Raw genomic sequence first — 112,596 nt, 5'->3', positions numbered from 1 at the left:
GCATGCGATACGACACCCCCGACAACACCGGTCTCGCGCAACGCCTGATCGACGTCCTGCCCGACACCCAACGCGTCTACGAGCACCGCACTCGCGGCCTCGACCACGGCGCGTGGCTGCCGCTCAAGGTCATGTACCCCGAGGCGGACATCCCAGTCCTGCAACTGTCGATGCCGACACACGACCCACAGTCGCTGTTCGCCATCGGCCGGCGCCTGCAAGCGCTCCGCTCCGAAGGAGTGCTGGTCGTCGGATCCGGGTTCATGACACACGGCCTGCCCTACCTGAACTGGTCTCGCCCCGACATCGTCCCGACGTGGTCGACGGAGTTCGACGAATGGGCGGCCGACGCCCTCTCGCGAGGCGACGTCGACGCTCTCGAACGATTCCGCAGCCTCGCTCCGGGACTGCCGTTCGCCCACCCGACGGTTGAGCATTTCACACCGATCTTCGTCACCCTCGGCGCGGCGACCGATCCGGCAGCACCGGTGACGACCGCGATCGACGGCTTTGCGATGGGCCTCGCCAAGCGGTCGTTCCAGGCGGCCTGATGCCCGACGAACCTCGCTGGCTCACCACCACGGAGATGGATGCGTGGCTGCCCCTGCTCGCCGTCATCAATCAACTGCCTCAGGCACTCGACCAGCAGCTCCGCACCGACGCGGGGATCAGCCACGTCTACTACTCGATGCTCGCGTTGCTTTCCAACGCCCCCGATCGCACCATGACGATGGGAGAGCTAGCCCGCGACAGCTTCACCAGCCCGTCACGTCTCACCCACGCGGTCACGAGCATGGAGAAGCGCGGTTGGGTCGCTCGATGCGCCGACCCGGAGAACAGACGGATCCAGAACGTCTCCCTGACCGACGACGGCGCGAGCCTGCTCGTGCGCATCGCACCCGGTCACGTCGACGAAGTTCGTCGGCGAGTGTTCGATCGGCTCTCGTCCACTCAGGTCGAGCAGCTGCGCGACATCGCGTCAACGCTCGCCGAGCAGAGCTAGTCGAACTGCGGCGGGACGGTGTCGAGGAGTCTGGAGTCGGGCTCGTCGCCCGACATCGCGAGAAGCCCGACCACCGCCCGACCGATTGTCAGCAGGTCGCGCGGGTCGCGCTTGTCGAGACCACCGATGAGCTGCTTGAGAATCGTCAGCTGGTCGAAGTAGATGCGCTCGACGATCAGGTTCTCATCGGCGTCGAAGATGAAGTAGGCGGTCATCCGCGTGCGGTGCGACGATCCGGTCGGCGGGATCTTGCCGAGCGGGCCGAGGTGGGTGCCGAGCAGCCAGAATTCGACGACCACGGCGTCGACGGTGTGCCGGAACGAGATGATCTCGTGGTCCTGGTCGGGGAACGCGACGCGCGTGTCGTGGTAGTAGTCCCGGACTTCGCGGGAGCCGTCGTGGACGGTCATCTGTGCGATCAGTTCGTAGTGAGGATGAGGGAAAGTGGACAGCGTTGCATCCCAGTCCTGGGCCACCTCGTCATGGAAGTGATCGAGGACCAGCTTCTCGCGGGCACGGAGAACGTGCTCGGGCGGGAGTTCAAAACGGGTCATGACGGCCTCCTACAGCAGTTCCCGCCAACATATACCCACACCGTGGATTAACTCAAGGTATGCGGCACAATGAGTCCGTGGACCTTTCACCGCGCCGCGGGCGACCGCCCAAGGGGGAAGCGCGACTCTCCCGGGAGACGATCGTCGACGCGGCGTTGCAGCTGATCGACGACGACGGCATCGACGCGCTCAGCATGCGATCGGTCGCACGTCAGCTCTCCGCCGACCCGAAGAGCCTGTACAACCACGTCGGCGGCATCGACGACCTTCTCGACGCGGTCGCCGAACGCCTGCTCGGGTCGATCACCGCACCGGAACTCACGGGCGACCTGCGCACCGACCTGCGCGCCATCGCCTTCGCGTTTCGAGCAGGCACCCTGAATCACCGCGCCGCCGCGCCGCTGATCTTGACCAGGCAATTGACGTCGATGGCGTCACTCGCCCCGGTGAACACGGCACTCGCCGCGATGCACCATGCAGGATTCTCCACCGACGACGCCGTGCATCTGATGCGTGCGACGCTCGCAGCACTCGTCGGCACATTGTTACGCGAGGTCAACGCCGTTCCGACGTTCGGCATCGCCGACACCGAGGCGATCGCCAGACGGGAGTCCGACCTGGCAGGCAGCGAACTGTCAGCAGTCGTCGAAGTGGCGCCGCAGCTCGCACGGTTCGACGCCGAGGCCGAGTTCCGCTACACCGTCGAGTTCCTGATCGACGGAGTGATCGCGCGACGGCCGTCGACCGTCACCGACTAGGCAGCACTCCGCCGTCTGGAGCACCGGGACCATGCCGGAGCTCGAGTTCTCGTGCATGCAGTCGCTCGCCGCATTCAGAGCAATGCAGCTCAGCCTCGACGACCGAGCCGCATGTGTGACCCACTTCCACCGGCGCACCGTCGGGTGCATACCAACGATCGCCCCACTGCCGGAGCATCATCAACGCCCGCCACAGGTCACGCCCCTTCGGCGTGAGCACATACTCGTGCCGGACGGGCCGCTCCTGATACTGGACCGTCGTGAAGATCCCGTGTTCCACGAGGGTGTCGAGTCGCTGACTGAGCACGTTCCGGGCTATTCCAAGCCGTGACTGGAACTCGTCGAATCGAGTGACGCCCATCAGTGCGTCACGCAGGATCAACGGCGTCCACCATTCCCCGATCACCTCGAGGCTCTGGGCGATGGAGCAGTTCATGTCGACGAAGCTGGCGCGGCGCATGCGCCCATCATAGTCAGTTGCTTCATAGAACGCACCTCGTCTACAGTCCGTTTCATGACACAACTAACTAGCCGGGGGTCGACTCCGACGTCGAGTCGGGCAGTCATTCCAATCGTCGCGACAACCGTCCTCCTCTCCGGATTCGACCTGTTCGTGGTCAATGTTGTCCTCGCTCAGATCGCCGACGACCTCAACGTCGCCGACCTGTCGGGCCTCTCGTGGATCCTGAACGCGTACACGATCGCGTTCGCCGCGTTCCTGATACCGGCGGGCCGACTGAGCGACCGGATCGGCAGCCACCGTGCGCTCGTCGTGGGCCTCGCCCTCTTCGCGATCACATCGGCCGGATGTGCGTTCAGCACGTCGCTCACCGCGCTGATCGTGATGCGGACACTCCAGGGCGCGAGCGCGGCACTCATGACACCGTCGTCCCTCGGGGTGGTCTTGGAGGGGACGTCGCCAGACAAGCGCGCCGGGGCGGTCCGGCTCTGGGCTGCACTCGGCGGACTCGGCGCGGCACTCGGACCGGTTGTCGGCGGCGGTCTCGCGGAGTTCGGATGGAGATGGGTGTTCTTGATCAACATCCCGATCGCAGGCGTCGCTGCGGTGGCGACGTGGTTCCTCGTCGCTCGTTCGACACCACGCCGCGAACATCACCTCGGCCTGATTCAGTCGACGGTTCTCGCGGGCTCGATCGCCGCTTTGGTAGCAGCGTTGGTCAACGGCGGAGAGTGGGGATGGACGTCTGCCCAGACGGCGATCCTCGCCGTGATCGCACTCACCGGCTTCGCCTCTACCGGCCTGACAAGCGCATTCGGACGACGCCCGATCCTCGAACCTCAACTCTTGCGAGTTCCGCGGATCATTCCGGCCGCCGCGGCCCTCCTCGTTTTCCACATCGCTTTCGGGGCGATGCTGTTGACGGTCATCCTGTGGATGGAAGCCGTCTGGGACTGGTCCCCGTTGCGAGCCGGTCTCGGCATCGCGCCGGGCCCGGCGATCGTTCCGATCGTGGCGGTTCTCGCCGGGCGTCTCACGGGCCGGATCTCGCCGCAGGGGCTAGCCGGCCTCGGCGGAGCAGTCTTCGCGGTCGGCGCCGCGAGCTGGGCGCTCGCTGTCCAGGCCGACTCGACGTACGCCGCAGCAATCCTGCCGGGAGCCCTCTTGACCGGCGTCGGCGTCGGGCTCATCACGCCGACGGCCATGGCGATCGGAACATCCGCCCTCCCCGCGCAGTGGTTCGCCACCGGGTCGGGCGTGCTCAGCATGGCCCGCCAGGTCGGTATCGCCGTCGGCGTCGCGGTGGCCGTAGCGTGCCTCGGGCCCGCGTCCGACGTCTCCGACTTCCACCTCACGTGGTGGGTCACCGCTGCTGTCTCGCTGATCGCAGGCGCACCCCTGCTCGCCGTCGCCAAGGAGAACCGAGAATGACCGACCAGTTCACCACCCTGCACCGTCTGCTCGACGGCCACAGCGTCGATTCCGAGCGCCTGCGCACCGTGTACGGGTTCGGCGGCCTCCACGGCGGGATCCTGTCGGCGATGCTGCTCGGCCGGATGCGCAGCGCCGTCGACGTCTCGTTCCGGCCCGTCGAGTTGACCACCCAGTTCATCGCGCCGACACGCGAGATGCCGAGCGTCCACGTGAGCGTGCTGCGCCGGGGGCGACGCAACGCACAGGTGACGGCCACCGCGACTGCGCCCGACGGTTCGATCGTCGCCACCGCCGACGCCGTGTTCGCCGCATGCGCTGACGCGCCGATCACGCACCGCCTGTCCCCTGGGCCGCCCTCCGGTGTCACGCCGATCGAGTCGGCGTCGCCGATCGTCATCGACCCGCAGTTCATGCCGCTGGCCACCGCGTTCGAGATCCGTCCCGCCACGTCGACCCTCCCGTACACCGGGGGCGAGGACGCCGAACTGTGCGCGTGGATACGTCTCACCGGACCCGCCCCCGAACCGCAGTCGCGGTTGCTGATCCTTGCCGATGCTCTGGCGCCGTCGTACGCGGCGACGCTCAGCGTCCTGGCACCGATCCCGACGGTTCGGATGGCCGTGCATTTCGCGCCCACGGCGCAGAGCATCGACGACGAATGGGTGTTGCTGCGCGCTCGAACTCCGCACGCCGACGACGACGGCTGGCTCAGCGAGTCGCTCGACCTCTGGACTCCCGATGGAGTTCACCTCGCGTCGTCGACGCAACTGCGCATCGTCCGACCCACCGCTCCCGTCCTCTGAGGAGCCCAGACGTGAACGCCTCCGGCTACGGTTGAACCATGACCGTCCGAGTGATCGTCGTCCACCGGGTCGAGGAGTACAACACCTGGAAGAAGCACTTCGACGCCGCCGCCGACCTGCGGGCCGCGGCGGGCGAAACCGACTTCGAGGTACTCAGGTCCACTGGTGACACGAATCTGGTGGTCCACTCGTCGACGTGGTCGTCCGACGCCGATGCCCGCGCCTTCTTCGAATCGGCGAAGGTGGCCCGCATCCGGGCCGAGGCCGGCGTCGAGCCGCCCCTGTTCTTGTACCTCGACACCGTCGAGACCGGCACACTCGACGCACCGCCTCCCCAGCCGTCCCAGACCTCCTCGCCACGACTCAAACTGGTGCCGATGCCGCAGAGAGTCACGCGCCTACCCGATCTCGACATAGACCTGCTCACAGACACGCGAATGACGGCCGACGTCGACGACATGGAGTTGTACATCGACGGTTCCACCGGCCGCATTCTGACGGACTTCGACTGGAGCGACGAGTCCGCGGACGTCCACCATGTGAACAGCATCAGTTCGCACGAGCAATACACGTACTTGGAAGCCTTCACCGACGCCGTCGCCGACCGCGATCTGCGGTCGCACTTACGCGAGGCACTCGACGGACGCCGCCCGTTCCGCCGTTTCAAAGACGTCCTCTTCCAGCATCGAACGAAAGTCGGGGTCCTGTGGAGTCCGTTCCAAGAGACGCTCGGCGCGATCGACACGATCGAATGGCTGCGGCACCTCGAGGTGATCACCGACGATGAGGCGGCCTGGGAGACCGCCGCCCGCGAGGCTCGCCGCGACGAACTCATCGAGCAGATCACCGCCGCCACCCGCTGACACACAAGAAAGCCCGGACCTAATGGTCCGGGCTTTCTCTTCTAGTAGCGGGGACAGGATTTGAACCTGCGACCTCTGGGTTATGAGCCCAGCGAGCTACCGAGCTGCTCCACCCCGCGTTGCGTTCTCTACTGTACACGGCCCCGGAATCATCCGAGCGCGGGGGCGAGCCAGCGTTCGAGGAACGTCCTCATCGCATCGTCGTCCTGCAGTTGCTCGGACGGATTCTGCAGGAACGACGTCAACAGCCGCATGATCATCTCGGCGAGACCGTCGAGATCGCCGTCGGTGTAACCGTGGGCGGCCCAGTCGACGGGGAACCGACGCAGCATCAACGATCCGTACTGGACGACGCTCCCCGACGTGGAACTGCGGCCGAAGGTGCCGGTGTCGCCGATCTGCAGGAGCAGGTTGAGGCGGGGGTCGCCGGGAACGGTCCGCAGGCAGAACAGCATGCCCTCGACGACTGCGTCGGCCGGCTCGCCACGTCCGTCGAGGTGCGCGACGAGCCGGTCGACGAAGTCTGCGGCGCCCTGGGCGGCCACTTCGCTGACGATCTCACCGATGCCGGCGAACTGCCGGTACACGGTCTGGCGGGTCACTCCCAGCTCGGCGGCGACGTCGGAGAACGTCGTCTTCGCGACGCCGTACCTGTCGATGCACCGGGCCGTCGCGTCGACGATCCGTTGCCGCGCCTCCTCGTCGGTCGCCGGAGGCTCCCCGCCCCACCCGTGTTTGGCCATGGCCTCAGACTGCCACAGCGCCCTTCTCCCCCACGCCGGCCACCGCGCCCGCCGGTCGGGCCGCCCGCATCGCGGCGATCACGAACCACGCCGACCCCGCGATGCACAAGATCGAGTACCAGGCGCTGCCGATCGGCGTTCCCCGGTCGGTCACCCCGTCGACGGCGCCGAGGAACTCGGGCGCCGAGGCGATCCACAGGACCGTGAGGACGCCGAGGTACAGGGCCGGATACACCCGGACGAACTGCGGCGACGCTAACCCGATCGGCCGATTCCACGTGGCGCGGGTGCCCTCGATCAGGAGCCACAGTCCGACGAGCCACAGGATCGCCAACAAGATGATGACGATGGTCCGCTGCAGCGTCGCCTCCCCGCCGGTGTTCACTCCGACGCGAGTCGGCGCGGCGAGGACGACCATGAGGATCGGCGTCAGGATGCCGGCCGCAAGGGTCCGCAGCGTCACCTGACCACCGGACAGGTCCTTGGTCGCGGAGAACTTCGCGGCCAGCCACGCGAGCACGCCGAACGACACGGACGCGAACACCCACATGCTGTTCATCGGCACCGAGGTGAACATCGGTTGATTGATCATGTTGTCCGGGTTCCACGCCCACCATTTGAGCTGCGGTCCGAGCTGGTCGAACGTCTCGTAGAACACCTGGCTCGCGAACGCGACGGCGACCGCGCCCGCGAGCGGGCCGCGTCGTTCGAAGATCCCGAGCGCGCGCACCACCTCATAGGTGACGGCGGAGATCACCGGGTAGAACGCGACGATGTACAGCGGCAGCCTGTCGAACATGAACTGCACGGTGAACACGTTGTGCGAGAAGATGAAGCCGACGTACTCGTTCAACCCGAACCACGACGGGAAGTACAGCGGCGGTTCGATGATCGCGAGGTACACGAGGGAGCCGAACCACAGGGTCAGATTCACCGCGTCGCCGTCGCGTCGCCACCGTCGCCACGCGTGGATCAGCGCGAACACGGCGCCGGCGACGATCAGCAGTTCCAGGATCGGCAGCGTCCAGTTGTCGAGGCCGAACGGGTTTCGGAACGTGACGATCGGATTCGCGTCGTCGCAGACGAAGCCGAGATGGTCGGCCACCTCGCGCGCGGCCTGCTCGCAGGTGAAGCTCATGCCGGCACCTGCTCGTCGACGTAGACGGGCCGGTGCGCCACCGGGTTGTCGGGGTCGGTGTAGTCGGTGCCCGGAGGCAGCTTCGTGACGTCGAACCCTCCGGGGATGCGGGTGCGGCCGAGGGCGGCGCGCACCTTGTAGCGGAGCACTCGGAGGATGAACTGCGGGTCGGTGCTGATCTCCTTCAGCGACGTGTCGAGGTTGAACACGCCGGTGAACTTCTCGTCGACGTAGGCGTCCTCGGCGGCGGCAGAGGTGATGGCGTTGAACACCGGCCAGCTGAAGCGGGCGGCGAGCTTGCGGCGCCACTGGGCGACGGTCTCGGTACCGGTGGCGAAGTCGTACGCCTGGTCGCGGGCCATCGCAAGCATCCACGGGACGTCGAGCGACACCTTCTGCTTGTCGAGGAACTCGCGGTGGAACGCACTGTCGATCGTGCTGCGCGAGGCGAGGACCTCGGCGAGGACCAGCGCCGACCGCGCCGCCGAGCTCATGCCCTGCGCGTAGAACGGATTGAAGGCGCAGATCGAGTCGCCGATCGCGATGAGGCCGACGGGCGGGGCGTCGAGGAGGTCATAGCGCCGCCACTTGTTGCCCGTCGACTTCGTCAGGTGCACTCCGGACTGCGGCTCGCATTCGCGGGAGACTTGCCCGAAGACGGGCGTGCGGACGCGGTCGGCGGCCGCTTCGAAGTCCTCGACCGTGCGCGGCATCGTCAGGCCCCACGAGCCCATGCACACGATCACCCGGTTGCCCTCGATCGGGAAGAAGTTCGAGAGGTACTCGTGCTCTTCCGGGTGCACGCCGGTGTCCTGCGTCGGGGTGACGACGATGTGTTGCCACCACCAGTCGGCGGGCCGGTCGGCGGGCAGGTCGTACCAGCGGGAGGTGTAGGTGACCTTGGCGTCGAGGGTCTGCTCGGGTGCCTGGGCCCAGCCTGCGGCGACGAGCCAGTCGTGGACCTTGGTGCCGCGACCGAGGGCGTCGACCACGAGGTCGGCGTCGAGGGACTGCGCGTCGCCGTCACTGAAGGTGACGCCGGTGATCCGGCCGGCCGCGGTGCCGCCGCCGGTGGTGAGCAGTCCGGTGACGCTTACGCCCTCGCGGATCTCGATGTTCGGGATCTCGCGGACCCGGTCGCGCAGCACGCGTTCGATGAGGACGCGCGAGCTGTAGACCATCGTCATCTGGCTCGACTTGCGGGCCGCCCAGCCGTCCTTCTCGCAGTACGCGGCGTCCTTCGACGGCATGAGGAGCATGCCGCCGGCGGCGATCAGCGCGTCCTCGAAGCCGGGGAAGATCGTGCCGATCGCGCGGCGCCCCGAGTTGAGGACGAAGTGCGGATGCTTGCTCTGCGGCACGCCCCGACGGTGCTCGGCGTCCGCCGGCAGTTCGTCGCGCTCGAGGACGATCACCTCGTCGAAATGTCGTGCCAGCACACCCGCCGTGCACAGTCCCGCGACGCTGCCGCCGAGGACTACCGCTCGCTTCGATCCCATCGTCTCTCCATTCATACAGATTTTGGATGAGCGTATGGTTCGGCGGGAATGAGTGTCAAGGGACCTCTCCCATCCCCATGGCGGCTTCGCAGGCCGACGACATCGGCAGGCAGCGAAATACACAAAGACCCGGACCGAATGGTCCGGGTCTTTGTTATTGGTAGCGGGGACAGGATTTGAACCTGCGACCTCTGGGTTATGAGCCCAGCGAGCTACCGAGCTGCTCCACCCCGCGTTGCATCGACTACGTTACACAGCGGTGAACTGCAGAGGCAAATCGATTACCCGGCAACGTGATCGAAGGCACGAACCAGCCGATCAACGGGCCCGGACACCCATCAGGCCTGCCAACTGGGTGGCGAGCGGATTGAGGTTCAGCTTGTCGGGGTCGCGCTTGGGTTTGTTGTCCCACGGCTGCACGAAGTCCGGGTTCGACAGGTCGGCGTTGTTGGCGCCGCGCACCGCGGTCGGACTGCCAGTGGGCACCGAACAGGCCGCCTTGGTGTTGAACGGGAAGTCGTCGTAATTGATGTCGAAGTCGGGGTTGCGCGCCTTGATCTGGTCGATCATCCGCTGCGTGCTCTCGTAGCCGCGCGTGCAGCTCGGCGGGTTCTCCGTCTCGAGGACGATGCCGAAGCGGATCGTCCCCTCCGGCGATGACGTGGTCATGCTGCTCGCCGACAGGGACGAGAGCATCGCGAAGGTCATACCAGTCACGAACGACGCCGGCTCGATCGTGTCGACCGTCGTCCCCAGCTGGTGGATGAGCTTCGTGGCGTCTGCTCCGTTGTCGTCGAGGAACCTCGACAATGTCGTCGCCGCGCGGGGTCCGTCGGTGAGAATCCGGCGGATCGCCGGGTCAGACGACGCGAGCGTCGCCGCGACCACGTTGAGATTCTTCGACCACGACAGTATCTCGTCCGACTGCTCGGCCTGCGTCGCCAACACGGGGCGCGAGTTCTTGATCAGCTGGATCGTGTCGTCCAGGTTCTCGACGCCGGTCTGCGACAGTTTGTCGAGGGAGTCGACGAGGCGAGTCAGATTGTCACCCTGACCGTCGAAGGCCTTGCCGAGCTCGGTGACGGCGATCCGCAGATCGTCGACTGGGACAGTCTTCGTGAGGTCGATCGCCGACTGCGTGACTTCCTGCAGCTTCGGCGGGAACCGAACCTGGGACGCTGCGATACGCGAGCCTTCATGGAGGAACGGCCCGTCGGCCGACGTCGGCTGGAAGTCGAGGAACTGCTCGCCGATAGCGGACCGGTTCGCCACGACAGCGAGGGCGGAGTCCGGAATCTGCTCGCCACTTGACTCGAGAACCAGGTCAACTTCCACACCGTCGGGAGTCATCCGCAGATCGCGCACACGTCCGGCGGCGACACCCCGATAGGTGACCTGAGCCTCCGAGAACAGCCCGCCCGCGTCGGGCATCTCCACCGTCACGCGGTAGACGCCGACGCCCACCGCCTGATCCATCCGGGCATACCGAATGCCGCCGTACACCGACGCGACCAGCCCCAACAGGACAACGACGACAAGCTGAATCTTCACTAGACGACTGAGCGGTGGCATACCGACCCTTCCCGGAAACAGTGCGGGTCCCGACTACCCCACTGTGCGCAGTGTAAACGTTGTTTACATGAGGAAACGAGCCCCAGAGCACGGTTCGTGAGCAAGGATCTCCATCAGGACATCATGTGATGCCGATCACTTCGAGAGTAGGGTGAGACTCACCAGTCCGGCCCGCCAGGACCGACCGAAATCCAGGAGGCGACATGGCAGATCCCAACATCCATCACGAGAGCCACGGCAATCATCCGATGAGCCTGCTCGCGTTTGTCCTATTGCTGGCCGGAGGCGCGCTGTCGGCGCTGTGGATCGTCACCCTCGCCGACCTGCCGGAAGGTCGGACGATGAACATCACCTACGGCGTCCTCGCCCTCGGGTGCCTGGTCTCGGCGGCACTGATCTTCCGCCACTTGACCACCCATCTGCACCACTCACCGGTGATGCCCGACAACACCCAGTCCGAGATCGACCGCTACCTCGCCAAGGTGCGCTGACACCACCGTCTATCAACAAAACCGCCGAGTCCCGGGGAGGGACTCGGCGGTTTCGTTTGAGATCACCGGCTCGCGTCAGCCGCCGGTCGACTCGTACTTCTTGATCGCTGCATCCAGCTTGTTGAGAGCGTCCCCCAGCTTGCCGAGGTCACCGCTGGACTGTGCGGTCCGGACCTCCTCAAGAGCAGTACCGAGTTCGCGCACGGCCGCCGCACGAGCCGGATCATCGCTTGGCGACGGCTTCGGATCAGGCTTCGGTGTACCCGTATCGGTGGTCGGAGGCGGTGTCGTAGCACCCTTGTCGGGCTCAGTCGCGGCACCGGGATTGATGCCGACCTTTGCCAGTGCAGCGCCTATCGTCGGTGCGACGCCGATGTTGACCGCCTGCTCATCCGTCGACTCATTCGTGTCAGGACGGTAGTACGCGAGCATCCGATACAGCTTCGGAGTAGCAGCGTCGCCTGTCTTCGACTGTGTATAGATCGGCTGGACGTACAGAATGCCGTTCCGCCCGACAGGCAATGTCAGCAGATTTCCGTAGATGGCATTGACGGTGCTTTCCTTCTGCAGCGTGACGTCGCCGGAAACCGCCGACTTCATCGTGTCCGCCATCTGTTGCGGCCCCTGGCTTTTTGCACCAGAAGGCAAGACCTTCACGGTGATCTTGCCGTAATCCCGCTGATCAGCCGCCACGGTGACGTATGACGCGAGGTTCTGACGGTTGAGCGGAGTCGTGACCGCCGTCAACTGAAACTCGGGTCCCTTACCGTCAGGAGAATTCGCCGTGAAGTAGTACGGAGGCTGCGGCAGTTTGCTGTCGCTTCGTGTCGGATCGTTCGGCACCGACCAGAAGTCCGACGCACGGTAGAAGACCGAGGGGTCGGTCACGTGGTATCGCGCCAACAACTCTCGCTGAACCTTGAACAGATCCTCCGGGTACCGGACATGGGCGAGAAGGTCCTTCTTGCTGTCATACTCCGACTTCGGCTTCACAGTTCCTGGGAACACCTTCATCCAGGTCTTGAGAACGGGGTCGGTGTCGTCGGCCTGGTACATCGTGACCTCGCCTGTGTACGCGTCGACTGTCGCCTTCACAGAGTTCCGGACGTACGACACTTCCTCGTCTGCCTGTGTCCGGCCGCTCTGGCCCGCGTTGCTCTGACTCGAATCGGCCGTCGCCTCCGAAAGCGACATCCGCTGAGAGTACGGGTAGGTCTTCAACGTCGTGTATCCATCCACGATCCACTTGACCGAACCGTCTGCCATCACGGCGGGGTACGTCTTCGAATCGACGGTCAGCCAGGGCGCCGCCTTCTTCACACGGTCTCGCGGATCGCGGTTGTACAGAATCTTCGAGTTGCTGTTGATGGCGTCTGACAGGAGGATGTTCCGCTCGCCGTACTTGATCGCATAGAGCAGTCGCGAACCGAAGTTGCCGAGCGAGACACCCGAGTCGGCCGAGTACGTGTAGTCGCCTGCGTCAGTGTCGTACTCACGAGGCTTCCCATCGTCAGACCCGACGATCGCGTAGTCGGGATCAACGTTTGCGATGAGCTCACCGAAGTAGATGCGCGGCTGCTTCACCTTGATCGGAGAGTTCTTGTTCGCACCCGACGCGATCGTCTCGACGGACGCATCGATGAAGCTCGGCAAACCGCCCTGGTCAGAGTTGGTGGCGTCAATCGTCGGAGCGTCGACCTTGTTCGCCTGCGCAGCGACGATACCGTTGCCGTGCGTGTACCGGGTGTGCTTGTTGATCCAGCTCTTCTGCGTTTCGTTGTAGCGATTCGGGTCGAGCTCACGCGCGGCGACGATGAAGTCACGCTGTTGGCCGTCCACCTGGTAGCGGTCCACCGCGAGTTGCGCGGGGAAGCCGTAGAAGTTCTTGCCGGCCATCCGTTGGATGAAGGTCGGCGAGATCACCGACGGATCGAGTAGACGAATGTTCGACAGAGTCGCGGAGTCGGCATTGACCTCAGCGGCGTTCGCGGGAGTCTTTGTCCAGTCGTTCTCGTAGGTCACATCCTGGCCGGCTCGAATCCGATATGCCTCAGCAGTCGCCGCCATGTTTCGGCTGATGTATTCCGCTTCCTTCGAGTCGGCGCTCGGCTTGACGGAGAACTGCTCCATCGCGGCAGGCCAGATGACTCCGATGGCGAGTGCCGACAACAGCATGAGGACGGTCGCCATGGCGGGGATCCGTAGATCGCGCAGTGCGACCGCGGCGAAGAAGGCGATGGCGCACACGATGGCGATGGCCATCAGGATGAGCTTGGACGGCAGCACGACGTTGATGTCGGTGTACGTACCGCCGGTGAAGATGTCGCCGCGGCGGTCGCTGCTCAGGAGGTCGTACCGGTCGAGCCAGTATCCGACTGCCTTGAGGAGGATGAACACGCCGACGATGATGGCGAGTTGCACACGTGCAGGCCCCGACAGACCACCACGCCGTCCGCCGCCGCCGAGACGGAGGCCGCCGAACACGTAGTGAGTGATCAGGTTGCCGACGAATGCGACGCCGATCGCGATGAACGCCAGGTCGAGGATCAGTCGGATGAACGGCAGCGTGAACGCGTAGAAGCTGATGTCCATCCCGAACTGCGGGTCCTTCTCACCGAACGACTCCGCGTGGATGAACGTCTGAATCGTGGCCCACGACGCCTGTGCGATCAGGCCTGCGACCAGACCGATCAACACGGCGGGAATCACTCCGGCGATCCACGGCCGCCGACCGATCACCGCGCGGTAGCGCTCCAGCGGATCGCCCGGACCGCTGACCGGCGGGAAGTCCGGCCGTCCGCGGTAGGCGGCGAAGAGGCCGCCGAACACGATTCCGCCGACCACGATCGCGGCCACGAAGAATGCGACGATCCGTGTCGTGATCATCGTCGACATCACTTCGGAGTAACCGAGGTCGGAGAACCACATCCAGTCGGTGATGATCGACACCACCCGCGGTCCGATCAGCAGGATCAGCAGCAGCGCCACACCGATGCCGATCAGAATCTTCGATCTGCGGGACAGCGTCGGTCGACCAATCGGACCACGCACTCCAACCACGTTATTTCTCCTGTTTCGTGAACAATCGCCGGAGCAGGCACCGGCTACGTCCCCCACAGTACTGATCGCGGCCGCACCTGCTGACTTCTCCACGGACCTCACGACCTGTGACAATGGGGCGGTGACCTTCCCGCAGCAGCCGCAGAACTTCTCCCAGGCCGACCTCGGCAACGCACTCGCACAATGCGCCGGGTATGCGGCAGCCGCCCCGTGGGGATCGCCGGCGACGCTGTTCGCGCTGGTCCCGACGTCGTTTCTGGCATTGCAGGCGCCCGACCTCGTCGATCCGGATGACGATTCGCCGCTGAGTCCCGTCGTTCAGGAGACCTCCGACGGCGACCTCGAGGAACTGCTGACCACCGTCACATGGCCTGACGCCGTCGTCGGATGCGCGGTCGTCACCGAGATCACTGTTCTCCCTCCGGATGCCGAATCGGCGCTGGACGAGGCGTTCGAGCCGCTGTTGGCCGACCCCGACGCAGCAGACGCGGCAGCCCGCGACGCCGCGCAGCGTCATCCCGAACGTCGCGAAGCCCGCCTGATCGCCGGAGTGCTCCGCACCGGGCAGCGATTGGCACTGCTGTCCCTGCGGGCGACCGACGACGAGCCGCACTCCGAGTCCGACTTGCGGACCCATCCGACACTCGCACCGAACGTCCTGGACGCCCTCGCCTCGACGTTCTGACCGACGATTCGGGACAGGTTTCCCGAAGCGCCTTCCGCTGCCCCGCTTCTGTCGATAGCGTCTGCTCCATTTACTTGATCGAACGATCAACTGGGAGTGGACGTGACATTCGAAGATCCAGCGGTACCAGAGCCCGCGCCGAACCGGCCGTGGCACGACAGCCGCATTCGACGAGCACTGCTGGCGGTGGTCGTGACAGTGCCGCTGGTGTTCGCAGCCGTCTTCATGTGGGCGATGTGGGACCCGACCGAGACTCTCGAAGACCTGCCGGTGGCACTGGTCAACAACGACATCGCCGCAGGCACCGGCGCCGACCGTCTCGCAGCCGGCGACGAAGTGGCTCAAACGCTGCTCGACTCGGGAGCACTCAAGTTCGACGCAGTGGACAGCGACACCGCGAAGGCCGGGCTCGCCGCAGGCGACTACTACTTCGTCGTCTCGATCCCGAGCAACTTCAGCACCACCCTCTCGGGGATCGGAGGCAAGACCACCGCGCCCGCACTCATCTCCATCACCTACAACGACAACAACACGCTCCTCGCGTCGAGTATCGGCGACAGCGTGATGACTGCGATCCGCGCCGAAGTGGTCAAGGGCACCGCCGGCAGCAGCGTCAAGACCGTCGTCGCAGGCCTCGACGAGCTGAGTTCGGGAATCCGGGAGGCCGCGACCGGTTCGGGTCAGTTGCACGACGGCACGAGCGAACTGTCGGCAGGCGCCTCCGAACTGGCGAAGGGCCTCCAGAACGAGTTGGTTCCCGGCACAGCCGAGGCCGCCGACGGCGGGCGACAGTTGGCCGACGGCACCGGCCAGTTGGCCTCCGGACTCACCGACCTGAGGGCAGGAACTGACGAACTCGGCGCCGGCGCAACCGAACTCGCCGACGGCATCGAGTCCATCGTCGGCGGCGTGGACGCCAAGGGGATCGCCGCACAACTCGCCGCCCTCAAACGCGCACTCCCCAACGATCCGTCGCTGCGGGGCGTCGTCGACGGACTCACCGGTGTCGTCGACGGTCTTGCCCAGCTCTCGTCGGGCAGTCGCGAGATCGCGAATCAGCTCACCGATCCGAACGCCGACTACCGGTCGGGCGTCAACGAACTCGTCGCAGGTTCAATCGAGCTCAACGACGGCGCGAACGAACTGAGCACCGGTCTCGGCCAGCTCAACACGGGTGCACAGGAAGCGGCGACCGGCGCCGCGCAACTCGCCGACGGTGCGAACCAGCTGAACGCAGGTGCGGGCGAACTCTCCGCCGGCCTGTCAGACGGCGCCCGTCAGGCGCCCGAACTCGGCGACGACGTCGCACAGCAGTCCCTCGCCGACCTGCTCGCGACCCCTGTCGACACGAAGGCGTCGAACGTCGCGGCGGCTCAGTTCAACGGCCCGGGAGCGGCACCGCTCTTGCTGATCCTGCTGACGGCGCTGGTCCCGCTGATCGTGTTCATGTGCTGCAAGCCGCTGCGCGCCTCGGCGAGCCAGCCGCGCCGCATGAGCCTGCGCACCTGGCTCCGTCGAGTCGCCTTCGTCGGTGGCGTCAGCCTTCTCGCGAGCGCCGCGTGCACGGCGATCGTCTGGGTGGCCCTCAGCCCGTCACCCGACCCAGCCGAGCTGGGCAAGACACTGCTGATGGTGGCGGCCGCAACCCTCATGCACACGGCCGTCATTGCCGTCATGTTCGCGATCGGCGGCTACGTCGTCGGAGCGGTGACCGCACTGGCCGGGATCATGCTGCAGATGTTCACCTTCGGCGGCGTCTGGATGATCGAGACCGTCCCCGGCCTGCTGAAATGGCTGAACCCGATCATGCCGATGACCTACGTCCGAGACGGCTTCATCAGTTCGTTCAACGGCTCGCCCGGCTTCTGGAGCGCACTCGTGATCGTGGTCGGCATCGGCGTCGTCGCGACCGGCGTCCATCTGCTGCTGGTTCGCGAACGGGCACCGCACAACGAGCCGCTGGCGGCGGGTTCGCAGCCCGCCTAGCGGTCACACCTTGCTCAGCAGTGCGGACGCGGCTTGTCCGTGCCCACGGTGCCGAGTGCGTCGAGGGCGCCGGACAGCGTGTCGACCTTCACCAGTTCGATGCCGTCCGGTGCGTCGGCCGTCGCCAGCGAGCAGTTGGCCGCAGGCACGAGGAACATCGTGGCACCCGCATCCTTCGCGGCCCGGATCTTGTGGTCGATGCCGCCGATCTCGCCGACCTCGCCCGACGGGTCGATCGTCCCGGTCCCCGCGATGAACTCCCCGTGCGAGAGGTCACCCGGTGTCATCTGATCGATGATCGACAGCGTCATCATCAGTCCAGCGGACGGACCGCCGATGCTGCCCACGTCGAACTCGATCTCCTTCGACGGGTCGGCGGGCACCGACCGCATCGTCACACCGAGGAACGGGCGGCTCTTGTCGTCCGGTCGCGACGCCAGCGTCACCGCCGAGGTCTGCTGCTTCCCGTCACGGAGGAACACCACGTCGACGACATCACCCGGCTTGTGCTTCCCGAGGACCGCCGACATCCGTTCCATCGTCGCCACGGGTTCACCCCCGACCGACAGGATGCGATCGTCGTCCTTCAAGACGCCCTTCGCGGGGGACTTGTCCGACACCGAGGTCACACCGACGGCCGTCGGGAGCTTCAGGTAGTTCCATGCGGCGAGCACCGCATTGTCCTCCGAGCCCGACATCTGCGCCTGATTCTCCTGGCGCACCTCGTCGTCGCTCCGGTCCGGCGGGAAGTACGACTCCCGCGGCTGCAGCTCATACGACGACGACATCCACTTGCCGAGCGCCTCGAACAGTGTGAGGCCGTCATAGAGGGAGACCGTCGTCAGGTTGAGATTGCCCTTCGGGTTCGGATCGACACCTCCGACGACCTTGACCACCCGCACCTGCTTGCCTGTCTCCTCGGATTGCGCAGTGCCGAGGGTGTTGACTGTGGGACCCGGTCCGAGCGCGACATACGGCACCCGGACCATGAGGCCGAGGCAGATGAAGACGGCCAGCAACGCCACTGCGACATAGATGGTGATCACGCGGCGGCGGGTGATGTTGCTCGTCATCTGGATCAGGGTAGTCGGCAATGTGCGTCGCGACCCGCCGGGAGGTGCGTGCATCCCGGTACCGTGGAGCACATGAACGATCTCCCATTCGGATTCTCGTCGTCCGGCAAAGACGACGACGGTCGTGACGACAACGGTCAGAACCCCGGTGTGCCCGGCGGGTTCGACCCCAACATGCTCGGCCAGCTGTTCAACCAGCTCGGCTCCATGTTCAGCGGCATTGGCTCGGGCATGGCGCCCGGCGGCAGCGGTTCCGGCCCGGTCAACTACGAGGTCGCCGCCAATCTGGCGCGTCAGCAGATCGGGACCTTCACCCCGATGCTCGACAAGGAGTCGACGGCGGTGGCCGATGCGGTCCGACTCGCCGAAGTGTGGCTCGACGAACAGACCACGCTGCCCGCCGGCATCACGACGACCGCGGCGTGGACCCCGGTCGACTGGCTGGAGAACACGATGCCGACGTGGCGCACTCTGTGCGACCCGGTGGCCGAGCAGATGGCTCGCAGCATGACCGACGGTCTGCCCGACGAAGCGAAGTCGATGGCCGGGCCGATGATCGGCATCCTCGGCCAGTTGAGCGGCAGCATGTACGGCAGCCAACTCGGCCAGGGACTCGGAACTCTCGCGAAGGACGTCCTGACGTCCACCGACATCGGGCTGCCTCTCGCACCGACGACCACCGGTGTGCTGCTCCCCGAGGCGATCGCACGATTCTCCGAAGGGCTCGATCTGCCCGCACAGGAGATCGTCGTGTTCCTCGCCGCCCGCGAGGCCGCCCACGTCCGTCTCTTCACGCATGTCCCCTGGCTCAAGCAGCGTCTCCTCGCCACCGTCGAGGAGTATGCGCGCGGCATCCGGATCGACTTCAGCGGCATGCAGAACCTCGCCGAGGGCATCGACCCGCAGCAGTTGTTCAGCGACCCGTCCAAGATGGAAGAGCTGATGGGATCGGCTGCGGCGTTCGAACCGCAGACCACACCCGAGCAGCAGGCAGCCCTCACGCGCCTGGAGACCCTCCTCGCACTCATCGAAGGATGGGTCGAGACCGTCGTCAGCAACGCGCTGTCGGACCGCATCCCGAGCACTGCGGCGCTCACCGAGACGATGCGTCGCCGGCGGGCCACCGGAGGACCTGCCGAGCAGACGTTCGCCACGCTCATCGGTCTCGACCTGCGTCCCCGCAAGCTCAGGGAAGCCGCGGACCTGTGGCGAAAGCTCACCGACGCATCCGACGTGACGGTCCGCGACGGTGTCTGGGGCCATCCCGACCTCCTCCCCGACGGCGAGGACATCGACTCCCCTGCCGCGTTCATCGACAGGGTGATCGGCGGCGACTCGTCCCTCGACGACGCCATCGCCGAACTGGAACGCAGTCTCGCGGAAGACGACGAGAACCCCGACGACAAGGGCGGCGACACGTCCAGCTGAGCACTCAGGTCGTGCCTGTGGAATTCACATTCGACGAAAACGGACAAGGGTGACATCGTGGCGGCATGACGGCCACCGCGAACGTCCCCGACCTGCCGATACTTCTCCCGGGTGTCCCGGTGCTCGCACGGCGGGATTCGTGTGTGCAAGTCGGGTGTGACCCCGGCAGCGCAACCCTGATCGACGTCGATCGCGACATCGACCCGCGTACCGTCGCGACACTGCTTCAGTCCCTGCGCGAGCCGACCGACTACCGGTCGATCGCGCGGCGAGTACGAGCGATCGGCCTCGACGCACGAACCTTCCGGTCCGTGCTGGACCGTCTCGTCGCCACCGGCCAGGCAGCCCGCCCCTGCGCGCAGGCAGCCCGTCCCGTCCCCATCCACATCGTGGGACGGGGCGACGTCGCACGCGAACTCACCAAATCGTTGACCATCGCCGGACTCGCCGTCGACGACGTCCCCACAGCGGGTCTCGTCGTGATCGCCGACCAACCGGTACCCGACCCACGCCTCACCCGGCTGCTCATGTCGGCGGGTCTGCCGCACCTTCCCATCCATCTGCGCGACGGCATCGGCGTCGTGGGACCGCTCGTCCTGCCAGGGATGTCGAGCTGCCTGCGATGCGCTGACCTGCACCGCACCGACCTGGATCCGCAGTGGCCCATCGTCGCCGCCAGCCTCCTCGACCTCGTCGGCCACGCGCCTGCCGCAGTCCTGCGCGCCACCGTCGCCATCGCTCACGGTCAGATCGACGAGATCGTCGCGATGATCGTCTCGTCATCGCGCGTTCAACCGAGCCTCGTCGGCACGAGCCTGGAGTATCGCGGCGTGCCCGCCCGCCTGGACACTCACTCCCGGCCGATTCACCCGCGCTGCGGTTGTGGGGCCGACCCGCGCAACACGCCCTAGCCACGGGCTGTCCACTATCCTCGACAGAGGGGAAAGGACACCATGAGCGAGATCACCCGCGGCCAAGGCCGACGCAACGCGAAACTTGCTGCACTGCCGCTCGGCATGGCAGGCCGCGCCGTCGGCGGACTCGGCAAACGCATGACCGGCAAGAGCAAAGACGAAGTGAACGCCGAGCTCATGAACAAGACCGCTGAACAGCTGTTCGCCGTCCTCGGCGAGCTCAAGGGCGGCGCCATGAAAGTCGGGCAGGCCCTCTCCATCATGGAGGCCGCCATCCCCGACGAGTTCGGCGAGCCGTTCCGCGAAGCGCTCACCAAACTCCAAGCCGAAGCACCGCCGATGCCGGCGAAAACCGTGCACAAGGTCCTCGACCAACAGCTCGGCACCCGGTGGCGGGAACGCTTCCTAGAATTCGACGACGAGCCCGCCGCGTCAGCCAGCATCGGACAGGTCCACAAAGGCGTGTGGAAAGACGGCCGCACCGTCGCCGTCAAAGTCCAGTACCCGGGCGCCGATCACGCACTCAAAGCAGACCTCAAGACGCTCAGCCGCATGTCGGGCCTCATCCAGAAGCTCTCACCCGGCACCGACGTCAAAGGCATGTTCGACGAGCTGATCGACCGGACCGAAGACGAGCTCGATTACATCGGCGAAGCCGACAACCAGCGAGCATTCGCCAAGGCATTCGACGGCGACCCCGACTTCGTGATCCCCAAGGTGGTCGCCAGCGCGCCCAAAGTGATCGTCTCCGAATGGGTGGAAGGCCGACGCCTGTCACAGATCATCGCCGACGGAACTCAAGAAGAACGCAACGCCGCCGCGACCAAGATGACCACCTTCGAGGTCAGTTCCCCGTCTCGTGTCGGACTGCTCCACGGCGACCCTCACCCGGGCAACTTCTTCGTTCTGGACGACGGCCGTTTCGGCGTCCTCGACTTCGGCGCGATCGGCCACTACCCCGGAGGGCTTCCGCCCAAGACCGGCCCGATCCTCGCTCTGGCACGCGACAAGAAGTACGACGAACTCCGCGACCTGATGGTCGAAGCGGACTTCATCCGCGCGTCACACGCCGACCGCGTCACGCCGGACGATCTCGCCAAGTATCTCCAGCCCTACGTCGATCCGCTGTACAACGACACATTCCACTTCACCCGCAAGTGGCTGCAGCGGGCCGCAGGCAAGGCGACCGACCTGTCGGGCGACGTGTACAAGACGTCCCGCAATCTCAACGTCCCCCGCGAATACGTGATGGTGTTCCGCGTCCTTATCGGCTGTGTCGGCATCGCCGCACAGCTCAACGCCGAAGCCCCGTATCGGGAGATCATGGCGGAGTGGGTTCCCGGTATCGCCTGATCTTCTCCGGCGTTCCGCTGAACGCGTAGTGCGGTGGGGCGGGTGGTAACGGTTTGTTCGGCAGTCCTCGCGGGCTCGCCTATCGGCTCGCACGCTGCGGAGGGCTCTCAAACCGATACCACCCGCCCCACCGCGGTTCGCAGCTCGTCCCGTTGTATCAGTCGCCATTCGGTCATGCGCTCAGGCGACCGCGTTCTTGCGCGGGCGCCCGCGGGGACGCTTGCGGGCGATCACGACGCCCCCGTCGAAGATCTCGCCTCCCCAGACGCCCCACGGCTCGGCGCGCTCGAGGGCGAGTTCGAGGCACTGAGCCTGGAGTGGGCAGGACCCGCACAGGGTCTTGGCCTCTTCGAGGAGACTCGGCTGATCGGCGAACCAGAGGTCGGCGTCGCCGCTCTGGCACGGGAGCTCAACAGCTCTTCGCCTGGTGGTGTCGATAGTGGGTGGAAGGGTGGAAATACTCATGAAGTCGGGCTTTCTCATCGGAAGATGAACGGGTGCTTCGGATGAACCCCGGCCGACTCGACCTCAGTTGTCGAGAAAGGCCACGGTTCGCGTTTCGCGATTCGCCGTGGCCTCGAGAATTCCGAGCTAGTACTCGAACTAGCCTTGTCGGAACGGCTGTCGACAGCCTGGACGGGTCACGGGGAATCGCCGGCGCGCTCGCGCCACAGCTCCTGTTGGCGCTGCTGCTTCTGCCAAACGCCAATGCACTGCAATCACGTTGATCGACTCCCTTCCGTTCCAGGTCTCCACCACACGCCGAGATAGGCGTGTCACTTACTCGCACTACTCTAGGTGCGCCTGCCGATACGCACAACCTATTTTCTACCTGCGGTTATGCCCCGCCGAGACCCCTGTCGACGGCGTCGAGGACTTCCTGTCCGATGACGTCGACCCGTTCGGAGCCGAAGCCGCGGATGGCGAGGAGTTCGGAGACGTCAACGGGGAGCTCGATCGCGATGGTCCGGAGCATCGCCTCGCTGAGGACGTTCGCGGGCATGATGTCGTTGCGGTCGGCGAAGTCTTTCCGCCAGGCGCGCAGACTGCGGAACACGTCCTTGTCGGGTTCCTGCCGAGGCTCGTCGCGCATGTCGACGGGCACGGGCAGAACTCCATCAAGGAAGCGTGATCGCTTGCGGGTGGCCCGCCGGCCGTCGCCCCGGGACAGGCTCCACGACAGGTGCAGGTGCTCGCGGGCTCGGGTGACACCGACGTAGAAGAGCCTGCGCTCCTCCTCCACCTCGTCCTGGGTGCCGGTCGCACGTCCCAGCGGGACCGACCCCTCGTGGAGTCCGGTGAGGAACACTGCGTCCCATTCGAGGCCCTTGGCAGCGTGCATCGACGAGAGGGTCACGCCGTCGATCGTCGGTGCGTGCCGATTCTTCGACCGCATGTCGAGTTCCCGGACGACGGCGGCGAAGTCCGCCGCCGGCTGTTCGGCGACGACGGTCTCAGCGAGTTCGACGAGTCGCAGCAACTGCTGCCAGCGGGCCTTCGCATTGGCGCCCGCGGGCTCGGTGTCGGTGAGGCCGACTGCGGAGAGCGCACGCCGAACCGCGTCGATCACCGGCATCGGCGGCGGCGCGCCTTCGGCGAGGGCCACCAGCCGACGCATTCCCGCGACGATCTCCGGTCGCGAAAAGAAGCCCTGGTCGCCGCGGACCTGGTAGTCGATGCCAGCGGCGGACAGTTCTTCCTCGTACTGCTCGGACTGTGCGTTCACGCGATACAGGATCGCGATCTCGGTGGCGGGCACTCCGGCCCGCAGGAGCTTCTTCACCTGACCGACGACGGTTCCGACCTCGGTCGCCTCGTCCTCGTTCTCGGAGAACACCGGCGCAGGACCGGAGTCACGCTGCCCGACAAGCCGGAGCCTGGTCCCGGCGATGCGACCGCTGGCCTTGCCGATCACATTGTTCGCGAGCTCGACGACCTCGGGCGTCGACCGGTAATCCCGTTGCAACCGGACGAGCGTGGCGTCGGGGAACCGCCGAGTGAAGTTCAGCAGGTGGTCGGGGGTTGCGCCGGTGAAACTGTAGATGGTCTGGTTCGCGTCACCGACGACGGTGAGGTCGTCGCGGTCGCCGAGCCACGCGTCGAGCAGGTTCTGCTGGATCGGGGTGACGTCCTGGTATTCGTCCACGACGAAGCTCCGGTACCGGGAGCGGAACTCGTCGGCGATCGACGGCTCGGACTGCAGGATCGCGGTGGTGAAGATGATCAGATCCTCGAAGTCGAGGAGACGGACGCCGTCGTAGGACGCCTTCGTGTCCTCGTACGCCGCGAATATCTGTGCGACAGTCTGCGGGTCGGTCGGGAGGTCGCGGTGGCCGGTCTTGGCGGCCTGGACGTAGGCGGCCGGACCGATGTCCGACGATTTGGCCCACTCGATCTCCGACGCCAGATCTCGCATGAGATCTCGGTCGGCGGAGTCGAGTCCCGCGTCGCGGGCGACCCGCGCCACCAGCCGGAACTTGTGGTCGAGCAGTTCCCACTGGGTCGATCCCATGACGCTCGACCAGAAGTACCGCAGTTGTCGCAGAGCCGCAGCGTGGAACGTCTGCGCGACGACGTTGCCACCTGGCCCCGACACTCCCAGTCCCGCGAGCCGTTCGCGCATCTCCGCTGCGGCTCGCGCAGTGAAGGTGACGGCCAGCACCTGGCTCGGATTGACCTGTCCGGACTCGATGAGGTGCGCAATACGACGAGTGATGGTCCGAGTCTTGCCTGTGCCCGCACCTGCGAGCACACACACCGGGCCCCGCGGGGCCGTCACCGCTTCCAGCTGCTCGGGGTCGAGGCCCGCGAGCGCACCCGTCTCAAACGTCGTCATCACCACGCAGACACGATCTCACGAGGGTCCGACAGATTGGCCGGCCCGCCGATCGTCGAGCGGGAGTATGCGTCAGAGCAGGCCGAGCTTAGACATGACCTCGCCGACGGCGGGGTTGGTTGCCGTCGAGCCGTCGCCGTAGAGCGCTGTCGGGACGACGTGGTTGCCGTTGTTGACGCTGCCGACGAATTCGGCGGCGTCGGGGTTCGCCTCGATGTCGATCTCGGTGTACTCGACGTTGTTCCGGTCCAGGCCTGCCTTCAGCCTGTTGCAGAACGGGCACCAGGTGGTCGTGTACAGCGTGAGAGAGGGGTTCGCGACGTCGGTCATGGAGACGAATCTACCGTGGCGCGTGGGCCCAGGCCTCGATCAGGCTCCGCGCTATCGAGATCGACGCAGGCAGCATGAGCCGGACGTCGGGATCGTCAGCGCCCCAGTCAGCGCGACGTTCGAGCGCGGCGAGCACGTCGTCGCGGTGGAACCACTGCGCGTCGGCGAGTTCGCCGTCGTGGAACACCAGCGGTTCAGACGGGTCGGCGACCGCTTCGAAGCCCAGCATCAACGAACGCGGAAACGGCCACGGCTGCGACCCCAGATAGCGAGGGGCGGTGACGCTGATGCCCGCCTCTTCGGCCACTTCGCGTTGCACACACTGTTCGAGCGACTCCCCCGGCTCGACGAAGCCTGCGAGGGTCGAGAACCATTTGTCCGGCCACACCGCTTGACGCCCGAGCAGCACCCGGTCGGCGCCGTCGTGGATCACCATGATGACGGCGGGATCGGTGCGCGGAAACTCGTCGCCCGCGTCGGTTCGAAGAATCCAGCCGCCGTTCGCCGTGGTCACCGGCTTTCCGTCGACCGGGGAGAAGCGGGCCGCACGATGCCAGTTGAGCATGCCGACCGCGGTCGCGAGCATCCCCGCCTCGTCGTGCGACAGCAGATGAGCACCGGTGCGGGCATCGGCCGATCGGCCTGCGACCTCGTCGACGCGGATCGCCCACCGATGACTGTCCACGACACCCACGAACACGGCGTCCGGCGGCGGCTCGACCCCGGTGGACGCGGTCCACGCGAGGGCGCCGTCGTCGGTCACCGGGTAGCGGCCCTTGTGATCGATGTGGAGAACCCGTGCGTCTGCCCAGCCGGAGACGAGCCCCTCGGGGCTCTTGCGGATCTCGTCGCCGCGATCGAAGTCGCCGCGGGCGAGCATCGGCGGCTCATGGAACTCGAATGAGGCCATCAGGCCGGTCCACCCTGACGGACGTACAGCAGACGGTCGCCCACTTCGATCTCCTCCACTTCGGGCTCACCGACCCGGTACAGCTTGCCTTCCCGCACCACGCCGAGGACCAGGTCTTTCGTGTGTGCGGGCGAGCCTCCGGTCTCGGACGGCTCCACTTCGCGTTCGGCGATCGCGTATCCCTCCTCCGGGCTGAGGAGATCTTCGACGACTTCGACGACCGACGGCGTGATGGTCGCGATTCCGAGGAGTCGGCCGGCGGTCTCCGACGACACGACGACGGAGTTCGCTCCCGACTGCCGCATGAGGTGCGTGTTCTCGGCCTCGCGGATCGACGCGACGATCTTGGCGCGCGGATTGATCTCGCGTGCGGTGAGCGTCGCGAGGACAGCGGTGTCGTCGCGGTTGGCCGCGATGACGATGGCCGACGCGTACTGAACTCCGGCGAGGCGCAGGACATCCGACTTCGTGGCGTCGCCGCGGACGGTGACCAGACCGTGCGTCGCGGCGGCTTCGAGTGCACCGGGATCGTTGTCGACGACGACGATGTCGGCGGGCTTGCCGCCGTCGGCGATGACCGCGTCGACGGCCGTGCGGCCCTTGGTGCCGTAGCCGACGACGATGGTGTGGTTACGCACGCGGTTTCTCCAGTTCTGGATCTTGATGGCCTGCCGCGACCGCTCGGTCAGCACCTCGAGGGTGGTGCCGATCAGCACGATCAGGAAGAGGACGCGCAGCGGCGTGATGAAGACGACGTTGATCAGTCGTGCCGACTCGGTGACCGGCGTGACATCGCCGTATCCCGTGGTCGACAGGGTGACGGCCGAATAGTAGAGGGCGTCGAGGTAACTGAGTGGCGACTCCTTGACGTCGCGATACCCGTCCCGGTCCAGGTAGACGACGATCGAGCAGACGAACAGCGCGATCAGCGCCCAGAGGACTCGCCGCCCGATCGCACGCGCCGGGCTCTTCTCGATCTCGGGGATCCGGACGACGCCGACGAGCGCGTAGTCGGGCTCGTCCACGAGGCCGCCCTTCCGGCGGCGCAGTCGTTTACGCACAGGCGTCAGGCTACTACTGACTGTTGCCCGGCGTGCGCAGCATGTCCGCAAGTCCGTCGGCGTCTGGAAGGTCGTCCGGTTCGAGCGTCACATCGTGGCGCACGTAGTGGAACGCCGCACGCACGCGGTTGATGTCGACGTCCATGAGCTGCGCCCACGCGACTCGGTAGGCGGCGAGCTGGACGAACAGCGATCCGCGTTTGGCGGGTTCGGGGACCGACCCCGTCTTCCAGTCGACGACCAGCCAGTCGTCTCCGTCACGGAACACCGCATCCATCCGTCCGCGGACGACAGTCTCACCGATGACGGTCTCGAAGCCGACCTCGACCTCGACCGGGGTGCGGTCGGCCCACGACGACGCGAGGAACGCGGCCCGCAGAACCGCGAGTTCGTCATCGGTGACGTCGCCTGTCGCCGCATCGGAGGCTCCGGGAAGTTCGTCCATGTCGAGCAGCCGGGTGGCTCCGAAGCGTCGTTCCACCCATGCGTGAAAGGCGGTTCCCCGTCGTGCGAGCGGATTGGGCCGGAACGGAACGGGACGCCGGAGTCTGGCTGCGAACGCCTGCTCGTCGGTGTCGAGTTCCACGAGCTGGCTCACCGACAGGTGCCCAGGCAGTTCGATGTCGACGACCGGATCGTGGTCACGTGAATGCTCGTCGAGGAGAACCTCCACCTCGGCGCGCCACGCGAGGACGTCGGGATCGTCGGTGTCGGCGTCGTCGACGGTGAACAGTCCCTGTGCTGCGCGGGCCGCGGCGACCAAGTCGGCGGCCGCCGCCATCGGCGCCCGCCGTTCCCCGAGGCGGTCGACCGGCCAACTCACCGACACCTGCTGCGCGGTCAGCGGGTTCTTGACGTCCGGGTCGGGTGCGGGCGCGTCGACGTCGACGCTGAATGCAGTCGCGTCCACTCCCTCGACCTCCCCGGCCGCGGCACTGGCGACGAGTTCGGCCAGTTCGACGAAGAACGGGGATCCGCCACGCGGCTTGTCCCCAGTCTCCGACCAGTGATGCGCTGACACCAACAAGGTGTGCTTCGCCCTGGTCAGCGCCACGTAGAGCAGGCGACGGTCTTCGTCGAGCCTGCGGTCGGCGACGGCTTCCTTGTGTTCGTCGATGGCCGCTTCGAGCTCTTTCCGGTCGGCTAGACCGGCGAGGTCGATCGGCGGGTAGCCCTCCCCACCGATCCGGTCGGCGAGGTCGCCGCGCAACGACGCGGGCAGTTCCCGGGCCGAGCCCAGCCACGTGGTCTCGGCCTTTCCGCTCGGCCAGATCCTCTCGGCGACGTGCGGCATCGCCACCACGTCCCACTCCAGTCCCTTCGCCGCGTGCACCGTGAGGATCTGGACGCGTTCCTCGGCCACCTCGACCCGACCCGCTTCCAATCCCTTCTCCACGACTTCCGCGGTGTCGAGGAACGCGAGCAGCCCGGGAAGTGTCGCGCCGGAACGCTCGGAGTAGTGCGTGACGTAGTCGGCGAACGCGTCGAGATGCTCCCGACCCGTCACACGTCCACGCATGCGACGGGCCCGGATCTGCGCTTCGACGGCCACTCCTGTCGTCTGTTCGACGTCGGCGACGAGTTCGGGCAGCGGCTGTCCGATGCGACGACGGAGGCCTTCGAGCATCTTGCCGAACGTGACGATCCGCTCGTAGCCCGCCGCACTGTAGCGCCCTTCGGGCCCCGGGTCGGCGAGCGCGTCGCACAACCCCGCCGAGTCGACGGCCTCACCCGGCAGCGCCGCGTCGAGAGCGTCGCCCAGTGCGTCGGGCGTCGTGACGGCGCCGGTCGTGGGCGCTCCAGTGCCTGCGGCGAGTTCCCTGGCGCGTCGCCACAGCGCGGCGAGGTCCGCTGCTCCGAGCTGCCAGCGGGCGCCGGTCAGCAGTCGCATGGCCGCGGTGCCCGCCATCGGATCGGCCATCAGACGAAGCGTCGCGACGATGTCGGTGATCTCCGGGACGTGCAGCAGCCCGCCGATGCCGACCACTTCGGCGGGGATCCCACGACGTTCGAGCTCCGCGGCGAGCGGCGCCGAGTCCTCGTTCCGCCGAACCAGGATCGCGGTGGTCGGCGGCGAGACCGAGTCCCGTTCGGCCGACCGGTAGTAGTCCTCGATGCGGTCGGCGATCCACACGCGTTCGTCGACGACGGTGTCGGTGAGTGCGAGGCGGACCGTTCCCTCGGGCGCGTCCGGACGAGCACGCAGCGTGCTCACCGGAACACCCCTGCGCCGGAGTTCGTCGGACGTTCGATTCGCCAAGTACAGCGCAGCGTCGCAGTTGCGCCAGCTGGTCAGCAGTTCACGACGGTGTGCTCCCGTGCCGTCGTTGCGAGGGAAGTCGAGCGCGAACCGCGGCAGGTTGGCCGCGGACGCGCCACGCCACCCGTAGATCGACTGGATCGGGTCGCCCACGGCGGTAACCGCGATCGACGGTGTTCCCGTCGGCTGCACGCCTCCGAACAGTTTCGACAGCAGAATCCGTTGCGAGTGGCCGGTGTCCTGGTACTCGTCGAGCAGCACGGCACGGATGCCCGAACGTTCCGCTGCGACCACCTCGGGGTGTGTTGCGACGAGACGTGCGGCGAGCGACATCTGACTGCCGAAATCGAGCGCGCCCTGCGCCGTCATCGCCTCACGCAACGCGATGACCAGCGGAATCAACTCTCGGCGTTCATCGATGACAGCCTGGTAGCCGCGCAGTTTCTGACTGGGCTCAGCGCGTTGGCCAGGACCTTTGGGGAGAGTGTCGACAAGGGTGTACAGGTCGTGCCCGGACGCCTGCAGGTCGGCGATGTCGACGAGATGCTCGGCGATCTCCGAGTACAGCCGCAAGACCGCCTCGGTCACCGACGACGGCACTTTCGCCGTGGTCAGCTCACCGGGCCACGACGCGACGACGGAGAACGCCAGTTGCCACAGTTCGGTCTCGCTGAGCAGCGTCGACGTCGGTTCCACCGGCAGGAGGAGTCCGTAGTCGGCGATCAGCCTTCCCGCGTACGCGTGATAGGTGCTGACCTCGGTGTCGGCGCTGCGCAGACGCGCCGCGAGCAAACCGCTCGGATCCCATTCGAGAAGGGCCGGACTGCCCGCGAGCATCGACAACCTGCGCCGGATGCGGGCGGCCAGTTCGCTCGCCGCTTTGCGTGTGAACGTGAGACCGAGGATCTCATCAGGCCCGACGAGCTGGTTCGCGACAAGCCACACCACGCGAGACGCCATGGTCTCGGTCTTGCCCGCACCCGCGCCCGCGACGACGAGCATCGGCTCCATCGGAGCCTCGATCACCTCGACCTGTTCGTCGGTGGGTGGCGGCAGACCGAGCGCCGCGGCGAGCGACCGAGCGCCGATCTTCCCGCTATTCGAGCGCAGTCGAGAATCAGTCATCGATCACCGCCTTTCCACGGAGCTTCGCCGGGCAGGCCGCCGTCAGCGAGCAGTGCCCGCATCCCGGGTTCGGCGTCGCGGTGAAAATCGGTCCGACGCTCGACTTCGCGGCGTCGCGGACCACGTCGAGCCATTCGGTCACCTGCTCCGGTGTCAGCGGCTCCTGCAGTCGTTCGGCAGCACCCGTCTTCTTGTTCGCCGAGTTCACGTAGACGAGGCGTCCGCCGCCCGGTTGGGTGGCGGGCACCCCGTCGACTCCACCCAGCAGCAGCGCCAACTGGTATGCGGCGAGCTGGGGATGCTGACCCGCGTCGGCCACGCTGATCACGGTCTTGCCGGTCTTCACGTCGACGATCACCGGGCGTCCCGCGTCGTCGGTCTCCAGGCGGTCGATCCGGCCGACCAGCCGGACGGGCATGGCGTCCGGCGAGTCCTGCGGCAGGTCGGCGCTCAACTCGACTTCCACACCCGACTCGGTGAGTTCACCGCGCGAGATCCGGAGCCAGTCGCGGAAATGCGTCAGCATGGCCTCGGCGCGTTCGAGTTCCCGAGCGGAGTACCACTCGGCGGGTGAACTCACCCGCCCCCACACCTCGTGAAGCGCTGCGGTCACATCTGCCGGGTCCATCCGGCCCGCGACGGCCTGCACCAGGGTGTGGACGAGGGTCCCGGTGACGGCTTGTTCGGCGTCACCGTCGCGTCCGCCGTGACGTTCCATCATCCAGCGGAGGGAGCACCTGCTGAGGGCTTCCACATTCGACGGCGACAGCGACCGCGCCCCGCGGTCCGGAGTCCACAGCGGCTCATCGGTGCTCGGCCCGACGAGCCCGAACCATTCGGCCGGATCGGCGCCGGGAACTCCGGCTTGGGCAAGTCGAGCGATCAGCGTCGCCGCGGCCGACGTCCGCTCATCGGGGCCGTCGGCGATGCCTGCGAGTACCTGTTCTGTTCCCGCGACGACGGCCGCTCGCAGATCTGCGACCAGCGACGGGAGTGACAACACTCGAGAGACGCCGGGATCGAGCGGTACCTCGTCGGGTGCGCCTTCGTCGGTCGAATCGTTTCCGTACCCGCCGAGCGCGTCGGCGATCTCCGGGATGAACCGGGACGGCGACGCATCGCCTGTACCGTCCTCGACGGCCGTCACGAGCAGTCTCGACCGCGCACGAGAGCACGCGACCAGCAGGAGCCTGCGTTCGTCGGCGAGCATCACTGATCCGCGCGAGATGGAGTCGAGTGCGTCGGCGTCCACACCGTCGAGGAGGTCGAGCAATGCCGGCGTGTGCAGGATGCTGCCGCGGCTGCGCAGCGACGGCCACAGGCCGTCGAGCACCCCGGGGACCGCGACGACCTCCCATTCACGACCGGACGCCGCGTGCGCCGACAGCACGGCGACAGTGTCGGACGCGGCCACCGCCACCCGAGACTCTCGCGGGATCTGCAGTTGAGCGAGATAGTCGACGAATTCGGTGAGCGATGCCGACGGCAGATTGTCGGTGAACGCGCCTGCCGCCTCGAACATGGACAGCATGGCGTCGAGGTCGCGGTCGGCCTGGTCGCCAGTGCGTCCGCCGCGCAACGACCGCGCTCTCCAGCGCCGCTCCAGCCCGCTGGCCTGCCACGCTCGCCACAGGGTCTCTTCGACTCCGACGCCTGCCGCAGCCGCGCGCCTGGCAGCGCCCACGACTTTGATGACCTGCTTCAGCGACATCGCCTCGAAATCGGACATGCCGTCGAGGTAGTCGTCGGCGGCGCCGTCCGCGCCGAGGGCGAGCGCGAGGGACGTCAACGAGTCGCGATCGATTCCGGCCTTGTCGTCGATCCGTCGGACTCCGCGCCGTAGCCGACGCAATTGAGCCGGGTCGGCCGAGCCGACCGGACCGGTCAGCAGGGCGATCACCTCATCCGACTCGATCGTTCCACCGGACGCCAGACGGAGCGCGAGAGTGAACGCCTCAACGGCCCGCTGCCGATGGATCGGCACATCACTCGTCGGTGTCGCCATCGGGACTCCCGCCGACGAGAACGCGCGGCGCAGGGCGGGCAGCGCACGAGGCACGGAGCGGACGATGACCGCCATGTCGGACCATGCCACCCCGTCGAACAGGTGCGCTCGACGCAGCGCATCGGCGACGGCTGTCGCCTCCTTCGCGGTCGACGAGAACACCCGCACACTCGCATGTCCGGAACCAGCTGCGTCCCCTGCCACGGGGAACGGATGGGGACGTGCTCCGGGCAGGCGCGAAGCCAGCGCCCGGCTGACGGCGTTGACCTGAGGACTGCTCCGATGGTCGACGTCGAGCATCACGTCGCGAAGACCGTCGCCTGCGAGATCGTCGGCGAATCGTGGGCTGGCGCCGCGGAATCCGAACACCGACTGGTCGGTGTCGGCCGCGACCACTGTGGAGTCCGACCCGGTGCCGACCGCCTCCACGAGCCTGGCGGCCTGCGGATCGAGATGTTGAGCGTCGTCGACGAGGAGATGGCGGATGCGCTGTCGTTGTGCGGAGAGCAGTCCGTCGTCTGTCGCGAATGCCGACAGTGCCGAACCGATGAGCTCGGCGGCGTCGACGGCGGTTGCACTCGCGAGGGGCGCGTCGAGCCCTACGGCGCCCCGCAGGAGCATCCCTTCCTCGTACTGGCGATACGCGTAGCCTGCCGCGACCCACTCCGGACGGTTGAATCGCTGCCCGAGTTCGGCAAGATCTTCGGGTCCGAGCCCACGTTCGGCAGCGCGCATCAACAGGTCTCGCAGCGCCTGCGCGAACCCGTCTGTGGTCAGCGCCGGACGCAACGACGCAGGCCAGTAGTGCGCACCGTCCTCGACGTCGCCCGCAAGCAATTCGCGCAGGACGACGTCCTGCTCCGATCCGGTCACCAGTCGAGGCGGCGGATTCCCGTGCGCCTGCGCCTGCAGACGCAGGACCGCGAAGGCGTACGAGTGGACAGTGCGCACCAGTGGTTCGCGCAGTGCGCCGCCGAGGCGGCCGCCTGCGGACAGGACCCGTCTGGTGATCTCGTCTCGGAGCGCTGTGGCCGCCCGCCGATTGGCCGCCAACACCAGCACCGACTCCGGGTCGATCGACCGGTCCATCAGTCGATTCACCGCGGCGTCCACGATGAGCGCCGTCTTTCCGGTGCCCGGTCCCCCGTGGACGCGGTACGGGTACCACGGCCTCGCCGGATCGGCGACGTGCGGCCCGTGCAGCACCGGAGCGACATGGTCGGGCCAGGTTCGCAACTCCACGTTCGTCGACGCGGCGGCGACGATGAGTCGAGTCTCGGAGCGGGCCATGCACACATGGAACCACGGCCCTGCGACAGTTCTGCGCGGGGTTCGCGTCCGTAGACTGGCTCCCATGGTCGACGCCTCCACCGGACATCAGACGATGCACACCCACCTGATCGGTTCGGACGAACCGGACGCGCCGATCGTCGTCGCACTGCACGGGCTCACCGGGCACGGAAAACGATGGCAGTTCCTCGCTGCGGACCATCTGCCCGAGGTCCGGATGATCGCGCCGGACCTGCTCGGCCACGGCTCCAGTTCGTGGGAGCCGCCGTGGGCGATCGCCGACCAGGTGGCGGCGCTGTCAGAAGTGATCGACGCCCATGTACCCGCAGGTCGGCGCGCTGTGGTCGTAGCGCATTCGTACGGTGGCGCCGTGGCGATCCGGCTGGCCCACGCCCGGCCGGATGTGGTCTCCGGGTTGGTCCTGCTCGATCCGGCCCAGGGCCTCGACCCCGCGACGGCCCGCGAGTACGCGGAGTCGTCCCTCGCACACTGGGGTTATCCCGATGCCGCCGCGGCCGCCGCGGCCAAGCGGATGGAGGGATGGGAGAACGTCCCGCCACACATGCTCGATGCCGAGATCGCCGAGCACCTGGCACCGACCGATTCCGGAACGGCCTGGCGCGTGTCGGCCCCCGGCGCCGCGGTCGCATGGAGTGAGATGGCGCGACCCTTTACCCTTCCTCCGGCCGACCTGCCCACTCATGTCGTGGTCGCCGATCGTGTTCAACCGGCGTTCGTGCGCCCGGACTTCTTGACCGCGTGTGCGGAGGAACGCGGCAGTTCGGTGACAGTCCATCACGTCGACACCGAGCACATGGTCCCGTTCCTCGCGCCCGATGTGACAGCTCGACTCGTCCGTGACCTGATCGCGCAGATCTGACTGTGGCCCCGGTCACCGAGGATCAAGTCGAGGCGGTCCGGGCGCTCGTCGCCGCCATACCGCCCGGCAGTGTGCGGACGTACGGCGACCTGTCCTCAGAGGTCGGACTCGCCAGCCCCCGGATCGTCGGCTGGATCATGCGGACCGACTCGGCGGATCTGCCCTGGCATCGAGTGGTCCCCGCGTCTGGCCGTCCCGCCTCCGGTCTCCGATCCCGCCAACTCGAGAAGCTCCGCGCCGAAGGCGTCCCGATCGTCGACGATCGGGTCGTGATGAAGTCGGCTCGGCTGTAGCCGACAAGACGCTTCGACTCGCTTCGCTCGCTCAGCGAGCAGGAGGAGTCCGCCTGCTCAACGGGCAGGAGGAGTGGGCTACACCATCATTCGGACGAGGTCGACGACCCGGAGCAGGCCGGGCAGAGCGCCGGACGTCGAACGCGGGTGCATCGCGTGGACGGCGAGACGGAACATGGTGGCCCGAAGCATCATCTGCGACCACTCGCGGTTGTCCGACCAGCGTTCGACGAGTTCGTCCTCGGCTCCGCCCCAGGCGAGGGCGTCCACGACGATCACCGCGGACGCCCACGACGCCGGACGCCAGTACGGAACGATGTCGGTGATGGCGGGGGCCGCCGCTCCCGCGAACAGAACGGTGCCGAACAGGTCGCCGTGCACCAACTGGGACGGCAGGTCGACGGGGCGACGGAAGCCTGCGAGAGTTTTCAGTTCGGACAGGCTTCGACGGCCGTCCTCCGACTCGGGCTCCGGCATTCCCGCAGCTCTCGCCGAACGGAGCGGAGTGTCCTCCCATGCGGCGCGGTCGGCGGCGATGAACACGTCGACGTCGGTGAACGGCGGTGCGGGCGGCTGAAGGAGGAAACGCGGCCGCTCGAGCTTCGCTGTCGCCGCGTGAAGGCGATCCGCGACGGCCAGGACCTCGTCGTGTCTCGGCTCGGGCGAGCCTGCGACGTACGTGTCCGCTCGCCACCCCGACACCACGTAACGTCCGTCGGACGCCCGCATCGGGCGCGCGATGCGCATGCCCTCCACGTACAGGTTCTCGCGCGCCGTCGCAGACCATGCTGCACGCGCGCGGTCGGGAACCAACGTCAAGACCACTTCGCCGACCCGCCAGCCGACACCTTCCATCGCGATCGGCGGGTGCGCGGTCAGTCCGAACGTGGTCAGAACCTGCGCGGGCGGTTCGACGATGGTGGTCACGTCGCCAGACTACCCACGCATTGAGTGGTTATCGCGCAGCGACACCGTGAAACACGTCGACGTCAGCTCGCTTGTGTCGCATACCTCTTGGCCGCGCGCTCGCGAGCCTTGGCGGCCTCGACATCACGGTCCTTCGGGGGCGCGGCCGTCGTCAGTTCATCCATGAGGCGCCGCGTGATCCCCGCGATCTCGTCGACGGCCCGCTCGAACGCTTCTGCGTTGGCCTGACTCGGCGCGTTGTAGCCAGACACCTTGCGCACGAACTGCAGGCTCGCTGCCCGCACCTCGTCGTCGGTGACGGTCGGCTCGAAATTGAACAACGGCTTGATGTTGCGGCACATGATCGAATCCCTTTCCTCTGCCTCCATCGTGCCCCGTGCGCCGTCGCGCGACCAGCGCTTCGAAGCAGTCAGATCAGTAGACGGGCATGGTCGGATCGACAGTCGCCGCCCAGGACGCTATTCCGCCGCCCAAGTGGACAGCGTCGGAGAAGCCTTCACGGCGCAGCGCGGCGAGTGCCTGCGCCGAACGGACACCGGTCTTGCAGTAGAGGACTATTCGGCGGTCGTGCGGGATGTCTCCCAACGCACGTCCGGACAGGACGTCGTCCAGCGGGATCAGCGTCGCTCCGTCGATCCTGTTGATCTCGAACTCGACGGGTTCACGAACGTCGATGACGGCGGGCGCAGCAGGGCCGTCCAGCGCGTCGCGCAGCTCACGGGCCGTCCAGGTGGCGCCGACCACAGCGGCGGCGGCGTCGTCCGAGACCACGCCGCAGAAATCGTCATAGTCGATGAGCTCGGTGATCTGAGCGCCCCCCGGGTCTCGTTCCAGACGGACGGTCCGGTACGTCATCGCCAACGCGTCGTAGACCATGAGCCTGCCGAGCAGCGAGTCACCGAGACCGCAGATCAACTTCACGGTCTCGGTCGCCATGATCGAACCGATCGACGCACACAGGACGCCCAACACTCCGCCCTCGGCGCACGACGGCACCGAACCCGGCGGCGGGGCCTGCGGATACAGATCCCGCAGATTGAGCCCGCGCCCATCCGGTGCGTTTTGCCAGAAGACCGACACCTGCCCGTCGAACCGGAAGATCGATCCCCACACGACCGGCTTTCCCGCGAGAACAGCGGCGTCGTTGCACAGGTAGCGGGTGGCGAAGTTGTCGGCGCCGTCGACGATCACGTCGTAGTCCGCGAACAACTCCACGGCGTCCGCCGCTTCCAGACGCTGATCGTGGACGACGACGTCGACGAGCGGGTTCACCGCCGCGATCGAGTCGCGCGCACTGTGCGTCTTCGGCCGTCCGAGGTCGGCGACACCGTGGATCACCTGACGCTGCAGGTTCGACTCGTCGACGGTGTCGAAGTCGATGATCCCGATCGTTCCGACTCCCGCGGCTGCGAGGTAGAGCAACGTCGGCGAGCCGAGGCCGCCTGCGCCGAGCACGAGGACACGTGCGTTCTTGAGTCGGCGCTGTCCGGTGACACCGACGTCGGGAATGATCAGGTGCCTGCTGTAGCGGGCCACCTCGTCGCGGGAGAGTTCAGCGCTCGGCGCGACGAGCGGGGGAAGGCTCATTCCCGGTTGGTCGGGAACGGCCACGGATTCGGTCGGCAGACGAGGGACCGGTCCGCTTTCATGTCCGGGTCGAGCGCCATGATGTCGCTGTTCGCCGTGCCGAACGTCTGCTGCATCATGATCGGCGCGAGTTCACCGTTCTTGGGGCACGGCTTGTGGTGCTCGTATCCGATGCCGTGGCCGACCTCGTGATTGACGAGGTACTGGCGGTACGCGATGTCGTCTCCCGCGAATGCCGTGGCTCCGCGAACCCATCGTGCTTCGTTCAGCACCACGCGGTTGTCCGGCGGGTAATAGCAGGACGTCTCGAGTTTGATCTGGTAGCCGCACAACTCACGTGCCGTCTTCGTGGACGTCAGCGAGATCCGCAGGTTGGGTTCGCCGGAATCGACCCGGCGGAACGACACTTTTCCGTCTCCGATCCAACTGCGGTTGGTCGCGAGTGTCGCGTCGACGATCTTCGCGAACGATCGGTCGCCGCTGTACTGCGTCGGGTCGATGCCCTTCTCGACCTCGACCGAGTAGGTGTAGACCTGTCCCCCGGTGCCCAGGCGAGGGCCGGTTCCGCGGACGAGGCGGAACTCGGTGGTGCCCTTGGTGGTGAACGGCGGCCCGTCGGGCAGTGCGCCCGCAGGCAGAGCGTCCACCTGGATGTCGCCGGTCGGCGCACCGATCGCGTGGGTCTCTTCACTGACCTTGGTGTTCCGCGCGTCCGGGTCCGGTTCCGCGGTGCCGTCACCCTTGGAGTCGCCGCCCCGGATCGTCACCACCAGCAATGCGATCGTCAAGACCGCGAGCACCGGGATCGCGTACGCGCGCCAGCCGTAGGTGCGCACGAACCGGGCGAACGGATTGGTCGACTCGGCGTCGTCCGCCGAGTCGTCGTCGGCTGTCGGGTCCCACCGCGCACGCAGCGGCTGATCAGGCCGCGGGCGTCGGGGGCGCGACACCCCAGGGTCTCCTCTACCGGTCACGCCTCAACTTTCTCACAGGTACCGCCCACTCCCCGATATCCACCCCCGCGCGGTGTCGCCCCGGTCTCTGCGGCAACCGGACGAGCACCGAGTACTCTTCAGTAATGTCGACAGCCAAATCACCCGTCGCCGCGGCAGGCTCTGCTGCGCCGACCCGCGGAGGCACCCGCCTCCCGCGCAGTGCCCGTCGTCGCCAGTTGATGGACGCCGCGAGCGAGATCTTCGTCGAGCGCGGATACCACTCAGCCGGCATGGACGAGATCGCCGTCCACGCAGGCGTCAGCAAGCCCGTCCTCTACCAGCACTTCCCGTCGAAGCTCGACATGTACATCGCAGTCGTCGACTCGCACGCGGAGAAGCTCGTCGCCGACGTGAACAGTGCGCTCCTGACGACCACGGACAACCGTCAGCGCGTGCAGGCCGCAGTCAACGCCTTCTTCGACTTCATCGACGACGACAACTCCGGCTACCGCTTGATCTTCGCCTCCGACGCGATGGACCCGGCAGTGATCCGCCGGGTCGAGGGCGCGACAGACGCGTGCGTCGACGCCGTCTACGGACTCGTCATGCAAGACTCCGGTCTCGACCCGCACCGGTCCCGGATGCTCGCCGCGGGGCTGGTCGGCGCAAGCCAGGTGAACGCCCGCTACTGGGTGGAGGCAAATCGCCCCATCGACAAGTCGGCTGCGGTGGAGACCACCGTGGCGCTTCTGTGGAGCGGCCTGTCGGGAGTTCCGATGCAGGAGATGGGCCGCGGCTGACTCGGACGTCCCACACACGAGAAGAGACCGCCGGGCGCACCCGGCGGTCTCTTGGTGTCAGGGGGACGGGGTCAGGCGCCGAAGCCGACCCGGCGTGTCTCGGCGCTGCCGATCTCCACGTAGGCGATCTTCGACGACGGGACGAGGACCTGCGAGCCCTTCTCGTCGACGAGTTCCAGAACTGCGTCCGTGCCGTCGAGGGCCGCAGCCACCTTGGCCTGCACGTCGTCGATGGCCGCAGTGGCGTTCACAGCCAGCTCACGGGGGTTGTTGTCGATGCCGATCTTCACCTCAACGCTCATGGCGACCGACTCTACGCGAGATTCAGATCGGCCATCCGCTGCCCGTGCCGTTCGGCGATCGCATCGAAGAACGTGGCCGCGGTGGCGAGTGTCGCGTCACTGGCGAAGAGGAGATCCATCATCTCGTCCTCTTCGGCGAGAACCCACTGCATGTGAGTGATCGCCTCACCGAGCAGGCGCCGTGCCCACAGGGTCAACGGCGACCGCAGAGCGGGATCGGCGGCGATCGCCGCACGCACCTGAGTGACCGCGAACTCCGACGAACCCGTGCTCTCCATGACGGCCTTCATCACGGTCTGCGTCTCGGCAGGCATCGCGTGGGCGAGCTCGGCGTAGAAGTCCGCGGCGAGACCATCGCCGATGTACACCTTCACCAGGGCTTCCAGCCACGAGCTCGGCATGGTGACTCGGTGATACTCATCGAAGACCTTGGCGTGTCGTGCCACCGCGTCGTCGGGATCACCGCCTGCTTTGACCAACTCTGCGGAGAGTTCCTCGAAGTGGCCCATCTCGGCCGCGATCATGCGAGCGATCGCGACTCGGTCGGAGGTCGTCGGCGCCATCGCCGACTCGTCGATCAGCCGGTAACACGCGGCGAACTCGCCTGCGAGGAGGACTTCGTAGAGCTTGACGATGGCGTTCGACGTGTTCGACATGGGAGCAACAGTATGCAAGGCGGTACACTCGGGCCAGACGTGGGGAAGAATCCCGCCGCTCTGGCGCCGAGTTCAACGGGCGCCGCCGGGCCAGACGACCGCGTCACACCTTGAGCGCGCACCGCAGATGCCACGCCGAGGGCCTGCCCCGCAGGACCCCGCGAAGCCGATGTGTGCGTGCACAGCACACGAGAGGCATACAACCGCACATGACAACCGACACCAGCGTGGACGACTCGATCCAGACGACGATCGTCGACGAGGATCACCAGGCCCCGACCTTCACCGAATTGGGCGTGGACGGCGCCATCGTCGCAGCACTCGCCGCCGACGGCAAAGAACGCACCTTCGCCATCCAGGAGCTCACCCTCCCGCTCGCGATCGCAGGCTCCGACCTCATCGGTCAGGCCCGCACCGGCATGGGCAAGACCTACGGCTTCGGCGTCCCCCTGCTGCACCGCCTGGTGACCGCCGAGGCGTCCGGGCTGCGCGCCCTCGACACCACTCCGCGGGCTCTGATCATCGTCCCGACGCGCGAACTGTGCGTCCAGGTGACCGAGGATCTCGTCACGGCGTCGAAGGGCGTCGACGTGACCCTCTCTGACGGCGCCGTTCGCCCGTTGAAGATCACCTCGATCTACGGCGGCCGCCCGTACGAGCAGCAGATCGCGGAGCTGCAGGGCGGAGTCGACGTCGTCGTCGGCACGCCCGGCCGTCTCCTCGACCTCGCACAGCAGGGCCACCTGATCCTCGGAAAGGTCGGCATCCTCGTCCTCGACGAGGCCGACGAGATGCTCGACCTCGGATTCCTCCCGGACATCGAACGAATCATGGGCGCGCTGCCCGCCGACCGCCAGACGATGCTGTTCTCGGCGACCATGCCGGGCCCGATCGTGACGCTGGCGCGCACGTTCCTGAACCGCCCGACGCACATCCGCGCCGAGCAGGCGAACGACTCCGCCGTCCACGAGCGCACCAAGCAGTACGTGTACCGCGCACATGCTCTCGACAAGGCCGAGCTCGTCGCCCGCATTCTGCAGGCCGACGGCCGCGGCGCCACGATGATCTTCACCCGTACCAAGCGAACCGCGCAGAAGGTGGCCGATGATCTCGCCGAGCGCGGCTTCAAGGTCGGCGCGGTGCACGGCGACCTCGGCCAGGTGGCCCGCGAGAAGTCGCTCGGCAAGTTCCGAGACGGTACCGTCGACGTGCTCGTCGCCACCGACGTCGCCGCCCGCGGCATCGACATCGACGACGTGACTCACGTGATCAACTACCAGTGCCCCGAAGACGACAAGACCTACGTGCACCGCATCGGTCGCACCGGTCGCGCCGGCCGCACCGGCATCGCGGTGACCCTCGTCGATTGGGACGAGATCCACCGGTGGGAACTGATCAACAAGGCCCTCGGACTCGGCATCCCCGAGCCGGTTGAGACGTACTCGACGTCCGATCACCTCCGTGAAGAACTGTCGATCCCGGAGAACGCCGACGGTCGCGTCGAGGGCGCCCGCCAGACGTCGGAGGAACGTCGCGAGGCTCGGGCCGACCGCCCGAAGCGTGAGCGCACCCGCACCCGTCGACGCACCCGTGGCGGCGAGTCCGCAAGCTCATCGGAGTCGTCTGCCGACACGCAGGCGCCCGCCGAGTCCGACGACGCCGCACCGGCGCAGGAGTCGGCGACCGACGACAAGCCGCGCCGCCCCCGCCGACGTCGTCGCCGTTCGGGTGGCAAGCCCGCCGGTGACGCCGCGGCGTCGGCGCCGTCCGACGGCGCGTCGGACTGACTGTTTCCGTACTGTCTCCAGCATGGGGAATTCTCATCCGCCGGAGCGCCGGACCCGCGTCGACCTGATCGTGACGGCGGTGATCGTCGTCCTCGTCGTCGTGGGCGCTCTGGTGGTGTGGGCGATGAGTGACGCCCGGCAGACCGACCTGCAGACTGCCGCGTCGGCGCCGCCCACTCCGGCGGCCGCCGAGGAGAGTCCCCGTGCCCTGACACCCGTGTGGACGGCGCGGTCGGCCGCGACGAAGATCCCGCAGCTGACAGCCGCATCGGTGATCACCGCCGACGGCGGGACAGTCACCGCACACGATCCCGCAACCGGAGCGTCTCGCTGGTCGTACAGCCGCGCCGACGACCTGTGCGCAGCGCTCGCGGCATGGCCGGGCGGCGCGGACAAGGTTCTCGCCGTCTATCGGAACAGTCGCGGGTGCAGCGAGGTGACCGGTCTCCGCGGCGACACCGGCCTTCGGTCCGGCAGCCGCACCAGTGACGCCGATGACGACGTCACACTCTCGTACGACGGCGACTACGTCGTCTCGGCAGGCGGCACTCGCCTGGAGACGTGGGGGACCAATCTCGTCCGCGGCATCGAATACGGCCGATCGGCGCTCGTGAACCCCGGCAAGACCCCCGGCCGGACCAACTGTCACCTCTACTCCGCGGTGCCCGGAGGAAGCCGTGTCGGCATCGTCGAACGGTGCGACGGCGACCTCGGCTACCGGTTGACCGTCATCGGCACCGATCAGGACTCCGATGAGCGGATCATCCAGTGGGGCACCACGATGCTGACGTCCACGTCGCACGGCCCGGCGCCCGCGATCATCGGCGGCAGCAACCAGGCGTTCGCCGTGTACGACGGCGGCGTGGACGACACCGGGGAGGCGACACGGCCGTCCGGCCCCCGGATCCGCGTGTACTCGCCGCAGGCCGAACCCGTGTCGGCGCACTCCGTCGCCGGTGACGTCGCATTGCCCACGTCGACCGCTCCCATCGTCGACTCCGGCGTGATCACCGTCTGGACGGGAACGGGCACCGTTGTCCTCGACGGCACGTCGACCGTCCCGATGTACCAGATCCCGGGCACGGTCGGCCCGGGATCGGTGATGGCGGGCGAGCTGTTGCTCCCCATGCCCGGGCGGATCAGCGTCCGCCAACTGTCGGACGGCCGCGAAGTCCGGACGATCAGGGTCGACCGCGGCGGCTACGACACAGACGGCACGCATCCCGTCGCCGTCCGAGTCCTCGGACGGTGGGTGGTCGAACAGCGCGGCCCGGTCATCGCCGCCCTCTCGTAGCGGCTATTCGCTGAGCTCGTACGTCGCGATGTCCGCGCCGTTCCAGTATGCCCGCAGATTGTCGGCGAGCTCGCGGTATGCGGTGGCGCCCTTGTTCTTGCGTCCGCGCATCACCGACGCACCGGACGCCGAGGCCTCCGCGAAACGCACAGTGCGCGGGATCGGCGGGTTCAGGACCGGCATGTCGTACCGGTCCGACACGTCGGCCAAGACGTCACGGCTGTGTGTGGTTCGCGCGTCGAACAGTGTCGCCACGGTCCCGAGCATCGTCAGGTTCGGGTTGGTGATCTGCTGCACCTCGGTGACGGTGCGCAGGAGCTGCCCCACTCCGCGGTGAGCGAGGGTCTCGCACTGCAGAGGAACCACGACTTCGTCGGCCGCGGTGAGTCCGTTGAGAGTCAGGACGCCGAGCGACGGCGGGCAGTCGACGAGGATCACGTCATAGTCCTGCGCCACTTCGGCGAGCGCTCGCTTGAGTGCGTACTCACGGCCCGGACGCATCAGGAGCAGCGCTTCCGCACCCGCGAGGTCGATCGTCGCGGGCAGCAGGGTCACGCCGTCGTTGGTGTCGAGGAGGACGTCTGCGATGTCCTCGGCGCCGATCAGCACGTCGTGGACCGACTTCGAGATCTGATCCGGGTCGTGTCCGAGGGAGAAGGTGAGGCAGCCCTGGGGGTCGAGATCGACGACGAGGACCGAGACGTCCTGGTCGGCGAGCGCTGCCCCGACCGACGCTGTGGTCGTGGTCTTCGCCACGCCGCCCTTCTGGTTCGCGATGGCGAGAGTGCGCGTCATGGCCCCAACCATACGTTCACCCGGTTACACAAGGGGCATCGCGTGGCACGGCCCACATCGGGCCTCTACTCCTCGGCGTCCGGCGGCAGCGATTCGGCGTTGAGCCACTGCAACGACGGCGGCGAGAACAGCAGGCCGAGCACACCGAGCGCGACTATTCCGACGGGAGCGCCGATCGATGGCAGGTTACTGCTCGTCAGCAGGGCGTACGCGACGGGGAGCAGAAGGATCTGCGCCATCACACCGATCGCGCGACCCCACCGCTTGCCGAGGCTCAAGCCGATCCCGCCCGCCATCACGGCGCCGCCGATCACGGTGAACCACACGGCGGTGCCGTACCCGCTGATCGACTCCTCGTGGTGGCCGGTGGCTTCGCGGACCACGTAGACCACGGCGACGATGAGGCCGAGGAGACCCTCTGCTGCGATGGCCCATCCGGCCCAGCGCAGCGTCGACGGAACGACGGCGGACTCGGGCGTGGGATCGGTACTGCTCACATACTCAAGAGTAGGTCGGACTCCCGCCGATTGGGACACCGGCCCCGCAGCCGATATCGTGTGGAGCCGTGCGTGTCATGCTGATCACCAACCCGTATGCGACCTTCACCACCGCTGAGGGTCGCGATGCGCTGGCGAACACGCTCGACTCCCGGTTCAGCGTCGACGTCGAACGCACCACGCACCGAGGCCACGCGGGCGAACTGGGCGCGATGGCCGTCCGCGAGGGCTACGACGCCGTGGTGGTGCACGGCGGCGACGGTTCGGTCAACGAGGTCGCCAACGGCATCCTCGGCGCGCCGGACGCCGACACTCCTGACTCCGCGTCGCTGCCCGCGCTCGGCGTGGTCCCGGGCGGCAGCGCGAACGTCTTCGCGCGGGCCCTCGGAGTCAGCCGGGACCCGCTGGCCGCGACCGCACAGTTGATGACCCTTCTCGACTCCGGTGCCCGCAGGCCGATCAGCCTCGGCCACACACTCAACCGCTGGTTCCTGTTCAACGCGGGAATGGGCATGGACGCGATCGTCGTGCGGCGGATGGAAGAACTGCGGCACAAGGGTCGGCGCGCGACGGCCGGCCGCTATCTGCGGACCACTGTCGGCTCGTTCTTCCGTCCCTCGGTGACACCTCCGTCGTTCACGGTCGAAGTTCCCGACCATGAACCGGTCGAGGGGGTGCGGTTCGGTTTTGTCAGCAACACCGGGCCCTGGACGTACCTGGGCACCCGCGCCATCCGGACGAACCCCGGCACCGACTTCGAACACGGGTTGGGCATCTTCGCAGCAACATCCGTGTCAGTCCCCCGCAACATCGTGCTGGGTTCCAAACTTCTCCGCGGTGTGGAACCGACCGCCAAGCACGTGTTCCGCGACGACGACGTCGAGTGGGTCCGATTCCGCAGCGACAAGCCGGCCGATGTCCAGATGGACGGCGACTACCTGGGTGAATACACCTCACTCGACTTCGGTCACCGTCGGCATGTGCTCGACGTGGTGGCGCCTCCGCTTGGCTCGTAACCCACTAGTTACCCGCCGGTAGACATACGTTGGCCACGATGCCAACCCCTTGTGACGTATCCGGCATTCGCTGGCGACCTATAGCCAAACGTCGGTGCACAGTAGTACAACAGATAGTGACCGCAACGACCGGCCCCCAGTTCTGCGCGCCGCCCCGCTCAGACATCGAGGAGGATTCCTCGTTGCAGCCCACACAATACGAACTGACGTGATTTCGTGTGCCCTGCGCACAGCGATGCATTTTTGAAGGAGTTTTGTCATGGATTGGCGTCACAAGGCCATCTGTCGCGATGAGGATCCCGAGCTGTTCTTCCCGGTCGGCACCAGCGGACCGGCCATTGCTCAGGTTGCAGACGCGAAGCTCGTCTGCCAGCGCTGCCCGGTGACCGCCGACTGCCTGTCCTGGGCACTTGAGACCGGCCAGGACGCAGGCGTCTGGGGTGGCATGAGCGAAGACGAGCGTCGCGCGCTCAAGCGCCGCAACGCGCGCACCCGCGCCCGCAGCGCCGTCTGACCTGCAGCACGTCGAACAAGACCCCGACCGGATTCTCCGGTCGGGGTCTTTGTCATTGCGAGGGCGTGTCAGTGCAAGGGGATGGTCAGGTCGACACGTGTGCCCGTTCCGTCCGGCGACGGACCGATTCGGATCTGTCCGCCGAGGTCGTTCGAGACGAGAGTCCGCACGATCTGCAGTCCCAGGCGGTCAGACTTCTCGAGGTCGAAGCCGTCCGGCAGCCCCTGACCGTTGTCGGTGATGTGCACGGCCAACGACCGCACGTCACGCTCCGCGTCGATCACGATCCGCGCGCCCTTCTGTCCCGTCGCGAAACCGTGTTCGATCGAGTTCTGCAGCACTTCGGTGAGCACCATGACGAGGGGCATCGCCAGGTCGGCCGCGAGGACGCCCAAGCGGCTCACTCGCGTCACGACGACGCGCGACCCACCGCCGTCCGGTAGCGCGACATCGACGATCGACGTGCCGACCCTGTCGACGATCGCGTCGACGTCCACTTCTTCGTCGACGCTGCCCGACAGCATCTCGTGCACCAGGGCGATCGACCCGACCCGGCGCACGGCTTCTTCGAGCGCCTTGGACGTCTCTGGATTGTTTGAGCGACGCGCCTGCAGGCGCAGCAGCGCCGACACCGACTGGAGGTTGTTCTTGACGCGATGGTGGATCTCGCGGATCGTCGCGTCCTTGCTGATCAACGCCAGGTCACGCCGTTTCACCTCGGTGACGTCGCGGATCAGCAGCACGGCGCCCTGTGAACGACCGCGTGACCGGAGGGGCACGGCCCGGACCAGGACCGTGGCCCGCCGCGCGTCGAACTCCATGCGGAGTCCGCGGACGGGGACGTCGGAGTCGTCCGCGGCGCCCGCAGCCATCGCGAGCATCGCCGCGGCGTCGGTCGACTCGAACGGGTCGTTGAGAAGCCGTCGAAACAGGTCAGCCAGGACCACTCCGGACAGATCCGTCGTCCACCCCATGCGGTGGACCGCCGACAGCGCATTCGGACTGGCGTACTCGACGACACCCGCGGGCCCGAGCCGGACGAAGCCGTCTCCGGCGCGCGGTGTCGACAAGCCCATCGTGTTGGCCTCGTCGAGTGGGAACGTCCCCTCCACGACCATCTCGCACAGAGCCTGCGCAGCGTCGCGGTAAGCGGCCTCCAGGGGCGACGGCGGGCGCGTCTCCGACGCCTCGACCGCCCTGCCGAGAACCGCGATGACCCGGCCCTCGAACGTCACCGGAATCGCCACCCGGGTCACGAGCAGGTTCCCGTAGCGGGTGGCGAGGCCCTCCTGCATGATTCGGCCGGTCGCGAACGCCGGATGGATCAGCGGGTTGGCGCCCTGTGCGCTCTCGGTGTCCTCCACCGGGTGTCCGACCTCGTCGTGCTGGAACACCGTCGACGCCGTGTTGGGTCGCACCTGCGCGACGTACACGAATTCGCCTTCGTCGCCGCGGACGGCCAACAGGTAGTCGGCGAAGGAGAGGTCGGCGAGCAACTGCCATTCGGCGACCAGGCGCTGCAGATGTGCGGCGGCCTCGTCGGACAGCGTCGTGTGCTCGGCGAGCAGTTCGGTGAGAGTCGCCACGGGGACGGATCAGTCGCGGTAGGAGGCGATGACGTCGCCTGCCTGGATCACGTCACCGACCTTGACCTGCACCGAGTCGATGGTCCCCGGGTCCTCGGCCACGACCGGGATCTCCATCTTCATCGACTCGAGGAGCACCAGGGTGTCGCCGGTCGCGACTTCGGCTCCCGCGTCCACAGAGACTTCGAGCACGGTGGCGACGATTTCAGCGACGACGTCTTCAGGCATGGTCCGATCGTACGTCGCGAGTGCGCACGATTAACACACCGGGCTGTGGACGTGAAACAATGGCCGACGCACGTGAATCAGGAGAAGGAGGTCCGTCATGGGTAAGCGCGGACGTAAGAAGCGCAGCCGCAAGAAGAACGCAGCCAACCACGGCAAGCGTCCCAACGCCTGAGCGATTTCAGCTCACGCGTCACCACGCGGAAACGGCCCGGCCCTCATCGAGGACCGGGCCGTTCGCCGTCTGGATCGTTATCCGGGAGTCTGCCGGATGGTCACCGACGTGCGGATCTCCATCCGGAGGCGTTCGCGGAGACCTTCGGGAGCGGAGTCGCCGCCACATTTGCGGCTGACGAGCGCCTTCAGCTGACGCTGCACGCCGAAATGCTCGAAGCACGACGGGCAGCCGTCCAAATGCCCCTGCAGGCGCTCCCGCGCCCCTGCGTCGCACTCGTTGTCCAACAGCAGCCAGATGTCTGCAACGACGGCGGAGCAGTCGAGGTTCTCGAACTGCTCGTCACGATCGGAAATGCCTGCGTTCATCGGACTACCTCGTCGGTGCGGCCGATGCCACGCTCATGCGCGACGTCGGCGAGAAGGTCGCGCAGCTGGCGACGACCACGGTGGAGTCGGGACATCACGGTTCCGATGGGAGTGTCCATGATCTCGGCGATCTCCTTGTAGGGCAGGCCCTCCACGTCCGCGTAGTACACGGCCATCCGGAAGTCCTCGGGCAGTTGGGCCAGGGCGTCTTTGATCTCCTGATCGGGAAGGGCGTCGAGCGCCTCGATCTCCGCGGAGCGAAGTCCCGTCGACGTGTGCTCGGCCGTGGCGGCGAGCTGCCAGTCGGTGATCTCCTCGGTCGGGTACTGCGCGGGCTGCCGCTGCTTCTTCCGATACGAGTTGATGTACGTGTTGGTGAGGATGCGGTACATCCACGCCTTCAAGTTCGTGCCTTCGCGGAACGACGCGAACGCGGAGAACGCCTTCACGAACGTCTCCTGCACGAGATCCTCGGCATCGGCCGGATTACGGGTCATCCGCAGGGCGCCGCCGTACAACTGATCGAGCAGCGGAAGCGCGTCACGTTCGAACCGCTCGGTGAGCTCGGCCTGCGTCTGGTCGCGCTCGCTCTCTTCAGCCACGGGGTTCCCTTCACTCGACGCTTGTTCGGACGAGTCTACCGGCCACCCGATCAACATCTTCGGTTCCAGGGCTGTCACGGTCGCTGTCGTCACCGGGTCCCTCACCTCCTGGTCGTTCTCCGTCGTGATTTCGACGGCTGCGGGATGTGCAACGCCTCGCGACCGCTACTTGTTCCGTGCCAGCATGGACGGCATGTGCGGACGCTATGCGGTGACAACCGATCCGGCGAAGTTGGCGGCGGAACTCGACGCGCGGAACGAGGTGGTCCCCGAATCCTTCGCTCCGGCGAACTACAACGTCGCCCCGACGACCACGGTGATGACGGTCGTCGACCGCCACGAACACGGAAGTCCCGACGACGACCCGGCTCGACGGGTCCGGGCGATGCGGTGGGGCCTGGTGCCGTCGTGGACGAAGGAGTTGGGCAAGGGGCCGCTGTTGTTCAACGCGCGTGCCGAGTCGCTCTCGGAGAAGCCCGCGTTCCGCAACTCCCTCAAGGGCAAGCGCTGCCTGGTCCCGATGGACGGCTGGTACGAGTGGAAGGCGGGGCCGGTCGGTGCGAACGGCAAGCCGACGAAGGTCCCCTACTTCATGTCGCCAGACGACAACACCCGACTGTTCATGGGCGGTCTGTGGGCGGCGTGGCGGCCTGCCGAGGCACGGGCCGCCGGAGACGACTCCGCGTGGGTGTCCAGCACCACCATCATCACGACGGACGCCGTGGGCCCGTTGACCGACGTGCACCATCGGATGCCGCTGATCATGCCGATCGAGTATTGGGACGCGTGGCTCGACCCCGACTCCCCCGCCGACCCGGCCCTGTTGGCGCCGCCCGCGCTCGAACTCGTCGAGCGGATCGCGATCCGGCAGGTGTCACCGCTGGTCAACCGGGTGTCGAACAACGGTCCCGAGTTGCTGGACGAAGTTCGCGACATGGGATGATTCCCCTATGAGCGCGACACGTCCGGGACTGCTGCAGAAGATCGGTTACCTGCTGGGACGCCCGCTGCCCACCTCGATGCGCGAGTGGGTGCGCAACGATCTCACCGGGCCCGGCCACGTGCGCCGGTACATCGTCCGCGGGCTGATCCCTCTGATTCCACTGCTCGTCGGATTCTGGTTCATCCCCGGCCCGCTCCTGCTTCGCGGCGGAATGATGCTCCTGATCCTGATCCCGTTCGTGTACTTCCAGATCGCGCTGATCCGCGTCTACCGCCGTCATCTCCTCATCAACAACGGGTTGGACGCCTCGCTTGTCGACGCAGTCCAGATCCAGCGCGCCGACGCCGTCGCAGACGACTACCGCCAACGTTTCGGTCGCTGAGCGACGACGCGCTCGACACTCGTAGGCCGCCATCACCTCGATTGATACTCGAGGAGGATTAATCCATCGAAACTATGTACTTCTGACTTCCTTTTCTCGCCAATACTGTGATCCCCAGCACGTCGAAAGCCGCGTGTGATCACTGCGAGAGGAGAGGGATGTTCGTCGCACCGACCGCTGTTGTCGCCGCCTCCACTTGCGACGACCTCGCCGCCTCTCGCCGCCAAGCGCAGTCCTGGCGTTCGAGTGAACTGACAGTCGCCGGTCCCGACCTCACCGACACCGCGTTGGCCGATCTCATCGGCACTGCAGAGCGCGCAGGCGATCGAGACTTCGCGCGTGTCGCAGGCGCGGTTCTCGCCGCCCGCAGCGGCTCGTTCGCACCCGTTCCGCACATCGACTCCGCCACCGAGATCCTCCGAACGTTTCTCCAGACCGACCTCATCGACGGGTGGCTGTACGTCCGCGAGTCGGACGGCCATCTCCACCCGTATCTGGTGACCGCGATCTCGATGGAACATGCAGACCGGACCCGCGGAGCCCGAGTGAAGGTCACCACCGAGGCCGACAATCCGACGGTGAAGCGGCCATCACGTGCGCCGCGGATCCTGTACTTCGACGAGACCGAAGTCGTCGGGAAGACACCTGCCGACATATTCACCGCAGGTGGCGCCTACAAGGAGACCCCTCAGCTCAAAGCTGCCTACCAGGAACGACGCGATGCTTTCGACACCCTCATCGACCAGGGTTTCGGCGAGCAGTACACGTTCACCGGACGGGCCCTGCGGACCGACGACTACAAGTCGCCGAACGTGCGGTCCGGACGAAAGGTGATTCACGACGTCGCGGCCGACGAGATCAGCGCGCTGCGCAATGTCACCCGATCCGCACTCCACGGCGACGGCGAGTACGGACCCGTCCCGGTGATCACCGCCGTCCGGGTGTTCGACCTCTCGGCGCAGGACTTCCTCGACGTCAACACCGCCGACCTGATCGGGTACCGATACGACGAGCAACTCCAGGACAAGCTCGTCCTACCCGCCGAACACCGAGAGCTCCTCGACATCTTGACGACCGACATCTCGGTGTTCACCGGCGACATCATCGATGGAAAGTCGGCAGGCAACGTCGTCCTCGCCAAAGGCCGACCGGGAGTCGGCAAGACATTGACCGCGGAGGTCTACTCCGAGGTGATCGGACGGCCGCTGTACTCGATTCACTCCGGTTCCCTCGGCATCACCCCGGAGGCGGTGCGCAAGAACCTCGAGGTGATCTTCGATCGCGCTGAGCGATGGCGAGCGGTCCTGATCCTCGACGAGGCCGACGTGTTCGTCGCCGAGCGCGGCTTCGACCTGGTTCAGAACGCCATCGTCGCCGAGTTCTTGCGCACCCTGGAGTACTTCGACGGCTTGCTGTTCCTCACCACGAATCGGATCGACGGCGTCGACGAAGCGATACTCGCCCGCTGCGCGGCCGTCATCGAGTACACCGCACCCACTCCCGACGACGCCCGTCTGATCTGGCAGACCCTCGCCGCTGGTCACGACGTCACATTTGCCGACGGTCTGCTCGACGATCTCGTCGACGGGTTCCCCGAGATCACTCCCCGAGACATAAAGATGCTCCTCCGACTCGCGCTGCGCATGGCCGCCCACCGCGGCTGCGCGCTGTCCCCCGAGGTCTTCGCACGCAGCGCATCGTTCCGAGGCCTGCGATACGTCCCGCCTGAACGACGATCGACGAACTCCCGCTCCACCACGCCATCAACCTCGCTGTGCCCAAGCCCCGCAGCGCCACGGAAGGAACAACCATGACCGACACCAGTTACCAGTCCGAGGTCGGAGCCAAAGCCGCCGATTCCGGTGCCAACGCCTCGGCACGCTTCCGCGAACGGATGGAGCAGGCGGGCGGTCGAGCCGGAGTTGTCGATACACGCCGCGTCGACACGCTGGCGTCCCGCGTTATCAAAGCCGTCACCGACACCGTCCTCGACGAGAAGGTCAGCTACGCCGAGTACAACGCCCTCAAAGCCTGGCTGATCAAGGTCGGTGAAGACGGTGAATGGCCGTTGTTCCTCGACGTCTGGATCGAGCACGCGGTGGAGGAGGTCGCCAGTGAGCATCGCGAAGGCACCAAGGGCACCATCGAGGGTCCGTACTACGTGCAGGACGCACCGGAACTGCCGTGGAACGGAACCATCCCGATGCGCGACGGCGAACCCGGTACCCCGCTGGTGTTCGAAGGCCAGGTCCGCGCGGTCGACGGCACGCCTCTCGGCGGTGCAAAACTCGAGTTGTGGCACGCCGACGACCTGGGCTTCTACTCGCAGTTCGCCCCCGGCCTCCCCGAATGGAACCTGCGCGGCACCTGGATCGCCGACGACGAGGGTCGGTTCGAGATCCACACGCTGCGCCCCGCGCCCTATCAGATCCCGACCGAGGGCGCGTGCGGTCAGCTGATCGCCGCGGCGGGCTGGCACGCGTGGCGCCCGGCTCACCTCCACTTCAAGGTGAGTGCTCCCGGCTACGAGCTGATCACCAGCCAGCTGTATTTCCCGGGCGACCCGCACAACGGTGACGACATCGCATCAGCGGTGAAGCCCGAACTGATGCTCGATCCGAAACCGAACCCCGACGCCGAAGGCGAAGTCACCGTCTACGACTTCGTCCTCGACCCCGAACAGTAGGGCAGTCAGGAGAGGGAGCCGGTGATGACCGACCTCACCATCAAGGCAGTCGAGGCGATCCCGTACTGCATCCCCTACCGCAAACCGCTCCGCTTCGCGTCCGGCGAAGTGACTCATGCCTCGCATGTGCTCGTCCGGGTTCACACGGAGGGAGGGTTGTTCGGCACCGCGGACGCCCCTCCTCGACCGTTCACGTACGGCGAGACCCAGCGCGGGGTGGTCGCCGTCATCGAATCGATCTTCGAGCCGGCGCTCGTAGGCCTCGACGCGACTCGGCGGGAACTGGTCCGAGAGCGCTTGGGGCGGACCGTCGGAAATCCCGTCGCCAAGGCCGCCATCGACATGGCGTTGTGGGATGTGCTCGGTCAGGCGTGGTCGACGCCGGTGAGCCGGATTCTCGGAGGCTACACCGACCGCATGCGAGTCAGTCACATGCTCGGGTTCGACACCCCCGAGGTGATGGTCGACGAGGCGACGCGGATGCGCGATCGGTACGGGATCACCACCTTCAAGGTGAAGGTCGGTCGCCGACCGATCGACGCCGATGTCGAAGTCGTCCGTGCCCTGCGTCAGTCGCTCGGCGACAAAGCCGAACTGTACATCGACGGAAACCGCGGATGGACTGCTGCGGAGTCGGCTCGTGCACTCCGCCAACTCGAGGATGTCGGACTCACCCTCGCCGAGGAGCTGTGCCCCGCCGACGACGTCCTCGGTCGACGATGGCTGGTCAATCAGACGACGGTTCCCTTTGTCGCCGACGAGTCTGCGGCGACGCCGGCTGAAGTGACTCGAGAACTCCTCGCCGGGTCGGCGACCGCGGTGTCGATCAAGACCTCCCGCACGGGTTTCAGCGGTTCCTCAGAAGTCCTCGACCTCGCCCGTGGGCTCGGCGTCGACGTCGTGATGGGCAACCAGATCGACACCCAGTTGGGCACCGCGTGCACGGTCGTCTTCGGATGCGCACACGCCGCCTCCGCACGGCGGGCCGGGGAGTTGTCGAACTTCCTGGACATGTCCGACGACCTGCTCACGGAACCGCTGGCCATCGTGGACGGCTCAATGGAAGTACCGACCCGCCCCGGCATCGGCGTCGCCGTGGATCCCGACAAGCTGGCGCACTACCGGACCGACGCGTGACGAGCGACCCGGCGCCCACACAGTTCACCACGATGAAAGGCCTACGCTGATGCCCCTCTACGCCGTCCGGATGGACGTCGCGATCCCCGACACCCTCGACCCGCAGGTCGCAGCCGAGACGCTAGCCGCCGAGAAGGCCTACAGCCAGGAGCTTCAACGCGGCGGGGAGTGGGTGCACATCTGGCGCTGTGTGGGCGAATACGCCAACATCTCCGTCTTCGACGTCGCCGACAACGAACGCCTCCACGAGATCCTGTGGGGCCTTCCCCTGTTCAAGTACATGTCGATCGAAGTGACGCCCCTGGCCACTCATCCGTCCGACATCGGTGCGATGGAATGAGCGCGGCGACCTTCCACGGTGACGACGTCGACTCCGCAGTCGAAGGCGTCCCCGACGGTGCGACGGTGCTCATCGGTGGCTTCGGACTCGCCGGCATGCCGTTCGACCTCATCGACGGCCTCATCAGGCAGGGCGCCTCCGGGCTGACGGTCGTCAGCAACAACGCGGGCAACGGCGACCAGGGACTCGCGGCTCTGTTGGCTGCGGGCAGGGTCGCGAAGGTGGTGTGCTCATTTCCGCGGCAGTCCGACTCGTGGGTCTTCGATCAGCTGTACCGGTCGGAGGAGGTCGAACTCGAGGTGGTGCCGCAGGGCAATCTCGCCGAACGCATGCGCGCGGCGGGCGCTGGGATCGGGGCGTTCTACTCCCCTACCGCTGTCGGCACACCGCTAGCAGCAGGAAAGGAGATTCGCGAGATCAACGGTCGCACTTACCTCCTCGAGTACCCCATCCACGGTGACGTCGCGCTGATCGCGGCCGACCGCAGCGACCGCATGGGGAATCTCGTGTACCGCAAGACCGCCCGCAATTTCGGGCCGGTGATGGCGGCCGCCGCGGCCACCACGATCGTTCAGGTCGATCAGGTCGTCGACACCGGAACCATCGACCCGGAGTCCGTCGTGACACCCGCGATCTACGTGGACAGGGTGCTCACCGCACCGTCTCGTCGTCTTTCCGTGCAAGGAGCCCGATGATGTCCAATCCCTCAGCGACCATCCGCATCGCCGACGGCGTTGTCGAGCACACCACCGGGCCTCTCGATCGAGCGCGCCTCGCAGCCCGCATTGCTGAGGACATCCCGCCCGGGGCATTCGTGAATCTCGGCATCGGACAACCTACGACAATCGCGGACCACCTGGGCCCTGATTCCGGGGTGGTCCTGCACACCGAGAACGGCATGCTCGGGATGGGCCCGGCCGCGCACGGAGTCGACGTCGACTCCGACCTCACCAATGCGGGCAAGGTACCCGTCACCGAGCTTCCGGGAGCGTCGTACTTTCACCACGCAGACTCGTTCGCGATGATGCGCGGAGGCCACCTGGACATCTGCGTGATGGGCGCCTACCAGGTGTCGTTCAGCGGCGACCTGGCGAATTGGAGCACCGGCGCCGCCGACGACATACCCGCGGTGGGCGGAGCGATGGACCTGGCAATCGGAGCCAAGCAGGTGTTCGTGATGATGACGCTGTCGACTCGCGACGGCCGCCTGAAGCTTGTACCGGAATGCAGTTATCCGTTGACCGGTGTCGCCTGCGTCAGCAGAGTCTTCACGCCAGAGGCCGTCATCGACTGCGGCGCGGACGGAGCGGTCATCACACATACGTACGGAGTCGCGGCGGCAGAACTTCGGGACAAACTCACCGTCTGATGCGATGCGATCGGAGTCAGCCGAGGAGATGAGCGAGCAGCGCGGCGACGACGGCGTCGGGCTGCTCGTCGTTCGCGAGGTGCGCGGCCGATTCGATCACGGTGAACCGCGCGCCCGGGACCGCTCGAGCGATCGCCTCGAGAACGGCGGGCGGCGCCGCCGGATCGTCCGCTCCCGCGATGCATACAGTCGCCGCGGTGATCGTCGGAAGGAGCGGACGCAGGTCCATGGTGGCGATCGCCTCGCAGCATGCGGCATACCCTTCCGCCGGGATACCGGAGATCATCGCTTCCGCGGCTGCAGCTCGCTCGGGTTCCGACTCGAGGAACGCCGGCGTGTACCACCGTCCCACGGTGGCAGCAGCGATCACGGACGTGCCCTGCGAACGAACTGTCGCCGCGCGCGCACGCCAGGCGACTTCGTCGTCGTACGCGGGACTGGTGCACAACAGCGCGAGACGATCGACGCGGTCCGGGTACCGGGCTGCGAGGGACATCGCGGTCATGCCGCCGAGCGACAGTCCGACGACGTGTGCACAACGCACTCCGAGCCTGTCGAGGAGCCCGACGGCGTCGTCGGCGAGTTGGTCGATCGTGTAGGGACCCGCCGGGACCGGCGATTCGCCGTGGCCCCGCGTGTCGTAACGGACCACGCGGAAGTGACGGGCCAAGGCGGCCGTCTGCCGATTCCACATGGAGCGGGTGGAACCGATCGAGTTGGACAGCAGGACGACGGGTGCATCCGGCGTGGGTCCGTCGATCACGTCGTAGGCGACCGAAACGCTTCCAGCGCTCTCCAGGATTGTCATGCCACCAGCGTATGAAGCCTGATAAAGATGTGCCATTACCTGTTGGGGCACAAATTCAGATCTCGTGAGTATGAGTAGGACGACTATGGAACTGCGTCATCTCCGGTACTACATCGCCGTCGCGGAAGAGTGCCACTTCGGCCGGGCCGCCGCCCGCCTGCACATCGCCCAGCCCCCACTGTCACAACAGATCAAACAGTTGGAGACAGAGCTCGGCGTCACACTGCTGCTGCGGTCCACGCGGAAAGTTGAACTCACCGAAGCAGGCGAACGCTATCTGGAGCGAGCCCGAGCCGTCATCGACGCAGTCGACGCCGCAGGCACCGAAGCCACCCGGATCGCAGACGGCCGCCTGGGACGGCTCGGGATCGGCTTCACCGGATCCGCCACCTACGAGTTGCTGCCCAGTCTTGCCCGACTTCTGCGCGCCGAGTTGCCCGGGGTGGAACTCGATCTGCACGGTGAGATGCTGACCCCCAGTCAAGCCGCCGCGCTCCACGACGGGACGATCGATCTCGGTTTCCTCCGCCCGCCCGTCCACGACCCCGACCTCCATCACGAGACCGTTCGCACGGAGCCGTTGATCGCGGTGGTCCCCCAGTCCCATCCGCTCGCCTCCAGGACCGGGGGCATCACCGTCGCAGATCTGGCCGACGAACCGTTCATCACTTATCCGTCACAACATCGGTCCGTGGTTCTCGACGTGGTCCTCGACGTCTGCGCGCGGGCCGGATTCACTCCGCAGGTGCGGCACGAGGTCGGCGAGACTTCAACACTCGTGTCTTTCGTCGCCGCCGATCTCGGGGTGGCGTTGGTCCCCGATTCGGTGCGCCACCTGCACATCACCGGGGCCGTCTACCTGCCCCTCCTGGACGATCCGCCCGGCGTGGCTCTCGCAATCGCGACCCGGCGCGGCGACACGTCACCGCAGCTCACACGCGTACTCGAGGTGGTCCGCGGCGCTCTCGGCACCCACGGCGATGAGTCCGTCAACTAATACTCAGCAACTCTGAATCGACGCGAATTAGGTACTTCAGTCCCCCTGGCGAGTGTGTGACGCTGCTTACATGAATGCAGCACCGATGCTTCACATCACTCCCTGGAGAACGCGATGACACCTTTCATGTGGAGAGTTCAAGAGTTGCTCGACGGCGGCCCCGAGTCGTCACCACAGACCGAACCGTCTGACGAAGTGAGCGTCGCGGAAGGCGCCGACACCCAGGTCATCATTCGGTCGCTCGCCGAACAACTCGTCAGCGAGGCCAACGCCGTCCTCGCCTGGCACGACGGCGGCGGCCCCGGCGGCGAGTTGACTCTGATCGACGAGACCGGCCCCGGCGCGCTCTCCTTCACTCTCGGCTTCGGCGCGCGCCGCGCCCGGATCCAGACGGTCATCTCCGGCCACACCGCGACCGCGTCACTGGTCACCGAGGACGGCGGCGACGCTCCGCGCCGCCTCACCGACGAGGAACAGGTACAGGACCTGGTCCTCGAACTCCTCTCCCGCAACTGACATCCCGCGGCGATCGCCGCACCCGAGAACAGCCCTTCCAGGAGGAATCCGGTGCAATACGAACTGCGCTACAAGGTCATCGAACCGAAACGGCAGACCTACCAGAACATCATCGACAGATTCGGCGACCAGTCCGCCACTCGCTACCAGGAAGCGACGCTCGACATCGAGCCGCGGGAGAACTTCCACTACCGCCCCACGTGGATTCAGGACAGGGAACTCTACGACGAGAAGTACTCCGCCCTCCGCCTCACCGACCCCTACTCGTACACCGATCCCCGGCAGTTCTACTACACCCCGTACGTGACCAACCGGGCCGCGCTCCACGACGAGTTCGGCAAGACGCTCGCATACGTGGAGGAACGCGACTTGCTGGCGAAGATGCCGGAACCGTGGCGTGCGGTCATGGCCTCGGTGATCGTGCCGCTCCGCCACTATGAGTCGGGTGCGCAGCTCGTCAGCGTCACGGGCGCGCGTTTCGCCTACGGCACGTCACTGTCCCAGTGTGCATCGTTCGCGGCCTTCGACAGGATCGGCAACGCACAGATGATCTCCCGCGCCGGCATCGCATTCGGAAGCGGCACCGCGGACGTTCTGACGACGGCCAAAGAGGAGTGGATGAACGGCGAGCACCTGCAGCCGCTGCGCAGGCTCGTCGAAGAGATCATGGTCATCGACGATTGGGCCGAAGGACTCCTCGCGATCGACGCGATCGACCGTCGCCTGTACCCCGTCATGTACCACGGCCTCGACGAAGCCGCACTGATGGGCGGCGCAGGCGCCTACAGCCTCTTCGCGCAGTATCTGACCACCTGGTTCACCGACCAGCGCAAGTGGCTGGACGCGCTGATCAAGGCGTGGGTCGGCGATCCCGAACACGGCGAGGCGAATACGGCGGTGCTCGACCGCATCGAATCCGAATGGGGCGCTCGTGCCGACGAGGCCGTGGGTGCGTTGACCGCCGTCGTCCGCGGTCATCTCGGAGAGGCGGCAGAGGCATGACCGTCGAACAGGCCCGCCCAGTCGGGATCGATCTCCAGGAGTCCGACGACAACCGCGCACTCGTCGACGCGATCCGGAACGACAACCCCGATCTGCAGATCCGGGCTCTCCCCGGGCTGATGAAGCTGTCGGCTCCCGGCCGCATCGTGATCAACCGAGAGTCCGTCGAAGAGCGGTTGGGTCGCGAGTGGGAGACCGGAGAGTTCCAACTCGCGATCGTCTCCTACACGGGCAACTTCGCCGAATGGGACGACGACCAGATCATCGTCGCCTGGGATCACTGAATCACCACCGCGCGACACCATCAACCATCGACAGGCCCGCGGCGCGACGCGCCAGAAGTGAGACATCATCATGACCACAGCAAAGACCCCGGACACGACAAGCACAGGCACCAAGCCGCGCCGCCCGAAGAAGCTCCCGATGAAGCAGCGGTACTCGTTGCTCACTCGCGATCTTGACTGGGAGCCGTCGTACGTCGAGCGCGAGACGCTCTATCCCTACACCAGCTACGAGGGAATCAAGGTCCACGACTGGGACGGTTGGGAGGATCCGTTCCGGCTGACAGTCGACTCGTACTTCAAGTACCAGGCGGAGAAGGACAAGCGCCTCTACGCGGTGCTCGACTCATTCGCGCAGAGCCAGGGCCATCTCGGGTTGTCCGACGCGTCATATCTGAACGCGATCAAGCTCTTCATTCAGGGCGTGACGCCGCTCGAGTACCAGGCGCACCGGCACTTCGCGTATCTCGCAAGGTACCTCGAAGGTCCGGCGCCGCGTTTCGCCGCGCTCTGCCAGAGTGTCGACGAGCTCCGTCACTGCCAGACGCAGATCCACACGATCAGCAACTACAACAAGTACTACGACGGGTTCCACTCCTTCTCGCAAATGCACGACCGCGTCTGGTATCTGTCCGTGCCGAAATCGCTGTTCGACGACGCGATGACCGCGGGGCCGTTCGAGTTCCTGATCTCGATCTCGTTCAGCTTCGAGTACCTGCTGACGAATCTGCTGTTCGTGCCGTTCATGTCGGGCGCCAGCTACAACGGCGACATGCCGACGATGTCGTTCGGCTTCTCAGCACAGTCCGACGAGAGTCGACACATGACCCTCGGTCTCGAGGCGATCAAGTTCCTCCTGGAGCAGGACGAAGGCAACGTCCCGATCATCCAGGAGTGGGTCGACAAGTGGTTCTGGCGGGCGTACCGCATGTCGGCACTGGTGGCCGGAATGATGGACTACATGCTGCCCAAGCCGGTGATGAGCTGGAAGGAGGCGTTCGAGCTCTACTTCGAGCAGCAGATGCTCGGAGGACTGTTCCCGGACCTGGAGTTCTACGGCATCAAACCGCCGCGTCACGTCAAGGACGCGATCGCGGAGAAGGACAAACTGTCGCACGAGGTCTACAAGATCCTGCACAACTTCTCGTTCGCGGCGTCGTTCACCACCACCACTCCCGACGACGAGAAGATGGCATGGCTGTCCGACCAGTACGGCGAGACGTTCGACACCGTCTACAAGCCGACCTGGGAGAAGCATCGGCGAACCGAGGAAGCCGGCGGCCGCGTCTTCTTCCAGGGCCTCCCCCAACTCTGCCAAGTCTGTCAGGTGCCGATGGCGTTCACCGAGAGCGACGATCCGACGAAGATCTCGTTCCGCAGGAGTGCGTTCCGCGACGAGACCTACCACACCTGCAGCGACGGATGTCAGTGGATCTTCGAGCGGGAGCCGGAGAAGTACGTGCAGGCCTGGCTGCCCGTCCACCAGATCTACCAGGGCAACTGCGGCGGCCCGACAGTTCCGGAGGTCCTCGACTGGTACGGCATTCAGGAGGGCGACAACGGCGAGTACCGCGGGTCTCGTGACCATCAGTCGTGGCTCGAATGGCATTCAAACGGATCGGAGGCCTGAGCATCATGGCTGTCAAAGCACTGTACGACTACGACTTCCCAGCCGCTGACCGCAAAGAAGTGTTCGGAGACGATCAACTCGTCTACGTGCACTGGCGCGGAAATCTCCTGTTCTGCTCGGCCGCCTGTTTCCGTGCGCCCAGCTCGATGCCGTTCGGAACGTTCGTGTCCGACATCGTCGTCCCCTGGGCCGCGAGCGACCCCGATTTCGATCCCGCTTCGATCAGCGGGTGGCGACTGTTCGACGACGACTTCACCGCCTCGCCGGAGACGTCGCTGGCCGACGCGGGCGTCGGGCACAAGGGCCTGTTGACCTTCTCGACGACCTAGGAGGCACGCGATGACTGAGACGTTCACAGTCCACGTCGAACCGTTGGGCGCCACGCTGTCGTGCCGCGACGATCAGACGATTCTCGACGCATGTCTGCGCAATGGAGTGTGGCTTCCGCACGCCTGCACACACGGCACATGCGGTACCTGCAAAGCGGAGGTGCTGGACGGCGACGTCGACCTCGGCGACGCGTCGCCGTATGCACTGGTGGACAGCGACCGCGACGACGGGTTCGCACTGATGTGTGTGGCGAAACCATGCGAGGACGTCGTGATCGAGGGTGACGTCGACTTGGAGGACGGCGTCGAGATCCATCCGGTGAGGGACTTCTCCGGAACCGTGACGGCCCTCGACGACATCGCCCCGGATGTCCGGCGACTCGTGATCACCTTGTCGGAGCCGCTCGCGTTCAACCCCGGTCAATACGTGCAGCTGAACCTGCCGGACGGCGACAATCGGCCGTATTCGATCGCGAGCCCGCCGAGTGAACCCGACGTCATCGAGTTGCACGTGAAACGATCGCCCGACGGTGTCGCGACGGACGGCTGGATCTTCGCTGATCTCGCTGCAGGTGACGAGGTCAGTCTGTCTGGGCCCTACGGCCAGTTCTTCTATCGCCCGGCGAAGGACAAACCACTGATCCTGTTGGGCAGCGGAACGGGCCTGGCGCCGCTCAAGTCCATCCTGCGTCACGTCATGGAACTGGACGACGAGGGCGAATGGGAACACGATGTGGTCCTGTACCACGGTGTCGCCCAGGTCGACGGGCTGTACGACCGGGACTGGTTCTCCGACGCCGCGGATGAGAGGGACTGGTTCTCGTATCGCCCAGCGGTGTCCCGCGAGGAACACGAAGGCAGGCGGGGCCGAGTCCCGGTGCTGCTTGCGGAGGACTTTCCGAAGGCCGGCGGCAACGCCGCCTACATCTGCGGCAACCCGTCGATGGTCGAGGACACGATGAAGGCGTTGATGAAGTCACGGCTGTTCCCGCGTGACATCTACCGCGAGGACTTCTTCGACTCCGCCGACCGCGCCGCCGGTGGGCACGTGGTGAGGAGCCCGCTGATCAAACGGTGAAGCGCACTGTTCCGCCGTCAGGCGTACGTGTAGTCGTCGAGCGGGAAGTTCTCCATCTCGCGCAGGGTCGACAGCGTCGCCTGGGGGCGGAGCAGGGTCGCTTCGCCGTGTTGGTTGAAGTAGTAACTCCTCGACGACGCGCAGTCGCCTGCGTAGAACACCGAGTCGCCGAGTCTTTCGGTCGACTTGTCGAGGTAGGCGGAGTTCGCCTGCTCGGTGACCTCGAAACGGTCCGCGCCGCGCTTCCGCAGCTCCCCGAACAGTCGGGCGATGTGTCGCATCTGGCCCTCGATGGTCGTGAAGTACGAGAGGCCGCTGTAGGAGTACGGGCTGTTCAAGGTGAGGAAATTGGGGAACTTCGGGACGGCCACACCTTCGTACGCCTGGAACCGGCCGTCGCGCCACCACTTCCCCAGGTCCCGACCGTCGCGCCCGATCACCTGGAACGCGGGGAAGTTCACGTCCCACAGGTTGAAGCCGGTCGCAAGGACCAGCGTGTCGACCGGGATCTTCTTCTCGCCCTCGACGACGATCCCGTCGGCCTCCACTCGGACGATCGACGACGTCTCGAGGTCGACGTCCGGCTGGTTGAACACTGGGAAGTACGTGTTGCTGAACGTCGGGCGTTTGCACCCGAAGTCGTAGGCGGGGGTGAGCTGTCGGCGGGTGTTCGCGTCACGCACCTGCGCGCGCATGTGCGCTTTGGCGAGCAGAGCAGCGAGCCGATTTCCAGGCTTGGCCTGGCGGTAATGGAGCACGCCGACGACCATCAGCAACTCGAGCATCGACGTGTTGATCGCTCGGGCCGCCCTCTGCGTCGCCGGCACTGCGCCGAAGAGTCGACGGATCGGAGCCGGGATCGGGAAGTCGACTTTCGGCACTACCCAGATCGGGGTTCGCTGGAACACCGTCAGGTGACGAGCCGACTTCGCGATCTCGGGGATCAACTGGACCGCGGTGGCACCGGTTCCGATCACCGCGGCACGTCTGCCCGCGAAGTCGTAGCCGTCCTGCCATGCGGTCGTGTGGATGATGTCGCCTGCGAACGACTCGATGCCGGGGAAATCGGGGGTGTACGGCTGCGACAGGAATCCGGTGGCGGTCACGAGGAACTGCGCTGTACGGCTGGCGCCGTCCGTGGTGTGAACCGTCCAGAACCCGGCGTCGTCCCACTCGGCGCGTTCGACGGTGACCCCGAACTCCATGTGCCTGCGGAGGTCGTAGGTGTCGGCGACGTGCTCGGCGTACTTCTTGAGTTCAGCGCCGGGCGCAAACAGCCTGGTCCAGTTCGGATTCGGTTCGAATGAATACGAGTAGGTGACCGAGGCGATGTCGACTGCCAGTCCCGGGTAGTGATTCACGTGCCAGGTGCCGCCGAGGTCGTCTTCACGCTCGAGGATCGCCAGATCGGAGATCCCCTGCCGCTTCAGTTCGATCCCGGCCCCGATGCCGCCGAATCCAGCGCCGACGATGATCGCTTGGTGATCAAGTGCCAGGTCATTCATCACAGCTCCCCAGTTGTCCGTAACCCGTCGTCACAGATTACCCGGATTCGAAAAAGATCACACCGGGGTTCAACAGTTGACCTGGATCGAGAGCGCCCTTGATCGCTCGCATCGCGGCGATGTCGACGGCGTCGCGGCCGAGGCCGATCGAGGCTGCCTTCGCTCGGCCGATGCCGTGTTCGGCGCTGATGCTGCCGCCGAGCTCAACGACGATCCCCAACACGCAGTCGGCAACAGTCTGACGATTCTCAGCAGGGACGTCGAGCAGGTTGACGTGGATGTTGCCGTCGCCGATGTGACCGAACTGGACCGCTCGTAACCCGGCGCGGGCCGCGAACTCGTCGACCCTGCTGATGAGTTGATGCACATCGCCCATCGGCACCGAGACGTCGAGTTTCACCGGAGGTGTGGTGGAGGAACGAGCGATGGTCTCGGTGTGCGATTCGCGCACTCGCCACAGGTCGCGTGCCGGTCCGGCGTCCACGACGGCGTCGAGCACGTCGTCGCCCGCCCTCGCGAGTGATTCGGACAGTTCCTCGACTCCCCCGACGATCTCCAGGAGCAGCGTCGCACCGGCGTCGATCTGCGTCCGGACACCGGTGCCGGCTACAAGATCGACTCCGGTTCGGGTCATGATCTCGGCGGCCTCAACAGTGTGGCCGGACCGTTGGACGGCGATGAACACTCGCCGTGCCGCGTCGACGTCTGCGGCGCCGACCAGCGCGACCGCAGTCCGGTACGTGCGTTGGACAAGCCGCAGGAGCACACGCGTGACGACGGCGAGTGTGCCTTCGCTGCCCGCGATCAGGCCGGGCAGGTGATATCCGACGTTGTCTTTGCGCAGCGGCCGCCACCGCGTGACCACGTCGCCGGACGGGAGCACCGCTTCGAGCCCGAGGACCTGGGAGCGCATGTCGCCGTATCGGATCATGCGGATGCCGCCGGCGTTCGTGGCAACCATGCCGCCGATGGTCGCGGAGTCGCGCGCCGCAAGGTCGACGCCGAACATCAGGCCGAGTTCGGGGATCGTAGTGGTGGCGGTGTGCACCGCGGCCAAGGTCGCACCTGCCCCCGCCGCAATGCATTGCCCCGAGCCGTCGGGCATTCCGATGGTGTCGAGCCTGCGCAGCGACAGCAGCACCCACGGTCGTGAGTCGTTCGGTGGCGGCGTCGATCCGCCGACGAGACCGGTGTTTCCGCCCTGCGGGGTCACTTTCACATCGTGTGCGGTGCACAAACCGAGCACGGCCGCCACTTCTGCCGTGTCGGCGGGACGGACCACCACCGCGTCGCCGTGCCACTCTCCTGTCCAGTCCGTCAGATACGGTGCCGCGACATCGGACTCCGTGAGGACGTGGGTGTCGCCGACGATCGCGCGCAGGGCACGCACGATCTGGGCGTTCGGTACAGCCACGACCTACGGATGCAGGATGTACTTGCCGCGGGGATGCCTGCCGGCAAGCGCGTCGAACGAATCGGCCGCATCGTCGAACGTGGACGTCCCCGCGACCTCGATCACGATCCGACCGTCGGCGGCAGCGGCGAGCAACGGTTGGACCGCGTCGCGGCGATGCCGCTTGCTCGCGTCGGTGGAACCGTCGAGGATCGTGATGCCGTCCCCCGCCCGGCCCCAGGCGGCGATGCTCGCGATCCGCCCCGGTTCGACCAGATCCAGCGAGACGTCGATCGCGTCATCGACCCCCACCGTGTCGATCACAGCGGTCACCGGGGTCGTCGCGGCTGATCGGACGGCGTCCAGCAGCACCGAGTGATGGTCGACTGGCGTCGCGCCGAGGGCACGGACAGCCTCGTGATTCGCCGGGGACGCCGTCGCGATGACGGTGGCCCCGCGGCTGACGGCGAGTACCACCGCGATCGATCCGACCGCGCCTGCGCCGCCGTGCACGAGAACCGTGTCGGTCTCGGTGATGTCGAGGGTCTCGACGAGGTCGTATGCCGTGACTCCGGCGAGGAGCAGCCCTGCTGCCTGGTCGAAGTCGACGGTGTCGGGCAGTGTGTGCACCGACGCCGCGGGTGCGACGACGGTCTCGGCGAACGCTCCGGACACCGGGTAGACGACCACACGATCGCCTGCCGCCGGCCCGGTGCCCGCCGCGGCCTCCCGGACCACCCCGGAGCATTCGTTTCCGATCTGCAAGGGCAGCTTCGCCGGGTCCTCTCCCATGACGCCCTGGACGCTCTTCACGTCGAACGGGTTGATCCCCGCGGCGCGGACATCGACGGTCACCGTGCCGACAGACGCGGTCGGCAGTTCGACATCGACGACGGTGAGGACTTCACGGGGTGCGCCGAATGCTGTCGCAACGAGTTTCCGAGTCATGCGGCCCATCGTAGGCCGCGAGTCAGCCCTTCGACTTGAACAGCGAGTAGGCGCCGACGGCTGCGAGGGCGAACAGTCCGATCCAGAACGCCGCGTGCAGAATCGGCCCGATCAGCGACACCGCGACGATGATCGCGATGACGATGGCCACGATCTTCCAGATCGAGACGCCGGTGGACGATGTGTTGTCAGTGAATGTGCTCATGCCTTCACGGTGCCACCGCCAGAGACGGAAAGCACCAGTCCAGAGCCGATCCCAGGGAGAAGATCCGGGTGTTCACCCATCCGGGAATACTCGGACCGCGCGACCGCATTGAACATGTCATGGCAGACAACACCATTCCGTCCATCACCCTCAACAACGGCGTCGACATCCCGCAGCTCGGATTCGGCACGTACCAGATTCCCCCGCGCGAGACGAAGGGCGCAGTCTTGACCGCCCTGGAGGCCGGCTACCGCCACATCGACACCGCGCAGATGTACGGCAACGAGCGTGAGGTCGGCGAGGCGGTCCGCGAGTCGGGCCTGTCGCGGTCGGACGTGTTCGTCACCAGCAAGCTGAACAACAACGCCCATGATCCGGCTGTCGCTGTGGACGCCGTGGCCCGCTCGACCGACGAGCTCGGCCTGGGTCCGATCGACCTGTACCTCGTCCACTGGCCGCTGCCCGAGGTCGGCGACTTCGTCGACACGTGGCGCGCTCTCGAAGGCCAGTACCGGTCGGGCGCCCTCCGCACGATCGGTGTCTCGAACTTTCAGCAGGCGCACCTCGAGCGACTGCTCGCGAACACCGAAGTGGTCCCCGCGGTGAACCAGATCGAGGTGCATCCCTACTTCCAGCAGGCCCCGCTGCGCGCATTCAACCGCGACCACGGCATCGTCACCGAGGCGTGGGCGCCCATCGGCCAGGGCGCCGTCCTCGACGACTCCGTGCTCGCCGAGATCGCGGGACAGGTGGCGCGCACCGTCGCACAGGTGACACTGCGGTGGCACATTCAGCGTGGCGACGTGATCTTCCCGAAGTCGTCGTCGCCAGCCCGGGCCGCCGAGAACAGCGCTCTGTTCGACTTCGAGTTGTCGGACGAGCAGGTCGCCCGGATCGACGCACTCGACGCCGACCGCAGGCTGGGCCCGGATCCCGACACCTTCAATTGGGTTCCGGCCTGATCGTCGCTCCCGGCGTGCGGTGCATACGATGACCGCATGCGCTTCTCCCGCCGAGCCGAGGCAGTCACGCCGTTCTACGCCATGGAGTTCGGCAAGCATGCCGCCGAGTTGGAGGCGACCGGCGTCCATGTCGTGAAGTTGAACATCGGCGAGCCGGACTTCGGTGCGCCACCCGCGTTCTTGGAAGCGATTCGTGGCCTCACCGACGGCCGTCCGCTCGCCTACACCGGCGCGCTCGGCCTTCCGGAACTGCGTGAACGCATCGCACAGTTCAGCGGCGCGCAGTTCGGTGCACCGATCGACGCCCGTCGTGTGGTGGTCACGACGGGCGCGTCGGCGGCGCTGCTGCTGTCGTGCGCGGCGCTCATCGACCCGGGCGACGAAGTACTGGTGGGCGATCCGTCATACCCGTGCAACCGGCGCTTTGCGGAGAGCTTCGGCGCGGACGTCCGCCTGCTCGGCACCGGACCGTCGTCCCGCTTCCAGCTCACGCCGGATGACGTCGCAGATGCGTGGTCGGAGCGCACACGCGGCGTGATGATCGCGTCGCCGTCCAATCCGACGGGCACATCGCTCGCGTACGACGACCTGCTCGATCTCTGCCGCGTCGCCGAGGACCGGGACGGGTGGCGGATCGTCGACGAGATCTACCTCGGCCTCGCCGACGGCGAGCGGCGGAGCGTCGCCGCCGACGATCCCGGCGCGATCGTGATCAACAGCTTCTCGAAGTACTTCGGGATGACGGGTTGGCGACTCGGTTGGGCGGTGCTTCCGGAGGAGATGATTCCAGTGGCCGAACGCCTCGCGCAGAACTACTACATCTGTCCGCCGACACCATCGCAGATGGCGGCGCTGACCTGCTTCGATCCGCAGACCATCGCCGAGGCGGAGGCACGTCGGAACACCTTGCACGGCCGACGGAACCTGGTCCTCGACGGTCTTCGGCGCATCGGTTTAGACGTTCCGGTTCCCCCGGACGGCGCGTTCTACGTGTACGTCGATGTCAGTCCAACCGGCCTGACTGCTTCGGAGTTCTGCGAGCGGGCGCTCGCTTCGGCTCACGTCGCTCTGACCCCTGGCAAGGATTTCGGCGACATCGGCGCCGAACGGTACGTCCGCCTGTCCTACGCCACCGCCGAGTCCGACCTCCGCATCGGTCTCGAGCGCCTCGGGGAGTTCGTATCTGGACTGCCTGCCGCCGAGTGAGCTCGGTGCACTCACGCCGGTTCTCAAGTATCAGTCTCGTCATCGATGATCGAGGGAAGATTGCCCTCGGCTATCGATGACGAAGCTGACTTTTGAACCACCTCAACGATTCTCGATCAGCCTGTCGACGAAGTCCGATTGTGCGGCGTTGAGCTTCACGCGTGCTTCCGTCGCGCAGAACCATCCCGCCCGATCGACCTCCGGAAACGTCTGCATGCGGCCCGATTTCGGCGGCCATGCCATCTCGAAAACGTTGCTGACGATCGCGTCTGAGTCCAGATCGCCTTCGACCGCGAATCCATGCACGAGCTTGCCGCTGCGAAGTCGGACCACGCCGAGGTCGACGGTCTCGCCCTCGGGAGCGATATGCCCGGTCTCCTCGGCGAACTCGCGACGAGCGGCGCTGAGCACGTCCTCACCGGGCTCCACCAGGCCCTTCGGTATCGACCACGCGCCGTCGTCCTTGCGTGCGAAGAACGGTCCGCCGGGGTGCACGAGCAGCACTTCCAACTCGTGCGCACCGGTGCGATACATCAGGATTCCGGCACTCACCTCAGGCATCGTCGCCCTCCCTTTCCAGAACCCGAAGCACGGTCTCGCTCCAGGCGATGTTCTCCCGCTCGAACGACAGCCCGCGCAACAGAGTCAGGTACGGTCCCGCCACTCGCTCGTCCGCATACAGGGCGGCATCGGACCGTCCGGCCCGATACTTCGCTTCGAGGCGTTCGTAGTGCGCCAGCTTTCGCCGCGAGGCGTCCAGTCGATCACGAACGGCGGTGCAGACGGCGACACGGTCGGCGGCGGCGACACTCTGCACCATCACCATCATCTCGTCGCGGATCGCCACCGGCTTGGCACCGTCGCGTGCGTTGGCCTCGAGTTCGGCCAGACCCGCATCGGTGATCGTGAGCATGCGCTTGTCGGGCCTGCGCTCCTGGACGACAACCCGCGCAGACACGAGCCCGGCCGCCTCCATGCCGTCGAGTTCGCGGTAGATCTGCTGCGGCGACGCCACCCAGAACGTCGCACGTTCTGGAGTGAACTCCTTGGCGAGGTCGTAGCCCGACGACTCCCCCACGGTCAGAAGAGTCGCCAGCAACGCGTGCCGAAGTGCCATGCAACCAGATTAGTCAACAAATTGACGGCTGATCCCTGGACAGGCCGACAGCCGCAAGCCCATACTCGAACGGAAAGGTAATCAATTTTTTGACTAAGGAGCACCCATGCGCGAGTTCCGCGAAGCCGTCGACGCCCGCGACCACGAGGCCATCGACCGACTCCTCGCCGACGACGTCGTCTTCACCAGCCCGGTCGCGTTCAAGCCGTACCACGGACGTCACATCACCGCCGCCATCCTGCGCGGAGTGATCCGGGTGATGGGCGACGGCTTCCACTACGTCCGCGAGTACAGCAGCGCCGACGGCCGCGATCACGCTTTGATGTTCGAGACGACAATCGACGGCAAAGCCCTTACCGGCACCGACTTCATACACGTGAACGACGACGGCAAGATCGACGACTTCATGGTGATGGTCCGCCCACTCACCGCGGCGCAGGCCCTCGCCGAGGCCATGGGCGCCCAGTTCGAACGCATCGGTCAGGAAGCCGCCGAGGCGGCCACTCGCCCGTCTACCGTGGACACATGGAGGTCTTGACCAGCCGCATTCTGCTGACTTCATCCGATCCCGCAGCCCTCACGGACTTCTACCGCGACCGACTCGGGCTCGCGATCGCCCGCGAATACCCGGGCGGCGTCGTGTTCCACGCCGGGACCAGCCACATCGAGATCCCCGCGCACATGCCACCGGGGCGGCAGTCCGGCGGCGACACCCTGTGGCTGCAGGTCCGGGACATCCGGTCCGAACGCGACCGTCTCGCGGCCGACGGAGTGCCGATCGGCTCCGAGCCGGAGACCAAACCCTGGGGGCTGGTGGAGATGTCGATCTCCGACCCGGATGGGCGGACGATCATCATCGTTGAGATCCCCGCCGATCATCCGCTGCGCCGCGACCAGAGGCCTCCCGCGCAGACGTGAAAGACTGGACCTCATGAGCAACTGGCTGTCGCCTTATGTCACAGGATCGGTCGACGCGGTCGTCGACCTGCCCGGATCGAAGTCGATCACCAACCGCGCTCTGATCTTGGCGGCGCTCGCCGACGGCCCGTCGCGCGTCACGGGCACGCTGCGCAGCCGCGACACCGACCTGATGCTCGCAGGCCTGGCCGCACTCGGCACCGGGATCACCGCCGACCCGGCGGACCCGACCAGCGTCGAGGTGACACCAGCACCGCTGCACGGAGGCTCGGTCGACTGCGGCCTCGCAGGGACAGTGATGCGATTCCTGCCGGTCGCGGCAGCTCTCGCCACCGGCGACGCCGCGTTCGACGGTGACGAGCAGGCTCGGACCCGCCCGCTGCACACGGTTCTCGACGCCCTTCGCGACCTGGGCGTCTCGATAGACGGCGACTCGCTGCCGTTCACCGTCCACGGCACCGGCGCGGTGGCAGGCGGTCCAGTCACGATCGACGCGTCGGCGTCGTCGCAGTTCGTGTCGGCGCTGCTGCTGTCCGCCGCACGCTTCACCGATGGAGTGCAGATCACGCACTCCGGCGCACCGGTGCCGTCCATGCCGCACATCGACATGACAGTCGACATGCTCCGCACCGCAGGCGTGCACGTGGAGGCCGCCTCCGACAACACGTCGTGGACGGTCCACCCCGGTTCGATCTCGGCCGTCGACTGGGCTATCGAACCCGACCTCTCCAACGCCGCCGCGTTCCTCGCCGCCGCTGCTGCAACCGGAGGGCGCGTCAGCGTCCCCCGCTGGCCGTCCACCACCACCCAACCGGGAGCGGAGATCGTCGGCATCCTCGAGCGGATGGGCGCCGTCGCGTCGCGCGGCGACGACGGCCTGCTCACCGTGACCGGCCCCGATGTCCTGTCGCCGATCGACGCGGACCTGCGGGATGTCGGCGAACTGACACCGACGATCGCAGCACTCACCGCACTGGCGCACGGCACGTCGACGCTCCGCGGCATCGCGCACCTGCGCGGCCACGAGACCGACCGGCTCGCGGCCCTCACCACGGAGATCAACAGGCTCGGCGGCGACTGCCGGGAGACCGACGACGGACTCGTGATCACCGGCGTCCCGCTCCGTGCAGGCGTGTGGCAGACATACGCGGACCATCGAATGGCGACGGCGGGATCCCTGCTCGGGCTGCGGGTTCCGGGAGTCGAGATCAACAACGTCGGCACCACCGCAAAAACCCTGCCCGACTTCGTGTCGATGTGGGAGACGATGGCCGGGACTGCCTCTTGAGCCGCGGCGCCAAGAACAAGAGCGCTCAGGCGTACGACGAGTCGGATGTCCGCATCCGACCCGGCAAGGGCACTCGACCACGCACCAAGACACGACCCGCACACGCCGACGCCCAGACCGCGATGGTCGTGTCCGTCGACCGGGGACGGTGGGGGTGTGTGCTCGACGACGATCCAGATCGCCGGATAGTGACCATGCGTGCCAGGGAACTCGGCCGGACCCCGATAGTCGTCGGCGACCGGGTCGGCGTGGTCGGCGACCTGTCCGGCAGACCCGACACCCTCGCCAGGATCGTCCGCGTCGAGGACCGACGAACCGTCCTCCGGCGGACCGCGGACGACACCGACCCGTACGAACGGATCGTCGTCGGCAACGCAGACCAACTGCTGATCGTCACCGCACTCGCCGATCCGCCCCCGCGGACCGGATTCGTCGAACGCGCGCTCGCAGCGGCGTACGCCGGTGGACTGTCGCCGGTCCTCTGCCTCACCAAGTCGGATCTCGCAGCGCCCGCCGAGTTCTCGGCGCACTTCGCCGATCTCGATCTCCCCGTCATCGTCGCCGGCCGCGACGATCCGCTCGACGAGTTGTGGGAGACGCTCGACCACAAACTCACCGCCCTGATCGGGCACTCCGGTGTGGGCAAGTCGACGCTCGTCAACCGCCTCGTGCCGGACGCCGATCGTGCGACCGGCGTCGTGTCCGGAGTCGGAAAGGGCAGGCACACGTCGACGCAGTCCGTCGCGCTTGCACTCCCCGGCGGTCGCGGGTGGGTGGTCGACACCCCCGGCATCCGTTCATTCGGCCTCGCCCACGTGACGCCGGATCAGATCATCGACGCTTTCGACGATCTCCGCGATGCGACAGACGACTGTCCCCGCGGATGCACCCACCTCGGTCCGCCCGCCGATCCGGAATGTGCACTCGACGCTCTCGAAGGCACGTCGTATCGCCGTGCCATGGCAGTGCGTGAACTCCTCGCATCAGTCAGTGCGACCGGCCCGGCCGACGAGCCGCCGGTCGACGCCGCCCCCTGATCAACCGCTCGCCCCTTGCCTCTCTCGTCCCGAGTGCGTAGGTTCGTCACCACGTGGTACGCACATGTACCATCGGGAACCGCAAAGGACGAACATGACTTCGACGCGCACCGGATCCACCCGCCGTCCGCCGACCGCCCCCTTCCCGTTGCTCACCGGGACGCTCACCCTGGGATCGGGCAGCCGGGCGGCGAGGCGACATCTCCGAGAGAGGTACGGCGACGCGTACCACGTCAAGGTGGTCGGGTTGGGCGACCTCGTGGTCGTGAGCGACAAGGACCTCGCCCGCCAGGTGTACCGGGCCGATCCAACCGTGCTGCACGCCGCGAACGCCATCGGACCGGTCCTCGGCGGCCACTCTCTGTTCTCGTTCGACGAGGACAAACACCGCACCCAGCGCAAGATGCTGACGCCGCCGTTCACCGGTGCGGCACTGCGCAGGCATCACGAGATCATGCTCGACGAGGCACGACGCGAGATCGCCACCTGGCCGGTCGGCGAGCGCTTCGCGTCACTTCCATCGATGAACGCCATCACGATGCGGGTGATCCTGCGCGCGGTCTACGGAATGAACCACGGCGGCCCCGCATTCTCCGCACTCGCCGAGGATCTCCCCCGATTCGTGCAGGTAGGGCAGGCACTCGCTCTCAGTACGTTCCTCCAGCGGGACTTCGGCCGCTTCTCCCCCGGCGGATCGCTCACCCGGTTCCGACGCAAGCACGCCGCGGTCGTCGACGAGCTGGCCGAGCAGGCTCGGCACGATCTCGACGCGGGACGTGAACGCTCTGACGTCCTGTCGATACTGGTCGCCGCCCGCGACGCCGACGGGCTACCGCTGTCTCGTGACGAGCTCGTCGACAATCTGCTGGCGCTGGTGATCGCCGGATACGAGACCACGGCCGGAACGCTGGCGTGGACGCTCGAACGCATCACTCGGCACCCAGACCTCCTGCGACGGCTTCAAGTCGAGGCACGTTCCGGCGACTCGGACGACCTCCGCGCGGCCACCCTCGCCGAGGTGCAGCGCACCCGGCCCATCGTTCAGCAGACTCTCCGGCGCGCGATGGCGCCGTTCCCTCTCGGCGACTACCTGATCGACGAGGGCCAGACGATCGTGGTCGACGCACGATCCATCCACGACGACGCGGCCAATCACGAACGGCCCGGCGACTTCGACCCCGATCGGTACGTCGGTTCGCGCGTGGACCCGTCCACCTGGATCCCGTTCGGCGGCGGCCTGCGCCGATGCATCGGCGCGTCGTTCGCGCAGGCAGAGATGGACATCGTTCTCCGTGAAGTCCTCCGCGGGGTCGACCTCGCTCCGACGACGGCCCGGCGCGAACCCACGAGGTTCCGCGGCGTCACCTACTCCCCGGGCCGGGGCGGCGAGATCGAAGTGATCCGGCACTCGAGCCCTGACGGCGGGTAGTCTCATGTCCCGATGACAGACAACCGCATGCGAATCCTCGAAGCGCTCGCCGCCGAAGTCGAGGAGAGCGGCTACTCCGCGACAACCGTCGCCGACATCGTTCGTCGGGCACGGGTCTCACGTCGGACGTTCTACGAGAGCTTCCCGGATCGCGATTCCTGCTATCTCGCCCTCGCCGATCACATCAACACGACGATGGTCGATGCGGTCGGAGCCGCATTCGACGCGGTGGCCGACGCTCCGCTCGACGACCGGGTGGAACGCGCGCTGCGAACCTTCGTCACGGTCGCGGCTGCCGCACCAGGAATCACTCTGTCCTTGCACCGCGAGCTTCCGGCACTCGGCGCAGCCGGGATGCGTCAGCGGCGCGAAATGCTCACGCGGTTCGCCGACCTAGTCACATCGCACATCGACGGCGAATCCGCTACTCCGATCGCCGCGATGTTCCTCGTCTCCGGCTTCAACGAGGTGATCGCCTCCGCGATCGAGGACGGGACCGACCCCGCCGCCGCGCTTCCCGCGCTCCGCCGACTCGTCCTCGCGTCACTCGACGCGGACGTAGACGACTCCAGTTCGTCAGCAGCGCCGCTAGAATAGCGGCATGACCACTATCACGATCCGCAACGTGCCTGACGAGGTCCGCAACGAACTCGCCGCCCGCGCCGCGAGGGCCGGGCAGTCACTGCAGGAGTTCATGCTGAAAGAGGTCGAGAAGCTCGCAGAGCGTCCCTCGATGGAGGACCTCTTGAGTAAGGTCCGTGAACGCAAACGGGCCCAGCCTGCGACGACGTCGACCGAGAGAATCCTCGCGGACCTCGACGCCGACCGCCGATGATCGTCGTCGACAGCTCGGTGATCGTCGCCGCGTTGATCCACACCGGACCGGACGCAGACTGGGCAGAGTCGACGCTCCTCAGCGATGCGACGTGCGCGCCGTCGCTTATGCACTACGAGGCGGCCAACGTGATCCGCCGATCCGTCGCTCGCGGCGAGATCGACGCATCAGTCGGTGCCGCGGCCTTCGCAGATCTGCGCGCTCTCCCGCTCGTCACCGTCCCGTTCGACCTCACTGCGGAGCGCAGCTGGGAGCTGCGCGACACGATAACGATGTACGACGGAGCGTATGTCGCCGCGGCCGAAATCCTGAATGCACCGCTCTACACGCTCGACCGCCGCCTCGCGAACGCGCCTGGACCCCGCTGCCCGATCCTCACGCCTTAGCGGCGCGACGACGTTCCTTGAGGGTCGCGATCGCGGTCCGCAGACCGCGAGCACGAGGCTGAATCGAGTCGAAACGACGCTCGGACGCCGTCTCCGGAGCGTCGTCGGTGGTCGCGGTGAGCATCCAGTCGGGCAAGGCCAGCTTGTTGATCGTGCGCAGCGTCCGCAGGTACTGCATGGTGAACGACCCGGTGTTGTACGGGAGGTCGTACTTGTCGCAGAGTTCGCGGACTCGCACCGACATGTCGGCGTATCGGTTGCTCGGCAGATCCGGGAACAAGTGGTGCTCGATCTGGTACGACAGGTTGCCGCTCATGAACGCCAGCGCCGGCCCTGCCTCGAAGTTCGCACTGCCGAGCATCTGCCGCAGGTACCACTGTCCCTGCGTCTCGTTCTCCAACGTCTCCATCGTGAACTTCTCGGCTCCGTCGGGGAAATGACCACAGAAGATCACGACGTACGCCCACAGGTTCCGAATGAAGTTCGCGGCGAGATTCGCCTTCAACGTGTGCACGAAGTTCGGGCCCGACGCCGCGGGGAACAGCACGTAGTCCTTGGCCATCTGGCGACCGGCCTTGTGCACGAACTTGCGGATCTCCGGACGCGCGGTCTCCATCGGCTTGCGGCCGGCGATGACCTCCTTGAGCTCGAGGTCATGGAGGGCGATGCCCCACTCGAAGGTCGTGGCCAGCATGATGTTGAAGAACGGCTGGAACGCGCGACGCGGCTCCCACGGCTCGTCACGGGTCACGCGCAGGATCTTGTAGCCCACGTCGTGATCCATGCCGAGGACGTTCGTGTACTTGTGGTGAATGTAGTTGTGCGAGTGCTTCCAATGCGGCGACGCGCACACCATGTCCCACTCCCACGTCGTGGAGTGCACCTCGGGATCGTTCATCCAGTCCCACTGGCCGTGCATCACGTTGTGCCCGAGTTCCATGTTCTCGATGATCTTGGCCGCCGACAGCGCGCCGGTGCCGAGCCACCACAGTGACCGACGGTGACTTCCGAGAAGCGCGACTCGCCCGAGGAACTCCAACCCGCGCTGGGCCGCAATCGTGCGTCGCAGGTAGCGCGCGTCGCGCTCGCCGAGACTCGATTCCACCTCCCGGCGCAGAGCGTCGAGTTCCGCGCCGAGCGCCTCGACGTCCGCGTCGGTCAGGTGTGCATACTCATTGATATCCGAGATCGCCATCAGGCCCCATTATGCGCTGGTACGGTCCTTGCGGCGCGCGCGGCTGTCCACGATCGCCGTCTTGAGTCCACGACGTCGTCCTGTCGCCTCATCGATGGACGACACCAGTCGAGGCTGACCGTCCGCCCGGAACCGGCGCTCCGACGCAGTCTCCGGCGCATCGTCGCTGGTAGCGGAAAGATACTTGTTCGGGAGCGACAGCTTCGCGATCGTTCGCCACGATTTCGCGTACTGAACCGGGAACGAGCCCGTCGTGTACGGGAGGTCGTACTCGGCACAGATCGCCTGCACTCGAACGGAGATCTCCGCGAGCCGGTTGCTCGGCAGGTCCGGGAACAGGTGGTGCTCGATCTGGTACGACAGGTTTCCGCTCATGAACGCGAGAACCGGACCCGATCGGAAGTTGGCGCTGCCGAGCATCTGCCGCAGGTACCACTGACCCTGCGTCTCGTTGTCCATGTCGGCCTTGGTGAACTTCTCCGCACCGTCCGGGAAGTGACCACAGAAGATGACGGCATTGGTCCACACATTGCGGATGACGTTGGCGAGCAGATTGGCAGTCGCGGTCTTCCGAGCAGCCTCGGGCGAGCGGGTCGCCAGCCCGACGAGCGCCGGGAACAGCACGTAGTCCTTACCCGCCTGTCGACCGATCTTGCGGCCCACGTCGCGCAAGTTCCGCTTGAGCTCGGCCTTGGCCTCGGGCGTCTTGCGCTTCTTGCCGAGTTCGAGGTGCTGCGCGGCCACACCGTATTCGAAGAACAGCGCCAACGCCGTGTTGTACACGAGGTTGCCCAGGTAGAACGGCCGCCACCGCTGGTCGCGCGTCACGCGGAGGAGACCGTAGCCCACGTCGTCGTCCATGCCGAGCACGTTCGTGTACTTGTGGTGCACAAAGTTGTGCGTGTGCTTCCAATGGGCACTGGGGCCCGTGTTGTCCCACTCCCACGAGGTCGAGTGGACCTCCGGGTCGTTCATCCAGTCCCACTGGCCGTGCATCACGTTGTGGCCGAGTTCCATATTCTCGACGATCTTCGCAACGCCGAGGGTCGCGGCGCCGGCCCACCACAGCGAACGCTTGCGGGCGCCGACCGTGAGGAGGCGTCCGGTGAACTCGAGACCACGCTGGAAACGGATCGTGTTGCGCAGGTAGCGCGCGTCGCGTTCACCGCGGTCGGCTTCGATGTCGGCGCGAATGGCGTCGAGTTCGGCCTGCAGCGCCTCCACGTCGGCGTCGGTCAGGTGCGCGTACTCGGGTACGTCGGCGATGGCCACGGCAACTCCTCTCGTGATGGAAACTAACTTACGCAATCGTAGGTTACGCGTGCGTAAGTTGTCCAGTGACGTGTCACACGTCGAGCGTGCAGTCCCCCGCGGCCGCACTCACGCACGTCTGAATCCGTTCCCCTTCAACGTGTTCCACACCAGTACGGAGGTCGCGAACACATCCCTTGTCGAGCATCACGACACAGCTCTGGCAGATTCCCATTCGACAGCCGAACGGCATCAGCACGCCCGCCTCTTCGCCCGCCTCGAGCAGAGTCGACGCGCCGTCGACCTCGATCGTCTTGTCACCACGCCCGAAGGTGACAGTGCCGCCCTGCGCGCCCGCGGCGCCGCGTTCCAGCGCGAAGCGCTCCACGTGCAGTCGGTCCTCGCGGCCACCGTCGTGGAAGAGTCCGGTCAGCATGTCGACGAATCCACTCGGCCCGCACGCCCACGTCTGACGCTCCGCCCAGTCCGGCACCAGATCGTCGAATGTGGACGCGTCCACGCGCCCGTCGGTCCGGGTCAGTCGGAGCTTCAGGTCGATGAGCCCGGCGTCGGCGTAGCCGCGGAGTTCATCGGCGAACAAGACGTCCGACTCTTCCGGCGCCGAATGCACCAGCACCGCGTCCACCCGCTGACCACGACGGGCGATCGTCCGGAGCATCGAGATGATCGGGGTGATGCCACTGCCGGCCGTCGCGAAGAGCAGCTTCTCCGGGAGCGGGTCGGGCAGGACGAATTCACCGGCCGGAGCGGCGAGCCGGACCACCGTGCCCGGCGTCAGACCGCTCACGAGATGCGACGACAGGAAGCCCTCCGGCATCGCCTTGACGGTGATCGCCACTGTGCGGTCGGCCACCGAGCTGTCCGGCTCCGAGGTGAGCGAGTACGACCGCCACGCCCAACGACCGCCCTTCTGCACGCCGATCCCGATGTATTGCCCCGGGTGATAGTCGAACGAGAAGCCCCAGCCGGGAGCGATCACGATCGTCGCGCTGTCCGAGGTCACCGGCGTCACGGAGACCACGCGGCCGCGCAGCTCGCGGGCCGACCACAGCGGATTCACCAGGTGGAGATAGTCGTCCGGCAGCAGCGGCGTGGTCACGCGCGCAACCGCGGCCCGCACCCAGTTCCCGCCTTTTCCGCCCGCGACTCCCGCGACCGGTGCCTCGAAACGTTCCCGCCAGCCCATGTTCGTCTCCTCTACCGGTTCCGGTCCCCCGGAACTCCTAACTTACGCTCCCGTAGGTTAGCGGTTCGACGCCCAGAGGGCGAACGGACGTCACGACAGCAGCGTTCCGGGCGCTGCATGGAATGGAGCGAAGAAGTCGTTGGCCGGAGCACCGGCCAGCGACAGCACCAGCCCGGGAACCGGTTGGCCGTCGATCTGCTCGCGGATTATATCGGCGTGGCCTGCGTGGCGCGCGTACTCCTCCACCTGGTGCGCCAGGTAGTACCGGACCTTGATCGGACGAGCGTCGAAGACCCCGTCCCACGGCGCGGGCGGCTCGACCGAGTCCGCATCGGGGTCTACGCTGCGGACGACGTCGAGGTACTCCGCTCGCGTCGCGTCGAAACGAGCGATCACGCCGGACGCCGACTCGCCGTCGGCCGCGGTGAAGCTCCCCAGGTAGGCGGCGAATCCAGCTTCGTCGAGGGCGTAGTCACTCGGACCCGACGTGAGTCGGTTCACCCCGCCGCGCATGCCGTACTCGGCGTGCTTGATGATTCCCGCCACCGAGAGAGCACTCCGGCACGGCGTCGCCCAGGCCTGCTCTTCGGTGAGACCGAAAGCCGCTGCACGGATGGCGTCGAGTTGCTGATCGATGTAGTTGGCCAGTCCGGTGATCTCGTTGTCCTGAGCGGGTGCATACATGGCGTCCTCCTGAGTTGTGGTGACCCCTGTTGAGGTTCCCACTCAGTGTGACGAACTATGCGGTCAGTTTCTGTCCGCTTCTGTCAGAGGAGTTCAAGGAGGAACGGAAGTTCCTGTGTCGCGTACCAACCGAGGTCGTGGTCTTCAACGTCTCCGATCGTCAGTTCCGCGTCCTCGTCGCCAAGATCGGCCGCGTCGACGGCGGCGACCGCGGCGACAACTGCGGGCTCAGCTGCGGCACCGTCGATGTGCACGGCGACGATGTCGCCGACGGCGACAGGCGCCGACAAGCGAACAACGGCGTCGTCGAGGTCCGGCCGCACGGTGGCGTCCGCGTCGGCGACCACCACGACGCGACGCGCGGGCAGCGGCGCATCACCGGTGTCCTCCGACGACAGCAGTCGCAGCGACGCGCGAGCCGCTTCGCGGAGCGCGACTTCGCCGAGCTCTTCGTCGTCGCCGGACGTGTAGGCCTCCCGCAGTGACGGCGTCACCGCGAAGCCGGTTCCGCCGACCGGCGTGAACCCGTCGTCACCCGCGGTCAGGTCCACGATCATGGCCAGCGTCGCCGGCAGATACACCCGCATCGGTACTCCTCATCAATCCTGGGGAAGGCCGCTGGTCAGCAGCTCGTCGAGCGATTCAGCGGTGTAGCCTGCCATCGCAGGAAGATCGGACACCACCGCGCGGTCGGCGACGAAGCCGAACTGCACCGCCCCACCGTACTCATTGACACTGATCGCCATCGCGCGCTGCGCCGCGAGGGTCGGGATCGTGTAGATCTCCTCCACCGGGTGACCGGCGAGATAACGCTGCGACACCGAGTCGCTCATGGAGATCGGAACGTTGTACGTCCGCTGAAAGATCTGAGAGAACGCCCGCGTCGAGAAATCGGCGAACGGCACCATCCCCAGCTCGGGGAGCAACGGCTTCATCTCCGGTGCGAGTCTGCGTGTGGAGCCCGAGTAGCGGTCGGCGAGCCCGGCCACCTGCATGAGCCGGACAGCGGGAGAGTCCTCGCCGATCGGGAGATCGGTGACGAACTCAGGCTCGTACTCGGGGACCCAGTGCCCCGGGCCGGTCGTGGCGACGTCCGCTTCTCGCGCCCGAAGCGGAACGATCACCCGGATCGTCTCGCCGTGCGTCACAGTGTCTTTCGTCGACAACGTCCATCTGCGCAGGACGCCGGCGAGCACCGCGAGCACGACGTCGTTGAACGTGCAGTCGAACCGGGTCGCGATCTTCATGCAGTCTCGGCGCGAGACCTGCGCGCACGCGAACAGCCGCGACGACGTCGTCACCGAGTTCAACGGGCTGTCGGGCGCAGTGTTGACGACCTGTTGGACGGTGGACGCCACGAATCGAGCGGATCTGTCGGCGACCGACCAGATGTCGGCCACTGGGCCGTTGCCGCGGAGCAGGGAGTCGACGAGTTCACCGGGGCGCGCCATCGCGTCGGCGAGGGCGCCGACAGTCATGGATGCCTGACCGGGCGGCGACCCCGGCATCCACAGGTCTTCGGCCAGTTCCGGCGGCACGACGCCCGTGTCGCAGACGACCTCTCCGATCTCCCGATTCGCCTCCCCCGCGACCAGGCAGCGATGCGACTTCGTGAGCACCGCGACGCGCCCGCCCGACAGCCCCTCGATCAGGTACATCTCCCACAACGGCCGCTCCCGGCCGAGCGGACGCGACATGATCCGCGCGATCAGCTCCTGAAGCTGTCCCATCGAACCGGGGTTCGGCAGTGCCGAGAGTCGAACGTGAAAGTTGACGTCGAAGTCCGGGTCGTCCACCCACAGCGGCCGCCCAAGCCCGAGCGCGACCTCTTTGACGACCTGTCGGTAGCGCGGCATCAATTGGAGCCTGCGCTCCACGAGCGACACCAGGGAATGGTAGTTGAGCCGAGCTCCATCGGCCGCCGCCGACGGATCGACCACCAGCAGCGAACCCATGTGCGCGCTGGTCCCCGACCCGTCGAGGAAGTAGTACATCGCGTCTTCCGCCGACAGTCGTTTCACCATGATGCGATTGAGTGTAGCGAGCCTCAGATCAGGCCGAATTCGGTGAGCACCCAATGCACTTCGGGACGACGCATCCGTCCGGGCAGCAGCAGCGGCCGAAGCTCCACCCGGCCGGCGACGGCGTGCATCCGACCGCCGCGTTCCACGGTCCCGAAGAACTCGGCGGCTCGTGCGGACCGCATCTGCAGGTGCACACGTCGGAGTCGAACCGCCACACCACGGGCAGGGGCCCGCGCCGTCTGCGCCTCCCGCTTCTTGAGCGCGACGGCGACCTGCCCGAACACCTCCGCCGACACGGTTGCCGAGACGTGCTCGCACGGCCGCCGACCGTCGAGCACCTCGAGTATGCGCTGGACCGCACCGATCACTGCCACACGGGCCGATTGCGCGACCTGGGCGGGCGTCGCCGTGGCACTCGGCCCCGACGACTCCGGGGCGGGCCGCAACTCGATGGTGTTCATACAAGGTTGGACGCACGACACGCCGTGCAGAGTTCCGCGACGCGCCGCGGCAAGACCGGTCAGTGCGCGGTACGACGCCACGGCCACGGGATGCCGTGGACAACGGCGACCACGAGGCCGCCCCAGACGACACCGAAGATCGCCGACGACGCGGTGTTCGCGATCCATCCGATCACGCTCCCGATCGCCGGAATCAGATCGTGGAACCACACTTCGATGTGATGGACGATGCCGTACGGCGACGTCCAGCCGAGCTCATCGGCGCCGACCAGGACGATGTGGCCGCCCACCCAGCACATCGCGACGATGCCGACCGCGCTCAACGTCGACAGCACGACGGGCATCGCCCGGACGAGGCCGCGCCCGGTGGCGGCGACCGCTGAGGTCTCCCGCTTGGCGAGGGCGAGGCCGACGTCGTCCATCTTCACGATCACGCCGACGACGCCGTAGACGAGGATCGTGATGAGGATCGCGACCACAGCGAGGACGACGGTGCGCATCACGAACGGCTCATCGGACACCTCGTTGAGGGCGATGACCATGATCTCGGCCGACAGGATGAAGTCGGTTCGGATCGCACCGCTGACCACGGTCTTCTCCTGATCGGCGCCGACTTCGTCGGTGGTCGACTCGGCTTTGCCGTGACCGGAGACGAGCTCCCAGATCTTCTCGGCCCCCTCGTAGCAGAGGTATGTTCCGCCGAGCATCAGGATCGGAGTGAGCAGCCACGGGACGAACTGACTGAGGATCAGCGCGACCGGCAGGATGATCAGCAGTTTGTTGCGGAGCGAACCCTTGGCGATCTTGCCGATGATCGGCAGTTCACGCGACGGCCGGACACCGTGCACGTAACGCGGTGTGACCGCGGTGTCGTCCACGACGACACCGACCGCCTTCGCGCTCGCCTTGCCGGTTGCCGCCGCGACGTCGTCGACCGATGCCGCCGCCATCTTCGCCAACACCGCGATGTCGTCCAGCAGTGCGGCCAGTCCTCCACTCATGCACTAACAGTAATGCCCGGCAGCGGACATCCGCTGCCGGGCATCACCTGACATTCGTTACTTGCGACGACGACCGCGGCGCTCGGCCTCACGACGCTCGCGGCGGCTGCCCGCGGCGGGCGTCGAAGGAGCGGCCGGTGCGGGCGCCGCACCGGCGAGTTCCTGTGCCTGCGACAGGATCTCGGCGACACCGTCCTCGCCCGGACCGCTGAAGGTGCGAGCCTCCTCGTCGTCGGCGTCGTCTCCGCCGCCGAATCCGGACAGCATGTCGCTGACCGATGTTCCGAGGGCCGGCGCAGGCGCCTGCAGTTCCACCCGGGCGTTGAAGAGGATCGAGACCGTCTCCTCCTTCATCGCGTCGAGCATCGCGGTGAACATGTCGTAGCCTTCGCGCTGGTACTCGACCACCGGGTCGCGCTGCGCCATCGACCGCAGGTGGATGCCCTCGCGGAGATAGTCCATCTCATAGAGGTGATCGCGCCACTTGCGGTCGAGGACCGACAGCAGCACCGAACGCTCGAGGTCGGCCATGCCGGAGTCGCCTGCGACGCCCACGATCTCCTCGACGCGCTTGTCGTAGGCGGCGAGCGCGTCGTCGACGAGCTTTTCACGCAGTTCGTCGCGCGAGATGTCGTCGCGGTCGCCTTCGTCGGTCTCGCCGACGACGTCCTTGTAATCGAGCGTGATCGGGTACAGCTCCTTGAGCGCCGTCCACAGGGTCTCGAGATCCCAGTCCTCGGCGTATCCTTCGGCCGTCGCACCGTCGGCGTACGCGCCGACGACGTCACCGACCATCGTGCGGATCTGTTCGCGGTGCTCCTCGCCCTCGAGGATCTCACGGCGCTCACCGTAGATCACCTTGCGCTGCGAGTTCATGACCTCGTCGTACTTGAGGACGTTCTTGCGGATCTCGAAGTTCTGCTCCTCGACCTGCGTCTGAGCGCTGCGGATGGCTCGGGTGACCATCTTCGCCTCGATCGGCACGTCTTCGGGCAGGTTGACGCGGTTCATGATGGTCTCGAGCGCGGCGCCGTTGAAGCGACGCATGAGCTCGTCGCCGAGTGACAGGTAGAAGCGGGACTCGCCCGGGTCGCCCTGGCGGCCGGAACGCCCACGCAGCTGGTTGTCGATACGGCGCGACTCATGGCGCTCCGTGCCGAGCACGTACAGGCCGCCTGCCTCACGCACCTCGTCGGCCTCCGACGCCGCGGCCTTGCGGGCGATGTCGATCGCCTCGTCCCACGCCGCCTCGTACTCCTCCGGCGTGGTGACAGGATCGAGTCCGGCCTTGCGCAGGCGCGTGTCGGCGATGACGTCCGGGTTGCCGCCGAGAACGACGTCTGTGCCTCGACCCGCCATGTTCGTCGCGACCGTGACGGCGTTCAGGCGGCCCGCCTCGGCGACGATCTGCGCTTCCTGCTCGTGGAACTTGGCGTTCAGGACCGAATGGTCGACCCCCGCTTCGGCGAGTTTGCGCGACAGGTACTCGGACCGCTCGACGCTCGTCGTGCCGATCAGCACGGGCTGGCCTTCGCGGTGGCGTTCGACGACGTCGTCGACGACGGCGGCGAACTTGGCCTCTTCGGTCTTGTAGATGAGGTCCGCGCGGTCCTTGCGGGCCATCACGCGGTTCGTCGGGATCGTCACCACGCCCAGCTTGTAGATCTGCTGGAACTCGGCGGCCTCGGTCTCGGCGGTACCGGTCATGCCGGACAGAGTGTCGTACAGGCGGAAGTAGTTCTGCAGCGTGATCGTGGCGAGGGTCTGGTTCTCGGCCTTGATCTCCACGCCCTCCTTCGCCTCGATCGCCTGGTGCAGTCCTTCGTTGAAGCGGCGGCCGTCGAGGACACGTCCGGTGAACTCGTCGACGATCATCACGTCGCCGTTGCGGACGATGTAGTCCTTGTCGCGGTGGAAGAGTTCCTTCACCTTGATCGCGTTGTTCAGGTAGCCGACGAGTTGCGAGTTCTCGGGCTCGTAGAGATTGTCGATGCCGAGACGGTCTTCGACGAATGCGACACCCGCCTCGTGGACGCCGACGGTCTTCTTCTTGATGTCCACCTCGTAGTGGACGTCCTTCTCCAGCAGCGGCGCGATGCGCGCGAACTCGCCGTACCACTTGCTCGACGAGTCGGCGGGGCCGGAGATGATGAGCGGCGTACGCGCTTCGTCGACGAGGATCGAGTCGACCTCGTCGACGACGGCGAAATTGTGCCCACGCTGCACGAGGTCGTCGAGCGAGTGCGCCATGTTGTCGCGCAGGTAGTCGAAGCCGAACTCGTTGTTGGTGCCGTAGGTGATGTCGGCGGCGTACGCCACCCGACGCTGGTCGGGTGACATCCCGGTGAGGATGACGGCCGTCTCGAGACCGAGGAAGCGGTGCACGCGGCCCATCCACTCGGCGTCGCGCTTGGCGAGGTAGTCGTTGACGGTGACGACGTGGACGCCCTTGCCCGACAGTGCGTTCAGGTAGGCCGGCAGCACACAGGTGAGGGTTTTTCCCTCACCGGTCTTCATCTCGGCGATGTTGCCGAAGTGCAGCGCCGCGCCACCCATGATCTGCACGTGGAAGTGCTTCTGGTCCAGGACACGCCAGGCCGCCTCGCGGGCCACTGCGAAGGCTTCGAGCAGAAGGTCGTCGAGAGTCTCGCCCTTCTCCAGTCGCCCGCGGAACTCCTCGGTCTTGCCGCGCAGTTCGTCATCGCTGAGGGCTTCCATCTCGTCGGAGAGCGCTTCCACGCTCGTCGCGTACGAATCCAGTCGCTTGACCAGACGGCCTTCGCCGAGTCGGAGCAGCTTGTTGAGCAACGGTAATCCTCTTGATAGGCGGTCGAGTTCTCCGTCGGTCCCACCCGCCGTCGGACGGTGGACCGGACAGACCTGGTCCCATGATACGCAGCGGACACCCGAAGGCATGGCACACGTCACCGGAACAGCACACTGCCGCCCCCACCTGTCGGCGGGGGCGGCAGTGTGAGGCGCGGTTTACGCGAGCCGGATGAGGCCGTAGTCGAAGGCGTGACGACGGTAGACCACCGACGCCTTGTCGGTCTCGGAGTCGTGGAACAGGAAGAAATCGTGTCCGACGAGTTCCATCTCGTAGAGTGCGTCGTCCACGCTCATCGGGACGGCGGGGTGATCCTTGACGCGGACCACCTGCCCCGGCTGGTGGCCGTCGAGTCCGTCGTCCCACGGATCGGCGCCGTTCACCGTCGTCACCTCGGGCAACGGCGGCAATGCGTCTGCGGTGGCCTCGGCGAGCGAGGTGGCGCGACGCTGTCCGTCCTTGCGGACCTGCTTGCGCCGCTTGGAGCGACGCAGTCGCTTGTGGAGTTTGTCGAAGGCGAGTTCGGTCGCGGCGTAGAAGTTCTCACCGCTGCCCTGTGCGCGGACGATCGGTCCGCGTCCGATGCCTGTGACTTCCACGACCTGACTCTGCTTGGCCTGGCGCCGGTTCGGTTCGTGGAAGAGGACGACGTCGAACCGGTAGATCGAGTCGTCGAAATGTTCGAGGCGGGAGAGTTTGTCGCCGAGGTAACTGCGGAAGTGATCGGGAATCTCCACGTTCCTGCCGTTCCAGGAGACATCGGCTCGAGGCTCGGCGAGTTCGCCTGCGTCGGTGGAGTTCGCCGGCGGCGTGAAGGCGGCCGCCAGCTCTTCTCGACTCTGAGGTTCCGGGCCCTTGGGCTCGCGCTGACCTTTGCGGTGAACAACCGTCATATCGTGTTCCTCCTCAGATAGCTCCCATCGGACCAGCGCCCGAGATGGGATACCAATTCGCTTGGCGCACTGCAGGATTCGCTGCGTGAAACCCGTGCGCGCGGCAGTGTCGCTGTTATGTCAGCGAGTGTTCACCTCCCGGCATCTCACGTTCATCACTGCCACTTCCGAAGGTATCCGCAAACTCCGCGCCCGGCCACGTTTTAGCCGAACGTCGGCCCTTATGCACTCGCCAAGACGACAACGGCGGCCACGTGGACTCCGGCACGACGCAGCACACGGACCGCCGCGGCCGCAGTCGCTCCGGTGGTGAGGACGTCGTCCACGAGCACCGTGACCGTTCGCCCCTCTCGCATGGCCCGCGGCGGTCGGCCGGTCAGGGTCACCGCACCCGCGAGATTGGACGACCGCGCCCCGGCACTCAGCCCCGCGGAATCGCGAGTGAAGTGGCCGCTGCGAAGCAGTGCGGTCACATGCACGCGGTCGCCGAGGCGACTCACCGCGCTCTCCGCGGTGAGGGTGACCGGGTCTCCGCCGCGCCGACGGGCCGACGCGGCCCGGGTCGGTGCGGGCACCAACACCAGTGCACCGCTCCCGGAGAGCTCGCCCCAGTCGGCGAGCACGATCAGCGCGGACGCGAGGGCGTCGCCGAGTATCGGCGCGAGGTCGCGCCTGCCGTGCTCTTTGAGCGCGAGGATCGCGGCGCGGAGCGGGCCGTCGTACCGACCGACAGACCATGCCGGGACATCGAGTTCACACCGCGGGTGCACCGCCCGCGGCGCGTCGACGAGCGCGGCCGCGCAGCGCGGGCACCACTGTGTGCCGGGCCTGCCGCATCCACCGCACACCAGAGGCACAGCGAGATCTCCGACCGCCAGCGCGATCTGCCGCACCCGGCTCGCAGGCCAACCCATCCCTGCAGCATGACCGACCGGACCCGAAATGTCAGGCTCGGTGTCCACAGGCGGGATCGGTCGGTCAGCCCGCGGGAACCACCGGGACCGTGCCCGCCGGGATCGACGTCCCGACGCTCGTCCAGTACTGGTCCGGGCGTGACGAGTCCGTGCCGAGTTGCAGCACCCCCTGGGAGTCCGTGACGAAGACACTGCGGGACGACGCCGCGATCGCGCTCAGCGGAGGCTTCAGATTGCCTCCGACAAGACCTGACGACGCACCGCCCGCGATCGAGATCCGCTTCACCGGCGTGTCGTCGCCGCTGCGGATCACGTACAGCACACTCGACGTGGCCCACGTGACGTCAAGAACGGGAGTGTCGATGTCGATGGCCGCGGGCCGGACCCCGGTCAACGACGGCACACCGCGTTCGTTGGTCGACACCACCGCCAGCATCGGCCTGCCGCCGACGACGAGCGCCACGCGCACTCCGTCGGGCGCCACGTTCATCGACGTGATCTCCCCGGGCGCGGCGTCGGAGACCGCGCGCACATCGATGAGACCAGACCTGGCGACACCGTTGGCGTCGCGTGACCACTGGACCGGTCGACCGTCGACGATCGCGTAGCCGATGGCGCCGCCCGCCCCGAACGACGGTGACGTGATCGTTCTGCCCGAGGTCACGTCCGCCGTCGAGGCACCGTACGGCCCCTCCACCAAGAACTGCTGATCCCCACGTTGAACGACGGCCGTCGTCCGGCTCAGATCGCCGGTGATGGCGGCGAGGCGGACATCGCGCGCCGTGCCGAGCGGCCCCGGAACAGGCACGTAACGCTGTCCCGTCGACCTCACCAACGCTCCATTGCGAATGAGATGCAGCACGGGCTGTGTGGTCTGTTCGGCATCGGGTTCGAAGGACCTGACGTCGGCGGTCCGCCAACCGCCGTCCTGGTCGGCCACGAGAGGCGCACCGTCGGCGTTGATGTTGTACGTGCCACTGATCCCGGCGGCGTCCAGGGTCCACACGATCTGCGCCGCGAGGACCGTCCGGTTGCCGGTGTCCGTGTCGGCGACGTTCCCGAGGTCGACGGTGACCGAGTCCGAGTCGGTCGTGACCGGCGCCGCCAGGGTCGCACCCTTGTCCGCGCCGGTGCCGACGGCGCCTGACAGATCGGGCGACGGGCCGCGCATCAGCAGGGTCACCAGGTCGCTCGCCTGCGGAGTCGGGCCGAACGTCCAGCGAGGATCGGTCACGAGCCGCTTCATCGTGCGGTCGGGGAAGTACAGGTCCGCACGGCGGTAGGCGGTGAGGAACTGGGCGTTGTCGGTGATGACTCCCCGTGGGAGATCGCCGTTGATCCGCCATCCCGACGCCGTTCTGGCCATCGACAGCGGGATCACCATGGTCCCGGACGCCGGCAGGAGCTGACCGGCGGAGCTGAGGGTGCCCACCTGGTCTGCGGTGATGCGGAGACGGACAGCGCTCTCCGTGCGTTCGTCGACCACCACGCTGACGTTGTCGACGATCGTCATGTCGCCCTGGTCGTCCCACTTCGCCGACGTCGCGGCGGTCAGGTACTTCCGGGCGGCCTTGTGTCCCGCGGTCGGATCGGCCATCGCGCGCACGAAATTGCGGGCCAGCGTCTCGGGATCGTCCGACCGTCGGGGCACGGGCGCCGCGTTCAACGGGTCCTTACGGCTGAAGGCCTCGATGGGCTGGGGCGCCGAATCGTCCGGGATCGCCACACAACCCGTCAACAGGGTCGCCAAGACCAGGAGCAACGCCGCGATCCTGCGCCGGCGGGGAATCATCGCTGGACCTCCGGTGACGGTTTCAACGGCAATGGACTGCCGAGAAGTTTGTGTCCGCGGACGAGGGGCAACGTCAATCGGAAGCAGGAGCCGACCCCGGGTTCCCCCCACGCTTCGAGTCTGCCCGCGTGAAGCCTGGCGTCTTCGATGCTGATCGCCAGCCCGAGGCCCGTGCCGCCGGACCGGCGGACCCGCGACGGGTCGGATCGCCAGAACCGGTTGAAGACGAGCTTCTCCTCACCTGGCCGCAGACCGATGCCCTGATCGCGCACGGTGATGGCGACTGCGTCCCCGTCGGAGCGCATCGTGAGAGTGATCGGCTTGTGCTCGCCGTGGTCGATGGCGTTGGCCAGCAGGTTGCGGAGGACTCGTTCGACGCGCCGCGGGTCGATCTCGGCGAACACCGGCTCGGACGGCAGGTTGATGACGAGTTCGGTGCCCGACTCCTTGGCGAGGTGCGTGACGGTGGAGACCGCGCCGTCGATCGGGATGGCCATGTCCATCCGTTCGGCGGCGAGATCGGCCATGCCCGCGTCGTGCCTGGAGATCTCGAGGAGTTCGGTGAGGAGCATCTCGAAGCGTTCCAGCTCTTTCGACATCAGCTCCACGGACCGTCGCTGCATCGGTTCGAAGTCGTCGCGGCTCTCATAGAGGATGTCGGCGGCCATCTGAACGGTGGTCAGCGGGGTGCGCAGTTCGTGGCTGACGTCGCTGGTGAACTGCCGCTGCAACCCGCCGAACTCCTCGAGGTGCGTGATCTGTTTCGACAGGCTCTCGGCCATGTCGTTGAAGCTGACCGCGAGTCGCGCGAACTCGTCGTCGCCGTGCACCGGCATGCGTTCGGCGAGGCGGCCGTCGGCGAACCTGACCGCGATCCGCGATGCCGCGCGCAGCGGTGCGATCACCTGTCTCGACACCAGCCAGGCGATCGCCGCGAGCAGGCCGAGGAGGACCACTCCGCCTGCGAGCAGAGTTCCACGGACCAGGTTGACGGTGTTCTGCTCACCGGACAGCGGGAACACGAGGTACATCTCGAGGCCCTGCATCGGAGTCTCGACGGGTGTGCCGACGACGAGCGCCGGAACGGTCTCGCCGTTCCGCTCGACGGAGGTGTACTGGTACGCGACCTGCCCGCCTCCGACCATCGACTGCAGGCCCTTCGGCACTTCTCGGACCGGACCGACCGACAGTTCGTCGCTCACGGCGCCGTTCTTGCTGACGGTGAGCACGCTGTCGAAGGTGCCGATCCCCGAAGCTCCGGACCCCGACTCGGCATCGCTGTCGGAGAGCAGGGAGCGCGCCCTGGCCATCGCGTTCTGCGGCGACGAGTTGGTGTCGCTCGATGACAGCACCCGTTCGACGATGCCGCGTGCCCGGTCGACCTCTTCGGTGGCCGCGGCCTGCTTCGCGTCCAGGAGTCGGCCGGTGATCTGGCTGATCAGCAGGAACCCGAGGATGAGCAGCACAACGAACGACAACGCGAGGGTCGACACGACGACCCTCAGCTGGAGCGAACGGGACCACAGTGAACCGAACGCGCGGCCGATCGAGCCGGCCGCGCGTTGGGTGCTGATGACGAGCCGGTTCAACCGGCGACGACCGCTCATGGCGGGCCGGCCTTGTAGCCGACTCCTCTCACCGTGAGCACGATCTCGGGCTTCTCCGGGTCGATCTCCACCTTCGCGCGGAGACGCTGAACGTGCACGTTCACCAGGCGGGTGTCGGCCGGATGTCGGTATCCCCACACCTGTTCGAGCAGCACGTCGCGGGTGAACACCTGGCGAGGCTTGCGGGCGAGAGCGACGAGGAGATCAAACTCGAGCGGGGTCAAGGAGATCATCGTGCCGTCGCGGGTCACCTTGTGCGCGGGGACGTCGATCTCGACGGGGCCGATGGACAGGAGTTCCGCGGGCTCGTCTTCCGTGCGCCGGAGTCGAGCGCGGATGCGTGCGACGAGTTCTTTCGGCTTGAACGGCTTCACCATGTAGTCGTCGGCCCCGGACTCGAGGCCGAGGACGACGTCAACGGTGTCCGACTTGGCGGTCAGCATGACGATCGGGACACCGGAGTCGGCCCGCAGGACCCGACAGACGTCGATACCGTTCATGCCGGGCAACATCAGGTCGAGCAGGACGAGGTCGGGGCGCACTTCACGCACCGCGGTCAGCGCCTGCGTCCCGTCACCGACGACAAACGGCTCGAATCCCTCGTTGCGAAGCACAATGGTCAGCATCTCGGCGAGGGCGGCGTCGTCGTCGACGACCAGGACGCGTGGCTTCATGAGGATCAATGGTGTCACCTCCCGCGCCGCCGGTGGGGTTCCGACACGCACCGGCCCGGCCCGGCCCTCGCCTCCGGCACGGGCCGCCGATCGGGTCGTACACTGTGCCGCGTGGGCATTCTGGTGGCGATCGAGGGCTTGGACGGAGCAGGCAAGCAGACGATTGTCGGGCGCATTCACACGGCCGCGCAGGAGCGCGGCGCACGAACGGCGACGTTCACATTCCCCCGATACGGCGAATCGATCACTGCCGACCTCGCCTCCGAAGCCCTGCACGGCGCGCACGGCGACCTGCGGAACAGCGTGTACGCGATGGCGCTGCTGTTCGCTCTCGACCGCGCGGCGGCCGGCGCGGCGTTGAAGGCCGCGTGTCGCGAGCACGACCTGGTCATCTGCGATCGGTACGTCGCGTCGAACGCCGCCTACAGCGCGGCCAGGCTCGGCGAGCAGATCGAGTCGTCCTCCGTCGTCGACTGGGTATCCGATCTCGAATTCGGTCGGTTCCGGGTCCCCGTGCCAGACCACCAACTGTTGCTCGGAGTCCCGCCCGAGGTCGCGATGGCACGCGCCTCCGGCCGGGCCGCGTCCGACGCCGACCGTCCCGTCGACCATTACGAACGTGACGGCGACCTGCAGTCGGCGGTCTATGCGGCCTACACCGATCTCGCGTCCGCGAATTGGATGTCGGACTGGTCGCACGCCGCCGACGACGACGCCGTCGCCGCGGTCATGTCGCTGCTTTCCTGAACGAGGTGTTCAACGACAAACGAGGCACGCATGCGTGCCTCGTTTGTCGTTGAACACCTCGGAAACCCGCGTCGGGGTCAGTAGCGGTAGTGCTCCGGCTTGTACGGTCCTTCGACGTCGACGCCGATGTACTCCGCCTGCTCCTTCGTGAGCTTGGTCAGCGTGCCGCCGAGAGCTTCGACGTGGATGCGCGCGACCTTCTCATCGAGGTGCTTGGGGAGGCGGTACACCTCGTTGTCGTACTCGTCGTTCTTGGTCCACAGCTCGATCTGAGCGATGACCTGGTTCGAGAAGCTGTTGCTCATCACGAACGACGGGTGGCCGGTCGCGTTGCCGAGGTTCAGCAGGCGACCCTCGGACAGCACGATGATCGACTTGCCGTCGGGGAACACCCACTGGTCGACCTGCGGCTTGATGTTGATGCGCGTGAGACCGTCGGCGGACTCGAGGCCCGCCATGTCGATCTCGTTGTCGAAGTGGCCGATGTTGCCCAGGATGGCCTGGTTCTTCATCTGCTTCATGTGATCGAACGTGATGATGCCGAGGTTGCCGGTCGAGGTGATGACGATGTCGGCGTTCGCGATCGCGTCTTCGACGGTCACGACGTCGAAACCGTCCATCAGCGCCTGCAGTGCGTTGATCGGGTCGACCTCGGTCACCTGGACGCGTGCACCCTGCCCGGCGAGCGATTCGGCGCAGCCCTTGCCCACGTCGCCGTAGCCGCAGATCAGCACCTTCTTGCCGCCGATGAGGACGTCGGTGCCGCGGTTGATGCCGTCGATCAGCGAATGGCGGGTGCCGTACTTGTTGTCGAACTTGCTCTTGGTGACCGAGTCGTTCACGTTGATCGCCGGGAAGCTCAGGTCGCCTGCGGCTGCGAACTGGTACAGGCGCAGGACACCGGTCGTGGTCTCCTCGGTGACACCCTGCACCGACTCCGACACGGCCGTCCACTTGCCCGAGTCCTCGGCGAGCGAGCGGCGCAGCAGTTCGAGGAACACCTTATACTCGGCCGGGTGGCTGTCGTCGACCGGCGGAACGACGCCCGCCTTCTCGAACTCCGCGCCGCGCAGCACCAACATGGTGGCGTCACCGCCGTCGTCGAGGATCATGTTGGCCGGCTCGCCGTCCCAGGTGAGCATGCGCTCGGCCGCCCACCAGTACTCCTCGAGCGTCTCGCCCTTCCACGCGAACACCGGGACGCCCTTGGGCTCCTCCGGGGTGCCGTGCGGTCCGACGACGATCGCGGCCGCCGCGTGGTCCTGGGTGGAGAAGATGTTGCACGACGCCCATCGGACCTCGGCGCCGAGCGCGGTGAGGGTCTCGATGAGAACGGCCGTCTGCACGGTCATATGCAGCGAACCGGAGATGCGGGCGCCCTTGAGCGGTGCGACGTCGGCGTACTCGCGGCGCAGTTCCATGAGGCCGGGCATCTCGTGCTCGGCGAGGCGGATCTCCTTGCGGCCGTACTCGTGGAGCGACAGGTCGGCGACCTTGAACTCGATCCCGTTGATGGTCTCGCTGGTCATAGCGTCCGAAGGCGCGGTCATCTGATCCCTCTCGATCGTGAAGTCTTTTCGTCTCGAACGACGGTACCGGTCGCCCAGCTCGGGCGACCGGTACGGTCGTTGTTTCTCTCGACGAGGCTACGTCAGGAGTCGTCCCCTGACGACTTGGTGAGATCCGCACTCGACGAATCGGCCACAGCGTCCGCCCCTGCGTCGGCCGGCGCATACCCGGGCAACTCCATGCGTTCCCGCATGCCGAGAACGGAGTGCCGCGCACCGTAGGCCAGGTAGACGACCACACCGAGCACCATCCAGATCAGGAATCGGATCCAGGTGAAGGCGCTGAGGTTGATCATCAGCCACGCGCAGGCGAGGACCGCGAGGATGGGGACCAGCGGAACGAACGGGACGCGGAATCCACGCTTGAGGTCGGGGCGGGTGCGTCGCAGGACGACGACGCCGACGCAGACCAACACGAAGGCGAAGAGGGTGCCGATGTTGACCATCTCTTCGAGTTCGCCGATCGGCAGGAAGCCTGCGAGGAAGGCGGACACGCCGCCGACGATGAGGGTGATGCGCACCGGGGTGCCACGACTGCCGGTCTTGGCCAGGCCACGCGGAAACAGTCCGTCGCGTGCCATCGCGAACCCGACGCGAGTCTGCCCCAGGAGCATGACCATCACAACGGTCGTGAGTCCGGAGAGTGCACCGATGACGATCAGCCACTGCGCCCAGGTGATGCCGTGCTCGCCGAACGCCGTGGCGAGCGTGGCGTTCTCACCCGCGAGCTTGGTGTACTTGACCATGCCGGTGAGGACCAGTGTGACGCCGACGTAGAGGACGGTGACGATCGCGAGCGATCCGAGAATTCCTCGAGGCAGCGAACGCTGCGGATCCTTGGTCTCCTCCGCTGTGGTGGCGACGACGTCGAAACCGATGAACGCGAAGAACACGAGCGACGCGGCAGCGAGCAGGCCGTACCAGCCGAAGTTGGAGCCTTCACCGCCGGTCATCATGGAGAACAACGTCTGATGGAGGCCCGATGCGCCGCCCTCGCCCTTGGGTTCTGACGGCGGAATGTACGGCGAGTAGTTGTCCTTGGAGATGTAGAACGAGCCGACGATGATCACCAGCAGCACCACGGACACCTTGATCGCCGTGAACACGAGCGACACGACGGACGAGATCTTGGTGCCGAGCACCAGGAGGGTGGTCAGCACCGCGATCAACAGGACCGCACCCCAGTCGAAGCTCTCGAACGCGCCAGTGCCGTCACCGTTGCCGAAACTGATGACCGTGAACGACGTTGTCATCGGATCTCGGTCGGCAATCAGACAGAGGAACTCGTTGAGGTAGTGCGACCACCCCTTCGAGACGACGGACGCCGCGAGCGCGAACTCGAGGATCAGGTCCCAGCCGATGATCCAGGCGATGAACTCGCCGAACGTCGCGTAGGAGAAGGTGTACGCCGACCCGGCCACTGGAACGGTCGACGCGAACTCGGCGTAACAGAGGGCGGCGAGGGCACACGCGATCGCGGCGAGGACAAACGCCAGGGAGACGGCGGGTCCGGCGACGTTGCCCGCAGTTCGGGCGGTCAGCGTGAAGATGCCGGCGCCGACGACGACGGCGACGCCGAACACGGTGAGGTCCCACGCCGTCAGATCTTTCTTGAGCTTTGTGTCGGGTTCGTCGGTGTCGGCCATCGATTGCTCGACCGACTTCACTCGGAACATCGGGTTACTCACGGTGTGCTCCTTCTTCTGTTGTAGCGCTCCGCGTCGACGCGCGGAGACGTTGGCGGCCGGCCACCTCAGGTGTCCCGACTCGGATGAGGTTGTGCGGCGCGAGCGGCATCGGCCACCTCGTCCACGTCGGGCAGATCGGCGACTTCGGGATTGCGAATGAGAAAGACGATGCTGGTGATCAGCCCGCCCCAGACGATGCCGATCGCGATGAGGAACAGAACAATCGCGGTCCCGGTCATCGGACGCCTCCCGTCACCGGTGCTGCGGAGTCGATTTCGGGCCACGCACGGAACGACGGATCGTCCCGACCACGCCACGGAATCGCGGTGAACCCGATCGCCAGGACCACCAGGAGCGCCACCGTTCCCCATCCGAACACGCCGACATACCAGGTGGGGTAGCCCTCATAGCCTTCGGAGATGAGGTCGTACACCTTCTGGATCAACATCACGCCCAGAAACACCGGCGCGTAGACGCCGATCACCGGGATCCACCATCTGCCGACCTTGAACGTCGACACCATGGACAGGTGTGTCCGAAGCATCTCGATGGTGCGCGCCAGCCAGACTGTGATCACACACATCGCGATGGCGGAAACGACGATGCCGATGTTGTTCGCGAACTGGTCGACGGTGTCGAGCGCGATGAGTCCGGTGGTGGTGGAGAACAGCGCGAACGAGACGATCGCACAGGTCACGCCGACTGTCACGGCGGCCGTCGTGCGGGACAGGCCGAACTTCTCCTGGAGTGCAACGGACACGCCGAGCACAAGGGAGATCAGCGACGTGAAGCCGGCGATGGCGAGAGATCCGAAGAACAGCGCGCCGAACAACGCACTGCCCGGCATCTCGGAGATGACCGCGGGGAAGGTGATGAACGACAGTGTTGGTCCGGTGATGCCTTCCAGATCCCCGACGGCCACGTTCTGCTGGTGCGCGAGGAAGCCGAGAGTCGAGAAGACGCCGATGCCCGCGAGGATCTCGAACGACGAGTTCGCGAAGCCGACGACCAGGCCCGACGACGTCATGTTCGCCTTCCTACGCTGGAACGACGCATAGGAGATCATGATGCCGAACGCGATCGACATGGAGAAGAAGATCTGGCTGTAGGCGGCTATCCACACGTTGAGGTCGCTCAGTGCGCCCCAGTCCGGTGAGAACAGTGCATTGAGGCCGTCCGACGCGCCGGGCAGGGTGAGCGCCTTGATGACCAGCGCCGAAAAGCCGAGGACGAGCAACGGAAGGCCGATGACGTTCAGCTTCTCCACACCCTTGGCCACACCGAGCGCGAGGATCACAATGATTGCGCCCCAGACCGCGAGCAGAGGCCAGGCGACGCCGCCGACCAGCTGAGTTGAGACACCGGGATCGCCGACCTTCAGGTATTCCCCGACGAAAAAACCTGCGGAATCATCGCCCCAGGTGGTCCCGAACGAGAAGTAGAAGTAGCTCAGCGACCAGGCGATGATCACCGCGTAGTACGTCGCGATGACGAACAGTATCGCGGTCTGAAACCACCCCAGAGCTTCGGCCTTGCGCCACATGCGACGGAAGGCCAAGGGTGCGGCTGCGCGAAAACGGTGCCCCACTGCGTAGTCGAGAAAGAGGATTGGAATGCCCGCGGTGACGAGCGCTATGAGATACGGGACGAGGAAGGCTCCGCCTCCCCCTTCGTAGGCCACACCTGGGAATCTCCAGATGTTGCCCAGTCCCACTGCGGACCCGACCGCGGCAAGGATGAAGCCGCGATTACTGGTCCACGTCTCCCGCCCTTCGGTGGGGGCGGTCGACTGAACTTCGGTCACTGTTGTGACTCCCTTCACATTGTCGGTGCGTGACGACGCTAGCGCATCACTGTGGATTCGATCAGCGGATCACGAAAGCCGTTGTGCGAGAACACTAATTCCCCGCACATTCGCTCGACGCCACGACACTTCGAGGCACCGCCGGAATTAAACGGACCACGGTCCGGTTACTATTGGCGAGACCGGCGCGACAGGCGGCGGAATGTGAGAGAGCGAGAAGTCCATGCAGTTCGGCATCTTCAGCGTCGGCGACGTGACCGCCGACCCCACAACCGGTGTCACGGTGAGCGAACACGATCGCATCAAGGCGATGACTGCGATCGCTCTGAAGGCCGAGGAAGTGGGCCTCGACGTCTTCGCAACAGGCGAGCACCACAACCCTCCGTTCGTCCCGAGTTCGCCGACGACCATGCTGGGGTGGATCGCCGCCCGCACCGAGCGCCTCCAGCTCTCGACCGCGACGACGCTGATCACCACGAACGACCCGGTGAAGATCGCCGAGGACTTCGCGATGCTGCAGCATCTGGCCGACGGCCGCGTCGATGTGACGTTGGGTCGCGGCAACACCGGACCCGTGTATCCGTGGTTCGGCAAAGACATCCGCAAGGGCATCCCGCTCGCCATCGAGAACTACCACCTGCTGCGTCGCCTGTGGCGAGAGAAGGTCGTCGACTGGGAGGGCGAGTTCCGCACTCCCCTGCAGGGTTACACCTCGACGCCCGCTCCGTTGGACGGCACGCCGCCGTTCGTCTGGCACGGATCGATCCGCTCCCCGGAGATCGCCGAACAGGCCGCGTTCTACGGCGACGGGTTCTTCCACAACAACATCTTCTGGAACAAGGAGCACACCGAGCAGATGGTGAATCTGTACCGGCAGCGCTTCGAGCACTACGGACACGGCTCGGCAGACCAGGCGATCGTCGGGCTCGGCGGCCAGGTGTTCATGGCCGAGACCGAAGCCGAGGCCAAGCGCAGGTTCCGCCCGTACTTCGACAACGCGCCGGTCTACGGACACGGTCCGTCGATGGAGGACTTCACGGATATGACGCCGTTGACCGTCGGCACTCCGGAGATGGTGATCGAGAAGACGTTGAGCTTCGCCGACTACGCGGGCGACTACCAGCGCCAGTTGTTCCTGCTCGATCACGCGGGTCTTCCGCTGGAGCAGGTCCTCGAGCAGGTCGAGATGCTCGGTCGCGAGGTGGTCCCCACTCTGCGCGCCGAGTTCGAGCGGCGGCGTCCGGCACATGTGCCATCCGATCCGCCGAGCCACGCCGCACTCGTCGAGGCCGGACCGGACAGTCCGTTCCACCAGGTGATCCCGTCGCAGAATCTGACCGCGGGAGCACAGGCATGAGCCGGCGCGTCGTAGTCGTCAACGCGGGCGTGTCCGCTGCGTCGTCGACGCGTCTGCTCGCCGAACAGTTGGCGGGCGCGGCGACGGCGGCGGTGTCGGCACGTGGCGAGAGCGTCGACATCGAGTACATCGACGTCGCGTCGCTCGCAGGTGACCTGGCGACCGCCGTCACCTCGGGCGTCATGTCCCCCAAGGTCCGGTCGGCACAGGATCTGATCGCCGAGGCCGACGGCCTGATCGTGGCGACTCCGGTGTTCGCGGCGTCGTACAGCGGCATCTTCAAGATGTTCTTCGACGTCCTCGACCCGGACGCCCTGACCGGTGTCCCGGTCCTGGCTGCGGCGACCGCAGGCACTGCGCGGCACTCGCTCGTGATCGATCACGCGATCCGTCCGCTCCTCGCCTATCTGCGGGCCGACGTCTTGCCGACCGGCACATTCGCCGCGACCGAGGACTTCGGGTCACCCGAGCTGAGCGGCCGCATCAGCCGAGCCGGCGCCGAACTCGCTGCGCGCCTGGTCGCCAGCGGCTCGGTGGCGGGCTTCGGCGGGCCGACCGATGTCGGCGCTGCGCCGCGGCGCAGTGGAAGCACCACCGACCTCGGACCGGTCACCGACTTCGCGACCCTGCTGCAGGGCCACACCGGCGACTGAGCGCGACCATCGGCGTCGCCGAAGCACTGCGGTGCACGTACCCCTCGTCCGTGCACTGCAGCGCTTCGGTCATGCGCTGAACGACCGTCCGACGCGGACGTCGGTGTCACGCATGTGGGACGCGGCCTTCGACACCCCGACCCCGAGCCCGTCGAGTTGCGCTCTCGCATCGGCGAACAGCCGGTCCCACTGGACCTGTGCCTGCTGGTACGACGCTGCGCCGCCCGAGTCCCAGTGGCTGGCGAGCGCCGTCACCTGCCGCTTGAGCTGCCCCGACAGCTCTTCGAGTCGCTGAAACTGTCCACGCAGATCCCCCGACAGCGTGTCCAGTCCGGCGAAGTCATAGCGGATCACTCCCCCTGTGCTCATCCTTCTTCCTCCCCTTTGTCCTGTCGTCTGTTGTCAGATGCTGATCGTCGAGCCGGTCGAACCGCCGACGAACGCGGCCGCGGACGCGTCCTGATCGTCGTAGCCGCGGAAGCCGCTCGTCAGTTTGGTCTCGATCTCGTCGAGGGCCTGCTGCAGCCGCGTCGCGGTGCCGTGCCAATCGGTGTGCGAGCCTTCGAACGACGTCGACGCTCGCCCGCTCCAGGTGCCGACGCCGTTAGCCGCCGACGACTGAATCCGGCTGATGATCCCCTGCATCTCGGCGACGATCCCTTTGATCGACGACGCGGATGCCTGGGAGGCGCCGACGTCGACGTTGAGTCCGCTGGTCATGTGTGTTCCTTTCCTGTGCGCCGGATCAGACGGATTCGGCGAGGTCTGTGTCCCCGGCGACGAGCCGGAGGTCGACGTCGACGCCGAACGGCTGCGCGAGCAGCGCCGCCAGATCGGCGTCCGACGTGCTGGGGTGCGGTTCGGCGTCGACCGTGTGAACCGTGTCCACGGCACGCATGGTCGGCGACTCGACGGGACGCGCCGTTCCGGCGGCCGCGAGCGGCGCCAGCGGCACACCACCGGTGCCGGTCGACGACACTGCGGACACCGTCGACTGCGGCGCGGCCGGTTCCACCGACACGCTCGCGTTGCTGGTGGTCGGGCAGTCGGCGAGCCGTATCGGCTGGTCAGGCGCACTGACCGACGGCGTCGAGCCGGACGGGACCGAACCGAGTGACGCCGGTTTGACAGTCACCGGCTGGGTCGTCGGCGGCGTTGTCGTCGACTGCGGTGATGCCGGCGGTGTTCCCGTCGACGGCGTGCACGACGAACAGCACGTGGCCTTGGTCCCGGTGATCGACGGCCCAACACCCGTCGGTGCAGTACCCGTCGGTGCAGCACCCGTTGTCCCGCCGAGCATCGATCCGACTACCGACAGTCCTGCGGTGATGAGTGGTCCGGCCTTACCGAGCAGCCCGGAGAGTGCGTCCCCCGACGGCACACCTCCGGGCGTCGGGACCTTCCCCACCGGCACCGGTTTCCCGGTGGCGGCGAGCTTCGCGGTTGGCGCCGTCAGCTGAGCGCGTGTCGACGCCACTATCGCGAGCCCCTGAGCGAGCCCGTCCGCGGCGATCCCCAGTGCGGCCAGCTGACCGGGCGGTGTCGCCAGAGTCGGCGCGGTCGCGGCGAGCAGGCCCACGGTCTTTGCGACGACTCCTTGCAGTGCAGTCATTCCCGCCCCGACGATTCCGGCCGCGACGGTGACGTCACCAGCCATCGACGTCCCCTGTGCCGCGATGAGACCCGACTCGGCGGCGGTGCTCGAGGCCTTCGCTATCGCGGCAGTCCCAGCCGTCCCCTGCCATTGGCCGTCCACCGCTGAGATCGCCTTGAGCAAGGCTGCCGCGCCGCTGTCCATCAGTCCGGACAGACTGGTCAGCGACTCGACGGGATTTCCGGGCCCGGAGAGTCTGCCGGTGCCGAACGTTCCGAGCAGGTCGATGATCGGTTTGACGAGCGCCGCCGGGTCGAGACCCGGAAGCATCGGCAGTGCGGGCAGGTCGATCCCCGGCAGTTCGGGGAAACGGACCTGCAGCGGTGCCGGTGTCGGGTCGAGGCCGAGGTCGTCGAGAACGTCGGTCACCGGGCGATCGAGTAGCGCGGTGATCCCCGACGGTGCGAGCACGTCCCCGACGGTGAACTCGCTGTCGGACGGCTCGTCGCAGGTCATCGGGGTCCCAATCGCGTTCCGGCGGCGATGTCCGTCGCGGTGAAGTCGGCCAGGCCCGCCGCCGCGGCCGCTGCGGTCGCGGAGTGGACGGCGGCGATCTGGCCGACGGCCCGCAGGTGATTCGATTCGGCGACGGCGTACGCTGCGAGGAACTCCTGGCCGATCAGCCCGAATGCCGCGGTCATCGCGGCGACCTGTGCGACATCGGCAGCCTCCGCGCCCGCTGTCGCGGCGCCGAGCGCCGCCGAAGTCGATCCGAAAGCCTCGAGTGCCGCCGGCACCACGTGCACCTGTCCGTTCATGCTCGCTCCTCCGACTGGGGTTCTTGCAAGGTTGGACGCACGGAATCGCCGTTCGGTTCCATCGACACGCCCGGCGCATCCGTCCCGGCGAGTTCGGCGAAGTCTGCGACGAAGGCGGCCATGATGTCGGCTCGTTCGGTGAAAACCCTGGTGGCGGCCCGTACCGCGGTCCGCACGATGAGATCGGCGAGCGCAGCCGGTTGGCCGTTTCCGGCCCCGGGGAGCAGTGTCAGGCCCGTCATCGCACCGGTCACGTCGACGTCGACGGTGACACGACCGTCGTCACTGGTCTCCGTCACCGCGAGTTCGTTCAGCCGAGCATGCACGCCCTCTAGGGCCTGGAGCTGGCGTTCAGCCCGCTGTTGAACCTCGTCCATCGTGATCATCGTCGTGCCCCTGCGGCATCGAGTCGCTCCTCTGAGGCGACGAGGTCGGCACGCGACGGAAGTCCCAGCAGCGACAACGTCTCGTCCGGGACGCCCTGCTGCGTGAGCGCGGCACGCCTGCGGACCCCGGCGGTGACACCTGCGAACCGGCACAGGGCGAGGATGTCGGCGGCCAGCCCGTCCGGATCTCGTCTGCACTGCGCCGGTTCGAGCCGTATTGCGACGGGCAGTCCGGTCGACGTGCACGTCACACTGATACCGCCTCCGCGGGATCTGACCGTCGTCAGGCCGTCTGCGCTGTCGGAGTTCTCGTTTGTGGTCCTCATGAAAGGTCAGACGCACGAAAGGCGATTTCGGTTCCATTTCGTTTTCCGCGGGCATGTCGCGTTTATTCCGGAGTAGCGTTCCGGCCACTGCCCGCGTTCACGTACCCAGGGGGATCCATGACGACCGACCAGAGCGCGCCCACCGCCCACGATCCGCAGACCCCGCCATGGCTGCGACCTGCGACGTCGCACCAGCCACGCACCGTCGACCACGGATTCGCGCCGGGCGAGATCGACCTGTCCGGCATCGTTCCGCCGGGATCGACTCCCGCACCTGCCCCGATCCCGCTTCCGGACCGTCCGCCGTCGGCGGCGCCCGCTCCCCGACCCGCCCCGCCTCCGGTCCAGCGCGGCCCGATGGGTCCGACCCTGGACGGAGTCGGACTGATTCGGAAGGCTCGGCGCGCTCCCGCTCACGGGTGGCGGCGTGCGGTCCACACGCTCACCGCGGGCGCTGTCAATCCGGGCGAGTCGCCGGCCGACCTCGAGTACCGTGACCTGCTCGAACGCGTCCGACAGCCGGTCCGTGGCGACTACCGCATCGCGGTCCTGTCGCTCAAAGGCGGAGTCGGCAAGACCACGACGACCGTCGGACTCGGGTCGACGTTCGCATCGCTGCGCGGCGATCGGGTGATCGCCGTCGACGCCAACCCCGACCTCGGCACGTTGGCGCAGCGTGTCCCGACGCAGACGGCGTCGACTGTCCGCGATCTTCTCGCCGATCCGGTGGTCGCCCGTTACTCGGACGTCCGCGCTCATACGTCGCAGGCCCCGAGCCGTCTCGAAGTGCTCGCTTCCGAACGAGACCCCGCCGCGGCGGAGGCCTTCAACGACGTCGAGTACCGCGGCGTGATGGCGATCCTTCAGCGGTTCTATAACATCATCCTGACCGACTGCGGCACCGGAATGTCGAACAGCTCCATGCGTGGAGTCCTCGACCTGGCGGACGCGATCGTGCTTGTCAGCTCACCCGCGTTGGACGGGGCACGCAGTGCGGGGGCAACGCTCGACTGGCTGCACGGGCACGGTTACGGGCACCTGATCCCGCGGTGTGTCGTCGTGCTCAGTTCGGCGCGGCCCGGGTCGTCGTCGATCGACATCGGCAACCTCACGCAGCATTTCCTGACGCGGTGCCGGGCGGTGCAGACCGTCGCGTTCGATGATCACCTCGCCGAAGGCGCCGACGTCGATCTCGATCTTCTCGGCAAGGCGGCGAAGCGGTCGTTCGTGGAGTTGGCGGCGACGATCGCCGACGACTTCGGCGGCACCGCCCTTCGACGACGGCCGCCGTTCGAGGGGTGACCCGAGTACCGGTTCAGGCGGCGGAACGGTCCTCCACCTCGGTCGAGGAGGCGGGGACCACCTGCGCGAATCCCGGGCGGGCACGCCCGACGAACGACTTGAACCAGGAGGCGACGGCCGCGGCCTGATTGCGGAATCCGACCAGGTAGTACAGGTGGACACCGAGCCACGTGATCCAGCCGAGGGCACCGGTCAGCGTGATCCCGAACGGGGCGTCGACCACCGCGTTGTGCCTGTTGACAACGGCCATGCTGCCTTTGTCGAGGTACACGAACTCGGTGCCGGAGGGCTTCTTGCCGCGGATCACGTCGGCGACGAACCTGCCTTGCTGCATGGCGACCGGGCTCTGTCCCGGGTATCCCTTGAGACTCGTCATGTCGCCGATGGCGAAGACGTCGTCGCGGTCGCCGACAGTCAGATCGTCGTTCACGAGGAGACGCCCGGCCCGATCGGTGGCGCACCCGGTGGCATCGGCCATCACCTTCGCCAGCCCGGTCGCCTGCACACCGGCCGACCAGACGACGGTCCGGGACTCGAGAACCCGCTCGTCGGCTCCGCTGCGCACAGTCACCCGACCGTCGCTGATGTCGGTGACGACGGTGCCGGTGAGCACCTCGACGCCCGAGCGCTCGAGGGTGCGGCGGGCGAACGTCGACAGTTTCCCGCCGTACACCGGCAGAACGTCGTCCGCGCCCTCGACGAGGTACACCTTCGCGGGCACGTCGGTGAAGTGCCTGGTGCTCAGCTCGCGGATCTGACCTGCGATCTCCACACCGGTCGCGCCTGCTCCGACCACGACGTAGGTGTGCGCGTCGGCTTCGCCCGCGGGCTGCGCGAAGCAGTCCAGCAGATGCGCCCTCAGCGTGACGGCGTCGTCGAGGGTCTTGAGGGAGAACGTCCGGTCGGCCCACTCATCGTGCCCGAAGTAGCCCTGGGCCACTCCGGCGGCAGCGACGAGGCTGCGGTAGCCGAGCTCTTCGACTCCGGCGTCGGTGCGGTAGGTGATCACCTTGTTCTGCGCGTCGACGGCGGTCACGTATCCGCGGACCACCGAGACGCTGTCGCGGCTCGCCAGAACGTCGGCGATGTTCGGCGCGATCTCCTCCGACTCCAGTACCCCGGTGGCGACTTGATACAGCAGCGGCTGGAAGAGGTGCTCATCGGTCGCCGAGATCAGCACGGTCTCGACCTTCGACTTCGCGAGCCGCTTGGCGGCGGCGAGTCCGCCGAATCCGGAACCGATGACGACGACGTCCGTGGTGCGCATTTCCCTCACTCCTTATCGGATGGAACCTTCTACAACCAGGGTGCTAGAACCATCACGCATCAACAAGCTCGTCGAACAGGCGATACCTACTGGTTTCAATCTGCTTTGTTCATACAATGACGGAATGGAGTTTCGACAGCTCGAGTATGTGGCCGCCGTTGCAGAGACCGGCGGCTTCTCCCGCGCCGCCCAGCGTTGTTTCGTGTCGCAGTCCGCGATCAGCCACCAGGTCGCCGCCCTGGAACGCGAGCTCGGCACCGAACTGTTCGACCGCAGCCAGCGACGCGTCCGGCTCACCGAGGCCGGAGAGACTCTGCTCCCGTTCGCCCGAGACCTGTTGGCGATGCGCGACGCGGCGATCGCGGCCACCGCGCCGCGCCCCGAACGGGTTCGGATCGCAGCCAACATGTCGTTCGCCCGCTCCGCCCTCGCCGCTGTCTCCGCGGTCCGCGAACAGCACCCGGAGGCCGAGATCGACTTCCTCATCAAACCGTTCACACAACGCATCGACGCCGTCGCGTCAGGGGAGGCCGATCTCGCACTGATCCGCGGGACCGTCGACCGCGACAACCTGTATCTGGATCCGCTGTGGGTGGACCAGCCCGTGATCGCGTTCAACTCGCGCCACCCGTTGGCCGCGGGCGGGCAGGCGCCCAGTCCGAATGATCTCGCCGCCTATCCCCTGCTTCTCCCGCCACCCGAGCGCCAGGTGCTCCTCCACCGGCTGGTCCAGCAGGCATTCACTCGCGCCGACGCGGAGATCCGGTTCGGCCCGGAGATCCGCGAGGGCCATTCGGTGGCGTTCGAGCTCGTCAATCGCCCCGATGCGTGGACCGTGCTGTACGAGGACCCGCTGCAACCGGGCATCTCCTGCAGACGCAGTTTGAGCTTCACCCTGCCCGTGTCCGCCGTCCTGCGGGTGGATGCAAAGCCGAACGCCCTGGTGGCAGAGCTTCTCACCGAGTTGTCGGGCGGGTTCCGCCGGAACTGATCTGCGCCGAACCTCCCACCAATCGGACCCTATTGGTTGACCTGGGTCACACTCGCCGCTAATTTCGTTTCGAAGTAGAACGTAATTACCGACGGGAGTCGACCGTGCCGGACCTCACCACGACCGCCGATCTGCTCCGCGCACGCCGAGACGACGACGCACCAGCACTCTTGTTCGGCGACGACGAGTGGACCTGGTCGCAGTTCGTCGCCGAGTGTGAACGACGAGCCGTGGCCATGCGCGCAGTGCACGCCGAGCTGCCCGCCGACACGCCCTGGCATATCGGCGTGCTCATGGACAACAGCCCCGAGTATCTGTTCCTGATCGGTGGGGCCGCACTCGCCGGCGCGACGATAGTCGGCGTCAACCCCACTCGGCGCGGCGCCGAACTCGTCGCGGACGTCGCCCGCACCGACTGCGCTCTCGTGATCGTCGGCCCGTCGCAGTCTGAGGTGGCCGCCGACCTCGACGGCCACGTGCGCTTGGTCTTCACAGACTCCGACGACTACCGGCGGCTACTCGACGTGCAACCGGGCGTCACGGCAGAGGGCCCGGACAACCACACCCTTCTGCTGCTGTTCACGTCGGGCTCGACTGGGGCGCCCAAGGCCGTCAGGTGCAGTTCGGCGCGACTCGCGCCATCGGCATGTTGAACGTGCACGGCATGCGCCGCGATGACGTCGCCTACAACGCCATGCCGCTGTTCCACGGCAACGCGGTGATGAGTGCGTGGGCGCCCATCCTCGGAGTCGGCGGCACATACGCCCTCCGCGACAAGTTCTCCGCCTCCGGCTTCCTGCCCGACGTGCAGCGGTTCGGAGCGACGTTCTTCAACTACGTCGGACGATCGCTCGCCTACATCCTCGCGCAGCCCGAATGCGCTGAGGAACGCACAACCGAGCTCCGGTTCGGGTGGGGAACAGAGGCGTCCGCACGCGACCGCGAAGATTTCGAACGACGGTTCGGCGTACCAGTCACCGAGTCGTACGGTTCGTCGGAAGGCGTGTGCGTGATCGTTCGCGACGCGTCGACACCGCGTGGTGCACTCGGCACGCCGAACCCGATGCTCGGCATGACGATCGTGAACGACGACGGTCGGGAGTGCCCCGACGCCGTCCTGACCGCCGACGGGACACTGCTCAACGGCTCGGAGGCCATCGGAGAGATCGTCGCCCGCGGCGGCGGCGACCGCTTCGAGGGCTACTACAACAACGCCGAAGCCACGGCAGAGAAGATCCGCGACGGCGACTACTGGTCGGGCGACCTCGCCTACCGGACACCCGATGGCGTCTATTGGTTCGCCGGTCGGACCAACGACTGGATACGCGTCGATTCGGAGAACTTCTCCACGGCCCCGCTGGAGCGCATCATCGCGCGCTTCGACGGCGTCCGCGGCGTGAGCGCTTACGCCGTCCCCGATCCGCAGACCGGCGACCGGGTGATGGCGGCTCTGGAGACCGATCAGTCGTTCGATCCGGCTGCATTCGCCGCCTTCCTGGACGCCCAGCCAGACATGGGCTCCAAGTGGACGCCGCATCTCCTTCGGCTGACCGAACGGTTCCCGTTGACCGCTACGCGGAAGGTCGACAAGACCTCGCTGCGTCGGGCCGCATGGCACACGCTCGACCGTGTGCTGATCCGAGACGGCGCCCGCTACGTCCCGCTCGACGCACAGGCCAGAGCAGCACTTGAGGCCGCGTTCGCCGAACACGACCGCACCCATCTGATTCCGAACTGACAACCACCCCACCGAAGACAAGGACAGCCCCGATGTCGAAGATCACCATCAATCAAGAAGCACTGTGCGACGTCATCCGAGCACGCATCGAACTGACCACGAATCCCCGACACCGCACGATGCTTGAACGAATGCTCGAGCATGCGCACTACGAACACCAGGGCCATCTCGACGGCCTGATGGGGACTCTCGGCCCCACCACGAACTACCACTTCTGGAACATGGAGGGCGATGTCGGTCCCAAGGGGCTCGACGGCGTCCGCGCGTACTACTCACACCTCGTCGAGGCGAACGCCCACATCCTCGAGTTCGACTGCGACCGCATGCTCGTCGACGACGACTGCATCGTCATCGAGGGCTGGTTGACCATGATCTCACCGGGCGCGTACGTGGCTGAGAACCCGAATGCGGCCGCGTTCGCAGACGTCACCAAGAACTACCTGGTCAAGATGCGGAATGTGATCTTCTGGCCGTTCGACGAGAACCTCTACATCGTCGGGGAGGACTCGTACACGGGTGGGCCGATGGAGTTCCGCGAGCTCGCAGACGACGAACTCCCCGATGCGTTCCGCGCGCTGATCGCCTGACACTGGGAAGGGCGCGCGTCAGCAGGGAACGAGGATGCTCCACAGCGCGCGGTGAAGGTCCGATCGCCATTGGTCGTCGAGGGCCTTCACCCCGCGCAGCATGACGGCCATCAGGGTCGCACCGAACGCGGCTTCGATGAGCAGCGACGGATCGGGCTCGATGGTCACCTCGTCGCGTGCGGCCGCGAGAGTGAGCCGTTCGGTCAGGTCCTCCCACACTGCGAATCGCAAGCGGTCGGTCACTTCGCGCTGCAGGTCGTCGTCGTCGGCTAGTTCGCTGAAGACACCCATCAGAGCTCGGCGCATCGCGGCGTCGGAGAACAGGCTCGCGCAGCCGTCGATGACCGAGTCGAGCTCGTCGTCGAGGGTCGCATGAGGATTCCGAGGCGGGATCGCGACCTCGACCGGGAACACCACCCGATGGACGAGATGCGACTTGCTGGGCCAGCGACGGCGGATGGCGGGGACGGAGGTGCCCGCACGTGCGGCTACTTCGGTGAAAGTGAGGCCGGCGTATCCGACTTCGGCGATCACGTCTCGCGCTGCGTCGAGAACCGCGGCATCGATGCGAGTGTCACGTGGACGCCCAGCTGTCGTGTCGGTCGCCATCGTCGTCCTTTCGCCTGATCGAACGAATCGCCGGGTTGTATCTGTTCTCACCCCGGTCCCGGTTGACGAGATCCGGGCCGTGGCATAGATTACGTTACCAGTCGGAATGTATTGCGATCGTCTCCCGAACGGTTGAATCACACGCTTAAGGCTCCCTCCCAAAAGCCCCGACCAGGGCCGGGCCGTGCAGATGCGCGGCCCGGCCCCGCCCGCGGATCGCGTCCGGGTCAATCCCCGCAGCAGCCGCCGCGCAGCTCCGATTCGTCCCGTACATCACGCGTCAGGGCGCTTCGGGCCGCCCACTCCGACTCCGGCGGGTAATCGACGCGCATCAGGCAGAGGCCACGAGCCTGAGCGACCGGCACCTGAGCCGATCGTTCTCTCTCGGCCAGCAGTCCCACGCACCAGTCGAGATCGCGCCGCCCGTCACCGACGACGGCGACTGCTCCGACAAGCGAACGGACCATGGACCAACAGAAGGCGTCGGCCCGCACGCGTGCCACCAGCACACCCGCGTCGTCGCGACGCCACGAGAACTCCTGGAGCTCCCGGATCGTCGTCGATCCCTCCCGGAACCGACAGAAGGCCGCGAAGTCGTTGAGTCCCACCAGCGACGCGGACGCGGCATTCATCAGATCGACGTCCAGGTGTCGCGGCCAGTCCGCAGTGATGCGAGCAGAGGTCGGTTCGGCGCCCCACAGCGCATCGGCGAGACGGTACTCGTAGGTTCGAGCCAGTGCAGCGAACCGTGCGTCGAAGTCCGTGGAGACCTGCTCGACGGCCTTCACACGGACGTCGTCCGGCAGCATCTTGGCGAGACGACGGACGAGGCGCGACGGGTCACCGTCGATCGACCTCGACTGCAGTGAGTCGACAGGTACATCGCAGTGCACTACTTGCCCGGATGCGTGAACACCGGCATCGGTCCGGCCCGCGACGGTCAGCCGAACGGGCGATCGCAGCACCGTGGACAGTGTGGTCTCGATGGTCTCCTGGACGGTGCGGCGTCCGGGCTGAGTGGCCCAGCCCGAGAAGTCGGTGCCGTCGTACCCGATCCGCATGCGCAGACGACACTGCCCGCCCTCGTCATCGACGAGGACGGGCAGTTGCGCGTGCTGAGGAATCAGTCTTCCTGCTGCGACGGCGGCAGGGAGTAACCTGCAGCCTCCGCGTCCGCCTCAGTGGCGAACCAGATCTCCGCGACGGTCGACTCGTAGAAACGAGTGCCGGGGCGGTGGTACAGCTTCGACTGAGCGTTGCCCTTGATCGGGAAACCCTCGGGCGCAGCGTCGCCTTCGATCGGCCCATGCGAGCCGGCCGGAGCGTCGGCCGCGGTGTCGGCGACAGCTGCGGGAGCCTCGGCGGCCGGAGCCTCCTCCGCTGCCTTCGCCTTCGACGCCGCTGCGCGAGCGACACGGTTGGCCTCGTTCGATGCGGTCGACTCGCGAACCAGCTCGATCACTGCCATGGGGGCGTTGTCGCCCTTGCGCGGCAGCGTCTTGATGATGCGGGTGTAGCCGCCCGGACGCTCGGCGAAGTGCGGGCCGATCTCCGCGAACAGCGTGTGAACGATGTCCTTGTCGCGGATGTCCTTCATGACCTCGCGACGGTTGGCCAGCTGGCCGGCCTTCGCGTGGGTGATCAGCTTCTCGGCGTACGGACGGAGCCGCTTGGCCTTCGCTTCGGTGGTGGTGATGCGGCCGTGCTCGAAGAGCGCCGTGGCGAGGTTCGCCAGGATCGCCTTCTGGTGGCTGGCCGACCCGCCGAGGCGGGCACCCTTAGTGGGCTTGGGCATTTCTCTCTCCTAGGAGGGGACTGACCGATCTCGCGACCGGGAAGTCGTAGTGGTTCTTGCAGCCCTTACAGCTGTTCGGTCTCCGCGAAATCTTCACCGGAGTCGGCGTCGTACGACGCCTCGTCCGTCCACGTGCCGGTGGCCGGGTCGTAACCGGCGACCTGCGACGGGTCGAAGCTGGCCGGGCTGTCCTTGAGGGACAGACCAAGACCGTGGAGCTTCACCTTCACCTCGTCGATCGACTTCTGACCGAAGTTGCGGATGTCGAGCAGATCCGACTCGGTACGTGCAACGAGCTCGCCGACGGTGTGGACACCTTCGCGCTTGAGGCAGTTGTACGAACGGACGGTCAGCTCCAGATCCTCGATCGGCAGCGTGAACGCAGCGATGTGATCGGCCTCGGCGGGCGAGGGTCCGATCTCGATGCCCTCGGCCTCGACGTTGAGCTCACGAGCCAGGCCGAATAGCTCGACCAGGGTCTTACCGGCCGACGCCAAGGCGTCGCGCGCGGTGATGGAGTTCTTCGTCTCCACGTCGAGCACCAGACGATCGAAGTCGGTGCGCTGCTCGACGCGGGTGGCCTCGACCTTGTAGGTCACCTTCAGGACCGGCGAGTAGATCGAGTCGACCGGGATGCGGCCGATCTCTGCGCCGGAGGCCTTGTTCTGCACGGCCGGAACATAACCGCGGCCCCGCTCGACGACGAGCTCGATCTCGAGCTTGCCCTTGTCGTTGAGGGTTGCGATGTGCAGGTCGGGGTTGTGAACCGTGACGCCTGCGGGCGGCACGATGTCGGCGCCGGTGACGGCTCCCGGACCCTGCTTACGGACGTACATGGTGACCGGCTCGTCCTCTTCGGAGCTGACCACGAGACCCTTGAGGTTCAGGATGATGTTGGTGACATCCTCCTTCACCCCGGGGACGGTGGTGAACTCGTGCAGGACACCGTCGATGCGGATGCTGGTGACCGCTGCGCCCGGGATGGACGACAGCAGCGTGCGCCGCAGCGAGTTGCCGAGGGTGTAACCGAAGCCCGGCTCGAGGGGTTCGATGGTGAACTTCGAGCGGTTCTCGGCCAGCACCTCTTCGGAGAGGGTGGGTCGCTGTGAGATGAGCATGTGGTGATTTCTCCTTCGTGCCGACCACTATTTGACGGCGTGAAAGCGGATCTGAACAGCGTGTGCTGTCAGATTTACTTCGAGTAGTACTCGACGATGAGCTGTTCGGTCAGCGGGA

117 protein-coding genes and 2 tRNA genes (2 of these 119 cut by a window edge) are annotated in these 112,596 nt (G+C 66.6%); 53 read left to right on the top strand and 66 right to left on the bottom strand.

Going from position 1 to position 112,596, the window contains the following annotated elements:
- Window positions 1-551, top strand: the 3' portion of a protein-coding gene (locus WFK36_RS02995) for a dioxygenase family protein (RefSeq protein ID WP_336789529.1). 349 nt of this gene lie to the left of the window's left edge; the window shows 551 of its 900 coding nt (coding positions 350-900); the start codon falls outside the window, past its left edge; the stop codon is at window positions 549-551.
- The gene (locus WFK36_RS02990) at window positions 551-1,003 is read left to right on the top strand and encodes a MarR family winged helix-turn-helix transcriptional regulator (RefSeq protein WP_336789527.1); all 453 of its coding nucleotides are present in this window, start codon (window positions 551-553) and stop codon (window positions 1,001-1,003) included. Before WFK36_RS02995 ends, WFK36_RS02990 begins: the two co-directional genes overlap by 1 nt.
- Here the strand turns inward: WFK36_RS02990 and WFK36_RS02985 are convergent.
- Window positions 1,000-1,557 (bottom strand): ester cyclase, encoded by a 558-nt coding sequence (locus WFK36_RS02985; RefSeq protein ID WP_008375807.1) that lies wholly within the window; start codon window positions 1,555-1,557, stop codon window positions 1,000-1,002. The genes WFK36_RS02990 and WFK36_RS02985 overlap by 4 nt on opposite strands.
- A 77-nt stretch (window positions 1,558-1,634) precedes the next feature.
- Here WFK36_RS02985 and WFK36_RS02980 point away from each other — a divergent pair, with 77 nt between their 5' ends.
- Window positions 1,635-2,315, top strand: a complete 681-nt coding sequence (locus WFK36_RS02980) for a TetR/AcrR family transcriptional regulator C-terminal domain-containing protein (RefSeq protein WP_336789525.1) — start codon at window positions 1,635-1,637, stop codon at window positions 2,313-2,315.
- Here WFK36_RS02980 and WFK36_RS02975 read toward each other — a convergent pair.
- Complete coding sequence (locus tag WFK36_RS02975; protein WP_336789523.1) at window positions 2,305-2,775, bottom strand: winged helix-turn-helix transcriptional regulator; 471 nt, start codon at window positions 2,773-2,775, stop codon at window positions 2,305-2,307. The two genes, WFK36_RS02980 and WFK36_RS02975, sit on opposite strands and share 11 nt — an antisense overlap.
- A gap of 54 nt (window positions 2,776-2,829) precedes the next feature.
- Between WFK36_RS02975 and WFK36_RS02970 the strand changes: the two genes are divergently transcribed.
- From WFK36_RS02970 to WFK36_RS02960, 3 genes are read left to right on the top strand one after another with little or no spacing between them, the layout of a single operon-like run.
- Window positions 2,830-4,206, top strand: coding sequence for an MFS transporter (locus WFK36_RS02970; RefSeq protein WP_336789522.1), 1,377 nt, complete (start codon window positions 2,830-2,832; stop codon window positions 4,204-4,206).
- On the top strand, window positions 4,203-5,012 hold the full coding sequence (locus WFK36_RS02965; RefSeq protein ID WP_336789520.1) for an acyl-CoA thioesterase: 810 nt from the start codon (window positions 4,203-4,205) through the stop codon (window positions 5,010-5,012). Before WFK36_RS02970 ends, WFK36_RS02965 begins: the two co-directional genes overlap by 4 nt.
- Before the next feature lie 38 nt (window positions 5,013-5,050).
- Window positions 5,051-5,875 (top strand): UPF0158 family protein, encoded by an 825-nt coding sequence (locus WFK36_RS02960; protein WP_336789518.1) that lies wholly within the window; start codon window positions 5,051-5,053, stop codon window positions 5,873-5,875.
- Window positions 5,876-5,920: 45 nt separating this feature from the next.
- On the opposite strand, the gene WFK36_RS02955 is transcribed toward WFK36_RS02960, so the two are convergent.
- The 6 genes from WFK36_RS02955 to WFK36_RS02930 form a co-directional block, all read right to left on the bottom strand.
- A tRNA-Met gene (locus tag WFK36_RS02955) sits at window positions 5,921-5,994 on the bottom strand.
- A 30-nt stretch (window positions 5,995-6,024) separates the two neighbouring features.
- On the bottom strand, window positions 6,025-6,618 hold the full coding sequence (locus tag WFK36_RS02950) for a TetR/AcrR family transcriptional regulator (RefSeq protein WP_008375815.1): 594 nt from the start codon (window positions 6,616-6,618) through the stop codon (window positions 6,025-6,027).
- A 4-nt stretch (window positions 6,619-6,622) separates the two neighbouring features.
- Window positions 6,623-7,756 (bottom strand): hypothetical protein, encoded by a 1,134-nt coding sequence (locus WFK36_RS02945; RefSeq protein ID WP_336789516.1) that lies wholly within the window; start codon window positions 7,754-7,756, stop codon window positions 6,623-6,625.
- Window positions 7,753-9,255 (bottom strand): FAD-dependent oxidoreductase, encoded by a 1,503-nt coding sequence (locus WFK36_RS02940; RefSeq protein ID WP_008375817.1) that lies wholly within the window; start codon window positions 9,253-9,255, stop codon window positions 7,753-7,755. Before WFK36_RS02940 ends, WFK36_RS02945 begins: the two co-directional genes overlap by 4 nt.
- A 158-nt stretch (window positions 9,256-9,413) precedes the next feature.
- Window positions 9,414-9,490 (bottom strand) — tRNA-Met (locus WFK36_RS02935).
- Between the two features lie 83 nt (window positions 9,491-9,573).
- Entirely contained in the window at window positions 9,574-10,827 is a 1,254-nt protein-coding gene (locus tag WFK36_RS02930) for an MCE family protein (RefSeq protein WP_336789513.1), read from the bottom strand.
- 203 nt (window positions 10,828-11,030) lie between these two features.
- Here WFK36_RS02930 and WFK36_RS02925 point away from each other — a divergent pair, with 203 nt between their 5' ends.
- On the top strand, window positions 11,031-11,318 hold the full coding sequence (locus WFK36_RS02925) for a hypothetical protein (RefSeq protein ID WP_008375819.1): 288 nt from the start codon (window positions 11,031-11,033) through the stop codon (window positions 11,316-11,318).
- 75 nt (window positions 11,319-11,393) lie between these two features.
- Here WFK36_RS02925 and WFK36_RS02920 read toward each other — a convergent pair whose 3' ends face one another.
- Window positions 11,394-14,378: a UPF0182 family protein gene (locus WFK36_RS02920; RefSeq protein ID WP_336789511.1), complete on the bottom strand. Its 2,985-nt coding sequence runs from the start codon at window positions 14,376-14,378 to the stop codon at window positions 11,394-11,396.
- A gap of 121 nt (window positions 14,379-14,499) precedes the next feature.
- On the opposite strand from WFK36_RS02920, the gene WFK36_RS02915 reads away from it, so the two are divergent.
- The gene (locus WFK36_RS02915; RefSeq protein WP_336789509.1) at window positions 14,500-15,063 is read left to right on the top strand and encodes a PPA1309 family protein; all 564 of its coding nucleotides are present in this window, start codon (window positions 14,500-14,502) and stop codon (window positions 15,061-15,063) included.
- A 102-nt stretch (window positions 15,064-15,165) separates the two neighbouring features.
- Window positions 15,166-17,049 (top strand): YhgE/Pip family protein, encoded by a 1,884-nt coding sequence (locus tag WFK36_RS02910; protein ID WP_336789507.1) that lies wholly within the window; start codon window positions 15,166-15,168, stop codon window positions 17,047-17,049.
- A gap of 14 nt (window positions 17,050-17,063) precedes the next feature.
- On the opposite strand, the gene WFK36_RS02905 is transcribed toward WFK36_RS02910, so the two are convergent.
- A complete protein-coding gene (locus WFK36_RS02905; protein ID WP_336789505.1) occupies window positions 17,064-18,122 on the bottom strand; it encodes a YlbL family protein in 1,059 nt (352 codons plus the stop codon).
- A 72-nt stretch (window positions 18,123-18,194) separates the two neighbouring features.
- Here WFK36_RS02905 and WFK36_RS02900 point away from each other — a divergent pair, with 72 nt between their 5' ends.
- From WFK36_RS02900 to WFK36_RS02890, 3 genes are all read left to right on the top strand, one after another.
- A complete protein-coding gene (locus tag WFK36_RS02900) occupies window positions 18,195-19,550 on the top strand; it encodes a zinc-dependent metalloprotease (protein ID WP_336789503.1) in 1,356 nt (451 codons plus the stop codon).
- Between the two features lie 65 nt (window positions 19,551-19,615).
- The gene (locus WFK36_RS02895; protein WP_336789501.1) at window positions 19,616-20,461 is read left to right on the top strand and encodes a hypothetical protein; all 846 of its coding nucleotides are present in this window, start codon (window positions 19,616-19,618) and stop codon (window positions 20,459-20,461) included.
- Between the two features lie 42 nt (window positions 20,462-20,503).
- Window positions 20,504-21,817: an ABC1 kinase family protein gene (locus WFK36_RS02890; protein WP_008375832.1), complete on the top strand. Its 1,314-nt coding sequence runs from the start codon at window positions 20,504-20,506 to the stop codon at window positions 21,815-21,817.
- Between the two features lie 180 nt (window positions 21,818-21,997).
- On the opposite strand, the gene WFK36_RS02885 is transcribed toward WFK36_RS02890, so the two are convergent.
- The 7 genes from WFK36_RS02885 to WFK36_RS02855 form a co-directional block, all read right to left on the bottom strand.
- The gene (locus tag WFK36_RS02885) at window positions 21,998-22,282 is read right to left on the bottom strand and encodes a WhiB family transcriptional regulator (RefSeq protein ID WP_008375833.1); all 285 of its coding nucleotides are present in this window, start codon (window positions 22,280-22,282) and stop codon (window positions 21,998-22,000) included.
- A 373-nt stretch (window positions 22,283-22,655) separates the two neighbouring features.
- Complete coding sequence (locus WFK36_RS02880) at window positions 22,656-24,653, bottom strand: ATP-dependent DNA helicase UvrD2 (RefSeq protein ID WP_336790941.1); 1,998 nt, start codon at window positions 24,651-24,653, stop codon at window positions 22,656-22,658.
- Between the two features lie 72 nt (window positions 24,654-24,725).
- Window positions 24,726-24,983, bottom strand: coding sequence for a mycoredoxin (locus WFK36_RS02875; RefSeq protein WP_008375835.1), 258 nt, complete (start codon window positions 24,981-24,983; stop codon window positions 24,726-24,728).
- 10 nt (window positions 24,984-24,993) lie between these two features.
- Window positions 24,994-25,893, bottom strand: coding sequence for an NAD(+) diphosphatase (gene nudC, locus WFK36_RS02870; RefSeq protein ID WP_336789497.1), 900 nt, complete (start codon window positions 25,891-25,893; stop codon window positions 24,994-24,996).
- On the bottom strand, window positions 25,893-26,954 hold the full coding sequence (locus tag WFK36_RS02865; RefSeq protein ID WP_336789495.1) for a potassium channel family protein: 1,062 nt from the start codon (window positions 26,952-26,954) through the stop codon (window positions 25,893-25,895). Before WFK36_RS02865 ends, nudC begins: the two co-directional genes overlap by 1 nt.
- A 13-nt stretch (window positions 26,955-26,967) precedes the next feature.
- The gene (locus WFK36_RS02860) at window positions 26,968-30,339 is read right to left on the bottom strand and encodes an ATP-dependent helicase (RefSeq protein WP_336789493.1); all 3,372 of its coding nucleotides are present in this window, start codon (window positions 30,337-30,339) and stop codon (window positions 26,968-26,970) included.
- Window positions 30,332-33,634 carry an ATP-dependent helicase gene (locus WFK36_RS02855; RefSeq protein WP_336789491.1) on the bottom strand — a complete coding sequence of 1,101 codons (3,303 nt, stop codon included), beginning with the start codon at window positions 33,632-33,634 and terminating at the stop codon, window positions 30,332-30,334. The genes WFK36_RS02860 and WFK36_RS02855 overlap by 8 nt, the downstream gene beginning before the upstream one ends.
- Before the next feature lie 64 nt (window positions 33,635-33,698).
- Between WFK36_RS02855 and WFK36_RS02850 the strand changes: the two genes are divergently transcribed.
- Both WFK36_RS02850 and WFK36_RS02845 read left to right on the top strand, forming a co-directional pair.
- The gene (locus WFK36_RS02850) at window positions 33,699-34,514 is read left to right on the top strand and encodes an alpha/beta fold hydrolase (protein ID WP_008375840.1); all 816 of its coding nucleotides are present in this window, start codon (window positions 33,699-33,701) and stop codon (window positions 34,512-34,514) included.
- Between the two features lie 2 nt (window positions 34,515-34,516).
- Window positions 34,517-34,807 (top strand): MGMT family protein, encoded by a 291-nt coding sequence (locus WFK36_RS02845; protein ID WP_008375841.1) that lies wholly within the window; start codon window positions 34,517-34,519, stop codon window positions 34,805-34,807.
- A 78-nt stretch (window positions 34,808-34,885) separates the two neighbouring features.
- On the opposite strand, the gene WFK36_RS02840 is transcribed toward WFK36_RS02845, so the two are convergent.
- The 4 genes from WFK36_RS02840 to WFK36_RS02825 form a co-directional block, all read right to left on the bottom strand.
- Window positions 34,886-35,734, bottom strand: coding sequence for a TIGR02569 family protein (locus tag WFK36_RS02840; RefSeq protein ID WP_008375842.1), 849 nt, complete (start codon window positions 35,732-35,734; stop codon window positions 34,886-34,888).
- Window positions 35,735-35,796: 62 nt separating this feature from the next.
- The gene (locus tag WFK36_RS02835) at window positions 35,797-36,075 is read right to left on the bottom strand and encodes a DUF2277 domain-containing protein (protein ID WP_040519255.1); all 279 of its coding nucleotides are present in this window, start codon (window positions 36,073-36,075) and stop codon (window positions 35,797-35,799) included.
- Window positions 36,076-36,148: 73 nt separating this feature from the next.
- Entirely contained in the window at window positions 36,149-37,321 is a 1,173-nt protein-coding gene (gene moeZ, locus WFK36_RS02830; protein ID WP_336789486.1) for an adenylyltransferase/sulfurtransferase MoeZ, read from the bottom strand.
- Window positions 37,318-38,271: a DUF3152 domain-containing protein gene (locus WFK36_RS02825; RefSeq protein ID WP_336789485.1), complete on the bottom strand. Its 954-nt coding sequence runs from the start codon at window positions 38,269-38,271 to the stop codon at window positions 37,318-37,320. Before WFK36_RS02825 ends, moeZ begins: the two co-directional genes overlap by 4 nt.
- Before the next feature lie 128 nt (window positions 38,272-38,399).
- Here WFK36_RS02825 and WFK36_RS02820 point away from each other — a divergent pair, with 128 nt between their 5' ends.
- Window positions 38,400-39,056, top strand: a complete 657-nt coding sequence (locus WFK36_RS02820) for an HTH-type transcriptional activator FasR (RefSeq protein WP_336789483.1) — start codon at window positions 38,400-38,402, stop codon at window positions 39,054-39,056.
- 71 nt (window positions 39,057-39,127) lie between these two features.
- On the opposite strand, the gene WFK36_RS02815 is transcribed toward WFK36_RS02820, so the two are convergent.
- Together WFK36_RS02815 and WFK36_RS02810 are read right to left on the bottom strand one after the other, a co-directional pair.
- Window positions 39,128-39,358: a DUF3107 domain-containing protein gene (locus tag WFK36_RS02815; RefSeq protein ID WP_008375848.1), complete on the bottom strand. Its 231-nt coding sequence runs from the start codon at window positions 39,356-39,358 to the stop codon at window positions 39,128-39,130.
- An 11-nt stretch (window positions 39,359-39,369) separates the two neighbouring features.
- A complete protein-coding gene (locus tag WFK36_RS02810; RefSeq protein WP_008375849.1) occupies window positions 39,370-40,014 on the bottom strand; it encodes a ferritin-like fold-containing protein in 645 nt (214 codons plus the stop codon).
- Window positions 40,015-40,223: 209 nt separating this feature from the next.
- On the opposite strand from WFK36_RS02810, the gene WFK36_RS02805 reads away from it, so the two are divergent.
- On the top strand, window positions 40,224-41,801 hold the full coding sequence (locus WFK36_RS02805) for a DEAD/DEAH box helicase (protein WP_336789480.1): 1,578 nt from the start codon (window positions 40,224-40,226) through the stop codon (window positions 41,799-41,801).
- 22 nt (window positions 41,802-41,823) lie between these two features.
- The gene (locus WFK36_RS02800) at window positions 41,824-43,095 is read left to right on the top strand and encodes an Rv3212 family protein (protein ID WP_336789478.1); all 1,272 of its coding nucleotides are present in this window, start codon (window positions 41,824-41,826) and stop codon (window positions 43,093-43,095) included.
- A 3-nt stretch (window positions 43,096-43,098) separates the two neighbouring features.
- Here the strand turns inward: WFK36_RS02800 and WFK36_RS02795 are convergent, their stop codons facing one another.
- Window positions 43,099-43,890 (bottom strand): ParA family protein, encoded by a 792-nt coding sequence (locus WFK36_RS02795; RefSeq protein ID WP_336789476.1) that lies wholly within the window; start codon window positions 43,888-43,890, stop codon window positions 43,099-43,101.
- Window positions 43,891-43,955: 65 nt separating this feature from the next.
- Window positions 43,956-44,387 carry a hypothetical protein gene (locus WFK36_RS02790; RefSeq protein ID WP_008375853.1) on the bottom strand — a complete coding sequence of 144 codons (432 nt, stop codon included), beginning with the start codon at window positions 44,385-44,387 and terminating at the stop codon, window positions 43,956-43,958.
- Between the two features lie 68 nt (window positions 44,388-44,455).
- Here WFK36_RS02790 and WFK36_RS02785 point away from each other — a divergent pair, with 68 nt between their 5' ends.
- A complete protein-coding gene (locus WFK36_RS02785; RefSeq protein ID WP_008375854.1) occupies window positions 44,456-45,403 on the top strand; it encodes a diacylglycerol/lipid kinase family protein in 948 nt (315 codons plus the stop codon).
- A gap of 259 nt (window positions 45,404-45,662) precedes the next feature.
- On the top strand, window positions 45,663-45,917 hold the full coding sequence (locus tag WFK36_RS02780) for a WhiB family transcriptional regulator (RefSeq protein WP_008375855.1): 255 nt from the start codon (window positions 45,663-45,665) through the stop codon (window positions 45,915-45,917).
- Window positions 45,918-45,985: 68 nt separating this feature from the next.
- Here the strand turns inward: WFK36_RS02780 and WFK36_RS02775 are convergent, their stop codons facing one another.
- Entirely contained in the window at window positions 45,986-47,503 is a 1,518-nt protein-coding gene (locus WFK36_RS02775) for a sensor histidine kinase (RefSeq protein ID WP_008375856.1), read from the bottom strand.
- Window positions 47,504-47,512: 9 nt separating this feature from the next.
- Window positions 47,513-47,731 carry a biotin/lipoyl-binding carrier protein gene (locus tag WFK36_RS02770; RefSeq protein ID WP_008375858.1) on the bottom strand — a complete coding sequence of 73 codons (219 nt, stop codon included), beginning with the start codon at window positions 47,729-47,731 and terminating at the stop codon, window positions 47,513-47,515.
- A 97-nt stretch (window positions 47,732-47,828) separates the two neighbouring features.
- On the opposite strand from WFK36_RS02770, the gene WFK36_RS22735 reads away from it, so the two are divergent.
- Window positions 47,829-47,903, top strand: a complete 75-nt coding sequence (locus WFK36_RS22735) for a 50S ribosomal protein bL37 (RefSeq protein ID WP_371865352.1) — start codon at window positions 47,829-47,831, stop codon at window positions 47,901-47,903.
- Between the two features lie 77 nt (window positions 47,904-47,980).
- On the opposite strand, the gene rsrA is transcribed toward WFK36_RS22735, so the two are convergent.
- Both rsrA and WFK36_RS02760 read right to left on the bottom strand, forming a co-directional pair.
- Window positions 47,981-48,271 carry a mycothiol system anti-sigma-R factor gene (gene rsrA, locus WFK36_RS02765; RefSeq protein WP_008375860.1) on the bottom strand — a complete coding sequence of 97 codons (291 nt, stop codon included), beginning with the start codon at window positions 48,269-48,271 and terminating at the stop codon, window positions 47,981-47,983.
- A complete protein-coding gene (locus WFK36_RS02760) occupies window positions 48,268-48,930 on the bottom strand; it encodes a sigma-70 family RNA polymerase sigma factor (protein ID WP_052005271.1) in 663 nt (220 codons plus the stop codon). The genes rsrA and WFK36_RS02760 overlap by 4 nt, the downstream gene beginning before the upstream one ends.
- Before the next feature lie 136 nt (window positions 48,931-49,066).
- On the opposite strand from WFK36_RS02760, the gene WFK36_RS02755 reads away from it, so the two are divergent.
- From WFK36_RS02755 to WFK36_RS02720, 8 genes are all read left to right on the top strand, one after another.
- Window positions 49,067-49,816 carry an SOS response-associated peptidase gene (locus tag WFK36_RS02755; RefSeq protein WP_336790939.1) on the top strand — a complete coding sequence of 250 codons (750 nt, stop codon included), beginning with the start codon at window positions 49,067-49,069 and terminating at the stop codon, window positions 49,814-49,816.
- A gap of 7 nt (window positions 49,817-49,823) precedes the next feature.
- Complete coding sequence (locus WFK36_RS02750) at window positions 49,824-50,198, top strand: DUF5313 family protein (protein WP_008375863.1); 375 nt, start codon at window positions 49,824-49,826, stop codon at window positions 50,196-50,198.
- A 158-nt stretch (window positions 50,199-50,356) separates the two neighbouring features.
- Complete coding sequence (locus WFK36_RS02745; protein WP_336789471.1) at window positions 50,357-52,012, top strand: ATP-binding protein; 1,656 nt, start codon at window positions 50,357-50,359, stop codon at window positions 52,010-52,012.
- Window positions 52,009-52,884 carry a catechol 1,2-dioxygenase gene (catA, locus tag WFK36_RS02740; protein WP_336789468.1) on the top strand — a complete coding sequence of 292 codons (876 nt, stop codon included), beginning with the start codon at window positions 52,009-52,011 and terminating at the stop codon, window positions 52,882-52,884. The genes WFK36_RS02745 and catA overlap by 4 nt, the downstream gene beginning before the upstream one ends.
- 24 nt (window positions 52,885-52,908) lie before the next feature.
- A complete protein-coding gene (locus WFK36_RS02735) occupies window positions 52,909-54,021 on the top strand; it encodes a mandelate racemase/muconate lactonizing enzyme family protein (RefSeq protein ID WP_336789466.1) in 1,113 nt (370 codons plus the stop codon).
- A gap of 49 nt (window positions 54,022-54,070) precedes the next feature.
- Complete coding sequence (gene catC, locus WFK36_RS02730) at window positions 54,071-54,361, top strand: muconolactone Delta-isomerase (protein ID WP_336789464.1); 291 nt, start codon at window positions 54,071-54,073, stop codon at window positions 54,359-54,361.
- On the top strand, window positions 54,358-55,056 hold the full coding sequence (locus WFK36_RS02725; RefSeq protein ID WP_336789462.1) for a 3-oxoacid CoA-transferase subunit A: 699 nt from the start codon (window positions 54,358-54,360) through the stop codon (window positions 55,054-55,056). Before catC ends, WFK36_RS02725 begins: the two co-directional genes overlap by 4 nt.
- Entirely contained in the window at window positions 55,056-55,730 is a 675-nt protein-coding gene (locus WFK36_RS02720; RefSeq protein ID WP_336790937.1) for a 3-oxoacid CoA-transferase subunit B, read from the top strand. Before WFK36_RS02725 ends, WFK36_RS02720 begins: the two co-directional genes overlap by 1 nt.
- A gap of 16 nt (window positions 55,731-55,746) precedes the next feature.
- On the opposite strand, the gene pcaD is transcribed toward WFK36_RS02720, so the two are convergent.
- Window positions 55,747-56,538, bottom strand: coding sequence for a 3-oxoadipate enol-lactonase (pcaD, locus tag WFK36_RS02715; protein WP_336789460.1), 792 nt, complete (start codon window positions 56,536-56,538; stop codon window positions 55,747-55,749).
- A gap of 85 nt (window positions 56,539-56,623) precedes the next feature.
- Between pcaD and WFK36_RS02710 the strand changes: the two genes are divergently transcribed.
- From WFK36_RS02710 to WFK36_RS02680, 7 genes are all read left to right on the top strand, one after another.
- The gene (locus tag WFK36_RS02710; RefSeq protein WP_336789458.1) at window positions 56,624-57,535 is read left to right on the top strand and encodes a LysR family transcriptional regulator; all 912 of its coding nucleotides are present in this window, start codon (window positions 56,624-56,626) and stop codon (window positions 57,533-57,535) included.
- Between the two features lie 114 nt (window positions 57,536-57,649).
- Window positions 57,650-58,051 (top strand): hypothetical protein, encoded by a 402-nt coding sequence (locus WFK36_RS02705; protein WP_336789456.1) that lies wholly within the window; start codon window positions 57,650-57,652, stop codon window positions 58,049-58,051.
- A gap of 51 nt (window positions 58,052-58,102) precedes the next feature.
- On the top strand, window positions 58,103-59,053 hold the full coding sequence (locus WFK36_RS02700; RefSeq protein ID WP_336789454.1) for a ferritin family protein: 951 nt from the start codon (window positions 58,103-58,105) through the stop codon (window positions 59,051-59,053).
- A complete protein-coding gene (locus WFK36_RS02695) occupies window positions 59,050-59,337 on the top strand; it encodes an MmoB/DmpM family protein (protein WP_336789452.1) in 288 nt (95 codons plus the stop codon). The genes WFK36_RS02700 and WFK36_RS02695 overlap by 4 nt, the downstream gene beginning before the upstream one ends.
- 70 nt (window positions 59,338-59,407) lie before the next feature.
- Window positions 59,408-60,964, top strand: a complete 1,557-nt coding sequence (locus WFK36_RS02690; protein ID WP_336789450.1) for a ferritin family protein — start codon at window positions 59,408-59,410, stop codon at window positions 60,962-60,964.
- Between the two features lie 5 nt (window positions 60,965-60,969).
- Window positions 60,970-61,293 (top strand): phenol hydroxylase subunit P4, encoded by a 324-nt coding sequence (locus tag WFK36_RS02685; RefSeq protein WP_336789448.1) that lies wholly within the window; start codon window positions 60,970-60,972, stop codon window positions 61,291-61,293.
- Between the two features lie 10 nt (window positions 61,294-61,303).
- Window positions 61,304-62,371 (top strand): 2Fe-2S iron-sulfur cluster-binding protein, encoded by a 1,068-nt coding sequence (locus tag WFK36_RS02680; protein WP_336789446.1) that lies wholly within the window; start codon window positions 61,304-61,306, stop codon window positions 62,369-62,371.
- 17 nt (window positions 62,372-62,388) lie between these two features.
- On the opposite strand, the gene WFK36_RS02675 is transcribed toward WFK36_RS02680, so the two are convergent.
- The 4 genes from WFK36_RS02675 to WFK36_RS02660 are packed head-to-tail and all read right to left on the bottom strand — an operon-like array spanning window position 62,389 to window position 66,422.
- A complete protein-coding gene (locus WFK36_RS02675; protein ID WP_336789444.1) occupies window positions 62,389-63,876 on the bottom strand; it encodes a flavin-containing monooxygenase in 1,488 nt (495 codons plus the stop codon).
- A gap of 37 nt (window positions 63,877-63,913) precedes the next feature.
- A complete protein-coding gene (locus WFK36_RS02670; RefSeq protein WP_336789442.1) occupies window positions 63,914-65,290 on the bottom strand; it encodes an FAD-binding oxidoreductase in 1,377 nt (458 codons plus the stop codon).
- A 3-nt stretch (window positions 65,291-65,293) separates the two neighbouring features.
- Window positions 65,294-66,217 carry a quinone oxidoreductase family protein gene (locus WFK36_RS02665; RefSeq protein WP_336789440.1) on the bottom strand — a complete coding sequence of 308 codons (924 nt, stop codon included), beginning with the start codon at window positions 66,215-66,217 and terminating at the stop codon, window positions 65,294-65,296.
- 22 nt (window positions 66,218-66,239) lie between these two features.
- On the bottom strand, window positions 66,240-66,422 hold the full coding sequence (locus WFK36_RS02660) for a hypothetical protein (RefSeq protein WP_008375868.1): 183 nt from the start codon (window positions 66,420-66,422) through the stop codon (window positions 66,240-66,242).
- Between the two features lie 119 nt (window positions 66,423-66,541).
- On the opposite strand from WFK36_RS02660, the gene WFK36_RS02655 reads away from it, so the two are divergent.
- Entirely contained in the window at window positions 66,542-67,384 is an 843-nt protein-coding gene (locus tag WFK36_RS02655) for an aldo/keto reductase (protein WP_336789437.1), read from the top strand.
- Between the two features lie 36 nt (window positions 67,385-67,420).
- The gene (locus WFK36_RS02650; protein ID WP_336789435.1) at window positions 67,421-68,590 is read left to right on the top strand and encodes an aminotransferase class I/II-fold pyridoxal phosphate-dependent enzyme; all 1,170 of its coding nucleotides are present in this window, start codon (window positions 67,421-67,423) and stop codon (window positions 68,588-68,590) included.
- Window positions 68,591-68,692: 102 nt separating this feature from the next.
- Here WFK36_RS02650 and WFK36_RS02645 read toward each other — a convergent pair whose 3' ends face one another.
- Both WFK36_RS02645 and WFK36_RS02640 read right to left on the bottom strand, forming a co-directional pair.
- Window positions 68,693-69,151: an NUDIX hydrolase gene (locus WFK36_RS02645; RefSeq protein ID WP_336789433.1), complete on the bottom strand. Its 459-nt coding sequence runs from the start codon at window positions 69,149-69,151 to the stop codon at window positions 68,693-68,695.
- Window positions 69,144-69,707, bottom strand: coding sequence for a PadR family transcriptional regulator (locus WFK36_RS02640; protein WP_008375872.1), 564 nt, complete (start codon window positions 69,705-69,707; stop codon window positions 69,144-69,146). The genes WFK36_RS02645 and WFK36_RS02640 overlap by 8 nt, the downstream gene beginning before the upstream one ends.
- 106 nt (window positions 69,708-69,813) lie before the next feature.
- Here WFK36_RS02640 and WFK36_RS02635 point away from each other — a divergent pair, with 106 nt between their 5' ends.
- The 8 genes from WFK36_RS02635 to WFK36_RS02600 all read left to right on the top strand — a co-directional run bounded on the left by WFK36_RS02635 (window position 69,814) and on the right by WFK36_RS02600 (window position 75,600).
- Window positions 69,814-70,245: a nuclear transport factor 2 family protein gene (locus WFK36_RS02635; protein ID WP_336789431.1), complete on the top strand. Its 432-nt coding sequence runs from the start codon at window positions 69,814-69,816 to the stop codon at window positions 70,243-70,245.
- Window positions 70,233-70,625, top strand: coding sequence for a VOC family protein (locus WFK36_RS02630; RefSeq protein ID WP_336789429.1), 393 nt, complete (start codon window positions 70,233-70,235; stop codon window positions 70,623-70,625). Before WFK36_RS02635 ends, WFK36_RS02630 begins: the two co-directional genes overlap by 13 nt.
- Before the next feature lie 13 nt (window positions 70,626-70,638).
- Window positions 70,639-71,913: a 3-phosphoshikimate 1-carboxyvinyltransferase gene (gene aroA, locus WFK36_RS02625; RefSeq protein WP_336789427.1), complete on the top strand. Its 1,275-nt coding sequence runs from the start codon at window positions 70,639-70,641 to the stop codon at window positions 71,911-71,913.
- A complete protein-coding gene (gene rsgA / locus WFK36_RS02620; RefSeq protein ID WP_336789425.1) occupies window positions 71,910-72,950 on the top strand; it encodes a ribosome small subunit-dependent GTPase A in 1,041 nt (346 codons plus the stop codon). The genes aroA and rsgA overlap by 4 nt, the downstream gene beginning before the upstream one ends.
- Before the next feature lie 94 nt (window positions 72,951-73,044).
- Window positions 73,045-74,379 carry a cytochrome P450 gene (locus WFK36_RS02615; protein WP_336789423.1) on the top strand — a complete coding sequence of 445 codons (1,335 nt, stop codon included), beginning with the start codon at window positions 73,045-73,047 and terminating at the stop codon, window positions 74,377-74,379.
- Window positions 74,380-74,391: 12 nt separating this feature from the next.
- On the top strand, window positions 74,392-74,976 hold the full coding sequence (locus WFK36_RS02610) for a TetR/AcrR family transcriptional regulator (RefSeq protein WP_336789421.1): 585 nt from the start codon (window positions 74,392-74,394) through the stop codon (window positions 74,974-74,976).
- A gap of 4 nt (window positions 74,977-74,980) precedes the next feature.
- Window positions 74,981-75,214 (top strand): FitA-like ribbon-helix-helix domain-containing protein, encoded by a 234-nt coding sequence (locus tag WFK36_RS02605; protein ID WP_336789419.1) that lies wholly within the window; start codon window positions 74,981-74,983, stop codon window positions 75,212-75,214.
- Window positions 75,211-75,600, top strand: a complete 390-nt coding sequence (locus WFK36_RS02600) for a type II toxin-antitoxin system VapC family toxin (RefSeq protein WP_336789417.1) — start codon at window positions 75,211-75,213, stop codon at window positions 75,598-75,600. Before WFK36_RS02605 ends, WFK36_RS02600 begins: the two co-directional genes overlap by 4 nt.
- Here the strand turns inward: WFK36_RS02600 and WFK36_RS02595 are convergent.
- The 14 genes from WFK36_RS02595 to mtrA form a co-directional block, all read right to left on the bottom strand.
- Window positions 75,590-76,795, bottom strand: coding sequence for a fatty acid desaturase family protein (locus WFK36_RS02595; protein ID WP_008375882.1), 1,206 nt, complete (start codon window positions 76,793-76,795; stop codon window positions 75,590-75,592). The two genes, WFK36_RS02600 and WFK36_RS02595, sit on opposite strands and share 11 nt — an antisense overlap.
- Window positions 76,796-76,804: 9 nt before the next feature.
- Window positions 76,805-78,067 (bottom strand): fatty acid desaturase family protein, encoded by a 1,263-nt coding sequence (locus WFK36_RS02590; RefSeq protein ID WP_008375883.1) that lies wholly within the window; start codon window positions 78,065-78,067, stop codon window positions 76,805-76,807.
- Between the two features lie 73 nt (window positions 78,068-78,140).
- Entirely contained in the window at window positions 78,141-79,253 is a 1,113-nt protein-coding gene (locus WFK36_RS02585; RefSeq protein ID WP_336789413.1) for a ferredoxin reductase, read from the bottom strand.
- Between the two features lie 90 nt (window positions 79,254-79,343).
- Window positions 79,344-79,937, bottom strand: coding sequence for a mycothiol transferase (locus tag WFK36_RS02580; protein ID WP_336789411.1), 594 nt, complete (start codon window positions 79,935-79,937; stop codon window positions 79,344-79,346).
- Window positions 79,938-80,020: 83 nt separating this feature from the next.
- Window positions 80,021-80,524 (bottom strand): DUF6912 family protein, encoded by a 504-nt coding sequence (locus tag WFK36_RS02575; protein ID WP_008375886.1) that lies wholly within the window; start codon window positions 80,522-80,524, stop codon window positions 80,021-80,023.
- A gap of 12 nt (window positions 80,525-80,536) precedes the next feature.
- Complete coding sequence (locus WFK36_RS02570; protein WP_336789408.1) at window positions 80,537-81,961, bottom strand: wax ester/triacylglycerol synthase family O-acyltransferase; 1,425 nt, start codon at window positions 81,959-81,961, stop codon at window positions 80,537-80,539.
- Between the two features lie 23 nt (window positions 81,962-81,984).
- Complete coding sequence (locus tag WFK36_RS02565; protein ID WP_223291405.1) at window positions 81,985-82,503, bottom strand: Rv3235 family protein; 519 nt, start codon at window positions 82,501-82,503, stop codon at window positions 81,985-81,987.
- The gene (locus WFK36_RS02560; protein ID WP_008375889.1) at window positions 82,482-83,423 is read right to left on the bottom strand and encodes a DUF808 domain-containing protein; all 942 of its coding nucleotides are present in this window, start codon (window positions 83,421-83,423) and stop codon (window positions 82,482-82,484) included. Before WFK36_RS02560 ends, WFK36_RS02565 begins: the two co-directional genes overlap by 22 nt.
- A gap of 57 nt (window positions 83,424-83,480) precedes the next feature.
- Window positions 83,481-86,231 carry a preprotein translocase subunit SecA gene (gene secA, locus WFK36_RS02555; RefSeq protein ID WP_336789404.1) on the bottom strand — a complete coding sequence of 917 codons (2,751 nt, stop codon included), beginning with the start codon at window positions 86,229-86,231 and terminating at the stop codon, window positions 83,481-83,483.
- A 177-nt stretch (window positions 86,232-86,408) separates the two neighbouring features.
- Window positions 86,409-87,143, bottom strand: a complete 735-nt coding sequence (gene hpf, locus WFK36_RS02550) for a ribosome hibernation-promoting factor, HPF/YfiA family (RefSeq protein ID WP_336789402.1) — start codon at window positions 87,141-87,143, stop codon at window positions 86,409-86,411.
- A 221-nt stretch (window positions 87,144-87,364) separates the two neighbouring features.
- Window positions 87,365-88,057, bottom strand: coding sequence for a ComF family protein (locus WFK36_RS02545; protein ID WP_336789400.1), 693 nt, complete (start codon window positions 88,055-88,057; stop codon window positions 87,365-87,367).
- Between the two features lie 64 nt (window positions 88,058-88,121).
- Window positions 88,122-89,849 carry an LpqB family beta-propeller domain-containing protein gene (locus WFK36_RS02540; RefSeq protein ID WP_336789398.1) on the bottom strand — a complete coding sequence of 576 codons (1,728 nt, stop codon included), beginning with the start codon at window positions 89,847-89,849 and terminating at the stop codon, window positions 88,122-88,124.
- The gene (mtrB, locus tag WFK36_RS02535) at window positions 89,846-91,456 is read right to left on the bottom strand and encodes an MtrAB system histidine kinase MtrB (protein WP_336789396.1); all 1,611 of its coding nucleotides are present in this window, start codon (window positions 91,454-91,456) and stop codon (window positions 89,846-89,848) included. The genes WFK36_RS02540 and mtrB overlap by 4 nt, the downstream gene beginning before the upstream one ends.
- Window positions 91,453-92,130: an MtrAB system response regulator MtrA gene (gene mtrA / locus WFK36_RS02530; RefSeq protein WP_419717301.1), complete on the bottom strand. Its 678-nt coding sequence runs from the start codon at window positions 92,128-92,130 to the stop codon at window positions 91,453-91,455. Before mtrA ends, mtrB begins: the two co-directional genes overlap by 4 nt.
- 111 nt (window positions 92,131-92,241) lie before the next feature.
- Here mtrA and WFK36_RS02525 point away from each other — a divergent pair, with 111 nt between their 5' ends.
- Window positions 92,242-92,877, top strand: a complete 636-nt coding sequence (locus WFK36_RS02525) for a dTMP kinase (RefSeq protein WP_336789391.1) — start codon at window positions 92,242-92,244, stop codon at window positions 92,875-92,877.
- A gap of 77 nt (window positions 92,878-92,954) precedes the next feature.
- Here WFK36_RS02525 and ahcY read toward each other — a convergent pair whose 3' ends face one another.
- The 4 genes from ahcY to WFK36_RS02505 form a co-directional block, all read right to left on the bottom strand.
- Window positions 92,955-94,427: an adenosylhomocysteinase gene (gene ahcY, locus WFK36_RS02520; protein WP_336789389.1), complete on the bottom strand. Its 1,473-nt coding sequence runs from the start codon at window positions 94,425-94,427 to the stop codon at window positions 92,955-92,957.
- Between the two features lie 101 nt (window positions 94,428-94,528).
- Complete coding sequence (locus WFK36_RS02515; RefSeq protein WP_336790935.1) at window positions 94,529-96,121, bottom strand: amino acid permease; 1,593 nt, start codon at window positions 96,119-96,121, stop codon at window positions 94,529-94,531.
- Window positions 96,122-96,198: 77 nt separating this feature from the next.
- Window positions 96,199-96,372: a methionine/alanine import family NSS transporter small subunit gene (locus WFK36_RS02510; RefSeq protein ID WP_008375901.1), complete on the bottom strand. Its 174-nt coding sequence runs from the start codon at window positions 96,370-96,372 to the stop codon at window positions 96,199-96,201.
- On the bottom strand, window positions 96,369-97,937 hold the full coding sequence (locus tag WFK36_RS02505) for a sodium-dependent transporter (RefSeq protein ID WP_336789386.1): 1,569 nt from the start codon (window positions 97,935-97,937) through the stop codon (window positions 96,369-96,371). Before WFK36_RS02505 ends, WFK36_RS02510 begins: the two co-directional genes overlap by 4 nt.
- Window positions 97,938-98,160: 223 nt before the next feature.
- Between WFK36_RS02505 and WFK36_RS02500 the strand changes: the two genes are divergently transcribed.
- Window positions 98,161-99,294 carry an LLM class flavin-dependent oxidoreductase gene (locus tag WFK36_RS02500; RefSeq protein WP_336789384.1) on the top strand — a complete coding sequence of 378 codons (1,134 nt, stop codon included), beginning with the start codon at window positions 98,161-98,163 and terminating at the stop codon, window positions 99,292-99,294.
- Window positions 99,291-99,947, top strand: coding sequence for a CE1759 family FMN reductase (locus WFK36_RS02495; RefSeq protein WP_336789382.1), 657 nt, complete (start codon window positions 99,291-99,293; stop codon window positions 99,945-99,947). Before WFK36_RS02500 ends, WFK36_RS02495 begins: the two co-directional genes overlap by 4 nt.
- Before the next feature lie 69 nt (window positions 99,948-100,016).
- Here WFK36_RS02495 and WFK36_RS02490 read toward each other — a convergent pair whose 3' ends face one another.
- The 6 genes from WFK36_RS02490 to WFK36_RS02465 are packed head-to-tail and all read right to left on the bottom strand — an operon-like array spanning window position 100,017 to window position 103,071.
- Window positions 100,017-100,316 carry a WXG100 family type VII secretion target gene (locus WFK36_RS02490; protein WP_008375905.1) on the bottom strand — a complete coding sequence of 100 codons (300 nt, stop codon included), beginning with the start codon at window positions 100,314-100,316 and terminating at the stop codon, window positions 100,017-100,019.
- Window positions 100,317-100,349: 33 nt separating this feature from the next.
- Window positions 100,350-100,667, bottom strand: coding sequence for a WXG100 family type VII secretion target (locus WFK36_RS02485; RefSeq protein ID WP_008375907.1), 318 nt, complete (start codon window positions 100,665-100,667; stop codon window positions 100,350-100,352).
- 25 nt (window positions 100,668-100,692) lie between these two features.
- A complete protein-coding gene (locus WFK36_RS02480; RefSeq protein ID WP_336789379.1) occupies window positions 100,693-102,057 on the bottom strand; it encodes a hypothetical protein in 1,365 nt (454 codons plus the stop codon).
- On the bottom strand, window positions 102,054-102,359 hold the full coding sequence (locus WFK36_RS02475; RefSeq protein ID WP_336789377.1) for a type VII secretion target: 306 nt from the start codon (window positions 102,357-102,359) through the stop codon (window positions 102,054-102,056). The genes WFK36_RS02480 and WFK36_RS02475 overlap by 4 nt, the downstream gene beginning before the upstream one ends.
- On the bottom strand, window positions 102,356-102,736 hold the full coding sequence (locus WFK36_RS02470) for a YbaB/EbfC family nucleoid-associated protein (protein WP_336789375.1): 381 nt from the start codon (window positions 102,734-102,736) through the stop codon (window positions 102,356-102,358). Before WFK36_RS02470 ends, WFK36_RS02475 begins: the two co-directional genes overlap by 4 nt.
- A gap of 5 nt (window positions 102,737-102,741) precedes the next feature.
- On the bottom strand, window positions 102,742-103,071 hold the full coding sequence (locus tag WFK36_RS02465) for a hypothetical protein (protein WP_075052013.1): 330 nt from the start codon (window positions 103,069-103,071) through the stop codon (window positions 102,742-102,744).
- Between the two features lie 24 nt (window positions 103,072-103,095).
- Between WFK36_RS02465 and WFK36_RS02460 the strand changes: the two genes are divergently transcribed.
- Entirely contained in the window at window positions 103,096-104,373 is a 1,278-nt protein-coding gene (locus WFK36_RS02460; protein ID WP_419717467.1) for a MinD/ParA family ATP-binding protein, read from the top strand.
- Between the two features lie 13 nt (window positions 104,374-104,386).
- Here the strand turns inward: WFK36_RS02460 and WFK36_RS02455 are convergent, their stop codons facing one another.
- Complete coding sequence (locus tag WFK36_RS02455; RefSeq protein WP_336789369.1) at window positions 104,387-105,640, bottom strand: NAD(P)/FAD-dependent oxidoreductase; 1,254 nt, start codon at window positions 105,638-105,640, stop codon at window positions 104,387-104,389.
- 124 nt (window positions 105,641-105,764) lie between these two features.
- Here WFK36_RS02455 and WFK36_RS02450 point away from each other — a divergent pair, with 124 nt between their 5' ends.
- The 4 genes from WFK36_RS02450 (at window position 105,765) to WFK36_RS02435 (ending at window position 108,956) form a co-directional block, all read left to right on the top strand.
- Window positions 105,765-106,631, top strand: a complete 867-nt coding sequence (locus WFK36_RS02450; protein ID WP_336789367.1) for a LysR family transcriptional regulator — start codon at window positions 105,765-105,767, stop codon at window positions 106,629-106,631.
- Window positions 106,632-106,735: 104 nt separating this feature from the next.
- Entirely contained in the window at window positions 106,736-107,284 is a 549-nt protein-coding gene (locus tag WFK36_RS02445) for an AMP-binding protein (protein WP_336789365.1), read from the top strand.
- Window positions 107,248-108,369 carry an AMP-binding protein gene (locus tag WFK36_RS02440; RefSeq protein ID WP_336789363.1) on the top strand — a complete coding sequence of 374 codons (1,122 nt, stop codon included), beginning with the start codon at window positions 107,248-107,250 and terminating at the stop codon, window positions 108,367-108,369. Before WFK36_RS02445 ends, WFK36_RS02440 begins: the two co-directional genes overlap by 37 nt.
- A 32-nt stretch (window positions 108,370-108,401) precedes the next feature.
- A complete protein-coding gene (locus WFK36_RS02435) occupies window positions 108,402-108,956 on the top strand; it encodes a hypothetical protein (protein ID WP_336789361.1) in 555 nt (184 codons plus the stop codon).
- A gap of 18 nt (window positions 108,957-108,974) precedes the next feature.
- Here WFK36_RS02435 and WFK36_RS02430 read toward each other — a convergent pair whose 3' ends face one another.
- From WFK36_RS02430 to rpsD, 5 genes are all read right to left on the bottom strand, one after another.
- On the bottom strand, window positions 108,975-109,565 hold the full coding sequence (locus WFK36_RS02430) for a TetR/AcrR family transcriptional regulator (protein ID WP_008375919.1): 591 nt from the start codon (window positions 109,563-109,565) through the stop codon (window positions 108,975-108,977).
- A 227-nt stretch (window positions 109,566-109,792) separates the two neighbouring features.
- Entirely contained in the window at window positions 109,793-110,626 is an 834-nt protein-coding gene (gene truA / locus WFK36_RS02425) for a tRNA pseudouridine(38-40) synthase TruA (protein WP_336789358.1), read from the bottom strand.
- Window positions 110,627-110,688: 62 nt separating this feature from the next.
- Entirely contained in the window at window positions 110,689-111,360 is a 672-nt protein-coding gene (gene rplQ / locus WFK36_RS02420) for a 50S ribosomal protein L17, sunset domain variant (protein WP_336789356.1), read from the bottom strand.
- A 65-nt stretch (window positions 111,361-111,425) separates the two neighbouring features.
- Window positions 111,426-112,478: a DNA-directed RNA polymerase subunit alpha gene (locus WFK36_RS02415; protein ID WP_008375922.1), complete on the bottom strand. Its 1,053-nt coding sequence runs from the start codon at window positions 112,476-112,478 to the stop codon at window positions 111,426-111,428.
- Between the two features lie 74 nt (window positions 112,479-112,552).
- Window positions 112,553-112,596, bottom strand: the final stretch of a protein-coding gene (gene rpsD / locus WFK36_RS02410; protein WP_008375923.1) for a 30S ribosomal protein S4. Its footprint extends 562 nt past the window's final position; the window shows 44 of its 606 coding nt (coding positions 563-606); its start codon lies off the right edge, out of view — the gene reads right to left on this strand; the stop codon is at window positions 112,553-112,555.

The organism is Gordonia malaquae (genome assembly GCF_037148075.1).
GTDB classification, from domain to species: Bacteria; Actinomycetota; Actinomycetes; order Mycobacteriales; family Mycobacteriaceae; genus Gordonia; species Gordonia malaquae.
Note: the sequence above shows the minus strand (reverse complement) of the source record. Positions and strands in the feature narration are given on the sequence as shown.

Bases quoted from the DNA above. Each gene is read 5' to 3' on its own strand.
- WFK36_RS02635 (WP_336789431.1), top strand. From the start codon at position 69,814: ATGCGCGAGTTCCGCGAAGCCGTCGACGCCCGCGACCACGAGGCCATC.
- WFK36_RS02925 (WP_008375819.1), top strand. From the start codon at position 11,031: ATGGCAGATCCCAACATCCATCACGAGAGCCACGGCAATCATCCGATG.
- WFK36_RS02605 (WP_336789419.1), top strand. From the start codon at position 74,981: ATGACCACTATCACGATCCGCAACGTGCCTGACGAGGTCCGCAACGAA.
- WFK36_RS02570 (WP_336789408.1), bottom strand. From the start codon at position 81,961: ATGGTGAAACGACTGTCGGCGGAAGACGCGATGTACTACTTCCTCGAC.
- WFK36_RS02800 (WP_336789478.1), top strand. From the start codon at position 41,824: ATGGGGAATTCTCATCCGCCGGAGCGCCGGACCCGCGTCGACCTGATC.
- WFK36_RS02580 (WP_336789411.1), bottom strand. From the start codon at position 79,937: ATGTATGCACCCGCTCAGGACAACGAGATCACCGGACTGGCCAACTAC.
- WFK36_RS02600 (WP_336789417.1), top strand. From the start codon at position 75,211: ATGATCGTCGTCGACAGCTCGGTGATCGTCGCCGCGTTGATCCACACC.
- WFK36_RS02895 (WP_336789501.1), top strand. From the start codon at position 19,616: ATGACGGCCACCGCGAACGTCCCCGACCTGCCGATACTTCTCCCGGGT.
- WFK36_RS02990 (WP_336789527.1), top strand. From the start codon at position 551: ATGCCCGACGAACCTCGCTGGCTCACCACCACGGAGATGGATGCGTGG.
- WFK36_RS02465 (WP_075052013.1), bottom strand. From the start codon at position 103,071: ATGAGGACCACAAACGAGAACTCCGACAGCGCAGACGGCCTGACGACG.
- pcaD (WP_336789460.1), bottom strand. From the start codon at position 56,538: ATGACAATCCTGGAGAGCGCTGGAAGCGTTTCGGTCGCCTACGACGTG.
- WFK36_RS02905 (WP_336789505.1), bottom strand. From the start codon at position 18,122: ATGACGAGCAACATCACCCGCCGCCGCGTGATCACCATCTATGTCGCA.
- WFK36_RS02930 (WP_336789513.1), bottom strand. From the start codon at position 10,827: ATGCCACCGCTCAGTCGTCTAGTGAAGATTCAGCTTGTCGTCGTTGTC.
- mtrA (WP_419717301.1), bottom strand. From the start codon at position 92,130: ATGAAGCCACGCGTCCTGGTCGTCGACGACGACGCCGCCCTCGCCGAG.
- WFK36_RS02970 (WP_336789522.1), top strand. From the start codon at position 2,830: ATGACACAACTAACTAGCCGGGGGTCGACTCCGACGTCGAGTCGGGCA.
- WFK36_RS02745 (WP_336789471.1), top strand. From the start codon at position 50,357: ATGTTCGTCGCACCGACCGCTGTTGTCGCCGCCTCCACTTGCGACGAC.
- WFK36_RS02880 (WP_336790941.1), bottom strand. From the start codon at position 24,653: ATGACGACGTTTGAGACGGGTGCGCTCGCGGGCCTCGACCCCGAGCAG.
- WFK36_RS02585 (WP_336789413.1), bottom strand. From the start codon at position 79,253: ATGGGCTGGCGGGAACGTTTCGAGGCACCGGTCGCGGGAGTCGCGGGC.
- WFK36_RS02735 (WP_336789466.1), top strand. From the start codon at position 52,909: ATGACCGACCTCACCATCAAGGCAGTCGAGGCGATCCCGTACTGCATC.
- WFK36_RS02975 (WP_336789523.1), bottom strand. From the start codon at position 2,775: ATGCGCCGCGCCAGCTTCGTCGACATGAACTGCTCCATCGCCCAGAGC.
- WFK36_RS02500 (WP_336789384.1), top strand. From the start codon at position 98,161: ATGCAGTTCGGCATCTTCAGCGTCGGCGACGTGACCGCCGACCCCACA.
- WFK36_RS02680 (WP_336789446.1), top strand. From the start codon at position 61,304: ATGACTGAGACGTTCACAGTCCACGTCGAACCGTTGGGCGCCACGCTG.
- WFK36_RS02855 (WP_336789491.1), bottom strand. From the start codon at position 33,634: ATGGCCCGCTCCGAGACTCGACTCATCGTCGCCGCCGCGTCGACGAAC.
- WFK36_RS02945 (WP_336789516.1), bottom strand. From the start codon at position 7,756: ATGAGCTTCACCTGCGAGCAGGCCGCGCGCGAGGTGGCCGACCATCTC.
- WFK36_RS02435 (WP_336789361.1), top strand. From the start codon at position 108,402: ATGTCGAAGATCACCATCAATCAAGAAGCACTGTGCGACGTCATCCGA.
- WFK36_RS02490 (WP_008375905.1), bottom strand. From the start codon at position 100,316: ATGAGCACAGGGGGAGTGATCCGCTATGACTTCGCCGGACTGGACACG.
- mtrB (WP_336789396.1), bottom strand. From the start codon at position 91,456: ATGAGCGGTCGTCGCCGGTTGAACCGGCTCGTCATCAGCACCCAACGC.
- WFK36_RS02545 (WP_336789400.1), bottom strand. From the start codon at position 88,057: ATGGGTTGGCCTGCGAGCCGGGTGCGGCAGATCGCGCTGGCGGTCGGA.
- WFK36_RS02960 (WP_336789518.1), top strand. From the start codon at position 5,051: ATGACCGTCCGAGTGATCGTCGTCCACCGGGTCGAGGAGTACAACACC.
- WFK36_RS02750 (WP_008375863.1), top strand. From the start codon at position 49,824: ATGAGCGCGACACGTCCGGGACTGCTGCAGAAGATCGGTTACCTGCTG.
- WFK36_RS02475 (WP_336789377.1), bottom strand. From the start codon at position 102,359: ATGAACGGACAGGTGCACGTGGTGCCGGCGGCACTCGAGGCTTTCGGA.
- WFK36_RS02455 (WP_336789369.1), bottom strand. From the start codon at position 105,640: ATGCGCACCACGGACGTCGTCGTCATCGGTTCCGGATTCGGCGGACTC.
- ahcY (WP_336789389.1), bottom strand. From the start codon at position 94,427: ATGACCGCGCCTTCGGACGCTATGACCAGCGAGACCATCAACGGGATC.
- WFK36_RS02985 (WP_008375807.1), bottom strand. From the start codon at position 1,557: ATGACCCGTTTTGAACTCCCGCCCGAGCACGTTCTCCGTGCCCGCGAG.
- WFK36_RS02710 (WP_336789458.1), top strand. From the start codon at position 56,624: ATGGAACTGCGTCATCTCCGGTACTACATCGCCGTCGCGGAAGAGTGC.
- hpf (WP_336789402.1), bottom strand. From the start codon at position 87,143: ATGACGGTTGTTCACCGCAAAGGTCAGCGCGAGCCCAAGGGCCCGGAA.
- aroA (WP_336789427.1), top strand. From the start codon at position 70,639: ATGAGCAACTGGCTGTCGCCTTATGTCACAGGATCGGTCGACGCGGTC.
- WFK36_RS02450 (WP_336789367.1), top strand. From the start codon at position 105,765: ATGGAGTTTCGACAGCTCGAGTATGTGGCCGCCGTTGCAGAGACCGGC.
- WFK36_RS02595 (WP_008375882.1), bottom strand. From the start codon at position 76,795: ATGGCGATCTCGGATATCAATGAGTATGCACACCTGACCGACGCGGAC.
- WFK36_RS02890 (WP_008375832.1), top strand. From the start codon at position 20,504: ATGAGCGAGATCACCCGCGGCCAAGGCCGACGCAACGCGAAACTTGCT.
- WFK36_RS02900 (WP_336789503.1), top strand. From the start codon at position 18,195: ATGAACGATCTCCCATTCGGATTCTCGTCGTCCGGCAAAGACGACGAC.
- WFK36_RS02780 (WP_008375855.1), top strand. From the start codon at position 45,663: ATGGATTGGCGTCACAAGGCCATCTGTCGCGATGAGGATCCCGAGCTG.
- WFK36_RS02540 (WP_336789398.1), bottom strand. From the start codon at position 89,849: ATGATTCCCCGCCGGCGCAGGATCGCGGCGTTGCTCCTGGTCTTGGCG.
- nudC (WP_336789497.1), bottom strand. From the start codon at position 25,893: ATGGCCTCATTCGAGTTCCATGAGCCGCCGATGCTCGCCCGCGGCGAC.
- WFK36_RS02650 (WP_336789435.1), top strand. From the start codon at position 67,421: ATGCGCTTCTCCCGCCGAGCCGAGGCAGTCACGCCGTTCTACGCCATG.
- WFK36_RS02660 (WP_008375868.1), bottom strand. From the start codon at position 66,422: ATGAGCACATTCACTGACAACACATCGTCCACCGGCGTCTCGATCTGG.
- WFK36_RS02805 (WP_336789480.1), top strand. From the start codon at position 40,224: ATGACAACCGACACCAGCGTGGACGACTCGATCCAGACGACGATCGTC.
- WFK36_RS02430 (WP_008375919.1), bottom strand. From the start codon at position 109,565: ATGGCGACCGACACGACAGCTGGGCGTCCACGTGACACTCGCATCGAT.
- WFK36_RS02860 (WP_336789493.1), bottom strand. From the start codon at position 30,339: ATGACTGATTCTCGACTGCGCTCGAATAGCGGGAAGATCGGCGCTCGG.
- WFK36_RS02510 (WP_008375901.1), bottom strand. From the start codon at position 96,372: ATGACCGGGACCGCGATTGTTCTGTTCCTCATCGCGATCGGCATCGTC.
- WFK36_RS02685 (WP_336789448.1), top strand. From the start codon at position 60,970: ATGGCTGTCAAAGCACTGTACGACTACGACTTCCCAGCCGCTGACCGC.
- WFK36_RS02495 (WP_336789382.1), top strand. From the start codon at position 99,291: ATGAGCCGGCGCGTCGTAGTCGTCAACGCGGGCGTGTCCGCTGCGTCG.
- WFK36_RS02480 (WP_336789379.1), bottom strand. From the start codon at position 102,057: ATGACCTGCGACGAGCCGTCCGACAGCGAGTTCACCGTCGGGGACGTG.
- WFK36_RS02615 (WP_336789423.1), top strand. From the start codon at position 73,045: ATGACTTCGACGCGCACCGGATCCACCCGCCGTCCGCCGACCGCCCCC.
- WFK36_RS02850 (WP_008375840.1), top strand. From the start codon at position 33,699: ATGGTCGACGCCTCCACCGGACATCAGACGATGCACACCCACCTGATC.
- WFK36_RS02645 (WP_336789433.1), bottom strand. From the start codon at position 69,151: ATGCCTGAGGTGAGTGCCGGAATCCTGATGTATCGCACCGGTGCGCAC.
- rplQ (WP_336789356.1), bottom strand. From the start codon at position 111,360: ATGCCCAAGCCCACTAAGGGTGCCCGCCTCGGCGGGTCGGCCAGCCAC.
- WFK36_RS02415 (WP_008375922.1), bottom strand. From the start codon at position 112,478: ATGCTCATCTCACAGCGACCCACCCTCTCCGAAGAGGTGCTGGCCGAG.
- WFK36_RS02675 (WP_336789444.1), bottom strand. From the start codon at position 63,876: ATGAATGACCTGGCACTTGATCACCAAGCGATCATCGTCGGCGCTGGA.
- WFK36_RS02695 (WP_336789452.1), top strand. From the start codon at position 59,050: ATGACCGTCGAACAGGCCCGCCCAGTCGGGATCGATCTCCAGGAGTCC.
- WFK36_RS02940 (WP_008375817.1), bottom strand. From the start codon at position 9,255: ATGGGATCGAAGCGAGCGGTAGTCCTCGGCGGCAGCGTCGCGGGACTG.
- rsrA (WP_008375860.1), bottom strand. From the start codon at position 48,271: ATGAACGCAGGCATTTCCGATCGTGACGAGCAGTTCGAGAACCTCGAC.
- WFK36_RS02760 (WP_052005271.1), bottom strand. From the start codon at position 48,930: ATGTTGATCGGGTGGCCGGTAGACTCGTCCGAACAAGCGTCGAGTGAA.
- WFK36_RS02965 (WP_336789520.1), top strand. From the start codon at position 4,203: ATGACCGACCAGTTCACCACCCTGCACCGTCTGCTCGACGGCCACAGC.
- WFK36_RS02515 (WP_336790935.1), bottom strand. From the start codon at position 96,121: ATGTTCCGAGTGAAGTCGGTCGAGCAATCGATGGCCGACACCGACGAA.
- WFK36_RS02875 (WP_008375835.1), bottom strand. From the start codon at position 24,983: ATGACCGACGTCGCGAACCCCTCTCTCACGCTGTACACGACCACCTGG.
- moeZ (WP_336789486.1), bottom strand. From the start codon at position 37,321: ATGAGCCTTCCCCCGCTCGTCGCGCCGAGCGCTGAACTCTCCCGCGAC.
- WFK36_RS02720 (WP_336790937.1), top strand. From the start codon at position 55,056: ATGTCCAATCCCTCAGCGACCATCCGCATCGCCGACGGCGTTGTCGAG.
- catA (WP_336789468.1), top strand. From the start codon at position 52,009: ATGACCGACACCAGTTACCAGTCCGAGGTCGGAGCCAAAGCCGCCGAT.
- WFK36_RS02630 (WP_336789429.1), top strand. From the start codon at position 70,233: ATGGAGGTCTTGACCAGCCGCATTCTGCTGACTTCATCCGATCCCGCA.
- WFK36_RS02950 (WP_008375815.1), bottom strand. From the start codon at position 6,618: ATGGCCAAACACGGGTGGGGCGGGGAGCCTCCGGCGACCGACGAGGAG.
- WFK36_RS02640 (WP_008375872.1), bottom strand. From the start codon at position 69,707: ATGGCACTTCGGCACGCGTTGCTGGCGACTCTTCTGACCGTGGGGGAG.
- WFK36_RS02485 (WP_008375907.1), bottom strand. From the start codon at position 100,667: ATGACCAGCGGACTCAACGTCGACGTCGGCGCCTCCCAGGCATCCGCG.
- WFK36_RS02755 (WP_336790939.1), top strand. From the start codon at position 49,067: ATGTGCGGACGCTATGCGGTGACAACCGATCCGGCGAAGTTGGCGGCG.
- WFK36_RS02665 (WP_336789440.1), bottom strand. From the start codon at position 66,217: ATGACTCGGAAACTCGTTGCGACAGCATTCGGCGCACCCCGTGAAGTC.
- WFK36_RS02655 (WP_336789437.1), top strand. From the start codon at position 66,542: ATGGCAGACAACACCATTCCGTCCATCACCCTCAACAACGGCGTCGAC.
- WFK36_RS02690 (WP_336789450.1), top strand. From the start codon at position 59,408: ATGACCACAGCAAAGACCCCGGACACGACAAGCACAGGCACCAAGCCG.
- catC (WP_336789464.1), top strand. From the start codon at position 54,071: ATGCCCCTCTACGCCGTCCGGATGGACGTCGCGATCCCCGACACCCTC.
- WFK36_RS02820 (WP_336789483.1), top strand. From the start codon at position 38,400: ATGTCGACAGCCAAATCACCCGTCGCCGCGGCAGGCTCTGCTGCGCCG.
- WFK36_RS02795 (WP_336789476.1), bottom strand. From the start codon at position 43,890: ATGACGCGCACTCTCGCCATCGCGAACCAGAAGGGCGGCGTGGCGAAG.
- WFK36_RS02835 (WP_040519255.1), bottom strand. From the start codon at position 36,075: ATGTGCCGCAACATCAAGCCGTTGTTCAATTTCGAGCCGACCGTCACC.
- WFK36_RS02610 (WP_336789421.1), top strand. From the start codon at position 74,392: ATGACAGACAACCGCATGCGAATCCTCGAAGCGCTCGCCGCCGAAGTC.
- WFK36_RS02575 (WP_008375886.1), bottom strand. From the start codon at position 80,524: ATGCGGGTGTATCTGCCGGCGACGCTGGCCATGATCGTGGACCTGACC.
- WFK36_RS02560 (WP_008375889.1), bottom strand. From the start codon at position 83,423: ATGAGTGGAGGACTGGCCGCACTGCTGGACGACATCGCGGTGTTGGCG.
- WFK36_RS02885 (WP_008375833.1), bottom strand. From the start codon at position 22,282: ATGAGTATTTCCACCCTTCCACCCACTATCGACACCACCAGGCGAAGA.
- WFK36_RS02470 (WP_336789375.1), bottom strand. From the start codon at position 102,736: ATGGACGAGGTTCAACAGCGGGCTGAACGCCAGCTCCAGGCCCTAGAG.
- WFK36_RS02810 (WP_008375849.1), bottom strand. From the start codon at position 40,014: ATGTCGAACACGTCGAACGCCATCGTCAAGCTCTACGAAGTCCTCCTC.
- WFK36_RS02815 (WP_008375848.1), bottom strand. From the start codon at position 39,358: ATGAGCGTTGAGGTGAAGATCGGCATCGACAACAACCCCCGTGAGCTG.
- WFK36_RS02770 (WP_008375858.1), bottom strand. From the start codon at position 47,731: ATGCCTGAAGACGTCGTCGCTGAAATCGTCGCCACCGTGCTCGAAGTC.
- truA (WP_336789358.1), bottom strand. From the start codon at position 110,626: ATGCGGATCGGGTACGACGGCACCGACTTCTCGGGCTGGGCCACTCAG.
- WFK36_RS02725 (WP_336789462.1), top strand. From the start codon at position 54,358: ATGAGCGCGGCGACCTTCCACGGTGACGACGTCGACTCCGCAGTCGAA.
- WFK36_RS02705 (WP_336789456.1), top strand. From the start codon at position 57,650: ATGACACCTTTCATGTGGAGAGTTCAAGAGTTGCTCGACGGCGGCCCC.